This is a genomic window from Halomonas sp. JS92-SW72 (assembly GCF_003547075.1).
GTDB classification, from domain to species: Bacteria; Pseudomonadota; Gammaproteobacteria; order Pseudomonadales; family Halomonadaceae; genus Halomonas; species Halomonas alkalicola.
This window is the reverse complement of record NZ_CP032147.1, coordinates 785320-899626: the sequence shown is the minus strand read 5'-3', so window position 1 is coordinate 899626 and position 114307 is coordinate 785320. Positions and strand designations below refer to the sequence as shown.

101 protein-coding genes and 1 tRNA gene (2 of these 102 running past the window's edge) are annotated in these 114307 nt (G+C 68.0%); 33 read left to right on the top strand and 69 right to left on the bottom strand.

The genetic code is table 11. The features are described 5' to 3' along the window. Positions 1–361, top strand: the final stretch of a protein-coding gene (locus D1793_RS04225; RefSeq protein WP_119021032.1) for a nucleoside hydrolase. Its footprint begins 584 nt before the window's first position; 361 of the gene's 945 nt are visible here — the last part of the coding sequence; the start codon falls outside the window, past its left edge; its stop codon occupies positions 359–361. A 56-nt stretch (positions 362–417) separates the two neighbouring features. Here the strand turns inward: D1793_RS04225 and D1793_RS04220 are convergent, their stop codons facing one another. Next, a complete protein-coding gene (locus D1793_RS04220; protein ID WP_119023565.1) occupies positions 418–690 on the bottom strand; it encodes an acylphosphatase in 273 nt (90 codons plus the stop codon). A gap of 218 nt (positions 691–908) precedes the next feature. Here D1793_RS04220 and D1793_RS04215 point away from each other — a divergent pair, with 218 nt between their 5' ends. Next, positions 909–1970, top strand: a complete 1062-nt coding sequence (locus D1793_RS04215) for a Glu/Leu/Phe/Val dehydrogenase dimerization domain-containing protein (protein ID WP_240407768.1) — start codon at positions 909–911, stop codon at positions 1968–1970. A 95-nt stretch (positions 1971–2065) separates the two neighbouring features. Here the strand turns inward: D1793_RS04215 and D1793_RS04210 are convergent, their stop codons facing one another. Then, complete coding sequence (locus D1793_RS04210; RefSeq protein WP_119021030.1) at positions 2066–3001, bottom strand: YihY/virulence factor BrkB family protein; 936 nt, start codon at positions 2999–3001, stop codon at positions 2066–2068. Positions 3002–3135: 134 nt separating this feature from the next. Between D1793_RS04210 and D1793_RS04205 the strand changes: the two genes are divergently transcribed. Continuing rightward, complete coding sequence (locus D1793_RS04205) at positions 3136–4230, top strand: bifunctional nicotinamide-nucleotide adenylyltransferase/Nudix hydroxylase (protein ID WP_119021029.1); 1095 nt, start codon at positions 3136–3138, stop codon at positions 4228–4230. Positions 4231–4233: 3 nt separating this feature from the next. Here the strand turns inward: D1793_RS04205 and D1793_RS04200 are convergent, their stop codons facing one another. The 7 genes from D1793_RS04200 to D1793_RS04170 all read right to left on the bottom strand — a co-directional run bounded on the left by D1793_RS04200 (position 4234) and on the right by D1793_RS04170 (position 12088). Then, positions 4234–5151 carry a LysR substrate-binding domain-containing protein gene (locus D1793_RS04200; protein WP_119021028.1) on the bottom strand — a complete coding sequence of 306 codons (918 nt, stop codon included), beginning with the start codon at positions 5149–5151 and terminating at the stop codon, positions 4234–4236. 64 nt (positions 5152–5215) lie between these two features. After that, positions 5216–6631 carry a cardiolipin synthase gene (gene cls, locus D1793_RS04195; RefSeq protein ID WP_119021027.1) on the bottom strand — a complete coding sequence of 472 codons (1416 nt, stop codon included), beginning with the start codon at positions 6629–6631 and terminating at the stop codon, positions 5216–5218. A 92-nt stretch (positions 6632–6723) separates the two neighbouring features. Next, the gene (locus D1793_RS04190; RefSeq protein WP_119021026.1) at positions 6724–8229 is read right to left on the bottom strand and encodes a fumarate hydratase; all 1506 of its coding nucleotides are present in this window, start codon (positions 8227–8229) and stop codon (positions 6724–6726) included. Between the two features lie 173 nt (positions 8230–8402). Beyond that, positions 8403–9227, bottom strand: a complete 825-nt coding sequence (gene nei / locus D1793_RS04185; RefSeq protein ID WP_119021025.1) for an endonuclease VIII — start codon at positions 9225–9227, stop codon at positions 8403–8405. A 182-nt stretch (positions 9228–9409) separates the two neighbouring features. Continuing rightward, on the bottom strand, positions 9410–11431 hold the full coding sequence (gene uvrB, locus D1793_RS04180; RefSeq protein ID WP_119021024.1) for an excinuclease ABC subunit UvrB: 2022 nt from the start codon (positions 11429–11431) through the stop codon (positions 9410–9412). A 28-nt stretch (positions 11432–11459) separates the two neighbouring features. Further along, complete coding sequence (locus tag D1793_RS04175) at positions 11460–11876, bottom strand: OsmC family protein (protein WP_119021023.1); 417 nt, start codon at positions 11874–11876, stop codon at positions 11460–11462. A gap of 14 nt (positions 11877–11890) precedes the next feature. Beyond that, a complete protein-coding gene (locus D1793_RS04170) occupies positions 11891–12088 on the bottom strand; it encodes a hypothetical protein (RefSeq protein ID WP_110068667.1) in 198 nt (65 codons plus the stop codon). A gap of 170 nt (positions 12089–12258) precedes the next feature. Here D1793_RS04170 and D1793_RS04165 point away from each other — a divergent pair, with 170 nt between their 5' ends. Further along, the gene (locus tag D1793_RS04165) at positions 12259–13296 is read left to right on the top strand and encodes a folate-binding protein YgfZ (RefSeq protein ID WP_119021022.1); all 1038 of its coding nucleotides are present in this window, start codon (positions 12259–12261) and stop codon (positions 13294–13296) included. Here the strand turns inward: D1793_RS04165 and D1793_RS04160 are convergent, their stop codons facing one another. Together D1793_RS04160 and D1793_RS04155 are read right to left on the bottom strand one after the other, a co-directional pair. Further along, a complete protein-coding gene (locus D1793_RS04160; RefSeq protein WP_119021021.1) occupies positions 13297–14055 on the bottom strand; it encodes a TatD family hydrolase in 759 nt (252 codons plus the stop codon). A gap of 9 nt (positions 14056–14064) precedes the next feature. Further along, positions 14065–15654, bottom strand: coding sequence for a peptide chain release factor 3 (locus tag D1793_RS04155; protein ID WP_119021020.1), 1590 nt, complete (start codon positions 15652–15654; stop codon positions 14065–14067). 145 nt (positions 15655–15799) lie between these two features. Here D1793_RS04155 and D1793_RS04150 point away from each other — a divergent pair, with 145 nt between their 5' ends. Continuing rightward, on the top strand, positions 15800–17074 hold the full coding sequence (locus D1793_RS04150; RefSeq protein WP_119021019.1) for an ATP-binding protein: 1275 nt from the start codon (positions 15800–15802) through the stop codon (positions 17072–17074). Positions 17075–17101: 27 nt separating this feature from the next. Next, entirely contained in the window at positions 17102–17647 is a 546-nt protein-coding gene (locus D1793_RS04145) for a response regulator transcription factor (protein WP_119021018.1), read from the top strand. 107 nt (positions 17648–17754) lie between these two features. Here D1793_RS04145 and D1793_RS04140 read toward each other — a convergent pair whose 3' ends face one another. Continuing rightward, entirely contained in the window at positions 17755–18528 is a 774-nt protein-coding gene (locus D1793_RS04140) for a 3-hydroxybutyrate dehydrogenase (protein WP_119021017.1), read from the bottom strand. An 83-nt stretch (positions 18529–18611) separates the two neighbouring features. Beyond that, positions 18612–19058 (bottom strand): [NiFe]-hydrogenase assembly chaperone HybE, encoded by a 447-nt coding sequence (hybE, locus tag D1793_RS04135; RefSeq protein ID WP_119021016.1) that lies wholly within the window; start codon positions 19056–19058, stop codon positions 18612–18614. Between the two features lie 104 nt (positions 19059–19162). Between hybE and D1793_RS04130 the strand changes: the two genes are divergently transcribed. From D1793_RS04130 to D1793_RS04120, 3 genes are all read left to right on the top strand, one after another. Next, positions 19163–19984, top strand: coding sequence for an inositol monophosphatase family protein (locus tag D1793_RS04130; protein ID WP_119021015.1), 822 nt, complete (start codon positions 19163–19165; stop codon positions 19982–19984). A 118-nt stretch (positions 19985–20102) separates the two neighbouring features. Next, entirely contained in the window at positions 20103–20378 is a 276-nt protein-coding gene (locus D1793_RS04125; protein ID WP_119021014.1) for a GrxA family glutaredoxin, read from the top strand. Between the two features lie 123 nt (positions 20379–20501). Beyond that, positions 20502–21269 carry a DUF1338 domain-containing protein gene (locus tag D1793_RS04120; RefSeq protein WP_119021013.1) on the top strand — a complete coding sequence of 256 codons (768 nt, stop codon included), beginning with the start codon at positions 20502–20504 and terminating at the stop codon, positions 21267–21269. A gap of 80 nt (positions 21270–21349) precedes the next feature. Here D1793_RS04120 and D1793_RS04115 read toward each other — a convergent pair whose 3' ends face one another. Next, positions 21350–22009 carry a CoA transferase subunit B gene (locus tag D1793_RS04115; protein ID WP_110068656.1) on the bottom strand — a complete coding sequence of 220 codons (660 nt, stop codon included), beginning with the start codon at positions 22007–22009 and terminating at the stop codon, positions 21350–21352. An 88-nt stretch (positions 22010–22097) separates the two neighbouring features. After that, positions 22098–22799 carry a CoA transferase subunit A gene (locus tag D1793_RS04110; protein WP_119021012.1) on the bottom strand — a complete coding sequence of 234 codons (702 nt, stop codon included), beginning with the start codon at positions 22797–22799 and terminating at the stop codon, positions 22098–22100. A gap of 206 nt (positions 22800–23005) precedes the next feature. Here D1793_RS04110 and D1793_RS04105 point away from each other — a divergent pair, with 206 nt between their 5' ends. From D1793_RS04105 to D1793_RS04045, 13 genes are all read left to right on the top strand, one after another. Beyond that, a complete protein-coding gene (locus D1793_RS04105) occupies positions 23006–23902 on the top strand; it encodes a LysR family transcriptional regulator (RefSeq protein WP_119021011.1) in 897 nt (298 codons plus the stop codon). 75 nt (positions 23903–23977) lie between these two features. After that, entirely contained in the window at positions 23978–24844 is an 867-nt protein-coding gene (locus tag D1793_RS04100) for an acyltransferase (protein WP_119021010.1), read from the top strand. Then, on the top strand, positions 24796–25731 hold the full coding sequence (locus D1793_RS04095; protein ID WP_119021009.1) for a LysM peptidoglycan-binding domain-containing protein: 936 nt from the start codon (positions 24796–24798) through the stop codon (positions 25729–25731). The genes D1793_RS04100 and D1793_RS04095 overlap by 49 nt, the downstream gene beginning before the upstream one ends. 108 nt (positions 25732–25839) lie before the next feature. Then, entirely contained in the window at positions 25840–26997 is a 1158-nt protein-coding gene (locus D1793_RS04090; protein WP_119021008.1) for a glycosyltransferase family 1 protein, read from the top strand. Then, positions 26969–27511 carry a phosphatase PAP2 family protein gene (locus tag D1793_RS04085; protein ID WP_119021007.1) on the top strand — a complete coding sequence of 181 codons (543 nt, stop codon included), beginning with the start codon at positions 26969–26971 and terminating at the stop codon, positions 27509–27511. The genes D1793_RS04090 and D1793_RS04085 overlap by 29 nt, the downstream gene beginning before the upstream one ends. A 38-nt stretch (positions 27512–27549) precedes the next feature. Continuing rightward, entirely contained in the window at positions 27550–28173 is a 624-nt protein-coding gene (locus D1793_RS04080; protein WP_119021006.1) for an alpha-ketoglutarate-dependent dioxygenase AlkB, read from the top strand. A 284-nt stretch (positions 28174–28457) separates the two neighbouring features. Further along, a complete protein-coding gene (locus D1793_RS04075; RefSeq protein ID WP_119021005.1) occupies positions 28458–30473 on the top strand; it encodes a capsular polysaccharide biosynthesis protein in 2016 nt (671 codons plus the stop codon). 1 nt (position 30474) lies between these two features. After that, on the top strand, positions 30475–31785 hold the full coding sequence (locus tag D1793_RS04070) for a capsular biosynthesis protein (protein WP_119021004.1): 1311 nt from the start codon (positions 30475–30477) through the stop codon (positions 31783–31785). Further along, positions 31761–32534: an SDR family NAD(P)-dependent oxidoreductase gene (locus tag D1793_RS04065; RefSeq protein ID WP_119021003.1), complete on the top strand. Its 774-nt coding sequence runs from the start codon at positions 31761–31763 to the stop codon at positions 32532–32534. The genes D1793_RS04070 and D1793_RS04065 overlap by 25 nt, the downstream gene beginning before the upstream one ends. Continuing rightward, complete coding sequence (locus tag D1793_RS04060; protein WP_119021002.1) at positions 32531–34144, top strand: LTA synthase family protein; 1614 nt, start codon at positions 32531–32533, stop codon at positions 34142–34144. The genes D1793_RS04065 and D1793_RS04060 overlap by 4 nt, the downstream gene beginning before the upstream one ends. Then, on the top strand, positions 34137–41642 hold the full coding sequence (locus D1793_RS04055; RefSeq protein ID WP_119021001.1) for a type I polyketide synthase: 7506 nt from the start codon (positions 34137–34139) through the stop codon (positions 41640–41642). The genes D1793_RS04060 and D1793_RS04055 overlap by 8 nt, the downstream gene beginning before the upstream one ends. Next, a complete protein-coding gene (locus tag D1793_RS04050) occupies positions 41639–42964 on the top strand; it encodes an aminotransferase class I/II-fold pyridoxal phosphate-dependent enzyme (protein WP_119021000.1) in 1326 nt (441 codons plus the stop codon). Before D1793_RS04055 ends, D1793_RS04050 begins: the two co-directional genes overlap by 4 nt. A 4-nt stretch (positions 42965–42968) precedes the next feature. After that, positions 42969–44471, top strand: a complete 1503-nt coding sequence (locus D1793_RS04045) for an autotransporter outer membrane beta-barrel domain-containing protein (RefSeq protein ID WP_119020999.1) — start codon at positions 42969–42971, stop codon at positions 44469–44471. Here the strand turns inward: D1793_RS04045 and D1793_RS04040 are convergent. From D1793_RS04040 to D1793_RS03910, 28 genes are all read right to left on the bottom strand, one after another. Next, entirely contained in the window at positions 44468–45529 is a 1062-nt protein-coding gene (locus D1793_RS04040; protein WP_119020998.1) for a glycosyltransferase, read from the bottom strand. The two genes, D1793_RS04045 and D1793_RS04040, sit on opposite strands and share 4 nt — an antisense overlap. 31 nt (positions 45530–45560) lie before the next feature. After that, positions 45561–47792, bottom strand: a complete 2232-nt coding sequence (locus D1793_RS04035; RefSeq protein WP_162899906.1) for a glycosyltransferase family 2 protein — start codon at positions 47790–47792, stop codon at positions 45561–45563. Between the two features lie 32 nt (positions 47793–47824). Further along, on the bottom strand, positions 47825–49288 hold the full coding sequence (locus tag D1793_RS04030) for a glycosyltransferase family 4 protein (protein ID WP_119020996.1): 1464 nt from the start codon (positions 49286–49288) through the stop codon (positions 47825–47827). Next, a complete protein-coding gene (locus D1793_RS04025; protein ID WP_162899905.1) occupies positions 49281–51302 on the bottom strand; it encodes a glycosyltransferase family A protein in 2022 nt (673 codons plus the stop codon). The genes D1793_RS04030 and D1793_RS04025 overlap by 8 nt, the downstream gene beginning before the upstream one ends. Next, the gene (locus D1793_RS04020) at positions 51299–52333 is read right to left on the bottom strand and encodes a hypothetical protein (protein WP_162899904.1); all 1035 of its coding nucleotides are present in this window, start codon (positions 52331–52333) and stop codon (positions 51299–51301) included. Before D1793_RS04020 ends, D1793_RS04025 begins: the two co-directional genes overlap by 4 nt. 57 nt (positions 52334–52390) lie before the next feature. After that, entirely contained in the window at positions 52391–53338 is a 948-nt protein-coding gene (locus D1793_RS04015) for an ATP-grasp fold amidoligase family protein (protein ID WP_119020993.1), read from the bottom strand. 7 nt (positions 53339–53345) lie between these two features. After that, positions 53346–53483, bottom strand: coding sequence for a hypothetical protein (locus D1793_RS19360; protein WP_162899903.1), 138 nt, complete (start codon positions 53481–53483; stop codon positions 53346–53348). Positions 53484–53488: 5 nt separating this feature from the next. Beyond that, positions 53489–54505 (bottom strand): hypothetical protein, encoded by a 1017-nt coding sequence (locus D1793_RS04010; protein ID WP_162899902.1) that lies wholly within the window; start codon positions 54503–54505, stop codon positions 53489–53491. Between the two features lie 30 nt (positions 54506–54535). Beyond that, positions 54536–55486 (bottom strand): hypothetical protein, encoded by a 951-nt coding sequence (locus tag D1793_RS04005; RefSeq protein ID WP_119020991.1) that lies wholly within the window; start codon positions 55484–55486, stop codon positions 54536–54538. A 16-nt stretch (positions 55487–55502) separates the two neighbouring features. After that, positions 55503–57206 carry an acylphosphatase gene (locus D1793_RS04000; protein WP_119020990.1) on the bottom strand — a complete coding sequence of 568 codons (1704 nt, stop codon included), beginning with the start codon at positions 57204–57206 and terminating at the stop codon, positions 55503–55505. 92 nt (positions 57207–57298) lie between these two features. Next, positions 57299–60634 carry a CapA family protein gene (locus D1793_RS03995; protein ID WP_119020989.1) on the bottom strand — a complete coding sequence of 1112 codons (3336 nt, stop codon included), beginning with the start codon at positions 60632–60634 and terminating at the stop codon, positions 57299–57301. Between the two features lie 17 nt (positions 60635–60651). Beyond that, positions 60652–61833, bottom strand: a complete 1182-nt coding sequence (locus D1793_RS03990; protein WP_119020988.1) for a hypothetical protein — start codon at positions 61831–61833, stop codon at positions 60652–60654. Between the two features lie 12 nt (positions 61834–61845). Then, positions 61846–63780, bottom strand: coding sequence for an acylphosphatase (locus tag D1793_RS03985; protein WP_119020987.1), 1935 nt, complete (start codon positions 63778–63780; stop codon positions 61846–61848). 49 nt (positions 63781–63829) lie between these two features. Further along, complete coding sequence (locus D1793_RS03980; protein ID WP_119020986.1) at positions 63830–65218, bottom strand: mandelate racemase/muconate lactonizing enzyme family protein; 1389 nt, start codon at positions 65216–65218, stop codon at positions 63830–63832. Between the two features lie 54 nt (positions 65219–65272). Beyond that, positions 65273–66370 (bottom strand): sugar-transfer associated ATP-grasp domain-containing protein, encoded by a 1098-nt coding sequence (locus tag D1793_RS03975; protein ID WP_162899901.1) that lies wholly within the window; start codon positions 66368–66370, stop codon positions 65273–65275. Between the two features lie 137 nt (positions 66371–66507). Beyond that, positions 66508–67650, bottom strand: a complete 1143-nt coding sequence (locus D1793_RS03970; protein WP_119020984.1) for a hypothetical protein — start codon at positions 67648–67650, stop codon at positions 66508–66510. A 38-nt stretch (positions 67651–67688) separates the two neighbouring features. After that, the gene (locus tag D1793_RS03965; RefSeq protein ID WP_119020983.1) at positions 67689–68762 is read right to left on the bottom strand and encodes a sugar-transfer associated ATP-grasp domain-containing protein; all 1074 of its coding nucleotides are present in this window, start codon (positions 68760–68762) and stop codon (positions 67689–67691) included. 2 nt (positions 68763–68764) lie between these two features. Further along, positions 68765–69322 (bottom strand): dTDP-4-dehydrorhamnose 3,5-epimerase, encoded by a 558-nt coding sequence (rfbC, locus tag D1793_RS03960; protein ID WP_119020982.1) that lies wholly within the window; start codon positions 69320–69322, stop codon positions 68765–68767. Positions 69323–69400: 78 nt separating this feature from the next. After that, positions 69401–70279 carry a glucose-1-phosphate thymidylyltransferase RfbA gene (rfbA, locus tag D1793_RS03955; RefSeq protein ID WP_119020981.1) on the bottom strand — a complete coding sequence of 293 codons (879 nt, stop codon included), beginning with the start codon at positions 70277–70279 and terminating at the stop codon, positions 69401–69403. Further along, the gene (gene rfbD / locus D1793_RS03950; RefSeq protein ID WP_119020980.1) at positions 70276–71190 is read right to left on the bottom strand and encodes a dTDP-4-dehydrorhamnose reductase; all 915 of its coding nucleotides are present in this window, start codon (positions 71188–71190) and stop codon (positions 70276–70278) included. Before rfbD ends, rfbA begins: the two co-directional genes overlap by 4 nt. Before the next feature lie 31 nt (positions 71191–71221). Then, a complete protein-coding gene (rfbB, locus tag D1793_RS03945) occupies positions 71222–72298 on the bottom strand; it encodes a dTDP-glucose 4,6-dehydratase (protein ID WP_119020979.1) in 1077 nt (358 codons plus the stop codon). A gap of 3 nt (positions 72299–72301) precedes the next feature. Continuing rightward, positions 72302–73384 carry a chain-length determining protein gene (locus D1793_RS03940; protein ID WP_119020978.1) on the bottom strand — a complete coding sequence of 361 codons (1083 nt, stop codon included), beginning with the start codon at positions 73382–73384 and terminating at the stop codon, positions 72302–72304. A 21-nt stretch (positions 73385–73405) separates the two neighbouring features. Further along, on the bottom strand, positions 73406–74287 hold the full coding sequence (locus D1793_RS03935; RefSeq protein WP_119020977.1) for an ABC transporter ATP-binding protein: 882 nt from the start codon (positions 74285–74287) through the stop codon (positions 73406–73408). Between the two features lie 4 nt (positions 74288–74291). Beyond that, complete coding sequence (locus D1793_RS03930; RefSeq protein WP_119020976.1) at positions 74292–75098, bottom strand: ABC transporter permease; 807 nt, start codon at positions 75096–75098, stop codon at positions 74292–74294. A gap of 27 nt (positions 75099–75125) precedes the next feature. Continuing rightward, a complete protein-coding gene (locus tag D1793_RS03925; protein ID WP_119020975.1) occupies positions 75126–76832 on the bottom strand; it encodes a polysaccharide biosynthesis/export family protein in 1707 nt (568 codons plus the stop codon). After that, entirely contained in the window at positions 76832–77116 is a 285-nt protein-coding gene (locus D1793_RS03920; RefSeq protein WP_240407766.1) for a DVU3141 family protein, read from the bottom strand. Before D1793_RS03920 ends, D1793_RS03925 begins: the two co-directional genes overlap by 1 nt. 781 nt (positions 77117–77897) lie before the next feature. After that, positions 77898–79010: a glycine cleavage system aminomethyltransferase GcvT gene (gene gcvT, locus D1793_RS03915; protein WP_119023564.1), complete on the bottom strand. Its 1113-nt coding sequence runs from the start codon at positions 79008–79010 to the stop codon at positions 77898–77900. A 77-nt stretch (positions 79011–79087) separates the two neighbouring features. Continuing rightward, positions 79088–80491 (bottom strand): sodium:alanine symporter family protein, encoded by a 1404-nt coding sequence (locus D1793_RS03910; RefSeq protein ID WP_119020973.1) that lies wholly within the window; start codon positions 80489–80491, stop codon positions 79088–79090. Between the two features lie 497 nt (positions 80492–80988). Here D1793_RS03910 and gcvH point away from each other — a divergent pair, with 497 nt between their 5' ends. The 4 genes from gcvH (at position 80989) to D1793_RS03890 (ending at position 86187) form a co-directional block, all read left to right on the top strand. After that, on the top strand, positions 80989–81381 hold the full coding sequence (gene gcvH / locus D1793_RS03905; RefSeq protein WP_110068646.1) for a glycine cleavage system protein GcvH: 393 nt from the start codon (positions 80989–80991) through the stop codon (positions 81379–81381). Positions 81382–81485: 104 nt separating this feature from the next. After that, positions 81486–84380, top strand: a complete 2895-nt coding sequence (gene gcvP / locus D1793_RS03900; protein ID WP_119020972.1) for an aminomethyl-transferring glycine dehydrogenase — start codon at positions 81486–81488, stop codon at positions 84378–84380. 200 nt (positions 84381–84580) lie between these two features. Next, positions 84581–85798 (top strand): sulfite oxidase, encoded by a 1218-nt coding sequence (locus D1793_RS03895; protein ID WP_119020971.1) that lies wholly within the window; start codon positions 84581–84583, stop codon positions 85796–85798. Between the two features lie 65 nt (positions 85799–85863). Continuing rightward, positions 85864–86187, top strand: coding sequence for a cytochrome c (locus D1793_RS03890; RefSeq protein ID WP_119020970.1), 324 nt, complete (start codon positions 85864–85866; stop codon positions 86185–86187). Positions 86188–86219: 32 nt separating this feature from the next. On the opposite strand, the gene D1793_RS03885 is transcribed toward D1793_RS03890, so the two are convergent. Continuing rightward, positions 86220–87134, bottom strand: coding sequence for a LysR family transcriptional regulator (locus tag D1793_RS03885; protein WP_119020969.1), 915 nt, complete (start codon positions 87132–87134; stop codon positions 86220–86222). Between the two features lie 98 nt (positions 87135–87232). On the opposite strand from D1793_RS03885, the gene ppnN reads away from it, so the two are divergent. Further along, complete coding sequence (gene ppnN, locus D1793_RS03880) at positions 87233–88594, top strand: nucleotide 5'-monophosphate nucleosidase PpnN (RefSeq protein WP_119020968.1); 1362 nt, start codon at positions 87233–87235, stop codon at positions 88592–88594. A 111-nt stretch (positions 88595–88705) separates the two neighbouring features. On the opposite strand, the gene D1793_RS03875 is transcribed toward ppnN, so the two are convergent. Then, positions 88706–89071 carry a hypothetical protein gene (locus D1793_RS03875; protein WP_119020967.1) on the bottom strand — a complete coding sequence of 122 codons (366 nt, stop codon included), beginning with the start codon at positions 89069–89071 and terminating at the stop codon, positions 88706–88708. Position 89072: 1 nt separating this feature from the next. Continuing rightward, the gene (locus D1793_RS03870) at positions 89073–89537 is read right to left on the bottom strand and encodes a flavodoxin domain-containing protein (RefSeq protein WP_119020966.1); all 465 of its coding nucleotides are present in this window, start codon (positions 89535–89537) and stop codon (positions 89073–89075) included. 153 nt (positions 89538–89690) lie between these two features. Here D1793_RS03870 and D1793_RS03865 point away from each other — a divergent pair, with 153 nt between their 5' ends. Then, positions 89691–89900 (top strand): DUF2788 domain-containing protein, encoded by a 210-nt coding sequence (locus D1793_RS03865; RefSeq protein WP_119020965.1) that lies wholly within the window; start codon positions 89691–89693, stop codon positions 89898–89900. 57 nt (positions 89901–89957) lie between these two features. Here the strand turns inward: D1793_RS03865 and ihfA are convergent, their stop codons facing one another. The 10 genes from ihfA to cysQ form a co-directional block, all read right to left on the bottom strand. Then, positions 89958–90257: an integration host factor subunit alpha gene (gene ihfA / locus D1793_RS03860; protein ID WP_110068640.1), complete on the bottom strand. Its 300-nt coding sequence runs from the start codon at positions 90255–90257 to the stop codon at positions 89958–89960. 88 nt (positions 90258–90345) lie between these two features. After that, positions 90346–92727 (bottom strand): phenylalanine--tRNA ligase subunit beta, encoded by a 2382-nt coding sequence (gene pheT / locus D1793_RS03855; RefSeq protein ID WP_119020964.1) that lies wholly within the window; start codon positions 92725–92727, stop codon positions 90346–90348. A 33-nt stretch (positions 92728–92760) separates the two neighbouring features. Beyond that, positions 92761–93780 carry a phenylalanine--tRNA ligase subunit alpha gene (gene pheS, locus D1793_RS03850; RefSeq protein ID WP_119020963.1) on the bottom strand — a complete coding sequence of 340 codons (1020 nt, stop codon included), beginning with the start codon at positions 93778–93780 and terminating at the stop codon, positions 92761–92763. Between the two features lie 119 nt (positions 93781–93899). Then, entirely contained in the window at positions 93900–94253 is a 354-nt protein-coding gene (gene rplT / locus D1793_RS03845; RefSeq protein WP_013332273.1) for a 50S ribosomal protein L20, read from the bottom strand. 35 nt (positions 94254–94288) lie between these two features. Further along, positions 94289–94483: a 50S ribosomal protein L35 gene (rpmI, locus tag D1793_RS03840; protein ID WP_089725334.1), complete on the bottom strand. Its 195-nt coding sequence runs from the start codon at positions 94481–94483 to the stop codon at positions 94289–94291. Positions 94484–94590: 107 nt separating this feature from the next. After that, entirely contained in the window at positions 94591–95133 is a 543-nt protein-coding gene (gene infC / locus D1793_RS03835; RefSeq protein ID WP_258306193.1) for a translation initiation factor IF-3, read from the bottom strand. 33 nt (positions 95134–95166) lie between these two features. Next, positions 95167–97065, bottom strand: coding sequence for a threonine--tRNA ligase (gene thrS / locus D1793_RS03830; RefSeq protein ID WP_119020962.1), 1899 nt, complete (start codon positions 97063–97065; stop codon positions 95167–95169). A gap of 199 nt (positions 97066–97264) precedes the next feature. Continuing rightward, positions 97265–97927, bottom strand: coding sequence for an OmpA family protein (locus D1793_RS20010; protein ID WP_119020961.1), 663 nt, complete (start codon positions 97925–97927; stop codon positions 97265–97267). Between the two features lie 266 nt (positions 97928–98193). Continuing rightward, a complete protein-coding gene (locus tag D1793_RS03820) occupies positions 98194–98661 on the bottom strand; it encodes a DUF2489 domain-containing protein (RefSeq protein WP_119020960.1) in 468 nt (155 codons plus the stop codon). A gap of 43 nt (positions 98662–98704) precedes the next feature. After that, positions 98705–99535, bottom strand: a complete 831-nt coding sequence (gene cysQ, locus D1793_RS03815) for a 3'(2'),5'-bisphosphate nucleotidase CysQ (protein ID WP_119020959.1) — start codon at positions 99533–99535, stop codon at positions 98705–98707. A 213-nt stretch (positions 99536–99748) separates the two neighbouring features. Between cysQ and D1793_RS03810 the strand changes: the two genes are divergently transcribed. Continuing rightward, positions 99749–101209: a DASS family sodium-coupled anion symporter gene (locus D1793_RS03810; RefSeq protein ID WP_162899900.1), complete on the top strand. Its 1461-nt coding sequence runs from the start codon at positions 99749–99751 to the stop codon at positions 101207–101209. Positions 101210–101273: 64 nt separating this feature from the next. Here D1793_RS03810 and cyoE read toward each other — a convergent pair whose 3' ends face one another. From cyoE to D1793_RS03790, 4 genes are read right to left on the bottom strand one after another with little or no spacing between them, the layout of a single operon-like run. Beyond that, positions 101274–102212: a heme o synthase gene (gene cyoE, locus D1793_RS03805; protein ID WP_119020957.1), complete on the bottom strand. Its 939-nt coding sequence runs from the start codon at positions 102210–102212 to the stop codon at positions 101274–101276. Then, positions 102205–103269: a COX15/CtaA family protein gene (locus D1793_RS03800; protein ID WP_119020956.1), complete on the bottom strand. Its 1065-nt coding sequence runs from the start codon at positions 103267–103269 to the stop codon at positions 102205–102207. The genes cyoE and D1793_RS03800 overlap by 8 nt, the downstream gene beginning before the upstream one ends. A gap of 20 nt (positions 103270–103289) precedes the next feature. Continuing rightward, entirely contained in the window at positions 103290–103838 is a 549-nt protein-coding gene (locus tag D1793_RS03795) for a hypothetical protein (protein WP_119020955.1), read from the bottom strand. Continuing rightward, positions 103838–104578 (bottom strand): SURF1 family protein, encoded by a 741-nt coding sequence (locus tag D1793_RS03790; protein ID WP_240407765.1) that lies wholly within the window; start codon positions 104576–104578, stop codon positions 103838–103840. The genes D1793_RS03795 and D1793_RS03790 overlap by 1 nt, the downstream gene beginning before the upstream one ends. Positions 104579–104588: 10 nt before the next feature. Between D1793_RS03790 and D1793_RS03785 the strand changes: the two genes are divergently transcribed. Further along, complete coding sequence (locus D1793_RS03785) at positions 104589–104783, top strand: DUF2909 family protein (RefSeq protein WP_119020953.1); 195 nt, start codon at positions 104589–104591, stop codon at positions 104781–104783. Positions 104784–104823: 40 nt separating this feature from the next. On the opposite strand, the gene D1793_RS03780 is transcribed toward D1793_RS03785, so the two are convergent. The 5 genes from D1793_RS03780 to D1793_RS03760 form a co-directional block, all read right to left on the bottom strand. Then, positions 104824–105681 (bottom strand): cytochrome c oxidase subunit 3, encoded by an 858-nt coding sequence (locus D1793_RS03780; RefSeq protein ID WP_119020952.1) that lies wholly within the window; start codon positions 105679–105681, stop codon positions 104824–104826. Continuing rightward, positions 105678–106277 carry a cytochrome c oxidase assembly protein gene (locus D1793_RS03775; protein WP_119020951.1) on the bottom strand — a complete coding sequence of 200 codons (600 nt, stop codon included), beginning with the start codon at positions 106275–106277 and terminating at the stop codon, positions 105678–105680. Before D1793_RS03775 ends, D1793_RS03780 begins: the two co-directional genes overlap by 4 nt. 32 nt (positions 106278–106309) lie before the next feature. Continuing rightward, positions 106310–107944 carry a cytochrome c oxidase subunit I gene (ctaD, locus tag D1793_RS03770; protein ID WP_119020950.1) on the bottom strand — a complete coding sequence of 545 codons (1635 nt, stop codon included), beginning with the start codon at positions 107942–107944 and terminating at the stop codon, positions 106310–106312. A 33-nt stretch (positions 107945–107977) separates the two neighbouring features. Further along, on the bottom strand, positions 107978–109099 hold the full coding sequence (gene coxB, locus D1793_RS03765; protein ID WP_119020949.1) for a cytochrome c oxidase subunit II: 1122 nt from the start codon (positions 109097–109099) through the stop codon (positions 107978–107980). A 134-nt stretch (positions 109100–109233) separates the two neighbouring features. Then, the gene (locus D1793_RS03760; RefSeq protein ID WP_119020948.1) at positions 109234–109407 is read right to left on the bottom strand and encodes a DUF2970 domain-containing protein; all 174 of its coding nucleotides are present in this window, start codon (positions 109405–109407) and stop codon (positions 109234–109236) included. A 161-nt stretch (positions 109408–109568) separates the two neighbouring features. Between D1793_RS03760 and D1793_RS03755 the strand changes: the two genes are divergently transcribed. Then, positions 109569–109922 carry a hypothetical protein gene (locus tag D1793_RS03755; RefSeq protein WP_119020947.1) on the top strand — a complete coding sequence of 118 codons (354 nt, stop codon included), beginning with the start codon at positions 109569–109571 and terminating at the stop codon, positions 109920–109922. Positions 109923–110016: 94 nt separating this feature from the next. On the opposite strand, the gene D1793_RS03750 is transcribed toward D1793_RS03755, so the two are convergent. The 3 genes from D1793_RS03750 to D1793_RS03740 form a co-directional block, all read right to left on the bottom strand. Continuing rightward, a complete protein-coding gene (locus D1793_RS03750) occupies positions 110017–110751 on the bottom strand; it encodes an LrgB family protein (RefSeq protein WP_119020946.1) in 735 nt (244 codons plus the stop codon). Further along, positions 110748–111104 (bottom strand): CidA/LrgA family protein, encoded by a 357-nt coding sequence (locus tag D1793_RS03745; protein WP_119020945.1) that lies wholly within the window; start codon positions 111102–111104, stop codon positions 110748–110750. Before D1793_RS03745 ends, D1793_RS03750 begins: the two co-directional genes overlap by 4 nt. A gap of 79 nt (positions 111105–111183) precedes the next feature. Then, positions 111184–112812 (bottom strand): BCCT family transporter, encoded by a 1629-nt coding sequence (locus D1793_RS03740; RefSeq protein WP_119020944.1) that lies wholly within the window; start codon positions 112810–112812, stop codon positions 111184–111186. 210 nt (positions 112813–113022) lie between these two features. On the opposite strand from D1793_RS03740, the gene D1793_RS03735 reads away from it, so the two are divergent. Both D1793_RS03735 and D1793_RS03730 read left to right on the top strand, forming a co-directional pair. Further along, positions 113023–113099: transfer RNA gene (locus tag D1793_RS03735), tRNA-Pro, on the top strand. A gap of 52 nt (positions 113100–113151) precedes the next feature. Further along, on the top strand, positions 113152–113856 hold the full coding sequence (locus tag D1793_RS03730) for a L,D-transpeptidase (RefSeq protein WP_119020943.1): 705 nt from the start codon (positions 113152–113154) through the stop codon (positions 113854–113856). Positions 113857–113866: 10 nt separating this feature from the next. On the opposite strand, the gene D1793_RS03725 is transcribed toward D1793_RS03730, so the two are convergent. After that, a protein-coding gene (locus tag D1793_RS03725; protein ID WP_119020942.1) for a hypothetical protein crosses the window boundary here: on the bottom strand, positions 113867–114307 show its 3' portion. 24 nt of this gene lie beyond the right edge of the window; the window shows 441 of its 465 coding nt (coding positions 25–465); its start codon lies beyond the right edge, outside the window; the stop codon is at positions 113867–113869.

The following is a 114307-nucleotide window of genomic DNA, read 5'->3' as shown; positions in this document are numbered from 1 at the left end:
CCGCTGCGTGCTGACGGCAGAGCACATGGCGCGCATCGAGGCCGGCCAGGGCGAGCTTGGCCGCGTGCTGGCCGGCAGCTACGCCTTCTACCGCGACTTCTACCGGACCTTCCTGGGCATCGACGGCTGCTGCCCCCACGACAGCTGCGCCCTCGCCTGGCTGCTCAGGCCAGAGCTCTTCAGCACGGCACGCGGCCACATCACCGTGGTCACCGACGGTGATGCTGAGGGCCAGACGCTCTTCGCCCCCGAGGGGCGGGCCTTCATCGACTCACGCTGGTCGCGAACGCCCGCGGTGGACGCCTGCCTGGGGGTCGACGGCGAAGCGGTGAGCGACTGGATCGCCGACGTTCTCGCCTGATGCCGCCGGCGGGGTGGCCCAAGCCAGCCCCCCTCGCCTCTGCCCACGTCACGCCCCTAGCTGGTACGGAAGTCATCCGGGACGTGGGCCTCGATCACCTCGAGCTCGACGTGGGTCACCCGAGCCTTCTCCGGCCCCCGCCAGAGCCACTCGCTGACCGCCTTCACGGCATCCGGGCCGCCGCACAGCAGCACCTCCACCCGTCCGTCGGGCAGGTTCCTGGCGTGGCCGGTGACACCGTGCTGCAGGGCCTGCTCCTGAGTCGCCCGGCGATACCAGACCCCCTGCACCTTGCCCGTCACCAGGGCCTTGACGCAGCACATCTCCATGCCCACCTCCATCATCGCAGTGTCCGGAACGGCCCGCTGCCGCTCCGCTGGGTATGCCCTCGTTTCTACCAGCCCCGACGCGATCAAGGCCAGCCCGGCATGCGACTTCCCGCCAATGCCGCCATGCTCTAACCTTGACCATAGCCCTGTCACCCGGCCACAAGCCCGATTGACAGGTCACCGCCCTACCCGGGCAAGCCAGTACAACGACAATCCTCATGAGGGAGAGCCACGCCATGCCGGTCTTCGAGCACCCGGAATTCGACCACCATCAGCAGATCGTCTTCGGCAGCGATGCCGGAAGCGGACTGCGCGCCATCGTCGCCATCCACGACACCACCCGCGGCCCCGCCCTCGGCGGCCTGCGTATCTACCCCTACGCCAGCGAGGCAGAGGCTCTCACCGACGTGCTGCGCCTCTCGCGGGGCATGAGCTACAAGTCGGCCATGGCGGACCTGCCCCTGGGCGGCGGCAAGGCGGTGATCATCGCCGACCCGCGCACCGCGAAGACCCCAGAGCTGCTGCGCGCCATGGGGCGTCTGGTGGACTCCCTGGGGGGCGCCTACATCACCGCCGAGGACTCCGGCTCCAGTGAGGCGGACATGCAGATCATCGCCGAGCAGACCCGTCACGTGGGCGGGCTGCGCCGAGCCAGCGGGGAATCCGGCGACCCCTCGCCCTTCACCGCCTGGGGCGTCTTCTGTGCGCTGAAGAGTGCGGTGCGCCACGCCCTCGGGCGCGGCGATCTCGAAGGGCTCAGGGTGGCGATCCAGGGCGTCGGCCATGTCGGCGCCCACCTGGCCCGCCACCTCGCGGATGCCGGTGCCCGCCTGGTGCTTACCGACATCGACCGCGAGGCCCTTGCCCACCTGGCCGAGGAGCTCGGTGCCGAGACGACGGCGCCGGAGGCGATCTTCGACGCCGAGGTGGACCTCTTCGCCCCCTGCGCCCTGGGCGCCGTGCTGGATGCCGAGGTGGTGGAGCGCCTCAGGGCGAGGGTGGTGTGCGGTGCGGCCAACAACCAGCTGGCCACCCCGGCCATGGCCGAGCGGCTGATGGGGCGCGGGATTCTCTATACGCCGGACTATGTGGCCAACGCCGGCGGGGTGATCGAGATCGCCTGGCAGCGCCGCGAGGACTATCGGCGCGAGGCGGTGATGGCGCATATCGAGGGGATCGGCGCGACCCTGGACGAGCTGTTCGCCCGGGCGGCCAGCGAGGGCCGCAGTCCCGCGACCATCGCCGACACCATGGCTCGGGAGCGCTTCGGCCGCGGCTGAGCCGGGCGAGGCCCCGCGTGCGGTGGCGGCCGGGCACCCCATACCGCGCGAGGCCGGCATGTTGCCGGCCTCGTCGCCTTGGGGCCTGGGCTCCGCTAGCTGTCCATCAGCTCGCGCCTGACCACCACGGCGGTATTGCGCGGCACCAGCGGCTGCCCCCGCTCGGCCAGGTGGCAGCGGGTGAAGGCGGCGCCGAACAGCAGGATCAGCGAACTGTAGTAGACCCACAGCAGGATCATCACCACCGAGCCCGCGGCCCCGTAGGTGGAGGCGGTGGCGGTGTGGGAGAGGTAGACGGCGATGGCCGAGCGCCCCACAGCAAAGAGCAGCGCGGTGACCACCGCGCCCACCACCACGTCCTGCCACCGCAGCACCACGTCGGGCAGCACCTTGAAGATGGTGGCGAAGAGCACTGCGATCACCGCCAGGGAGACGAGGAACTCGACCCCCGTGGTCAGGAAGCCCACGAAGGGCACCAGCTCGTCGGCGGCCTGCAGCATGGCCCGCACCATGACGCCGAAGATCAGCGAGACCAGCAGGATGAAGCCGATGGAGAGCACCACGGTCAGCGACAGCAGGCGGTTCTTGATGAAGATCAGGGCGCTGTTGGCGCTGGGCCGTGCGGTGACCCCCCAGATGGTGTTGAGCGAGAACTGCATCTGGGCAAACACCGTGGTGGCCCCCACCAGCAGGGCGCCGACGCCCAGCAGGGTGGGCAGCAGGCCCGACTCCTCGATGCGCGAGCTCGCCACGGCCTGTTCGATGGCGGCGGCGGCATCATGACCCATGGTGTCCTGCAACTGGGCGACGATCTGGCCCTGGGCGGCATCCTCGCCCAGCACCAGGCCGATCACGGTGACGGCGATGATCACCGTGGGGGCCAGGGAGAAGAGCGTGTAGAAGGCCAGCGACCCGGCGTAGCTGAAGGCGTTGCGCTCCAGCCAGAGGCGAATCGCCCCCTGGGTCACGTTCCACCAGAACAGCAGCCTGGCCCGGAGGGCGGCCGGCGTCAGTCGGTTGAGCTCGATCATGGTATTCCCCGCATCCCTGTGTGCCTTTCAGCATACGCGAATGAAACCGAGCCTGCTGCCGCGGGGCGCATTGCACCCGCCTGCGGCGCTGACCATAATGAGCGGCGCCTTCTTACCGCCCGCCAGGAATGCCCATGACCGACTGCCCGGACACCGACCGCGACGCCTACGACTTCGACTGCCTGGTGTTCATCGGTCGCTTCCAGCCGCCCCACCTGGGGCACCTGGCGGTGATCCACGAGGCGCTCAAGCGCGCTCGCCAGGTGATCGTGCTGGTGGGCTCCTCCTGGCAGGCGCGCTCGCTGCGCAATCCCTGGCGCTTCGACGAGCGCCGGGCCATGCTGCGCAGCGCCTTCGACGACGAGGAGAACCGCCGGCTCGCCGTGGTGCCGCTGCTCGACGCCCTCTACAACAACGATGTCTGGGTGCGCGACGTGCAGCGCAAGGTGCGCGATATCGCCAGCCCCCAGGGAGCGCGGCTGCCGCGCATCGGCCTGATCGGCGCCAGTCGCGGCCAGTCCAGCTACTACCTCTCGCTGTTTCCCCAGTGGGAGTCGGTCAGCGTGCCGCTGGTGGAGGGCATCTCGGCCAGCCAGATCCGCGAGCGGCTGTTCCGCTCCCCCTCCTCCGCCGACGACTACCTGAGCACCGGGGCCGCCCACGACCTGCCACCCGGGGTGGTGGCCGCCGTCCGCGACTTCTGCGCCGGCGACCACTACCGCCAGCTCAGCGAGGAGCAGCGCCTGCTGGACCAGTACCGCAGCGCCTGGGCCCAGGCGCCCTATCCGCCCATCTTCGTGACGGTGAACGCGGTGGTGGTGCAGTCGGGGCATGTGCTGCTGGTCCGCCGCACGGCAGCGCCGGGCAAGGGGCTGCTGGCGCTGCCCGGCGGCTTCATCAACTCCCATGAACGGCTGCTGGATGCCTGCCTCCGGGAGTTGCGCGAGCGGATTCGCCTCAAGGTGCCGGAACCGGTGCTCAAGGGCTCGCTGCGCGGCCAGCGGCTCTTCGACGAGCCCCATCGCAGCTGGCGGGGCCGCACCCTGGCGGAGGCTTTCTACTTCGCGCTGACCCCCGACCAGCAGCTGCCACGCCTCAAGCCGGTCAAGGGCGGCGACCACGCCCGCTGGGTGGCACTGGCGGACCTCGATCCCGAGGCCCTCTTCGAGGACCACTTCTTCATCATCCAGGACTTCCTGGGGCTGCCCGCCGACTTCGGGGGGGGCTAGGGCTCAGGCCTGGAGGAAGTCGCGGGGCAGCTTCTGCATCTGCCGCCACAGCCGCTCCACGCCGGGCTTGTGGACCAGCGAACAGCGATAGAGGCGGATCTCCAGGGGCACGTCCCACTCCTCGCCCCCGGCGCGCACCAGGCGTCCGCTCTTGAGCTCATCGCGGATGCAGAAATCGGGGATCCAGGCCATGCCGATGCCCTGCAGCACCATGCCCTTGAGCCCCTCTGCCATGGCGGTCTCGTAGACGGTGCGCAGGCGCAGACGCAGGGCGTCATTCTTGAGCAGCATACGCACGCTGCTACCCAGGAAGGCGCCCTGGGTATAGGCGAGATAGGGAATCGACTCGCTGCCCTCCAGCGGAAAGCGCGGCTTGCCCTCCTCGTCCGGCAGGCTCACCGGCAGCATCTTCACCTGGCCGATGGAGAAGGAGGGAAACACCTCCGAGTCGAGCTGCATGCTGGCGTAGGGGTCATAGTAGGCCAGCATCAGGTCGCACTTGCCCTCCCTCAGCACGTGGATCGCCTCCCCCACATTCATGGCCACCAGCCGGGTCGGCAGCTCGCCGACCCCCTGCTGAAGGCGGGAGATCCAGGGGGGAAAGAAGCTCAGCGCCAGGGAGTGGGCGGCGACGATATCCAGCGCCTCGTTGGCGATGGAGAGCCCACGCAGGTGGCCCAGGCTCTCGTTGAGCTGCTCCACCAGGTTGCGGGCGGTCACCAGGAACAGCTGCCCCTCGGGGGTGAGGTCCACGGGGGTGGTGGAGCGGTCCACCAGGGTGGCGCCCACCGCCTGCTCCAGGGCGCGAATGCGGCGGCTGAAGGCGGGCTGGGTGACGTGGCGCTGCCTCGCCGAGGCGGAAAAGCTGCGGGTATTGGCCAGAGCGACGAAGTCTTCCAGCCACTTGGTCTCGAGGTTCACCGTGACTCCCGGTCCGCGGATGGCAGGGTGGCCGACACAGCGGCCATCGTGAAACGATAATGTATCACTGGATGGGGGACAGCAGATAGGCGGCCCGTGAGACCAGCTTGCGCCACAGTGGCCGCGAGGTGATCTCCTCCAGGTCGATGCGCCGGCAATCTGCGAAGTCCTTTTCCAGCATCAGGCGCACCTTGGCAGCGAAGAGGCGATCCGGCAGGAAGGCGGTGATCTCGAAATTGAGCCGGAAGGAGCGGTTGTCGAGATTCACGGTGCCGATGCTGGCCGCCGAATCATCGATCAGCATCACCTTCTGGTGCAGGAAGCCGGGCTGGTAGCGATAGACCTTCACGCCGGCCCTGAGCATGTCGGGTAGGAAGGAGAAGGCCGAGAGAAACACCAGCAGGTGGTCGGGTCGCTCCGGGATCATGATGCGCACGTCGACGCCACGCATCGCGGCCAGGCGCAGCGCGTCCTGGACGCCCTGGTCGGGCACGAAGTAGGGGCTGGTCACCCAGAAGCGCTCCCGTGCGCTGTGGATGGCATGCTGCACCAGCAGCCCGGCGGTATCCAGGCGGTCCGCCGGCCCCGAGGGGACGATGACCACCTGATGGCACTCCTCGCAGGTGACCCGGGGGGTCCAGGAGAGCGTGATGACCTCGCCGGTGGCCCAGTGCCAGTCCTCCCAGAAGGCCTCCTGCAGGCCCAACGCACTCGGCCCGGTCAGCTTGAGGTGGGTGTCGCGCCAGGGGCCATGGCGCCCCTGCCCCAGATACTCCACGCCGACGTTGAAACCGCCAACCCAGCCCTCGTGGCCGTCCACCACCAGCACCTTGCGATGGTTACGGAAGTTGAGCTGGAAGCGATGGCGGAAGCCCCGCGACGAGCGGAAGGCGCTCACCTCCACCCCGCAGCTGGCGAGATCTCGCAGATAGCCCTCGTTGAGCTTGTGGCTGCCCACCTCGTCGTAGAGGAAGTAGACCCGCACCCCGCGCTCGGCCACGCGCTGCAGGCGATGCTTGAGCTCGATGCCCAGGGCGTCGTTGCGCACGATGAAGAACTGGATCAACACGTAGTCCCTGGCCCGCTCGATGCCGTCGAAGAGGCTGTCGAAGGTGGCCTCCCCGTCGACCAGCAGCTCGGCGCGGTTGCCGCTGGTCAGAGGCATCATCGCCAGCTTCTCCACGGCGCGCACATCGGGGTCCCGGGCATCGGCCACGAAGGGTTCGAGCTGCTCGCGGTAGCGGGAGAGCACGCGGCGCAACACGGTGTCGCGTTCGCCGCGAGCGGAGACATAGCCGTAGAAGCGCGGCCGGCCGAAGATCCAGTAGGCGGGAACCGCCACATAGGGCAGCGTGATGAGGGAGAGGATCCAGGCGATGGCGCCCTGGGAGGTGCGACTCGACAGCAGGGCCAGCAGCGCGGAGACGACCCCCAGCACGTGGAAAAGGAAGATGGCCAGGCCGAACAGCCAGGAGGTCATGATCTCTCCCTGAAAAAACAGTGTTCTACAGCATACCCAAACGGCAGCGGCCCCGCCAGATGGCGGGGCCGCTCGGTTGCCCTGGGCAGGAATCAGGCGCGCTCGGCAATGATCTCCTTCCACTTGGCCGGACCGGTCTGGTGCACCGAGGTGCCTTGGCTGTCCACGGCCACGGTCACCGGCATGTCCTCCACCTCGAACTCGTAGATGGCCTCCATGCCGAGGTCCTCGAAGCCCACCACGCGGGACTTCTTGATCGCTTGGGCCACCAGGTAGGCGGAGCCGCCCACGGCCATCAGGTAGACCGCCTTGTTGTCGCGGATCGCCTCGATGGCGGCCGGGCCGCGCTCGGCCTTGCCTACCATGCCCAGCAGGCCGGTCTCTTCCAGCATGGTACGGGTGAACTTGTCCATGCGGGTGGCGGTGGTGGGACCGGCCGGACCCACGACCTCGTCACCCACAGGATCCACCGGGCCGACGTAGTAGATGAAGCGTCCCTTCAGGTCCACCGGCAGCGGCTCGCCCTTGGCGATCATGTCCACCATGCGCTTGTGGGCGGCGTCGCGGCCGGTCAGCAGCTTGCCGTTGAGCAGCAAGGTGTCGCCGGGCTGCCAGGTCAGCACCTCCTCCGGCGTGACGCTGTCGAGGTTGACGCGCTTGACGTTGTCCCCCGCCTCGCGGGTGATTTCCGGCCAGTCCTCGAGCTTCGGCGCCGGCAGCGCGGCCGGGCCGGAGCCGTCCAGGGTGAAGTGGGCGTGGCGAGTGGCAGCGCAGTTGGGGATGATCGCCACCGGCTTGTTGGCCGCGTGGGTCGGGTAGTCCTTGACCTTGATGTCGAGTACCGTGGTCAAGCCGCCCAGGCCCTGGGCGCCGATGCCGCTCCGGTTGACCCTGTCGAAGAGCTCGAGGCGCAGTTCCTCGGCGCGATTGGAGGGCCCGCGGGCCTGCAGCTCCTGGATATCGATGGGATCCAGCAGCGCTTCCTTGGCGATCTCCATGGCCTTCTCGGCGGTGCCGCCGATGCCGATGCCCAGCATGCCGGGCGGGCACCAGCCGGCGCCCATCTTGGGCAGCTGCTCCATCACCCAGTCGACCACGCTGTCTGAGGGGTTGAGCATGGCGAACTTGGACTTGGCCTCGCTGCCGCCGCCCTTGGCCGCCACGTAGACCTCCACGGTGTCACCGGGCACGATCTTGTGGTGGATGATCGCCGGGGTGTTGTCGCCGGTATTCTTGCGGGCGCCGTCCGGGTCGGCCAGCACCGAGGCGCGCAGCACGTTGTCGGGCAGCGCGTAGGCGCGGCGAACGCCCTCGTTGACCATGTCGTCCAGGCTCATCTCGGCGTCCCAGCGCACGTTCATGCCCACGTGCAGGAAGACGGTCACGATGCCGGTGTCCTGGCAGATCGGACGGTGCCCCATGGCACACATGCGCGAGTTGATCAGGATCTGGGCGATGGCGTCCTTGGCGGCAGGGTTCTCCTCGCGCTCGTAGGCCTGGGCCATGGCGTCGATGAAGTCCTTGGGATGGTAGTAGGAGATGTACTGCAGCGCATCGGCGACGCTCTGGATCAGATCGTCCTGGCGGATCACGGTCATGAGCAAGGGGCTCCTTGGCGTTGTCGGCATGCCCGCTCGTCACCGGCGGCGCGGCCGGCGTGGCGGGCTCGAACGGCCGGCATTATACCCTACCGCGTCGGCTGTCGACATTGCGGCCACCAAAGGTAGCAGATGCTTCTTTTCCAATAAAGATAACGGTATATATCTGAGGCTCAAGGAAGTGCCTGGCAGCGCGGACAGGCATAGAGCCTGCGCGAGGCCACCGTCGCCCTCTCGATGGCCGTGCCGCAGCGGTGGCAGGCCAGCCCCTCGCGCTCGAAGACGGCAAAGCGCCAGCGCCGACGGGACGTCCCACCCCGACGCTCGGCCGCCGCCCAGTCAGGACGGTTGGTCACCCCCGCCTGGTCGTAGGCCTGCCGGGTGACCTCGAGAATCGTACGCGACAGCCGCTCGAGCGCCGCCTCGTCCAGGTCCATGGGCCGCGTTCTGTGGTGGAGGCCAGCGAAGAAGAGGATCTCGGAGCGCAGGTAGTTGCCGATGCCGGCGAACAACGACTGGTCCAGCAGCAGCCCGCCCAGGCGCCGGCGCTGGAAGCGCGGTTCCCGCAGCCGGGTCATCGCCTGCCCTGCCGTGACGCCATGGGTGAGCAGGTCCGGGCCGAGCCGGGCCAGGAAGGGGTGTTCGGCGAGACGCCCCTCCTCCCACAGCGAGACGTCCGAGGCGCTGTAGAGGCTGGCCGCCCTCCCCTCGGCCACCAGCCGCACCCGCAGTGAGCGGCCGGTATCCGGCTCGCGCTCGGCATCGTGGAGCTTCCAGACGCCGTAGAGCTGGTTGTGGGAGTAGAGTACCCGGCCATCGTCGAAACGGGTCAGCAGCGCCTTGCCCCAGCTGTCCACGGCGCTGACCCGCCGCCCCACCAGCGAATCCGCCCGGGGCGCCAGCTCGGGGAAGGCGAACCAGACGTATTCCAGTCGACGGCCAGCGAGCTGGGCATGCACCCGGTCGGCGGCGCGGCGAATCTCGGGCCCTTCAGGCATCCCTTTTCCTTACGAACTAAGCAACGAATCCTACGATCACACCCCCGGGGCTGATCCGCGTACCGGCCTGCGAGGAGGCGCTGTGAACCCATCCCTGGACACTACTTTTGCCATCCATGGCAAAAGACCTCCTCTTCGGCCTGCCCCCGGCGCCCCTCACATTGGCGAAGTCGCGAGGCTGCCTATCCAAGCGCCAGCTGGCGCTCCTTCAGCTGATGCAGCCGGTCGCGCAGCCGCGCCGCCTCCTCGAACTCCAGGTTCTGGGCCGCCTCGAACATGGCGTCCTCCACCCGGGTCAGCTCCTGGGCCAGCTCGGCCGGTGACAGCTCGGCGGGGTCGTAGATCGCCTCACGCTCCGCCACCTTGCGCTCGCCGCGGCGCCCCTTGCCCTTGCGGCCCGGGGCCTGAGCGGCCTCGAGGATATCGGCCACCGAGCGGGTCACGGTGGTCGGGGTGATGCCATGGGCCTCGTTGTGGGCGATCTGCTTGGCGCGGCGGCGCTCGGTCTCCTCCATGGCGCGGCGCATGGAGTCGGTCACCCGGTCGCCGTAGAGGATGGCCTTACCGTGGGCGTTGCGGGCCGCGCGGCCGATGGTCTGGATCAGCGAGCGCTCATTGCGCAGGAAGCCCTCCTTATCGGCATCGAGGATCGCCACCAGCGAGACCTCGGGAATGTCGAGCCCCTCGCGCAGCAGGTTGATCCCCACCAGCACGTCGAACTTGCCCAGGCGCAGGTCGCGGATGATCTCCACCCGCTCCACGGTATCGATGTCAGAGTGCAGGTAGCGCACCCGCACGTCGTGCTCGCCGAGATACTCGGTGAGATCCTCGGCCATGCGCTTGGTCAGCGTCGTCACCAGCACCCGCTCGCCCACCGCGCTGCGCAGGCGGATCTCCGAGAGCAGGTCATCCACCTGGGTGCCGGCCGGGCGCACCTCGAGCTCCGGGTCGAGCAGCCCGGTGGGCCGCACCACCTGCTCCACCACCTGGCCGGCATGCTCGGCCTCATAGGGGCCAGGCGTCGCCGAGACGAAGATCGTCTGGGGGCAGATCGCCTCCCACTCCTCGAACTTCATCGGGCGGTTGTCCAGCGCCGAGGGGAGCCGGAAGCCGTACTCCACCAGGGTCTCCTTGCGCGAGCGGTCGCCCTTGTACATGCCGCCCACCTGGGGAACGCTGACATGGCTCTCGTCGATGAAGAGCAGCGCATCCGCCGGCAGATAGTCGAAGAAGGTGGGCGGCGGTTCGCCCGGGTTACGCCCGGAGAGGTAGCGGGAGTAGTTCTCGATGCCGTTGCAGTAGCCCAGCTCCAGCATCATCTCGATGTCGTAGAGGGTGCGCTGCTCCAGGCGCTGAGCCTCTACCAGCTTGTCATGCTTGCGCAGCCAGTCGAGGCGCTCCTTGAGCTCCGCCTTGATCGCGTCGATGGCGCCGAGGATGGTCTCCCGGGGCGTCACGTAGTGGGACTTGGGGTAGATCGTCATGCGGGGCACCTTGCCCCTGACCTCTCCGGTGAGCGGGTCGAAGAGGCTGATGGTATCGATCTCGTCGTCGAACAGCTCGACGCGTACCGCCTCGTCCTCGGCGTCTGCCGGGAAGATGTCGATGACGTCGCCGCGCACCCGGTAGGTGCCGCGCTTGAAGTCCATGTCGTTGCGGGTGTACTGCAGCTCCGCCAGGCGGCGCAGGAAGGAGCGCTGGTCGATCAGTTCGCCGCGGGTGAAGTGCAACCGCATCTTCAGGTACTGCTCGGGGTCACCCAGCCCGTAGATGGCCGACACCGAGACCACGATCAGCGCATCGCGCCGCTCCAGCAGGGCCTTGGTGGCGGAGAGGCGCATCTGCTCGATGTGGTCGTTGATGGAGGCATCCTTCTCGATGAAGGTGTCCGACGACGGCACATAGGCCTCGGGCTGGTAGTAGTCGTAGTAGGAGACGAAGTACTCGATGGCGTTGTCGGGGAAGAACGCCTTGAACTCGCCGTAGAGCTGCGCCGCCAGGGTCTTGTTCGGCGCCATGACGATGGTCGGGCGCTGAAGGCGCTCGACCACGTTGGCCATGGTGAAGGTCTTGCCCGACCCCGTCACCCCGAGCAGGGTCTGGTGGGCGAGCCCCGCCTCCAGCCCCTTGACCAGGCTGTCGATGGCCGTGGGCTGGTCGCCGGCGGGCTGGAACTTCGAGGCGAGGCGAAAGGGCTTGCTCATGGCGTTTCCGCGTGTGGGGTCCGGAAGGTCAGGCCTCGACGGTGGTCCGCGTGGAAACCTCCACGGTGGAGCTGGTCATCAGGCGATGAATGGGGCACTTGTGGCTGATCTCCTCGAGGCGCAGGCGCTGCTCGGTGTCCTCGATGCCGTGAAAGGTCATCTCCACGTCGAGCCGGTAGGTGCCATGGCGCTCCTCGCTGTCATCGCGATGCACCTTCACGCTCACCCCCTCCAGGGGCCACTTCTTGCGCTTGGCATACATCATCGAGGTGATCGCCTTGCAGGCCCCCAGCGACAGGTCAAAGTAGTCGTGGGGGTCCGGGGCGCTGCCCTCGCCGCCATAGGCCACCGGCACATCGACGAAGAGGTCCTCAAAGCCATCCAGTTCGACTCGCTGGCGGAAGATATGGTTGCGTACGCTTACGACTTCAATGGTCTTCTTCATGGGGAACCTCCTGTTCACTTGACCTGGATGGGGAGCTTGAGGGCCTCGATGGCCTTGATCAGCGCCTCGCGCCGGGCGCGCCCCTCGACCTCGGCACCGTGACGCCCCACTTCGGCACTGTCGACGCCGTCGAGCATCATCAGGGCGGTGGTGATACGGTTGATCTGATCGGCGTTCTCGACGCCCGTGAAGCTCAGCGATTGGTGCGCCATGGGACGGCTCTCCGAGAGGGTGGCAAAAGAGGGGCCGGGCATGCCGCGAGCGCCCAGCGAAAGATTGCGGCGAGTCTAGCATGGCGCCGAGACGACCACAGCGGTTGCAATGTCGCATGGCTACCCGCATAAGAGGAGCCAGCCACCCAGCAGACGACAAGGAGCTCCCCATGCACGACTGGATCACCGCCTGTGGCGGACGGCAGGACGCCGAGGACCGAATCGCCTTCGACACCCCGGCGCCGGCCCGCCAGGCCCTGGATGGCACCGTGGTGACACCGCTGGTGCATCTGGGCGTACTCGACGTGATCGGCCCAGACGCCGAGCGTTTCCTGCAGGGCCAGGCCAGCGCCCAGGTGGGCCTGGCCAACGGCGATTTCGCCCCCCTCACCGTGTTCTGCACCCCCAAGGGGCGCATGCTGGCCAATGCCCAGCTGCTGCGCGTCGCCGAGGGCCACTACCGGCTGCTGATGCAGCGCGGCCTGGTGCAATCCCTGGCGGAGCACCTGGGCAAATTCGCCGCCTTCTACAAGGCCGAGCTCCGGGTGCGCGACGACCTGGCGCTGATTGGCCTGATCGGTCAGGACGCCCCGGCCCTGGCCGAGGTGAGGCTGGATCTGGTGCCGCCCCCGGTATGGCACCAGGCGGGGGATGCCGAGACTCTGCTGCTGACCCACCCTGGCCCGCGCCCGCGCCAGCTGATCTGCCTGGCCACCGGCCAGGCCGAGGCGCTCTGGTCGCGCCTCGCCGAGCAGGCCACTCCGGTGGGCAATGCCATCTGGTGCCTGCACGACATCCAGGCCGGCCTGGCCTGGCTGACGCCCGCCCATCGCGATGCCCTGCTGCCGCAGATGATCAACTGGGAGGCGCTCGGCGGCATCAGCTTCAAGAAGGGCTGCTACACGGGACAGGAGGTGGTGGCCCGGGCCCACTTCCGCGGCCAGGTCAAGCGCCGCCTGGTGCGCGCCCAACTGGAAGGCGGTGAGCTGCCCGCCCTGGCAAGCCCGGTGGAGAGTGCCGATGGCAAGGCGGTGGGCGAGGTGGTGGCCGCCGAACTTGACGCCTATGACCAGGCGGAGATCCTGGCGGTGCTGAGTACCAAGGAGGACCTGGGGCCGCTCCGCGTGGCCGGCCAGGCCGTCAAGCAGCTGAAGCTGCCCTACCCCATCGAACGCCTGGACCCGGAGAGCCTGGCGCTCGCCCACTAGTCACAGCCGGAAGAGCCGCCTGGCGGTGGCGGTGCTGGCCGCCGCCACCGCCTCGAACGATGCCTCGCGCAGCTCGGCCACGACCCGGCACACCTCGGCGACCCGCGCCGGTTCGTTTCGCTCCCCCTGTCGACCGGCCAGCGGCATGTCGGGGCTGTCGGTCTCCAGCACATAGCCATCGTCGGGCAGGCTCGCCACAGCGCGCCTCAAGCGCTTGGCCCGCGCATGGGTGACCGCGCCGCCCAGGCCCACCACGAACCCCAGATCGAGAAACGCCTTTGCCTGCTCCGGCGAGCCAGCGAAGGCATGGATCAGCCCGCCGGCCGGCAGCGCCAGCTCACGCAGCCGCCTGGCGACCCGGTCGTTGGCCCTCACGCAGTGGATCACCACCGGCAGACGACGCGCTTTGGCCATCCTGAGCTGGGCATCGAAGAGCCGCCACTGGGCGTCGAGGGTCTCGGCAAAGCGGGCGTCGACGCCACACTCGCCAATGGCGACAAGGTCGCCATGCACGTCCAGCCCTGCCTCAAGAGCGGCCAGGTCCTCCTCCCGATGTTCCTCCAGGAAATAGGGATGCAGCCCCAGGCAGACGCTGACGTCGGCCCGCGCCCCCAGCGCCAGAACGTCAGGCCAGCGGGCGCGCGTCGTGCCTGGCACCACGAAATGGGCGACGCCCACCGCCCTGGCCCGCTCGAGCACCGCCTCGCGGTCGGCGTCGAAATCGGGGAAATCCAGATGACAGTGGGCGTCGATCAGCATGGCGGGGCGTCAGTGCTCCCGGGTGGGCTGGAAGCGGATCTCCGGCCAGCGCTCCTGGGTCATCTGCAGGTTGACCCGGGTCGGCGCGATATAGGTCAGGTAGCCGCCACCGTCGATGGCCAGGTTGGCGCTCGCCTTGCGCTTGAACTCCTCGAGCTTCTTGGCATCGTCGCTGTAGATCCAGCGCGCAGTGTTGACGTTCACCCCCTCGTAGATCGCCTCCACCTTGTACTCCTCCTTGAGGCGATGGGCGACCACGTCGAACTGCAGGGTTCCTACGGCACCGAGGATCAGGTCGTTGTTGTCCAGCGGCATGAAGACCTGGGTGGCCCCCTCCTCGGAGAGCTGCTGGAGCCCCTTCTGCAGGGCCTTCATCTTGAGCGGGTCCTTCAGGCGCACCCGCTTGAAGAGCTCCGGAGCGAAGTGCGGGATGCCGGTGAAGCGCATCTCCTCGCCCACCGTGAAGGTATCGCCGATCTGGATGGTGCCGTGGTTGTGCAGGCCGATGATGTCGCCGGGCCAGGCCTCCTCCACCTGGGAGCGGTCCGAGGCCATGAAGGTCAGGGCGTCGGCGATCTTGACGTCCTTGCCGATGCGCACGTGGCGCATCTTCATGTTCTTCTCGTACTTGCCCGAGCAGACCCGCAGGAAGGCGATGCGGTCGCGGTGGTTGGGGTCCATGTTGGCCTGGATCTTGAACACGAAGCCGGTGAAGCGCGGGTCGTCGGCCTCCACGGTGCGGGTGTCGGTCTCCCGTGACTGCGGAGGCGGCGCATACTCCACGAAGCCGTCCATCATCTCGCGCACGCCGAAGTTGCCCATGGCGGTCCCGAAGTAGACCGGCGTCAGCTCACCGCGGCGGTAGGCCTCGAGGTCGAAGGCGTGCGACGCCCCGCGCACCAGCTCCACCTCCATGCGCAGCTCCTCCGCCTGGTCCTCGCCGAGCACGGCGTCCACCTCGGGGTTGTCGAGACCCTCGATACGCTTGTCATCGGGGATGCGACTGCCCTGCCCCTGGGTGTAGAGGTGGATCACGTCGTTGTAGAGGTGGTAGACCCCCTTGAAGTGGCGCCCCATGCCGATGGGCCAGGTCATGGGCGCGCACTGGATGTTGAGCACCGTCTCCACCTCGTCCATCACCTCGATGGGGTCGCGGATGTCGCGGTCCATCTTGTTGACGAAGGTGAGGATCGGCGTGGTACGCAGGCGGCACACCTCCATCAGCTTGATGGTGCGGTCCTCGACGCCCTTGGCGCCGTCGATCACCATCAGCGCCGAGTCCACCGCGGTCAGGGTGCGGTAGGTGTCCTCGGAGAAGTCCTCGTGGCCGGGTGTATCAAGCAGGTTGACGATGCGCCCGCCGTAGGGGAACTGCATCACCGAGGTGGTCACCGAGATGCCGCGCTCCTGCTCCATCTTCATCCAGTCGGAGGTGGCATGGCGGTCGGCGCGCTTGCTCTTGACGGAGCCGGCCATCTGGATGGCGTTTCCGAACAGCAGCATCTTCTCGGTGATGGTGGTCTTGCCCGCATCCGGGTGCGAGATGATGGCGAAGGTCCTGCGCAGCCCGACTTCGCGGGCCAGTGTGGCATCTGACATCGATGGGGTTCGTCGTCGAGGCACCGTCGAGCGGTGCGTGAATAGGGGCCGGTTCGGCAGTGGCCGCATTCTACGCCGGTCGGCCTGCGAAATGTAGGGCGGCCCGGCAGCGGGTATGATGGAAAGCCGTCAGCGAGGAGCCGCCATGACCACCACCCAGCCACTGCCTCTCTCCACCCCCAGTCGCAACCTGGTGCGCCTGACCATCGTGCGCGGGATCACCTGGACCGGCTTCCTGGTCGGGGTGATCGTCGGCGTCGAGCTGCTCGGCTTCGAGCTCCGGGTCAAGGCGGTGATCGGGGTGATACTGGCGATGGCGCTGATCAACCTGGCCACCTGGTGGCGCCTGGGCCGTCACCGCGCCGTTACCCACGGCGAGTATCTGACCCACCTGCTGGCCGATGTCGCGGGTCTCACCCTGCTGTTCTACTTCACCGGGGGCTCCAGCAACCCCTTCATCACCTACTACCTGGTGCCGGTGACCATCGCCGCCGCCACCCTGCCCTGGCGTTTCGCCTGGATCATCGCCACCACCGCCCTGCTGGCCTACTCGCTGCTGATGGTGCAGTACCACCCCGTGCCCCAGCTGGCCCACGGCAGCCATGCCGACCACGGCATCAGCCTTCATGTGCTGGGGATGTGGCTCAACTTTGCCCTGTCGGCGGGGCTGGTGACCTTCTTCATCTACAAGATGGCCCATGCGCTGCGCAGCCGGGAGCAGGCGCTGTCGCGCACCCGGGAAGCCGCGCTGCGCAACGAGCAGGTGCTGGCCGTCGCCACCCAGGCAGCGGGCACCGCCCACGAGCTGGGGACCCCGCTCTCCACCATGGCGGTCCTGCTCACGGAGATGCGCGATGAGGCCCGCGACAACCCCGGACTGATCAAGGACATCGAGCTGCTGCGCCAGCAGGTGGACACCTGCAAGTCGCGGCTGCGCCAACTGGTGGAGAACGCCGACCGGCGGCGCATGGGGGAGCCCCAGGTGCGCGACGCCGAGATGTGGCTGGCCGGCGTGGTGCAGCGCTGGCTGGTGCTGCGCCCCGATGTCAGCCACCGCATGGCGGTGGCGGAGCGTAGGGGGCGCCCCTGGATCTCGGTGGACACCACCCTGGAGCAGGCGCTGACCAACCTGCTCGACAACGCGGCCGATGCCAACCCGGACGACATCCTGATCAGCCTCGACTGGAACGCCCAGGAGGTGGTGATCGACATCCGCGACCATGGCCCCGGCGTGGCGCTCGCCATCGCCGACCAGCTGGGCGAGACCTTCATCTCCACCAAGAGCAAGGGGCTGGGGATCGGGCTGTTCCTGACCCACGCCACCATCAACCGTCTTGGCGGCGGCGTGAGCCTGTACAATCATCCCGAAGGAGGCACCCTGACCGAAGTGGTGCTGCCGCGCAGCGAACCGGCCAGCTGAGCCATGACCCGAAGAGACGAGGACGCCATGCAAGAGCCAACCACAGCCGAACGGCTGCTGATCATCGACGATGACGAGATGTTCTGCCACGTGCTGGATCGTGCCATGCGCCGCCGCGGCTTCGAGGTCGTGGTGGCCCACGACGCTGAGCAGGCACTAGCCATGGCGCATCAGCAGCGCCCGGCGCTGGCCACCCTCGACCTGAAGCTCGAGCACGACTCGGGGCTGAAGCTGCTGCCGGAGCTGCTCGAGGTGGTGCCCGAGTGCCGCGTCGTGGTGCTGACCGGCTACTCCAGCATCGCCACCGCCGTCGAGGCGATCAAGCTGGGGGCGGTGAACTATCTCTGCAAGCCGGCGGATGCCGACGAGGTGCTGGCGGCCTTCGGCCGAGAGAGCGGCGACCCGGAGACGGAAGTGGCCGAACAGCCGCCTTCCATCAACCGCCTGGCGTGGGAGCATATCCAGAAGGTGCTGCAGGAGCACGATGGCAACATTTCAGCCACCGCCCGCGCCCTGGGGATGCACCGGCGCACCCTGCAGCGCAAGCTGCAGAAGCGGCCGGTGAGGCGATAACGCGGCAAGCGGCCGGGCGGCCCGGAAGCGATGCCGACCCCCCAGACGCAACCCCCGAGGCCATGGCCTCGGGGGTTGCGCGCAGCTCGGCGCCTGTGGCTGGGCGCTTACTGCGCCGTCCAGCCCAGGTCGATGTTCCAGCTCGAGCCGGTGACCGCACCGGCGACATCCGAGGCCAGGTAGGCAACCAGCTCGGCCACCTCGGCGGGCTCGATCAGGCGCTTCACGGCGGCGTTCTTGAGCATGATCTGCTCGATCACCTGCTGCTCCTCCATACCGTGGAGCTTCGCCTGGTCGGCGATCTGGTTGTCCACCAGCGGGGTCTTCACATAGGCCGGGCAGATGGCGTTGGCGGTGATGCCCTGGGCCCCGCCCTCCAGCGCCGCGGTCTTGGTCAGGCCGATCATGCCGTGCTTGGCGCTGATGTAGGCGGACTTGCCGGGCGAGGCCACCTGGGCATGCACCGAGGCGATGTTGATCACCCTCCCCCAGCCGTTCTCACGCATGGAGGGCCAGACGGCCTGGGTCAGCAGGAAGGGGGCCGTCAGCATCAGGTCGATGATCTGACGCCACTTCTCCTCCGGGAACGCCTCGATGGGAGCGACATGCTGGATCCCGGCATTGTTGACCAGGATGTCCACCCGCCCGAAGCGGCGGATGGCCTCCGCCACCGCCGCCTTGCAGGCCTCGCCATCGGTCAGGTCGGCCTGGAAGAAGACGGCGCCGGCCTGCTCAGCGACCTCGGCACCCGCCGGGTTGAAGTCCACGGCCAGCACCTGGTGGCCCTGCGCGCAGAAGTGGCGCACCACGGCTTCACCGATGCCGCTCGAGGTGCCGGTCACCAGGGCAACGCGGGGAGTAATGGGGGCGGTTCCTGACATCAGCAGCTCCTTGTCTTTTCGTTATCATGCCCAGCGCGCGGGGCTGGAAAAATGAAGCGCCCCCAGCATAAGGCCGCCCGCTCTCAGGCGCTACCATCGCCGGGCGGGCCATCGGTCATCACCCGCTCCATCAGCTGCTGGGCCAGCCGGCTCGCGGCCGGTCGGCTGACCAGGTCGGAGAGATCGTCGAGCAGCACCAGGCGTCGACACCAGGCCGATGCTCCCAGGGCAACGGTCTCCAGCGGGTACTCCCCCGAGGGCAACGCCAGCCAGTGACGGCTGCCCACCTCGGGCATCGCGACGCTGTCGGCCGCGGGCACCATCACCAGCCACAGCGACACCGGGGTGACCAGGGCCCCCACCAGCTGCTCGCCGAGCTCGGGGTCGGTGTGGCGCTGGAAACAGAGGGCATCGGCGGCCAGGCGGGGGTTGAAGGCCGGCGACGCCTTGGCGTCGCGCAGGTGCGCATGGGTCCAGGCCTCGGCCAGCTGGCGCAGGCGGGCATACTGCTCGGCGGTCAGGGCATGCATGGTGGGCTCCTCGGCAAGTGGGCGGCAGTATAGCGTCGCCCTCCCCGCGGTTCAGCCTGGCCTGCTATGCTGGAAGGCCGTTTCCCCACCCCATGGAGCCCGTCATGACCGATGCCGAACGCCTTGCCCTGGCCGTCGAGATCGCCCGGGAGGCCGGCCAGATGATCCGCGAGGCGCGGGAACAGCGGACCTTCGGCCACCGCTACAAGCAGGGGCACGAGCTGGTCACCGATGTGGATATCGCCGTCGACACCCATATCACCGCGCGCCTCGAGGCGAGCTTTCCCGGCGAAGCGCGGCTCAGCGAGGAGCTCGCCCCGGATCGCGAGGTGCTTGGCAGCCCGGCGCCGCTGTGGGTGGTGGACCCCATCGACGGCACCGTCAACTTCGCCCATGGCCTCCACCACGTGGCGGTCTCCATCGCCTGGGCCGTGGCGGGCCGCGTGCGCCTCGGGGTGGTCCACGCACCCTTCCTCGGTGAGACCTTCACGGCACTCGACGGTCAGGGTGCCCGCTGCAACGGGCAGCCCATCCAGGCAAGCCGCACCGGCAGCCTCGAGCGCTGTCTGGTGGGCACCGGCTTCCCCTACCGCCGCGACAGCCGCCCGCCGCTGATGCGCCGCCTGACCGCAGTCCTCGAGCGCTGCCAGGACGTGCGCCGCAACGGCTCCGCCGCGCTGGACCTCTGCGACGTCGCCTGCGGCCGGCTCGATGCCTACTACGAGAGCGTCTCGCCCTGGGACTTCGCCGCGGGCTGGCTGATCGCCCGGGAGGCCGGCGCACGCACCGGGCACCTCTACCCCCGCCCCGAAGGTTTTCCCGAGGATCTCTACGGCGAGAACCTGCTGGTGGCGAGCCCCGGCATCCATCGTGAGCTGGGCGAGCTGCTGCGCCACGCCGACAGCGGCGAGCGCATCCCGCGCTGAAGCACACCGCATCCCCATAGGGCCCGCCAATGGCGCCTCTTGATGTCGACTATTGGCGTACCCGATGCCGATCCGTCACAATCGGCACCATTCGACTACATCCCCACCAGGAGTCTGCATGTTCGTCGTCATCTTCGGCCGCCCCGGCTGCCCCTTCTGCGTTTTCGCCAACGAGCTGGCCACCCGGCTGCAGGGCGCCGGCGCCATCGAGGGCTTCCGCTACGTGGACATCCAGGCGGAGGGCATCACCAAGGCCGATCTGGAGAAGACCATCGGCAAGCCGGTGCATACCGTGCCGCAGATCTTCATCGACGAGACCCCGATCGGCGGCTACACCGAGTTCGAGCAGTATGTGCGCGAGCATCGCCTGCTGGAGGCGGCCCGCAGCGTGTGAGCCAGCACCCTTCCCTGCAGCGCGCCTCCGGCCACCCGAAAGCGTCATCGCGGCGTTGAAAGCCCCCGGGCGGCACCCGCCTATACTTCCCGCCAGCATCAGACGACAAGGGAAGCCAGCGAGATGCAGAGGGAAGAGTTCGTCCAGCAGCTGTGGCTGGACTACGTTCATCAACACCCGGAAGTGGGCGCCCTGCGGCTCTGGCCGATGGACGCCCCCGCGGAATATCTCGCGCTGCTGACGCTCAACCATGGGCCCTGGAGCATGGATGCCCTGATGCCAAGCCTGGCGCATCTGGGCTATCGCCCCAGGCATCGCCACGCCATGGCCGACCGCGGGCTGCTGGTGACCCTGCTCTCCCCGCCGGACGATGGCCCCTGGCTGGTGCTGGCCGAACTGCAGCTGGGTACCCTCTCCCGGGAGCCGCGCCAGCGGCTCGAATCCCTGATGACCCAGGCCCCGGTGGCCGACCAGCGCGGTCAGAACCTGCTGTGCCGCGGCCGCCCCTGGCCGATGCCGGACTGGGACACCTACCAAAGGCTTCGCGAGGCCCACCCCCTGGCCGGCCTGCTGGCCGTCAACGGTCCACGTCTCCACCATGCTGGCTTCGACTGCCAACGGCTGGGGGATTCCCTCGAGTATTTCGACGCGCGGCTCGGGGAGAGCGGCTTCAGCGGCAGCAGCGACCGCCACCACGGCATCTTCCCGGTCTCCGGGCTGCTCGACTACCGCTTCTACCCGGCCTGCTCCCAGCGCCTGCCCTTCGCCGAGGGCGACGAGCACCGCATCGAGAGCGGCGGGCTCGCCCTGGTGCAGAAGTCGGTCAGCGCCAACCAGGAGCGAGCCGTGGAGCTGCTGCTGCCCCATCACACCCGCTGCGAGATCGCCTGAACACCAGCCGTTTCACGGCCCCCAACGACACTGGCCCGGTCGCATCGCGACCGGGCCAGTGAGTCTCACGTGTGACCTTATCAGTCGAAGGTCATCTCCGGCACGTGATCCGGAACGATCAGCTTGCCGGCGGTCTTCTCGACGATCTCCTCCACGGAGACGCCTGGAGCGCGCTCCTTGAGGTGGAAGGCGCCGTCCTTGATCTCCAGATAGGCCAGGTCGGTCAGCACCCGGTTGATGCAGCCCGCGCCGGTCAGCGGCAGGCTGCACTTCTCGAGCAGCTTGGACTCGCCGTGCTTGGAGGCGTGGGTCATGGTGCAGATGATGTTCTCGGCACCGGCCACCAGGTCCATGGCACCGCCCATGCCCTTGATCAGCTTGCCCGGGACCATCCAGGAGGCGATGTTGCCCTCCTGGTCCACCTCGAAGGCGCCAAGCACGGTCAGGTCCACGTGGCCGCCGCGGATCATGGCGAAAGACTCCGCGGAGTCGAAGATCGCCGCGCCAGGGCGGGCGGTGACCGTCTGCTTGCCGGCGTTGATCATGTCCGCATCGACCTCCTCCTCGGTGGGGAAGCGCCCCATGCCGAGCAGGCCGTTCTCGGACTGCAGCATCACATCGATGCCGTCCGGCACGTAGTTGGCCACCAGGGTCGGGATGCCGATGCCCAGGTTGACGTAGAAGCCGTCCTCGAGTTCGCGCGCCACGCGCATTGCCATCTGTTCGCGAGTAAGTGCCATCTTGTTGCCTCGTTGTTCGATGTAACAGCTTCGGGGGAGAAGCTCAGGAAGCGCCGGCCAGGCCGGCGGTCAGCGCATCGCGGCGGCCTCAGGCCTCGCGGACGGTGCGCTTCTCGATGCGCTTCTCGAAGCTGCCCTGGATGATGCGATCGACATAGATGCCCGGGGTGTGAATCTGGTCCGGCTTGAGCTCGCCCGGCTCGACGATCTCCTCCACTTCCACCACGGTGATCTTGCCGCAGGTGGCGGCCAGCGGATTGAAGTTCTGGGCGGTGTCGCGGTAGACCACGTTGCCGTAGCGATCGGCCTTCCAGCCCTTGACGATGGCGAAGTCGGCGTGGAACGCCTCCTCGAGGATATAGTGACGACCGTTGAACTCGCGCACCTCCTTGCCCTCCCCGATCGGGGTGCCGTAGCCGGTGGCGGTGTAGAAGGCGGGGATGCCCGCGCCCCCGGCCCGCATCTTCTCGGCCAGGGTGCCCTGGGGCGTCAGGATCACCTCGATCTCATCGTTGAGCATCTGCTGCTCGAACATCGCGTTCTCGCCCACGTAGGAGGCGTAGATGCGGCTGATCTGCTTGTCCTCCAGCAGGATGCCGAGGCCGAAGCCGTCGACGCCGCAGTTGTTGGAGATCACGGTGAGGTCCTTGACGCCCAGGCGCTTGATCTGGGCGATCAGGTTCTCGGGGATACCGCAGAGACCGAAGCCGCCGGCAACGACGGTCATGCCGCTCTCGATGCCTGCCATCGCCTCTTCGTAGGAGTTAACGCGCTTGTCGAATCCGGCCATAGTGAGTGGCGCCTCGTGTTGTTGTGAATGAGCCTGGCCAGGGGGACGCTGTGGTGTCGGCGCCCTGGAGGCGGCTCGGGAGTGAAAGATAGCGGGTCCTAGGGGACACGATGGCCCCAGTGTTGTACCTGGTGATATATTTGTTAAGTTTGTTTTTCTTATTGATTGATCAATCCGGCTTATAAATTTGACCTTGGTAGCATGCCATGACCGTCAAGCAGCTTCGCGCCTTCCTCGCCGTGGCCCAGTCCCTGAGCTTCACCCAGGCCTGCGAGCGGCTGCATCTCTCCCAGCCGGCGCTGAGCCTGGCCATCAAGGGGCTCGAGGAGAGCCTGGGGGGGCGACTGCTGATCCGCACTACCCGCAGCGTGCGCCTCACCCCGGAAGGTGAGTCCTTCGTGCCGCTGGCCAAGCGGCTGCTGGCGGAGTGGGACAACACCGAGGAGCTGATGCGCCAGCGCTTCACCCTGCAGCTGGGTCGCCTGGCGGTGGCCACCATGCCGTCGTTCGCCAGCAACCTGCTGCCGCCGGCGCTGATGGCCTTCCGCAGTCGCCATCCGCGCATCAACGTCACGGTCCACGACGTGATCAACGAGCAGGTCATCGACATGGTGCGCGACCGCCAGGTGGAACTGGGCATCGCCTTCGAGCCCGAGGCGGTAGGCAGCCTGGCCTTCACCCCGCTGTTCGTCGACCGCTTCGTGGCCGTGGTGCCGCCCCGCTCGCTGCTGGCCCATCACCAGAGGCTCAGCTGGGAGACCCTGCTGACCCACGACTTCATCGCCCTGCAGCGCCCCTCAATGGTCCGCCGGCTACTCGAGCAGCAGCTCGGCGAACGCGGCATCCGCCTGCCGTCCGCCTTCGAGAGCCACCAGCTGGCCACCGTGGGGCGCATGGTGGCCAGCGGCCTGGGCGTCAGCGCGGTACCCTCGCTGTGCGCCCGGCAGATGGAGGAGCTCGGTGCCCGCTGCCTGCCGCTGGACGACCCGGCCATCGAGCACGCCGTCGGCATGCTGACCCACGGCGAGCTCTCCGCCGCCGCGCTCGCGCTTCGCCAGGTGCTGGTGGAGACCCTCGGCCGAGCCGAGCCGGTGGCCGAGTGAGGACGCTGGGCAGCCGGCCGACGATCCTTTAGCATTGCCGCATCCTTGCCCCTCCCACTGCCCACGGAGAGACGCATGCCGACCCTCAAGGGTCTCGTCAGCCTTGTGCTGCTCACCCTCAACACCCTGTTCTGGGGCGTTCCGCTGATCTTGCTCACCCTGCTCAAGCTGGTGACGCCCGGCCGCGCCCTGCGCCGCCGGGTGCTGCAGGGGCTCAACGCCGTGGCCCTCAACTGGATCGGCGTCAACCTGTGGTGGATGCGCCACTGGCTCAAGCCACGCTTCGAGATCGAGGTCCCCGAAGGGCTGCGTCGCGATCAATGGTGGCTGGTGATCTCCAACCACCGCAGCTGGACCGACATCTTCGTGCTGTTCTTCGCCCTGCACCGCCGCATCCCCATGCCGCGCTTCTTCCTGAAGCGCCAGCTGATCTGGATCCCCATCGTGGGGCTGGCCTGGTGGGCCCTGGAGTATCCCTTCATGCGCCGCATGAGCGCCGAGCAGCGGGCCCGCCACCCCCACCTGGCGCGCCGCGACCAGGAGGCCACCGAGCGGATGTGCCACCGCGCCCGAGAGGCGCCCATCGCCATCTTCAACTTCCTCGAGGGCACCCGCTTCACGCCGGCCAAGCGCGAGGCCCAGGGCGCCCCCTTCCGCCATCTGCTGAGCCCCAGGGCCGGCGGCATCGCCCAGGTGATCAACCTGCTCGGCGACCGGCTGAAAGGGATCCTCGACGTGACCCTGAGCTATGACAACCCCGACCCCACCTTCTGGGGCTTCCTGTGCGGGCAGGAGCAGCGCGTGGTACTGAAGGCACGCGTCCTCCCGGTACCAGCCTGGATGCTCGAGGGGGACTATCAGGACGACCCCGACCTCAAGGAGCGCTTCCACTCATGGCTCAACGCCCTGTGGCAGGAAAAGGACGACTCGCTCTCGCGCTGACCCTGGCGGCGCTGCTGATGGCTGGCTGCGCTTCGCGCCCCGATGCCCCCAGCAGCACCCGCACCACCGCCACCGCCGAAAGCGGCGGCTGGGTGGAAGTGCAGCGTGGCGATACCCTGGGTGAGATCGCGCGCCGCGGCCAGGTCCCCCTGGAGCGGCTGCAGCGCTTCAACCCCGACGTGGACCCGCGGCGCCTCGCCGTGGGCCAGCGCCTGCTGATGCCCACCCAGCAGGAGCGTGCCCCCTCCGGCGGCCCCTATCGCTACCAGGTCCGGCCCGGCGATACCTACTCGAGCATCGCGCGCCGCTTCGGCACCCGTGCGTCGCGCATCCAGGCCGCCAACCCCGGGGTCCAGCCCACCGCCCTGAGGGTCGGCCAGCTCATCCAGGTCCCCCTCGCCGGCGGCGCCTCGGCCGGTGCCTCTCGCCCGGCGCAAGCCGGCTCGAGCGGGACGGGGGGCGCCGCCGCCCCGGCGCGAGCCAGCCTCCCCGACCCCGGCAACCTGCCGAGTTCGGCCCGCAACTGGCCCTGGCCCCTGGAGGACTACCGCATCGTGCGTGCCTTCGGTGCCGACAGCCGCGGGACCCTGCAGCCGATGCTGCTGGCCACCGGCCGCGGCGCCCGGGCCCGCGCAGTAGCCGATGGCGAGGTGCGCTTCGCCGACAGCATGCGCCAGCTGGGGCAGGTGGTCATCGTCCACCACGCCGACAACCTGCAGAGCGTCTACGCCCTGTGCGAGACCACCCTGGTCGCCAACGGCGCCCGGGTCAGCCGCGGCGACCCGCTCTGCGAGGTCGGCTACAGCAGCACCAGCGAGCGCCATGACCTGCTGTTCGACCTGCGCCACGGCGGCAAGCCGATCGATCCGCGCCGCGTACTGCGCTGAACCGCGTCATGCAACCGTCACCCCGGCGTCGCCGGGGTGTCATCGCGCAGGCCCATCCTCGACGGGTGACGGGGCCCATGACGGGCCCGCCACGCCGCGGGGATGCACATGCGTATCTGTCTGGTCAGCGAAACCTGGGCGCCGGAGATCAACGGCGTCGCCCATACCCTGGGTCACCTGAGCCGGGAAGCCATCGCACGCGGCCATCGCCTGCAGCTGGTACGCCCGACGCCGGCCATACCTGCGCCACGCAGCGAGGGCATGGAGGCCGAGCTTCGGGTGCGCAGCGTCTCGCTGCCGGGCTACCGGGAGGTCCGCCTGGGGCTGCCCGCCGCCCGCTGCCTCACCCAGTTCTGGCGCAAGCAGCGCCCCGACGTGGTCTACCTCGCCACTCAGGGCCCGCTGGGCTGGTCGGCGCAGGGTGTCGCGCGGCGCCTCGCCATCCCAAGCGTCGCCGGCTGGCACACCAACTTCGACCACTACTGCCATGACTATGGCGTTCCCTGGCTGAGCGGCCCGGTGCGCCGCCGCCTGCGCACCTTCCACAACCGCAGCCAGGCCACCCTGGTGCCGACCCGCAGTCAGGCCGAGGCGCTCACGGCCAATGGCTTCCGGGAGGTGCGGGTCATGGCACGCGGCATCGACGGGGAGCGCTTCTCCCCGGCCCACCGCGACCCCGCCCTGCGCGCCCGCTGGGGGGCCGGCGAACACACCCCGGTCATCCTCCACGTGGGACGCCTGGCCCCGGAGAAGAACCTGGCGCTGCTGCGGGAGAGCTGCGTGGCCATCGGCGAGGCCCGCCCCGATGCGCGCATCGTCATCGTCGGCGACGGCCCGGGACGCAAGGCCCTGGCGGCCTCGCTGCCCCATGCCCACTTCACCGGCTTCATCCCCGCCGACGACCTGGCGCGCCACTATGCCAGCGCCGACCTCTTCCTGTTCCCCTCGCTCTCGGAGACCTGGGGCAACGTGCTGCTCGAGGCGATGGCCAGCGGCCTGGCCACGGTGGCCTTTCGGCATGCCGCCGGCGCCGAGCTGATCGACCACGACCTCAACGGCTTGGCGCCGGCGGTGGATGACGTCGCCGGCTTCCGGGAGGCCGCCGTTACCCTCTGCCAGCAGCCGGCCCGACGGGCCCGCCTGGGGCGAAATGCCCGTGAGCGGGCGCTGGCCTACGCCTGGCCGGCGATCGCCGACGCCTTCCTCGCTGTTCTCGACCACGCCCGGGAGACTCCCCATGGACACTCGCGCCCCCGCCCTGCTTGACCGCCTCGACCTGCTGGAGTGGCGACTCTGCCAGCGCATCGGCCGCCTCAACCTCTATCGCCCCTGGCTTTGGCTGCTCCGCCTGGCCAGCCGTCTCGGGGACTGGCCCGCCTGGGTGGCCCTGGTGCTCGCCCAGCCGCTGCTGCAGGAGAGCGGCGGCTGGCGGCACCTGGTGCAGTACACCCTGACGGCGCTGGTCGCCATCGCCGTCTACCGCCTGGTGAAGACGCGCCTGTGCCGGGAGCGTCCCTTCATCACCTTCGTGGGCAACGTGCGCTCCCATGAGCCGGCCCGGGACCGCTACAGCTTTCCCAGCGGCCACACCATGCATGCGGTGATGTTCCTGGTGCTGACCGCGAACCATCTGCCCTGGCTGGCGCCCTGGCTGGTCCCGCTGGTGCTGCTGATCGCCCTCTCCCGGGTCGGCCTCGGCCTGCACTACCTGAGCGATGTGGTGGCCGGTGCCCTGCTTGGGCTGCTATTCGCCGGCGCGAGCCTGGCCCTGGTCGGCTGACGCTCGTCGCATCCCCGGCGCCGTGGCATCCTAGGGCGATGCCGACCGAGATCCTGCTCCCCGACCCGCCGCTGTGGCTCACGGCGCCCCTGCTGGGGGAGCCCCATGCCTCCCGTCTGCTTCACATCCTCGATGCCGAGCTCACCTGGCAGCGCCCCACCCTGCGCCTCTACGGCCGCGAGCACGTCATTCCCCGCGCCCAGGTGTGGATGGGCGACCCCGAGGCGCACTACCGCTATTCGGGGCAGGACTTTCGCCCCGCCTCCTGGCACCCGGCCGTGACCGAGCTGCGGGATCGGGTGATCGCCGCCCTGGCAGACCACGGCACGCAAGCCGGCTTCAACAGCGTGCTGGTCAATCGCTACGCGGGGGGCGAGGAGCGCATGGGCTGGCACAGCGATGACGAGCCCGAGCTCGGACCCGACCCGCTGATCGCTGCCGTCTCGCTGGGGGCCGAGCGCCCGCTGCGCTTTCGCCTGAAGCCAGGTGCCACCTCTGGCGGAAACGCGGGAGCCGCTGCGCCCTTCAATGCCTGGCTGCCCCACGACAGCCTGCTGGTCATGGGACCCGGCGTGCAGCGTAGCCTGCAGCACGCCCTGCTGCCTCGGCGGATCCCCGGGCTGCGCATCAGCCTGACGTTTCGTTGGGTGCATCCCGGCTGACACGGGCCTCTCGCCTCCGCGATGCCCCTTGCCTGCCCCAACAGAGTTAACGGTATAAAGATAACGAAACCGCGCTTCGTCGGCCGTGTTGCCCGGCAGGGGCCCGACCCTGACGGGGCCCACGGGACCGGGGATAAGAGCCCTGTCGCCATTCGCACACAAGCATAGGTGGACGCTCACACGATGCGAATTGAAGGGTACAGCCGCATGACGTACGTTTCGCAGCCTCAGCACATGAAGACCATGAAGGATCATGGTCGGAGCCGACGCTCAGGGATTTGCCGATGGAAGGATCTATCGCAGGCTATCTGTCACGCGGCATTGGCCGCCTGACCGCACTTACCGCATTCCTGCCGGAGTTCTCTCGGGTTCAGGCACTCGGCCCGGGGCGCACCACGGCGGCGAATGCCGTTCTCGGCTGGGGCAGCAAGCCCACCGCCAGGCGTGCCCAGCGGCTGGCCAGGCGCCACGGCCTCCCCTATGTGGCGCTGGAAGATGGCTTCCTGCGCTCGCTGGGCCTGGGCGCCATGGGCTACCAGCCCCACAGCCTGGTCGTGGACCGCCGGGGGATCTACTACGACGCCTCCCGGGCGTCGGATCTCGAGTGCCTGATCATCGAGGCGGGCTTCAGCGCCGATGAACTCGCGCGGGCGCGCCAGGCCATGGCACGGATCGCCAGGCATCGCCTCTCCAAGTACAACCACGCCCCCGACCGCCCCCTGCCGCCCAGCGACCGCCAGCGGGTCCTGGTGGTCGACCAGACCCTGGGCGACGCCTCGATCCATCACGGGGGGGCCGATGCGACCACCTTCGCCAGCATGCTCCAGGCGGCACTAGACGAGCATCCCGACGCGGAGATCCTGGTCAAGATCCACCCGGATGTGATCGCCGGCAAGAAGCGCGGCCACCTGCTGGCCTATGCCCACCACCCCCGCTGCCGCGTGATCGCCGAAGACGTGAACCCCTGGGCGCTGTTCGATGCCGTCGAGACAGTGCATGTGGTCACCAGCCAGCTCGGCTTCGAGGCCCTGCTGGCCGGCAGGCGCGTGGTCTGCCACGGGCTGCCCTTCTTCGCCGGCTGGGGACTGACCGAGGACCGCCAGGCCTGTCCGCGACGGGGCATGCCGCGCTCGCTGGACCAGCTCTTCGCGGCGGCCTACCTGCGCTACAGCCGCTATGCCAACCCCTATACCGGCGAGGCCAGCACCCTGGAGGCCACCATCGACCTGATCGTCGACCAGCGTCGTCAGCAGGCGCGCCTCGCCGGCGACTGGGTCGCCAGCGATTTCTCGCGCTGGAAGCGCGGCTTCGTCGCTGACTTCCTGGGCCAGGGTTCCCGCTGCCGACACCAGCGGGGCCCCGCCGACCCGGGAAGGACGAGACCCGGCGAGCGCCTGCTGGCCTGGTCGACGGGCGTCGACGACGACCTGCACGCGGCCTGCCAGCGAGAGGGGGTGCCGCTCTGGCGGATGGAGGACGGCTTCATCCGCTCGGTGGGCCTCGGCGTCGACCTGACCCGCCCGCTGTCGCTGGTGCTCGACAGGCATGGCATCTACTACGATCCCGCCCGTCCGAGCGACCTGGAGCGCCTGCTCGAGCAGGAGGAGTTCGATGCCGATCTGCTCAGGCGCGCCGCCGCCCTGCGCCAGCGACTGGTGCGCCAGGGCCTCTCCAAGTACAACCTGACCGGCACCCGGACGCTGCCACCGGCCGACGGGCGGCCTCGCCTGTTGGTCATCGGCCAGGTGGAGACCGACGCCTCGATCGCCCGCGGCGCCGGTGAGGTGCGTACCAATGCGGCGCTGCTGGCCGCCGTTCGCCAGGCCCACCCCGACGCCTGCCTCCTCTACCGACCCCATCCGGACGTGATCACCGGTGCCCGCCAGGGGGAGCTGCCCCCCGAGGCGCGTTCGCTCCATGACCACGAGGTCGCCGATGTCGACATTGCCACCCTGCTGGAGGCGGTCGACGAGGTCCACACCATCAGCTCGTTGACCGGCTTCGAGGCCCTGCTGCGTGGCCGCCTGGTCACCACCTACGGCCTGCCCTTCTATGCCGGCTGGGGCCTGACCCAGGACCACCAGGCCTGCCCGCGGCGCCGGCGCCAGCTGTGCCTGGATGCCCTCGTGGCCGCAACCCTGATCCTCTACCCGGTCTACGTGGACCCCCGCACGCGCCAGCTCTGCAACGCCGAGACCGCCGTGGCGCTGCTGGAGCGGGAGCGCGGCCGGGGCCGTCCGCTCGGCTGGAAGACACGCCTCTACCGGGCCTACCGCAACGCCTTCATCGGGAGACACTGACGTGACCCGGATACGCCGTTCCTTCCTGTTCCTGCAGGGCGTCTGCTCGCCCTTCCACCGACGGCTCGCCGCCAGGCTTGCCGCCGACGGCCATCGCATCGTCAAGGTGCACTACAACGCCGGCGACCGGGCCTACTGGCAGCGCGGCATCGGGCCTGCCTACGACTTCCGCGAGCCGCTCGCGGCCCTGCCCGCCTTCCTGTCCGAGCTCTGGCAGCGTCACGCCATCACCGACCAGGTGCTGTTCGGCGACCAGCGCCCCGTGCACCGCACCGCCCTCGAGGATGCCGCGGCCGCCGGCATCCGCTCCCATGTCTTCGAGGAGGGCTACTTCCGCCCCTTCTGGATCACCCTGGAGCGCGAAGGGGTCAACGGCCACTCGCTGCTGCCCCGCGACCCTCGCTGGTATCGCGACGTCGCCCGGCGCCTGCCGGCGCTGCCGGCCCCGGCGCATTTTCGTTCGCCGTTTCGCGTGCGGGCCACCCACGACGTGCTCTATCACCTGGCCGGGCTCACCAACCCGCTGCGCTACCCTCACTACCGCAACCACGCGCCGGTCACCGCGCCCGTCGAGTATGCCGGCTACCTGAAGCGTTTCACCCAGCTGCGCGCCTGGAAGCCCCGGGATGCGCGCCGTATCCAGGCGCTGGTCGAGGGCCAGCGCCCCTATTTCGTGCTGCCCCTGCAGCTCAACGCCGACGCCCAGATTCGCGACCACTCGCCCTTCGCCGACATGCGGGAGGTGATGGCGCACGTCATGGCCTCCTTCGCCATGCATGCCCCGGGCGACGCCCTGCTCTGCATCAAGAACCACCCCCTGGACACCGGGCTCGACCACAATGCCCGCAGCATCGCCCGTCTGGCGCACCGCTTCGGCCTGGAGGAGCGCATCGTCTACCTCGAGTCGGGCGATCTCAATATGCTGCTCGAGCGCTGTGCCGGCACCGTGACCGTCAACAGCACCGTGGGGATCGTCTCCCTCGAGCATGGCCGTCCGACCTTCGCCCTGAGCGATCCCATCTACCATCTCGACGGCCTCACCTTCCACGGCCGACTGGATGAGTTCTGGCGGGAACCCTCCCCACCCGATGGCGGCCTGTTCGACGCCTTCCGCCGCACCGTGATGCATACCTCCCAGCTCAATGGCGGCTTCTACTGCGGCGCCGGCATCGAGCTCGCGGTGGCCAATGCGGTGCCGGCCCTGACCGCACGACGCTCCCCGCTGGAGCGACTGCTGTCGCTGGCAGCCCCCGTCCAGTGTCGCCGCCAACCGCCGAGGAGGCTCCCATGGCCGGATCGCTTGGCGTCCTGATCACAGGCGCCAGCGGCGCCATCGGCGGTGCCCTGGCCCGGGAGTATGCCGCCCCCGGTACGCATCTGGTGCTGCATGGCCGGCGACGGGAGGCGCTCGAATCCCTGGCCGAGACCTGCCGAGCCAGCGGGGCCCGGGTGGAGCTCAGCGACATCGCGCTGACCGACGATCGCCAGCTCAGTGCCTGGCTGGCCGACCTGGCCGAGCGGGACCTGCCCGATATCGTCTTCGCCAACGCCGGCCAGAACAGCCACGTGGGGGCTGCGGGCGCGCTCGAGCCCTGGGAGGACGTGAGCGAGCTGCTGGCCATCAACCTGCGCGTGCCCATGGCCATGGCCCAGGCCCTGGCGCCGGCCATGGTGCGACGCGGCCGCGGCCAGCTGGTCTTCATCAGCTCACTGGCCGCCTGGCACGGCCTGCCAGTCACGCCCAGCTACAGCGCCAGCAAGGCGGGGCTGAAGGCCTACGGCGAGGGGCTGCGCGGCCACCTGGCGCCGCATGGCGTGGGGGTCAGCGTGGTCATGCCGGGCTACGTGAGCTCCGCCATGTGCGATGCCATGCCGGGCCCCAAGCCCTGGCGCTGGTCCCCCGAGCGCGCCGCCCGTGCCATCCGCCGCGGGGTGACGCGCAACCGCGCCCGCATCGCCTTCCCGTGGCTGCTGAACCACGGCTGCTGGTGGCTCGCCGTGCTGCCCGAGTCGCTCTCCCAGCGGCTGCTACGTTGGCTCGGCTACGGAGAGCGCCCATGAGCGCCGCCCTGTGGCTGCCGCCCCTGGCCGGCCTGGGCGCAAGTGTTGCCCTCGAGGGGCTGCTGCGCCCCCACGTGCGCCCCCCCTGGCGGCGACCGCCCGCGACCCTCTGCTTGCACGGTGGCAGCTGGCTGCTGCTCTTCGCGCTCTGCCTGCTGGCCGTGCAGCGCCCCTGGTTCGCCACCGGGGGACTTCTCGCCCTGCAGCTGGTGGTGGTGCAGTCCAGCAACGTCAAGTCCAGGACGCTGAACGAGCCCTTCATCTGCCAGGACTTCGAGTACTTCGTCGATGCCCTGCGCCACCCGCGGCTCTATGTGCCCTTCTTCGGCATCGGTCTGGCGCTGGCCGCCAGCACCGCCGCTGCCCTGGCCATTGGCGCCTTCCTGTGGTGGGAGCCCTCCCTGGCGAGCCGCCTGGGCGTCGGCCCCTTCCTGGCCGCGACGAGCGCCCTCGGGATGATCGCCCTGCCGCTGCTGTGGCTGGGCCTGCGCCGGCTGCCGGCGCCCGCTCTGGAGCCCCAGGCAGACCTAGCCCGACTGGGGCTCGTCGGCGCCCTGTGGGCCTACGGGCGGCTGGCGCTCCAGCCGCTTTCGAGCACACTCCCGGCCTCACCCTTCGTCCCCCCGCCCAGGCGCCCGATCAGCGGCCGCCTGCCCGACCTGGTGGTGGTGCAGAACGAGTCCTTCTTCGACCCGCGCCCCTGGTGCCCGCTGGTGCGCCCGGACCTGCTGCCCCACTTCGATGTCCTGTGTGCCGAGGCACTCTACCAGGGGCCCCTCGTCGTGCCCGCCTGGGGCGCCAATACCGTGCGCACCGAGAGCGCCTTCCTCACCGGGCTCGATCCGGAACAGCTCGGCATTCATCGCTTCAATCCCTATCGCCAGCTGGCCCGCCGGCCGGTGCCGAGCCTCGTGGCCAACCTGCGTCGGCTCGGCTACCGCACCGTCTGCCTCCACCCCTACCCGGCCACCTTCTACCAGCGCCACCGGGTCATGCCGCGGCTGGGCTTCGAGCAGTTCCTGGATGACGCCGACTTCGCGCCCGGCGATCGCGAGGGACAATACGTCGGCGACCTGGCCGTCGCCGAGCGGGTGGCGCGGCTGCTTCGGGAAGGGCGGGATGAACGCCCACTGTTCCTCTTCGTGATCACCATGGAGAACCATGGACCGCTGCACCTCGAGCGTCCCGTGCCCGAGGACGCCTACGCCCGGCTGACGGCCCAGGCGACGCGCTCGCCGGATCATGACGACCTGGCCATCTACCTGCGCCATCTGGCCAATGCCGACCGCATGATCGCCCGACTGCGCCAGGCCCTCACCGCGCACTCGCGCCCCGGGCTGCTCTGCTGGTACGGCGACCACGTGCCCATCCTGCCCGAGGCCTATGGCCGCCATGGGCCACCCGACGGCCACACCCACTACGCCATCTGGTCCCCCCGGGCCAGCGGTTCGGCAGCGCCGCGCCAGCGGCCGGTGGCGGATCTGGGCCCCCTGCTGCAGGAGACACTGCTCGACATGGCCACGCCCACGGGCCAGGAGCGGCCGGCGCCACGCCGGCCGCGCTCAGGATTCAAGGAAGACCCAGTGAGATCAGGAGCAAGAGATGACTAGACGCGTCGCCATCATCGGGGCCGCCCATCGATTCCCCGGCACCACGCCCGAGACCTTCTGGCAGGACCTGCAGGGCGGCAAGGACATGGTCACCCGCGTCGCCGAGGAGCGCTGGAGCCAGGAGGCCTACCAGCACCCCGATCGACGCCACCCGGGGACCAGCGTCACCTTCGCCGCCGGCAGCCTGGGCGACATCAGCGGCTTCGATGCCGCCTTCTTCGGCATCTCGCCGCGAGAGGCCGCTAACATGGACCCCCAGCAGCGCCTGCTGCTGGAGCTGGCGTGGGAGGCCATGGAGGACGCCGGGGTCCCGCCCTCGCGGCTGCGCGGCAGCCAGTGCGGGGTCTTCGTCGGCATCGCCAGCCTCGACTACTTCTTCCGCATGGCCGACGATCCCGGCGTCATCGATGCCTCCACCGCCACCGGCAACACCTCGAGCATCGCGTCGAACCGGATCTCCTACGTCTTCGATCTGCACGGCCCCAGCATGTCGCTGGATACCGCCTGCTCCTCGTCGCTGGTCGCCTTCCACCAGGCCTGCCAGGCCATCCGCAGCGGCGAGACCGACATGGCGCTGGCCGGCGGCATCAGCCTGCACCTGCACCCCTACGGGTTCCTGATCTTCTCCAAGGCGAACATGCTCTCCGCCACCGGCCGCTGCCAGGTCTTCGACGCGGATGGCGACGGCTACGTGCGCTCCGAGGGGGCCGGCCTCTTTCTGCTCAAGGATCACGAGCAGGCCCTGGCCGACGGCGACCGCATCCTCGCCGTGGTGGCGGGCTCGGCGGTCAACACCGACGGCCACAAGTCGGGCCTCACCGTGCCGAGCCCCACCGCCCAGGCGGCCCTGCTGCACCAGGCCTACCGTCAGGCGGGTATCGCCCCCGACGAGATCGACTACCTGGAGGCCCATGGCACCGGCACGCCGGTGGGGGATCCCATCGAGACCCGGGCCATCGGCGACGCCCTGGCGAGAGGCCGCCGCGCTCCGCTGCCCATCGGCTCGGTGAAGGGCAACCTCGGCCACCTGGAGACCGCCTCCGGCGTGGCCGGGCTCGCCAAGGCGCTCTACAGCCTGCGCCACCGCGAGGTGCCGGCGACCATCGGCATCCGCACCCTCAACCCCAATATCAAGCTCGACGACTGGAACCTGCAGGTGGTCACCGAGCCGCTCCCCCTGAAGCCCGAGGGGCGTCTGGTGATCGGCGTCAACTCCTTCGGCTTCGGCGGCGCCAACGCCCACGTCATCCTCGAGAGCCCGCCGGAGGAGGTGCCGACTCCGGCACCGGCCATCACCGCGCCGCTGCCGCTGCGCCTCACGGCCCGCAGCGCACCTGCCCTCCGGGCCCAGGCTGGCCGCCTGGCGGCCTGGCTTGACCAGAGCGAGGCCTCCCTCTACGACATCGCCTATACCCTCCAGCACCATCGCGACCACCACCGCGAGGGGGCCCTGCTGTTCGCCGGGAGCAAGGCCGAGGCCGCAAGTCTGCTTTCCGCCTTCGCCAACCCCGAGGCCGAGGAGCGCCCGGCCGAGGTCGCCACGGGGCAATACCGGGAGGACGCCCGGGGCCCGGCCTTCGTCTATGCGGGCAACGGCTGCCAGTGGGAGGCCATGGGCGCCGAGCTGCTGGCGAGCTCCCCGACCTTCGCCACCGCCGTGGACGAGGTGGACGCCCTCTTCCGGCGCCTCGGCGACTTCTCGTTGCGCGCCGAGCTCGAGGGTCGCAACGGCACTCTCGACGATGGCGAGAGCCGCCTGGCACGCACCGAGATCGCCCAGCCCGCCCTCTTCGCCCTGCAGGTCGGCCTGACTGCCCTGCTGCGCGAGCACGGCATCGAGCCCCGAGCCGTGGTCGGCCACAGCGTCGGTGAAGTGGCCGCGGCCTGGGCCTCCGGCGCCCTCGCGCTGGCTGACGCCGTGCGGGTCATCCACTACCGCAGCCACTACCAGGGCCTGACCCGGGGCCAGGGAGAGATGAGCGCGGTGGCCATGGGGGCCGAGGAGATCGGCGAGTGGCTCGCCCGCCCCGAGCATGCGGCGGTCTGCCTCGCCGGCATCAACAGCCCCCGCGGGGTCACCCTGGCCGGCCCCGCCGAGGCGCTGGCGCGCCTGGAGCAGGCGCTCGCGGAAGGCGGCACCCTCGCCAAGCGCCTGCCCCTGGACTACGCCTTCCACAGCCCGGCCATGGATCCCATCGAAGCTGGCCTGGTCGAGGCGCTGACCGGCCTCGTGCCGGGCGCCGAGCGGATCCCCTACGTCTCCACCGTGACCGGGTCACCACTGGCCGGCCAGGCGCTTGGCGCCGACTACTGGTGGGACAACATCCGCCAGCCGGTGCGGTTCGAGGCGGCTATCGGCTCGCTGATCGACGAGGGCATCGACACCTTCATCGAGATCGGTGCCCATCCGATCCTGCGTCGCTACCTGAACGAGTCCCTGCGCGACCGGCAGTGCCAGGGCACGGTGATCGCCACCCTGGAGCGCGACGCACCGGCCGCTCGCTGCATGACCCAGGCGGTAGGCCAGGCGCTGCTTAGCGGCATCGAGGTGGATGACCGGCGCTGGTTCCCCGAGGCGGGCGCCCGGGTCGAGCTGCCCCGCTACCCCTGGCAACGCGAGCACTACTGGCTCAAGGGCACCGGCGACGGCATGGGCCTGCTCGAGCGCCACTACGCCCATCCGCTGCTGGGCTACCCGCTGGCCCAGCAGGCCAACACCTGGGAGAGCCACCTCGATACCGGGCGGCTGCCGTGGCTGGCCGACCATGTGGTCGGCGAGGGGGCGGTCTTCCCCGGCGCCGGCTTCGTCGAGGTCGCCCTGGCCGCCGCCCACCAGGCGAACGAGGCTGCGATCGTCGATATCGAGGAGCTGGAAATTCGCGCCCCGCTGCTGCTCGACGGCCCCCACGGCCGGCGCCTGCGGACACGGCTGGCGCCGGAGAGCGGCCGGCTGTCGCTCGACTCCCGCGAGCCTCAGTCGGGCAGCGACTGGCAGCTCAACGCCGTGGCCCGCATCATGACGCAGAGTCGCGGCTTCCTGCTGCGTCGCCCCGCCCCGGCACGCCCGGCGCGGGCCCCCGACGTCACCCTGACACAGCACCTGGACCTCGCGGAGCGGCTAGGCCTGCACTACGGCCCCGCCTTCCAGGCCATCGGCCATGCCTGGGTCGAGGAGCAGAGCGTGATCGGCGAGATCGCGCTGCCGGAGGCGATCACCGAGCATCTCGATGCGCTGCACCTGCATCCCGGCATCCTCGACAGCGCCTTCCAGCTGTTCCTTCCCCTGCTGGCCCACCACCGGGGCGAGGCCGATGACGATGGCCTGGCCTTCGTGCCGGTTCGCGTCGGCCGCCTCCAGTACCTGCCCGAGGGCGGGGTGCCCACCCTCGCCCAGGCCACCCTGCGCCGGCGCTCCCCCCACTCCTTCACGGCCGACTTCGCGCTCTTCGATGCCCGGGGCCAGGCGGTGGCGGTGCTCAGCGAGGCCCGCTTCAAGGCGGTACGCCTCAAGCGCCAGCACCACCAGCGCCTTGCCTACCTGGACGTGGCGCTCACCCCGGCACCGCGGCAGCCGATTCCCCTCGACCCGGCGCCACTGCAGGCCGCCCTGCCGGCGCTGCTCGACGAGCTCGCCCGGGCCACCGGCGGGCGCTTCGCCGACGAGGTCGACCCGCTGCTCGACAGCCTGGCCGAGGCGTTCGCCGCCGAGGCGCTGCAGGGCCTCGCCGGCGGCCCCCGATTGAGCCATGCCCGCTACCGCGATCTGACCCGGCAACGCTTCGCGATCCAGCCGCTGCTCGACCAGCTGCTGCGGCTGCTCGAGGGAGCCGGACGCCTCAGCCGCGACGAGCAGGGCTGGACCCTGGCCGCCGAGGACGAGCCGGTGGCGGCCACGACGATCTGGCAGCTGCTGCTGCGCGACTATCCCGACTACTTCGCCCCCGTCCAGCGCCTGGGCCGCTTCGGCCTGCACCTGCCGGCGCTGCTGGCGGGCGCCGAGGACGCCGAGTCCCTGGCCCTCGACCCCGACGGCCTGGCGCCGCTGTCCCGCCAGCTGCTGGGCGAAGAGGGCTGGCAGGCCCTCGCCGGCGGGCTGCGCCGCGCCCTGGCGCCGCTGCTGGCCAACCTGCCGGCGGGCCAGCGCCTGCGGCTGCTGGAGGCAGGCACGGCAGCCCCGGCCGTCGGCGAACGGCTCTGCGACCTGTTCGACCCCGACCGCTGCGACTACCGCATCCTGGCCGTGGATGAGGCCTCCTGGCAGCAGGCCGAGCAGCTCCAAGAGCGCTACCCGCTGATCGACATCGAACGGCTCGACGCCCCGGCCGAGGGGGGCGCACCGGCCCAGCTCGCCCTGATCACCCTCGAGCCCAGCCATCGCCAGCGCAGCCGCCGCCTGCTCGAGGCGCTTCCCGGGCGTCTCGCCCCGGGCGCCCCGCTGCTGGTGCTGGGCCTGCACCCCAGCGCCTGGCTCGATACCCTGCTGGCCACCCCGGGCCTGGAGGATGACGGGGCGCCCCTGCGGGCCACCGAGCCGGAGGAGGTCATCGCCACGCTCGCCGCCCTGGGCGCCACCGACCTGCAGACGCTGCCCCTGGGCGGGGCGGGACGCGGTGCCTACCTGATCCACGCCCGGATGCCGATGGCCGAGGCGGCGCCGGCGGTGCCGGCGGTGCCGGCGGTGCCGGCCTGCGCCAGGCGCTATCGACTGGTCGCCGACGCCGCCGGCCGCGGTATCGCCGAGCCTCTCGCCGCCGCCCTGCGGGCCCGTGGCCACGATGTCGCCGTGGTGGAGACGCCGTCGCTGCCAGCGGAAGTTCAAGAAGAGCGCCAGGGTGAGGCGCTGCCCACCACCCTGGTCGACCTGCGCCAGTCGGGGGAGCGCTGCGCCCAGGCCGCCCGCTGGCCCCACGAGCTGCAAGCCTTCGGCGAGCCGGCCGAGCTGTGGCTGGTGACCCGCGGAGTGGCTGCCATGTGGGGCCAGGGCGAGGCCAGCGAGCCACCGGCCGACGTCGCCCTGTGGGGCTTCGGGCGCTCGCTGGCCAACGAGTCCGCCCACCTGCGCCTGCTCGACCTGCCCGCCGATGGAAGGACGCCGGGCCCGGATCTCCTGGAGGCCCTGGTCATCGAGCTGACCGCCCCGGATGCCGAGAGCGAGATCGTCCTCGACGCCCAGGGCCGACGCTACGCGACCCGGCTGCGCCCCCTGCCGGCCCCCGGCACCGATCGCGTCACAGAGGCGGCGCCGCGCCGCGCCATGACCCTGGGCTTCCCGCTCCCCGGCCAGCTGCGCCACCTCGCCTGGCAACCCCGACCGCTCCCCGAGCCCGGCACCGGCGAGGTGGAGGTCGCGGTCAGGGCCACCGGGCTCAACTTCCGCGACGTGATGTATACCCTGGGCCTGCTCTCCGACGAGGCGATTGAGAACGGCTTCGCCGGCCCCACCCTCGGGCTCGAGTTCTCGGGCACCGTGGTGGCGCTGGGCCCCGGGGTCGAGGACCTGGCCGTGGGCGACGCCGTGGTGGGCTTCGGCCCGGCCAGCTTCAGCGACCGCGTCATCGCCGGGCGTAACGCCCTGGCCCCGATTCCCGAGGGGCTTGGATTCGCCGCGGCGGCCACCATCCCGACCACCTTTTTCACCGTCTACTATGCGCTGAAGCACCTGGCGCGCCTTGCCCCGGGCGAGTCGGTACTGATCCACGGCGCCGCCGGCGGGGTCGGCATCGCGGCCATCCAGGTGGCCCAGTGGCTGGGGGCGGAGATTCACGCCACCGCGGGCTCCGACGAGAAACGCGACTTCCTGCGCCTGATGGGCGTGACGCACCTCTACGACTCCCGCGCCCTCACCTTCGGCGAGGAGATCCTCGAGGCGACCGACGGTCGCGGCGTCGACGTGGTGCTCAACTCGCTGGCCGGCGAGGCGATCAACCAGAACCTGCGGGCGCTGCGCCCCTTCGGCCGCTTCCTCGAGCTCGGCAAGCGCGACTTCTACGAGAACACCCATATCGGCCTGCGGCCCTTCCGCAACAACCTTAGCTACTTCGGCATCGATTCCGACCAGCTGATGAAGGAGCAGCCCGAACTCACCGGCACCCTGTTCGCGGAGATGATGGCGCTGTTCCAGGACGGCACCCTGAGCCCGCTCCCCTACACCGCCTTCAGCGCACGGCAGGTGGTGGCGGCCTTCCGCTACATGCAGCAGGCCCGGCAGATCGGCAAGGTGGTGGTGACCCGGGAGCCCGCGATCACCGCGTCCACCGATGCGCTGCCGGACGCGCCGCTGGCCGACGCCGAGCTGACCCTGCCGGCCGAGGCCAGCTATCTGGTCACCGGGGGACTTGGCGGCTTCGGCCTGAAGAGCGCCCGGTGGCTGGCCCGCCGTGGCGCCCGCCACCTGATCCTGGTGGGGCGCAGCGGCGCCGCCTCCGAAGAGGCCCAGGCCGGGGTGGCCGCCCTGCGCGACCAGGGCGTGCAGGTCACCGCTGCCGCCTGCGACATCACCGACCGGGCGGCGCTGGCGCGGCTGCTCGACGCCTGCCGCGAGACGCATCCGCCCCTGCGCGGCGTGATCCATGCCGCCACCGTCATCGACGACGGCCTGGTGCGCAACCTGGACGCCGAGCGCATCCGGGCCGTGCTGGCCCCCAAGATCGACGGCGCCCGCCATCTGGATGCGCTGACCCGCGATGCCGAGCTGGACTTCTTCGTCCTCTACTCCTCGGCCACCACCCTGTTCGGCAACCCCGGCCAGGCCAGCTACGTGGCCGCCAACCACTGGCTCGAGGCCCTGGCCGCCAGCCGGCGCGCCCGGGGCCTGCCGGCCAGCTGCCTGCGCTGGGGCGCCATCGACGACGTCGGCTTCCTGGCCCGTAACACCCGCACTCGCGATGCCCTGCAGGAACGCCTCGGCGGCGATGCCCTGCACTCCGACGAGGCCCTGGCGGTGCTGGAGCGGCTGCTGGTCCATCACGGCGACCGCCTGGGCGGTCCGAGCCTCGGGGTGCTGGAGCTTGCATGGCATGCCCTGGCTCGCTTCCTGCCCACCGCCGACGCTCCGCGCTTCGGCGAGATCGCCCGCGCCGCCGACGACGGCGACCGCCGCTCGGAAGGCAACGAGGACCTCGCGGCCCTGTTCGCCGAGCTGCCTCCCGAGGAGCTCCAGGGGGCGGTGACCGATCTGCTGCGCGCGGAGCTGGCTGCCATCCTGCTGATCGACGAGGAGAAGATCGATGTACACCGATCGGTGTACGAGATGGGCTTCGACTCCCTGATGGGGGTCGAGCTGATGACCGCCATCGAGGCTCGCCTGGGGGTCCAGGTGCCGGTGATGGTGCTCAGCGAGGCTTCGACCCTGGAGAAGCTCGCCGGCGTGCTGATCCAGCGCCTCCAGCAGCAGGAACCGGGCGACGACGAGGGCGAGATCACCGCCTCGCTGGCCTCGCGCCACGGGGTCGAAGCCTCGGTGGCAGTGGCAGCACCCGCTGAGGAGGCCCACTCATGAGCGCCTCCCGGGAGGACCTCAAGCAGCGGCTGCTGGCCCAGGCCCGGCGGCGGCCGCGCCCGGCGGCCGCCCCGTCGGTGGGTGACGCGAAGCCGCCGGAGGAGCACGGCGCGGTGTCGGAGCACCTGACGCGCTTCGACGCCCACCCCGCCTACCAGCAGATCGCCCTGATACGCGAAGGGGCCCGCAGGCTCGGCCTGTCGGACCCCTTCTTCAAGGTGCATGAGGGCATCGCCGGCGCCACCTCGCGGATCGACGGCCGCGACTGCCTCAACTTCGCCAGCTACAACTATCTGGGGCTCTCCGGGGATCCCCGGATCAACCAGGCGGCCTGCGACGCCGTGGCGCGCCACGGCACCTCGGTCTCCGCCAGTCGCATGGTGGCCGGTGAGCGGCCCATCCACCGCGAGCTGGAGCAGGCCATCGCCGAGGCCTACCAGGCGGAGGATGCCGTGGCCTTCGTCAGCGGCCATGCCACCAATGTCTCCACCCTGGGCCACCTGATGGGCCCCAGGGACCTGATCCTCCACGACGAGTACATCCACAACAGTGCCCTGGTGGGCGCCCAGCTCTCCGGGGCCCGGCGCATCGCCTTCCCCCACAACGACCCCGACGCCCTGGAGGCGCTGCTGGCGCGTCATCGCCACCAGTTCGAGCGCACCCTGATCGTCATCGAGGGGCTCTACAGCATGGACGGCGACGTCCCTGCACTGCCCCGCTTCATCGAGATCAAGCGCCGCCACCGGGCCTGGCTGATGGTGGACGAGGCCCACTCCTTCGGCGTGCTCGGCCAGCATGGCCTGGGCCTGCGCGAGCACTTCGGGGTGGCCAGCGAGGCGGTGGATATCTGGATGGGGACCCTGAGCAAGAGCCTCGCCGGCTGCGGCGGCTACATCGCCGGCAGCCGGGCGCTGGTGGAGATGCTGCGCTACCTGGCCCCTGGCTTTCTCTACAGCGTCGGCCTGCCCGCCCAGGTGGCGGCCCCGGCCCTGGCGGCCCTTCGCCTGATGCGCCAGGAGCCCGAGCGGGTCGCGCGACTGCACGAGATCTCGCGCTACTTCCTCGAGCGCGCCCGCGCGCTCGACCTGGACACCGGCCACAGCATCGGCGCGGCGGTGGTGCCCGTCATCGTCGGCAGCTCGCCGCTAGCGGCCCGTCTCTCCCACGCCCTGTATGACCAGGGCATCAACGTGCAGCCGATCCTCCATCCGGCGGTGCCGGAGCAGAGCGCCCGGCTGCGCTTCTTCCTCTGTTGCGACCACACCCCCCAGCAGGTCGACACCACCCTCGACGCGCTGGTCACTGCCCTGAAGGAGGCCTGAGGCCATGAAGACCAAGACCCCGCTCGCCGCCACCATCGCGCTTACCGGCGCCCTCACCCAGGGCGCCGTTGCCGCCGAGGAGCTCAGCCTGCCGACGCTGATCACCCTGAGCCAGGGCATCGTGGCGTTCGACCTCGCCCCCGAGGGGGACGAATCCCCCCTGGAGGCCACCCGCGGCAGCATCATGCTGCTGGACGGCTCCACCCTGGCGATCCGCTCCCCCGACGGCAGCACGCCGCTGGCCGAGTTGCTCGACGACCGCCAGGCGACCCTGCTGTTCGAGGAGGCCCCCGGCACGCTCAGCGCCAGCAGCGGCGATCTGGCTGGCCTGGCCCTGATGCCGCCCGGCGATGCCGCCCCGCCCCCCTTCACGATCTCCACTCTGGTCGAGTCGCGTCCGCTGACCCTGGGCCAGGTCGCCTCGACGGAGGGCATCGCGACGCCCGACAGCGTCACCCTGACGTTCAACGACGAGCCCTTCACCCTGCGTCTGCCCGAAGGGAGCACGCTGGCCGACTTCTCGGGCACCACGCCGATCACCCTGGTGGACGCCGACGGCCGGGTGCTGCTCGACGAACGCTCCCTGGCCAGCCTCTCCGGCAGCGAGGCCAACGCCTTCGCCGCCCGGCTGGGCCTCCTCGACGTCGACATGGCCCTGCGGGCCGCCCAGAAGCAGGCCATGGCGCAGAGCGTCGGCGTCATCGGCCAGCAGATCGACACCGCCATGCACCCCCACCGGGAGGATCACTTCGGGCGCCAGGAGGGCCTCTACGCCTGGGTCGCCTCCGAATACCGTGACATGCAGGGCCGCACCGGCAACGGCGATTATGAGGGCGAGGGCTCCCTGGCCCTGTTCGGCGTGGAGACAAGGCGCGACAACCTGCTTGCCGGCGTCTCCCTGGGCTATGGCCAGGTCAGCCTCGACAGCCGCAGCGGGCGGATGACCACCGACCTCGGCGGGACCCTCATCGCCCCCTACGGGGCGCTCTCCCTGGCCGATGGCCGCCTGGTGCTCGACGCCATCCTGCTCTACCAGTCGCTGGATGGCACCAACCAGGCCAGCTACCGTCCAGAGGACCTGGCGCTCGACGGCCACCGCTGGGGTGGCCGCGCCTCGGGGACCTACTACCTGCCGGCGTTCGGCAGCGCCCTGGTGGGGCTCACCGCCGGCGGGCTCTACCTGGAGGATGACCTCGAGGGACACTACCTGGGGACCACCAGCGACTACGGCATCGAGCTCGGCGAGCTCTTCGCCGGCGCCACCTTGAGCGTGCCCTTTGCCACCGGGCGCTTGCAGGCCAGCCTGATCCACCATCACGACGTCACCACCGACTTCGATCGCACCGCCGAGGTGCTGGACGCCGCCGACGGCCGCACCGAGCTGGCCCTCGGCGTCTCCCACGAGCTGGCCAACGGCCTGGACGTCACCCTGCAGGGCCGCACCGTTATCGGGAGCAGCGACACGGAGTTTCATGCGCTGCAGGCCAGCATGGCCTATCGCTTCTAGGAACCCGCGGGGGCGCCGCCATCGCGGTCGCGCCAGAAGGCCACGACGTGGCGGATGTCCCCGACCCGCCGGGCGGTGTCGGCCGCCGCCCGGGCCATCCGGGCGGCCTGCACGGGATGGTCGAGCAGCCAGGTCAGGCAGCGGCACCACGCCTCCGGCGTGTCATCGGCCAGCAGGCCGTTGACGCCATCCTCGACGATCTCGGTATAGGGGGGGCGTCGCGAGTAGATGCCCACCCCGCCCATGGCGGCGATGTCCAGGAACTTGATGAAGGACTTGCCGCGGTTGAAGGGGGTGTCCAGCAGCGGTGCCAGGCCGATATGCATCCGGCGCTGGCGCTGGTAGTCGCGAAAGCGCGGCCAGGGCAGCGGCGAGGGGGTATCGCAGCGCCACAGGCGGCTGAGCTCATCCGGTACATGGGCGCCCAGCATCACCTCGAAGGCGACGTCCGTCCGCGCCTCGTGCAGCCGCACCAGGGCCGGTGCGATATGGCGCAGGTCGGCCAGGTGGGCCCGGGTCCCATGGAAGCCCACCCACCAGGGCGACTCGATCGTCGGGGGGATGTCGAAGTGCGCCAGGAGCGGCAGGGGCGCCAGCAGCGGCGGCGTGAGCAGCGCCACGCGCGGGTGCCGATCGGCCAGCTGATTGGCCAGCCCCCGGCTCGCCGCCACCACCTCGTCGGCCAGCGCCAGCAGGCGGGGCTGCTGGCGGGCGAGCCTGGCCATGCGCGCCCGATAGGCCGCCGGCAGGCTCCTGTCCGCGGCCGCGGCCGAGAGGTCATCGTCGATCAGGTAGTGGACGCTGGCCAGCGCCCCACGATGGCGCTCGAGCCAGCGCAGCCAGTCGGGGGCGAGCCCCCGGCACAGCACCACCCGGGCCCCCGCAAGGTGGCGCCGCGCCCTAGGGCCGACCCGCCACAGCGCCAGGCGCCGCCGGCGGGCCAGCTGCCGTTCGATGACGGCCCCCTCGGCCCGCAGCGTCGGCGCCGCCGACGCCAGGAAGTAGATCTCCTCGGTGGGCAGGGCCCCATCGCTCAGCACACGCCAGGGGGGGCGCATGGCGGGTACAGCCGATGAGACGCACGCGGGTTCAGCGCAGTGAGAAGTCTTCATGGATCAGGGTCAGGTTGGGGTTGTAGGCGGGGTCCTGGTCCAGCAGCCGGCCCCAGGTCTGGCGCATGTAGTCGGCCTCGCGCAGCGCCCGGGCGCGCTTCTTCGGGGTATCGTCCGCCCCGCGGGAGACCGACTCGTGGTGATAGAGCTCGGCATGGGGGGTCCAGAGGTTGCGGTAGCCCGCCTCGCGCACCTTCAGGCAGAGGTCCACGTCGTTGTAGGCCACCGCCAGATCGGACTCGTTGAGCCCGCCCACCGACTCGAAGACCTCCCTGCGCAGCAGCAGGCAGGCGGCGGTCACCGCCGAGAGGTTCTGCACCCGCTTCAGGCGCCCGTCGTAGCCGGGCTCGTGGCCCTGGAAGAAGCGATGGCCGTGGCCGGCCACCCCCCCGACCCCCAGGATCACGCCGGCATGCTGCAGGCGCCCGTCGGGATAGTAGAGCTTGGCGCCCACGCAGCCGATCTCGGGCCGACAGGCCTGGCTCACCAGCTCCCCGAGCCAGTGCCCGTCGAGGGGCTCCACGTCGTTGTTGATCAGGCCGATCAGCTCGCCCCGGGCATGGGCCGCGCCGAAGTTGTTGATGGCCGAGTAGTTGAAGGCGTGGTCCCAGCGCAGCACCCTCACCCGCGGGTCGTGTCGCGCCACCGCCTCCATGTAGGCCAGGGCCTCGGGACAGCGGCTCTGGTTGTCGAGGATGAGCAGCTCGAAGTGGCGGTAGTCGGTGCGCTCGAGGATGGCATCGACGCAAGGGCGCAGTATCTCCACCCCGTCGCGGGTCGGCACCAGCAGGCTCACCAGGGGGGCGGGCTCGGGCAGCGGCCAGCGGACCCGCACCCCGTCGGGCAGCAGGCCCGGGCTCACCTCGGCGGCCAGCCCCCGCGCCTCGAGGTGGCGGTGCACCAGCCGCCGCCAGTGCGCGGCGGGCACCGCGGGCGCCTCGGCGGCATGGTAGAGGATGCTTTGGACATGCACGCAGCGGTTCGCGGCTCGTTCGCCGTGATGGGCCAGCAGCGCCAGGGCCCGCTCCTGCACCCAGGCCTCCGGGGCCGGCGCGGCGGCTGGCACGCGCTCCTGGTCCAGCGATGCCCAGCGATCGCCGCGCAGGAAGGCCGCCCGCCCCAGGTAGGCGTGGGAGAGCAGCAGATCGGGGTTCCAGTCCGGCTTGAAGCGCGGCGCCTGGCGCCGCCCCCGGGCATCGAGGCGGTCCTCGTCGCCGTAGACCAGCTCGGCTTCGGGGTTCGCCTGAAGCGCCCGGGCCAGGGCAGTGAGCGCCCGCTCGGCCAGGCGATCCCCCGGCGCCATGACCAGCACCCACTCCTCTGGCCGAGGCGCCACCGAGGCGGCCACCTGCACGTCCGGGCGAGCGCAAAACCCATCGGCCAGCCCCAGTGGCAGTGTCGCCTCGCCTTCGCCCAGCAGCACCGCGCGCCAGCGTGCCCCCACCTGGCCCTCCAGGCTCGCCAGGGTCGTGCGCAGGGCCGAGGGGGAGGTGGTCGGGCCGACCGGCACCACCACCAGCAGCGGGGGTGCTGCGGGGTCGCCCCGCCCTGCCCGCTCAGGGGCATCGGGCGTCCGCTCCCGTGTGGCGATCCAGTGGGCGTAGTTGCGCCGGGAGCAGAGGCTGACGAAGGTGCTCTCGTACTCGCGCAGCACCAGCGTCCGCCAGCGCTCTCCCCGGCGGCGCGCCGTCTGGCGCAGGCGGCGCATCACCTGCCGCGGGGCCTGGTCCCGATAGGCCGAATGGGCATTGATCAGCCGCCTGACGAGCCGGTCCCGGGCGAAAGGCGGGGTCACCCACACCAGCCGCAGGTGGCGCAGTCGAAAATGCCCCTGCGCGTTCATCGGCGTGAAGCGAATACGCCTGACCCCGAAGGGCAGGTAGACGAGCCGTTTGGTGACCTTGCCCACCCGCAGCGGCATGTCGACGCGCACGCAGCGCTCGCCGGCCTCGAAGAGGAAGCGCGAGGCCACCGTGGTGACCGAACGCTCGGCGGCCAGCTCGATCATGTACCAGCCCGGCAGCGGCACGCCGCGGGTCGTATGGCACTCGGCCGACGCGTCCTGGAGCTCCCAGGCGTCGTCGCCCTGCGGCGAGTGGATCCCGCGGCCCGGCAGCAGCGGCAGCCGCAGGTCGATGCCCAGGGAGAGCGTGATGGCGGGCCCGTCTCGCCCCGCGCGCCCGGGGGCACCCGGGGCGCGCGTGTCCATCACGGCCTCTGCCGGTCTGCTGTCTGCAGGGTTCATGTCGCGATTCGCCTCGCTTGCAGGTTAGGAAAACATCTCGCCAGGGCCCCGGCGAGGGCCTCGAGGAAGGCGCCCTGCCCGTAGTGCACCAGCGCCCGCTCGCGCCCGGCGGCGCCCATCTCGGTCACTCGCTCGGGATTGCCGGCCAGCTCGGCGATACGGGCCGCGGCGGCCTCGGGGTCACCGACGGGCACCAGCCATCCAGTGCGCCCCTCGGCGACCAGCTCCGGCAGCGCGCCCCAGGCGTAGGCCACCACCGGTCGCCCTGCCGCCATCGCCTCGAGCACGGTGCGCCCGAAGGATTCCTGGAAGCGCGACAGGTTCACCACCACATCCAGCTCGGCCAGCGCCTCACCGGGCTCCGCCACGTAGCCGCAGTGGACCAGGGTGGCCGCCGCCCCGTCCCGCGCCCGTTGCGCCAGCAGGGCCTCGAGCGCCGGAGTCGACTCGCCATACAGACGGCACTCGGCCGGGATGCCCCGGGCGGCCAGGGCATCGGCCATGGCCGCGACGTCGGCGAGCCCCTTCTTGGCTACCAGGCTGCCCAGCAGGCCGATCCTCAGGGGGCGCCCAGGGCGGGGGCGTGGCAGCGCCAGGGGCGTCAGGGACTCCATGTCCAGGGTATTGGGCACCACCGCAACGGCGGTGCCCCGTCCCGCGAAGGCCCCGGCCGTGCAGCGGGAGTTGGCCACGATCAGGTCGGCGTTGCGCAGCGTCCGCGCTACCACCGCCTCCGGCTCGGCCCCTAGGGCATGACACAGGGCCGGATCCTCGGCAGGCAGCTCGCGAACATGGGTGATCACCGGCACCCCCAGGGCACGGGCGGCCAGCGCGGGGGCCTCCAGAGTCAGGGTATTGAGGTAGAGTCCCTCGGCCCGGCACGCCACCAGCAGGCGACGGAAGGCCTCGACGCTGGCCGCGCAGTCGGGCCGCTCGGCATGCCACCAGGCGTAGGGGAGCACCTTGACGGCGCGGCAGTGGGCGAGCAGCGCGTCGAGGTAGCCCGGGTGGCGGGCATTGGGCACGGCCACCACCACCTCGGCGCCCAGTGCCGTCAGCCCGCGGACCACGTCCAGCAGGCTGCGCTCGGCCCCGTAGAGGCGCGGGCCCAGGCTGTGGGCGCAGACCACCAGGCGCGGGCGCCCGCGAGGAGCGCGGCCGGTGACCCGGGGCAGCGGTGCATGACCGCGCAGGCGGCCCCAGGCCCAGTAGCGCAGCAGCGCCTGAGCATCGGACCAACGCCCGTGACCATGACGCCAGCCGTAGCCGCTGAGGCTGAGGCGTGGCGAGGGCTCGCGCCCCTCCGCCAGGCCATGCTGGAGAAAATGGCGCAGGGGGGGCATGCCCGACTCGGCGACGTCCGGGTGGCGGGCCAGGTACCAGTCGCCCTCCAGCAGCCGGCGCGCCGCCAGCCACAGCCCGGGATAGCGCCAGCCATGGCGACGCCACCCCTCACGCATGATCCTCCTCCGTGACCGGCGCCCTGCCACCGCGGGCCAGGTAGCCGGCCAGGGGCGTCGCGAGCCCCTCCGGCAGGGGGCGCTGGTCCAGCCAGCATGGCGCCCGGGTGAGTTCGAACCGCGGCACGCTGTCCGGCCAGGCCCCCGGCTCCTCCAGGCGGTGCACCAGCAGCTGACCCACCGACAGGGAGAGTCCCCCATGGGCCAGGCCAAGCGCCTCCTCGTGGCAGAGCTCCCAGACCTCGTCGGCGACCCGCCGCGAGGCGAAGTCATCGGGCCGTGACCAGGGGCAGAGCACCACGGAGCGACCGGCCTGCCGGTGATGCAGCACGCACTCGAACACGCGCTGAAGCTCGGCATTGCGCGCCGACAGGTCGGCCAGCACGGCGATATCGAAGGCGGCAGTGGACGCGTGCAGGTTACCCAGCGGCGCCGGAAACGGACGGCGCGGATGCTCGGCATCGAGCACTGGCACCACCTGGCGCCCATGCCACCAGCGAGCGGCCTGGTGGTAAAGATGGCGCAGGCCATGGTTCACCGTGCGCACGTGGGTGGCAGGGCGCTGGGTCAGGGCGTCGGGCTGGACCAGCGAGAAGGCCAGCGGCACATCGGGGCAGACCCTCAGCAGCGCCGACTCGCCGTAGTGGTGCCTCAGCCGATGGATGAACTCGTTGTCGGCAGCCACGCGAACCGGATCCCAGAGACCCAGTGCCTCCAGCACCTCGCGGGGGACCATCAGCGACGAGGGATTCTCCTCCATCCAGTCACCGCACAGGTGCCAGGGGCCGACGATACGCAGCTCGGGGTCGGTGCGCACCCAGCTGGTGAGCGCCCCCCGGGCCTCGGGCCGATTCAGCAGGGCGACGACCTGCTGTTCGATCTTCTGGGGATGCGACCAGTCATCGCTGTCATGCACCGTCACGTAGCGCCCCCGGGCGGCGCGCATGCCGGTATTGCGCGCGGCATAGGCCCCCTGGTTGGCGGCGTGGCGCAGCAGCCTGAGGCGTGGCTCGCCCTCGGCCCGGCGGGCCACCAGGTCCGCCGTGCCATCGCGACTGCCGTCATCGACCACGATGATCTCCAGATGGGGCCAGCTCTGTGCCAGCAGGCCATCCAGGGCCAGCTCCAGGGTCGCCTCGGCCTCGAAGGCGGGCACCACCACCGAGACCAGGGGCATCTCTCGGCGTGGCCGCGCGGTCACTCGCCGCGTTGCCAGCCCGGAGAACGTCAGCGGGGCCTCCGTGCGCTGGCGCAGCGGGGCCAGCCGGTGGCGCTCATAGAGGCGATTGAGCGGTGCCAGACGCTGTTCGCCGGGTCGGCCGACCCGGCTCGCCTCCACCAAGGCGTGGCTCAGGGCATCCTCCCCGAACCTTGTGGCGTTCAGCTCGTCGGCAAGGGCATCCTCCTGTCCGAGCCGCAGGTGGCACTTCACCCGGGCCTGGGCCACCCAGGGGGCGAAGGGCGAGGCCGCCAGGTCAGCCTCATGGGCGAGCTGGGCCAGCGCCTGGCCATAGCGGCCCTGCCCATAGTGCCAGGCCGCCAGGTACCAGCGTGCCGCCCCATCCCCCTCCCGCGCCAGGGCCTCGAGGCACGGCAAGGCACGCCCGGCGTGGCCATGCCAGAGCTGCTGGTGATACCAGAGGGCGGTGCCACGCAGAAAGGGAAGATCGCTCAGCACCGCGCCGGGGGCAGGACGGCGCCCCTCGTGGACCCCGTGGCGCAGGAAATGCACCAGCGGATTGATCCCGGTCTCGCGAACGTCGGCATGGCGCTGCAGGTACCAGCGTGGCGCGAAGCGTGGGTCCGGGGCATGCCCCTGTCGCCAGCCATGGCGCAGGAAGTGCAGCGCCGGGCGCCACACCAGTGGTCGCCGCCAGCGGGGCAGCTGCGCTCGATAGTAGCCGGGCTGGAACATGCCATGCCGGCGGATAAGCGCCAGCTCGCGACGCTCGACGGGGGTGGCCCAGGGCGTCCGCAGACGAAGATGCCACCCTCGGCGGCTTGACCGTCTCATCGGGCCTGCCGCCCGTGGCACCAGGCCTGGCGGGCCGCCATCATGGCGCGGGTGTGCTGCCAGATGGCGCGGGCCACGTTGCGGGACTTGCCCACGGCGGGAAAGTGATGGCCGCCGATACCGGGGTTGGTATTGATCTCCAGCACGCAGACCGCCCGGGCCGGATCGCCCACCGCCGGATCGACCATGATGTCCACGCCCGCCAGTTCCAGCCCCGGAATGGCCGCCACCGCTGCCACCGTCACCGCCTTGACGGCCGCGGGCAGCTCGTCGGTGACATCCAGCGTCTCCCCGCCCGCCGAGAAGTTGGCCTCGTGGCGCAGGTAGACCTTCTGGCCTGCCGGCAGCACGCTCTCGACGCTGAGCCGCTGACGCTCGAGGTTGGTCCGCACATGCTTGCGCACCTTGATCAGGCGCGTGGCGAGGTGGGGGTTGCGGGCGCGCAGGGCGTTCTTGGCCTCGATCAGCTCGGCAATGGTCGAGCGCCCATCGCCGACCACATGGGCCGCGTCCTTGCCCAGCGCCCCCACCACCTCACCGCCGACCACCAGCACGCGATACTCGGCCCCGGCCATCTGGCGCTCGACCAGCACGCCGCCTCCCGCCCGGTTGGCCCGCCGATAGGCGCGCTTGAGCTCACCCGGCGTCTGGACCCCCACCGAGATACCGTAGCCCTTGGTACCCGTCCGGGGCTTGACCACCAGCGGCGTCTCGAGGCGCTGCTGCCACGCCTTGACCTGGGCCAGGCTCCTGGCCACCCCGCCCGGGGCGACCTGAACCCCCGCACGCTCCAGTAGCGTGCGGGTCAGGTCCTTGCGGCCGGCGAAGGTTGCGGCCACCGTGGTGTCTAGCGAACGGCTGTCGTGGAAGAGGATGTCGAGATCATCCACCCGGGCCACGAACATGTAGCGTGACAGCCACTCCACCCTGGCCCCGTCGCGCTCGGCCTCGCCGGCGATCAGCAGGGGACCCAGCGCCCGGGTCTGCATGGCCTCGAAGAGGCTCGCCCGGGACATCGGCACCTTGTTCATCAGGGTCTCTCTCACATTCATCCATAACGTCATTGGCCACGTACCTGCGGCAAGGGATTAATGATGTTGCGCCACCTCGAACATGGCGCCCAGATAGCGATCGGCCTGCTCGCCGAAGGCGTGGTAGGTGCCCGGCTCCGGGGTCAGCTCGCCAAGCACGAGCCCCTGGCGCGCCTCGTAGAGATCGATGCGACAGAAGGGCGCCGGCAGGGCCGCCGAGACGCGCTCGGCCAGGGCCAGCATAGCCACGGGGTCGTGCGGGGGCAGCAGAGTGGGCTCCAGGGCGTCGTCATACTTGCCCGTCACGACCGGCTGCCAGTCACGGTCATACCAGCGGTAACGGGTCCCCTCTACGCCCCTGGCCACCTGGAGGATCAGTCCCACCCGACCGCGGAAGGCATAGAACTTGAAGTCATCCACCGGACGCAGCAGACCCGAAGGCGGCAGCAGCAGCTCCTCGAGCTGCCAGTGGTTGGGAAACTGGTGTTCACGCATGTCGCGATAGAGGGCGTCCAGGATCTGGACCAGGGTCAGTTCGCGGCGCTGCTGCAGGCAGGTGAAGCGCAGCTCGCCCTCGCGACGCAGCGACATCACCCCGCGGGAGCTGTGGGCCTGGGTGGGCTTGATCACGCAGGCCTCGATGCCCTCGAGGGCCTCGCGCAGGTGTTGCAGGGCGAAGTCATCGCGCAGGATGCGGGCCGTGGCCACCCCAAGGGCCTGCATGCGTTCCGACACCCAGCCACGGTCGTTGGCCAGGCGATTGAACGGGCTAACCCCGGGCAGGGATGCCTCGCGCTGGTAGCGGCGTACCAGCGCATCCATGCCGGCACGGAAGGAGGGCGGCTGGGGCGCCGTCCCCTTTCGCGCCGGGTGTGCCGCCGCCATCCAGGCGAGGCGCGCCGGCTCGGCAAGAAAGCCGGTGAAGCTCGGGAATGAGACCAGGGCCTCGGGGACCTCCCCGGCAGGCGAGGCGGCGGTGGTCAGGGAGGAGATCAGGGCTTTCATGCCGCCATCACCGCCCCAGGCTCATCAGCGAGAGCAGCGCCACCACCACGACCAGCAGGGCGATCACCAGCGGCATGGGCAGCTTGCGAATGAGGGGCCTCAAAAGCTGCCGAAAGAGCACCCTGAGCAGTCGATCCATTGACATGGGACTCACCTTGAACAGAAGTGGGGATCGGGGAAGAGCTCGCGCAGGGCGGCACCGGCGATGTCCCTCTCCTCGCCTTCCCAGGGGAAGTGGTGCAGCGAGATCATGGGCGATCCGTTGACCTCGAGCACCGCCCAGTTGGTGTCATCGGGAGGCCGCCGGATGTCCTCGATGAAGACATCGAAGCCGACCATGACGATGTCCGAGAAGGCGCGTGCCGCCCCCTCCAGGGCCTTCAGGTAGCCGGGATGGATCGCCTCGGTCATGTCGACACTCTCTCCGCCGAGTGAGACATTGGTGCTGTCGCGAAGGGTAATCCGGACGTCCTTGTCGACAATGGAGGCCAGCGAAAGCCCCTGGCGTCCCAGCACCGCCGTGACCACCGGGTCCACCACGATCGGCGGGCAGGCACGTCGCCTGGAACGAATGGCATTCTTGGCCGCGATCAGCTCATGGATCGTCGAGGCCCCGTCGCCGGTCACGTTGGCCGGTACACGATTGGCCACCCCCAGCAGCTGGCCGTTGACCGCGGTGATCCGGTACTCCTGGGCGGCGAAGAAGGTCTCGACCACGACCCCCTGGCGGTCGTCCGAAAGCCGCGAAAGATAGCGGGCGACCCCCTCGGCATCATGGAGCTTCTCGACCCCCCTCCCCTTGCTGCCGTCATCGGGCTTCAGGATCACGGGAAAACCGAGCCGGCGCGCATAGCGGACGGCCGCAGACGCCTGCGAAGGCAGGAAGCGCTTGCCGGTGATGGTGTTGCAGCCATGTCGCTCGAGGAAGCGGCGGGTCCTCGACTTGCTCTTCGCGATGCGCAGCTTGCGGCGACTGCTCAGGCTGCAGCCGCCCCGGCCGAAGTAGACCCGCGTCGTCGCATCGGACACGAGCAGCGGCTTGCCCTTGAACCGCCGGGAGCGCCCGTAGCGCAGGCCCGCCGCCCTGGCCGCCCTGGCGATGGCATACATGCTGGCGTTGCGGGGCATCCAGCCCCACTCGATCCTTTCCCTCTCATCACGCGTCACGACGGGCTCCTTGTGTCGGGGTGTCATCGCCTAGAAAAGCATCTCCATGATTTCCTTGCCGATATTCTTCGGCTGCCCTTCCCAGGGAAAGATATGCATGCGCACCGCGGGGCGTCGATTGACCTCGCAGATGAACCAGTTGCTGTCGCTGGCCGGCTCATGCATCTCCCTGATGAAGACATCGAAGCCGGCGATGAAGGTATCCGGCAGCCTGGCGAACACCGCCTCCATGGCCTCGATATAGGAGGGATGGATGATTTCCATGACCTCGACACTGTCACCACCGGTGGAGATGTTGGAGGTGGAGCGAAGCGAGACGGTGCGCCCCTTGTCCGGCACCGAGTCCATGGAGAGGCCCTGCTTGTCGAGCACCCGTGTCACCTCGTCATCGAGCTTGATGCGGGGATAGCGCCGCGTCTTCTTGAGCCGATTCTTCGCCCTCACCAGCGAGGCCACCGAGCTTGTGCCATCGCCGACGACATTGGCCGGTACCCTCCGGGTGACCGCCAGCACCCTGCCACCCGCGCAGTAGAAGCGGTACTCGGTCGCGAATTCGCACTGTTTCTCGACAAAGGCCGTGCCATAGCGCTCGGCGACCCGATCGAAATAGGTCAGAAAGGCATCCTCGCCCTCGACGTTGACGTAGACACTCCTGCCCTTGTTCTCGTCATCCGGCTTGATGACCACCGGCCAGCCGAGGGACTCGGCATACTCGAGGGCCCGGCCTCGCTCCTCGGCGTTGAAGAGATACCCCTCCAGCACGTTGGCCCCCAGGGTCTTGAGAAGCAGCTTGGAGGCCCCCTTCTTGTTGAACACCTTGGTCAGTGGTGACTGCTTGCCGATCAGGCTGTTGCTGACCTTCACCTGGCTCTTGCCGTCACTGATGATCAGCGACTTCCTGGACCTGGTGACCGAGAGCCCCTTGTCGATCGCCGCCTGCTCGAAGTGCCTGCTGCTGATATTGGTCGTGATAGGTTCCATTCTCACACCCCTGTCTTCATGAGAGCTTCAGGGTCGACCTGACGCGAAAGCCCGCTCGAGGTCTCAGTCGACTCTCCTTGACCCGCACCCGGTCGACCCAGGACCTGGCAGGGCCTTCGCGACACTCCTCGATCAGCTCCGCGACCTGGCTGGCGTTCCCGTGCAGGAGCGCCTCCACGGTTCCGTCCGAGCGATTCCGCACCCAGCCATCCGCTGCCTTCTTGAGCGCCCTAGACTGCAGCCACTTCCGGTAACCGACCCCCTGAACCTTCCCTGCGATGATCAGGCGGGAAGAGACGGGCTCCGTCGCCTCCTCTTCCAGGTGATGGACCACGCAGACCTTGGCATCGATGGGCGCATTGAACTCGCGCTCCTCGATCACCTCGATCTCCTTGAGCTTGTCGACGAGCTCCTCCCTGAAGCTGGCCGCGTTGCTCTCTTCGGCCAGCAGCCGGATATGGAAGCGTCCCGACGCGAAGGAGTGCACCTCGCCGAAACAGCCCGTCTGCTTCATGAGCTTTTCGCAGTGACGGGTGACGTAGGCGACAGGGAGCGGCGAGGCGAGCGTCAGCCGCTTCTTCAGCATGCCCTTGCGCAGGACGGGAAGTGACACGCCGGAGAGCCCGCCTGTCCCCAGGCCCTGCTTGACGTAAGAGAAGTCGAAGAAGACATCCCCGGCGATCTTCGAGGTTCGTTCCGGGAAGTAGCTCTCGACGATGGCCTCGGCCACTCGGTTGCCCTGTCCGCTGCCCTGCATGGGGAAGGAGTGCGAACCGATATGGGCCTGGGAGTTGAGTTCGATGACATAGTTGTGCTCCTTGCCATCCTGCTCCACGTTGATGATATCGACGCCGGCATTGGGAATGCCCAGGGCGCAGGCAGCCGCGACCGCCGCGGCCTTGGACTGGTCGGAGACAAGTTGCGTCGCATCGATGCTGTCACCTCCCCGGGAGAGGTTGGCGGCCGACGAGAGGTAGACCTTCTCGCCCCGGGCGGGAACGGTGGTGAGGTCCTGGCCCTGCAACGCCAGGAAGGAGAGCGTGGCCCGGTCGAGCTTGATCCTGCGACTCGACAGGTGCGGGTTCCTGGCCCTGACCCGGTTCTTGCTGGCCACCAGGGCCTCCAGGGTGCTCTCGCCGTCGCCGACCACGTTGGCCGCCTCCCGGCCCGTAACGGCCACCACCTCGCCCCGCGCGACATAGTAGCGATACTCGACGCCCCGGACGTGCTCCTCGAGCACCACCCGCCGGCTCTCGATCGTCTGCAGGGCCTCCACCAGCTGCGCCTGGCAGGTGATGCCGGTGGTCACCCCCTTGCCGAGGCTCCCCGACACCGGCTTCACGACCACCTCACGACAGCCGAAGCGCGCGAAGAGGTCGGGCTCCTGCCTGGCCTGTTCCGTCTCGAGCATGATGCCGCGGGGCGTACCCACTCCCGCCCGGGTCAGCAGCTCCTTGGTCTTCCACTTGCTGATGCTGTTGCGGTGCGCCTCACTGGTCGTCAGGCTGCCTCGCGTCCTCAGGAAGAAATGGACCGCCTTGTCATCGGAGAGGCTGAAGATGGTGCCTCTCGCATCCGCGGCGGTGGTGACCTGGCTCGTGAGCTGGGGATCATTGTAGAAGGTGACCCTGAGTCCCCGCTGAAAGCCCGCCAGGGCGATCAGGTAGGCACACAGGGAGACGCCCCGCGCCTCGAAGGCTTTTGATGTGAAATAGTTCATAGGACACCTGAAGGGCGATGACCGGCACCCCCTGTCCCGAGACAGGGGGAGTCCATCATCGCCGCCATGGGCTTCAACACGACCCGGTCATGTCAGCTGGCGCCAAACTTCCTGGCGACGCTTTCGGCAATAGTACGGGCCACGTTTCGGGGCTCACCGTAGGTGGGGTACAGATGCCCACCGATGCCGGGGCGGGTGTTGGCCTCGACGATGATGTAGCTGCCCGCCTCCGCCGGCGCCGCATGATCCCTGGCCAGGATATCGATACCGACGATGTCCAGGCCCGGAATGGCAAGCGCCACCTCCTCGGCAACCCGGCGCATGCTGGGGTGGACCTCATCGGTGATATCCACGGAGTTGGCCCCCGTGGAAAGGTTGGCCTTGGTATCGATGGTCACGGTTTCCCCGGGCGCGAGGACCGAGGAGAGCTCGTGGCCACGCTGCTTGAGGCCGGCCAGGCGGCTGGCATCCACCTTCAGGGGCCGCTTGATGAGATTCGGGTTCTTCTGCCTGGCCGCGTTCTCCTGCTCGATCAGCTCGGCGATGGTGCTCTTGCCATCCCCCTCTACCCGGGGAGGGATGCGCATGCTGACAGCGACGCATTGACCGTCGACCACCAGGTAGCGCGCCTCCTGGCCGCCGGAGAAATACTCCTCGACCAGGACCTGCTTGCGGGTCGCCTTGACCGCCGATTTCCAGGCCTCATCGAACTCGTCGAGGCCGATATCGACCGCCACACCCTTCCCCTTGTTGCCATCAACGGGCTTGATTACCGCACGGCCCAGGGACTGGACAAGCTTCCTGGCGCCCTTCCTGTCACCAATGTCGAAGGCCTCCCCGCGGGCCACCTGGATGCCGGCCTGGTCGAGGAAGGCTCTTGCCCGGGCCTTGTCCTTCAGGATGCGATAGGCCACCAGGGAGGTGAAGCTGGTCTCTGTCTCCAGGAAGCTGCATACCTTCCCGCCCCGGCTGGCCTCGAGGATGCCGGCCGTTCTTCTGGTGGAGAACCCCAGCGATTCGAGCTCCCGCTCGAGGTGGAGATAGGTCGAGAACGGCCGATCACTGGCGTAGGTATTCTTCTCCAGGCGGGCGTAATCCCGGTCGAGGCTCGTCGGCTCCACGGGCGGGGCGACCGGCTCGACCCTGAAGTTGCTGGCCTTGTTGTCGGTCATGATCCTCGTCACGTCGATCTCCCCATTGGTCGTCTCGCCGTCGAGCATCAGCCTGGGCACCAGGCCATAGGGATCGGCGCCCCTGGAGCGATACCTGCCGGGCGAGTTGAAGACGAAGTTGCCGATCGAATAGAGGATCTCGCCACCCTGGTAAGCTTCCACCCTGTCGGCCTTGTGCGAGCCATGTGCGATGACATGGTCGGCACCGGCAGCGATGATGGCCCGGCACCACTCCTGATGCTTCTCTCCCGTATCCTGATAGTCGATGCCCTGCCAGTGGGGACAGACGACCACCACGCTTTGCGGATCGATGGCCTTGATCTTCTCGATCTCTCTCGACATCGCCTTCAGGTTGGTGCTGGCAATGCCCGGCTTATCCTTCCTGGCAAAGAATCCATACTCGGTGTAGCGTCGGCTGGAACGCATGCCATTGAAGACATAGACGTTCCTGATCCCGCTCGGGGTCCTGGCCGCAATGTGATAGGGCTTCCTGGCTTCCTCGAGATTCCTGCCGGCGCCAATCACGGCGATGCCATGCTCCTGAATCAGCTGGATCATGGCCAGCAGCTTGTCGGGCCCGAAGTCCATGGTATGGTTGTTCGCGAGGGTCACGGCCGTTACCCCCAGCTCCTTGAGTACCCGAAGCGTGACGTCCGGGTCATCGCACCCCGGATATTCCTTGCCGGCGATCGGCTGGCCCGGCTCATGGCTGAGCACCGTCTCCAGGTTGACGATGATCTCATCGCTGCCTTCGAGAACCGGCCTTACCCCTGAGAAAAACGACATCGGGTCCTTCTGCAGTCGCGCGTATGCCTCGGCATACTTGCTTTTCGACTTGTCGAGATAGTAGTAGCCCAGGCTGGTGTCACCGCAGAAGGTGATCGTGAATGGTTTATCCATCAACTCTCCTTGGTTTTCCCTTGACCATGAAACGCTTTCCTTGTCATCCATCGCGACAGGCTGGCGCTCGAAGAACACCAGCGACTTGCCTTCCCGGTTATAGTCATAGAGCGCCCTTGCCAGGCCATGCAGCCCCTGCTCCCCTGCCCCGGGGGTGACACTCCCGGTTTCCTTTTCCAGCCAGCGCTGGTAGTAGGTGTCGAAACCGACGGGGTGGTCGGGAGCGAGTGGGGTCTCAATCATGCGGCAGGAGGGCATCTGCAGTTCCCGCCTGGGACTGGTGAGCGACAGGGCATAGTCGACGATGGGCGTGATGACATCCTTCGGTTTTCCATAGCTCGGGTAGCAGTGCCCCGACAGCCCCGGCGCAATATTGGCTTCTAGCACCACGTAGCCTGAGGCGACGGGTGGCTTGGCAAAATCACGTGAAATGATATCCACTCCAAGCACCGGAACAGTCCTGGCGACCCGTGCGACCTTTTCGGCGATCCGAAGGTAGTCCGGATGGACCAGGTCGCTGATCTCCAGGGTGTCGGCGCCGGTACTGGCACCCGCCTTGTAGTCGATCAGCACATGTCGTCCGGGCTCGGGAATATCGTACAGGGCGTAGCCCTGCTCCCTGATCAGCTCGATACGATACTGGTCGAGCTTGATCTGCCGGATGGTCTGCCCTGGGCTCATGCGCTTCTCGGCATTCTTCTCCTCGATCAGCGCCTCGATCGTCTGCCGGCCATCGGCCACCACGATCGGTGGGATTCTCCGGCACACGCTGATGCACTTCCCACCGACCACGAGAAAGCGCGCCTCGACGCCTTCGGAAAACTGCTCTTCGATCAGGATGTCGCCATCGTCTCGATTCTCGGCGAGCGCGAGATCCCAGGCGTAGTCGAACTGGGCCTCACTGCGCACGCCAACCGTGACGCCCTTGCCCTTGTGGCCGCAGGCGGGCTTGATGACATGGGCCGAGGTGCCTGCCGCGACATGGCGGCGCCCCTGCTCCTTGTCATGGACTGAGAGGGTAATGCCTGCGGGAACGCTGATATTCTCCTGCCGCAGCGCTTCCTTGAAGCGCTGCTTGTCGCCCAGCAGGGCAAGCTCCTCTTGCCCACTTCCTCTCAGGTGAGAGAACTTGAAGGTCAACCTGGGTTTCAGGCCCAGCACATCGATCCTGGACTTCCTGTCCCAGACGACGAAGTACCCGCGGCGCTGAAACTCTTCCGCGATCATGAAGGAATTGAGGTTCTTGATCCTCTCGCCCTGAATCCTGAGATGAACGGGATTCGTGAACTTGTTCAGTCCGCCATCCAAGAAGTCACTTATCTGGTCGTAATCAAAGATTTCCTTGAGTGCTGCCATCCTGGCATCCTCGGTGCTTATCTCACTATCGTGACGTCCACGCTGGTGGGCACTTCCTCTATGCCCAGCCCATTGGCGTAGACCCAGGTCAGGGCGCTGCCGGCCCAGGCGGGACCGGCCGCCTGGAAGCGCACCCGGCCGGTCACCTCGTCCAGCTCCTCCAGGATGAGCTCGAGGCCCAGAGCCTGCGTGGTACGAACCAGCTCCTTTTCCAACCGCGGCCCATGGCTGATGCCGGCAAGGACCGCCGAGAACTGCATTGGTGCCTCCAGGGGGCGGTCAGACGCCCCTCCGGCGACCCGCTCCAGCAGCCGCTGACTCTCTACCGGGTGATCGTGATAGAGCTTGTAGCACTTGAGGTGCTCGGAGAGCGCGATCACGGCATGGTTGCCCTCCTGCGCCTCCCGAGTGGCGTCATCGACGATCAGGTCGATGCGCAGGTAGGCCATGCCCTGCATCACAGCGGCGACCTTCTCGCCGAGGGCCCGGTAGCTCGCGTGCAGCGCGCCAACGGTCTGCCAGGCCCTGTGCTCGGGACGCTTGTGGAAGGCGGCAGCCACCTGGCCATCGGCCATGATCAGTCGCAACTGCTCGCCTTCCAGCTGCTTTTCCACCATGTAGCGGACGCTCAGCGGCAGGTAGCGGCGCCCATGCTCATCCACATGGTCTTCGGAGAGGCGCGTCATCGCATAGGGAGACGCCGCGAGGTCACTGGCCTTGTTCTTCTTCAGTTCCCGTGAATGGCTGAAGAGGAAGTCCAGTTCGGCCTCGCGCTTGATCTCCTTGACGTACTCCTCGTAGAGGGTATTGCGAATGACCGGCTTGAGGACCACCGGGTAGCCGATTTTCCGGGCAAAGCGCAGGTGATCGCGCTGGGACCGGCCCGAGAAGGACGCCGCCTTGACCACCTTGATGCCATGGCGTTCGAGGCGCGCACGCCAGGCCCGAATGTCCTGACAGAAGTTCACCGCAGGCAGAAGGTTGCGGCCACTCACGCCGCACACGAAACCGTCGGGCGCCCCCGCTTCGGTCGAGTCGGCATGCTCGGTCGAGTCGGCATAGTAGTAGGCCAGCTGACGCGGCAGCAGCAGGGTCCGGGCACTGGCCGGCAGGCGCTGGGCATGAATCAAAAGCCCTTCCCTGGCGATGCTGGGCAGGCTGTTCAGCACGGCGCTGAAGCTATCGATTCTGACATCCATGGGGAGCTCGCTCTATTTCAGGAGGGAGAAACCATCGTGCGGCGGCTCCTCCACATGCATGACGCGCACCGAGGTCGGTAGCGCCTCCGAGGGGCCACGAACGCAGGCCGTCGTCAGCGACGAGATGGCGACCAGGGAGCCCTGCAACACCGCCTCGACCGTGCGACGATCGCGATTCTTCACATAGCCGCTGATGCCTCCCTTCTGGGCGTGGCGCGCCAGCCACTTCCTGAACCCCACCCCGGTGACCTTGCCGCGCACCCTCACCTTCACGCAGATCCGCTGCTCATCCAGGGGCGCCAACGGCATGTCATGGTTCAGCAGGATCTCCTCGATGGCCTGTCGCGGGACGTTGACCGCATCACCGAACATCGGGTAGCAGGCCGTGCCGATGGCCGCATGGGCGTTCAGCTCGCAGATACCGATGTCGGTCTCCCCAACCGGCTTGCGATGGTCCTCGATCAGGAAATCGATACCGCAGTAGTCCAGGCCCGGCACGGCCTTCACCGCATCCTCGGCCAGCTTGATGATGCTGGGATGCATCTCATGGTGCACGTTAACGCTGTCACCGCCCTGAGAGAGGTTGCAGGAGCCGGAGAGGGTCACGCGCTCGCCGAGGGGCGGGATGGAGTGCAGGGTGTAGCCACGCTTGTCGAGCTGATACTGGGTCGACTCCGTGTAGACGATGGGGCGTGACTTGAGGTGGGGAATGTTCTGGCGGTAGCGGTTCTTGATCAGGATCAGCTCGGCCACCGTATGCTTGCCATCCCCGGTCACGGAGGCAGGCGCACGCAAGGTGGCGGCGCGCACCTTGCCACCGATCACCATGATGCGGTAGTCCTCGCCGAAGATATGCTTCTCGACGATGAAATCGTCATGTCCCAGCTTGCTGGTTTCCAGCACGTGGAAGGCGCTGCGCAGCTCCTCATCGTTGAGGATGTTCGGGACCACCCCGATGCCTCGCACCCCGGTGGCGGGCTTCACCACGACCGGGTAGCCGATCAGGTTGGCGTAGCGGGTCGCATTGTCGTAATCCCCGGGGGGGAACATGCGTCCACGCGGGACCGGAAAGCCCAGCGGGGCCAGGAACTCGCGGGTCGCTTCCTTGTGGGTGCACAGGGCAATGGCATCCACCGAGACCAGCGGCGAGCGGCTGAGCTTAAAGTAGAAGCGCTGCCCCTGCTTGTCTGCCGTGAACACGCCCTTGCCGGTGCGCAGCACATTGAAGCCCTGGCGGAGGCACTCGCGCTCCATCAGGTGGCTCTTGGCGTCCATGGTGCCCAGGGGCAACATCAAGGGTGTATCGTCGAAGGCGTTGGGCTGCAGCGGTGGCGACGGTGGCTGCAGAACACCCTTCAGCGTCGGCTGATAGGTGTAGGTCGGCGGCTCGCCCTCGGGCAGATAGAGCACCCGCTCGGCGCGGCGGAACAGCGCTTCCACCAGCGCCTCCGATGACGCAGCGTTCGCCTCGGACGGTGCGGGGTCGGCGACACCGGTCTCGAGCCGCAGGGCAAGGTCGGCGAACAGCCGCTTGAGCGCCTGGTGGATGCTGCTCACCGCGCGCTGGACCCTCGACCACTGGCGCAGCTCGAGCAGCTTGGCATCATCGATCAGCCCCGCGGTGGGCTCCACCCAACCCTTCAGCTGACGGCCCAGCTCTCCCTTGAGCAGGGCCTCCCTGTCGAAGCGGCTGCCCATCAACCGCGTCGCCACGGTCTCGAGGTACTCCCAGTAGCGGCTCGTCATGGGCTTCTCTGGTCGAGCGCCCATCAAGCCTTCCACGGCACGGGTGACCTCCTGGTCAGCGACTCCGAGGGTCACCTTCAGGTAGTAGTTCACTTCTCGCGCGGCCGATTTCGCATCGGCCGCGTCCGTCAGGCGATCGCCATGGGGCTTCGAGTACGCCACCAGCTCGATACGCTTGACGCTACAATTCTGTTGCGGCATGTGGCACCACCATCAAGGAGCCGGGCAGCCAGTGCGCCCGGCACGTTTCTCAGTTGGCGCCGACAAGCGCCTTGGCCAGCTTCTCGTCGCTATAGAGGTAGCGCTTGCTCTGTTCGGCTTCACGCGAGAGGAAGCGATCATCGAAGGCACTGCGCAGCAGCGCCTTGCGCGCCTCGCGGTCGGCGATCCGCCCCTCGGGGCCATAGGCGCGGTGGAACACCATCCGGCGCTTCAGCGCAGAGCGGCACACGTTGGTCGCCCAGCCGGCGCCTTCGGGCGCCACCAGCTGGAAGCCCCGACGCTGGGGACGCGGGTGTACCAGACGCACCTTCTGCTCCTTCTGGAAGGTGGCGGGGAAGTAGCGGCAGCTCGCCAGGCTGCCGGCCAGCGCCAGCATGGCCAGGGTGTTGAAGTTGGAGGTGCTCGGCATGTTGCCCAGGTAGATCCCCCCGCAAAAGCCCAGCTTGCTGGCCTCACGCTCGGCTTCGATCACCTCGTGGAAGCCTCCGGCCTTCTGCGGCGTGACCTTGAGATCGACGTGGGGCATGTAGGAGGCCAGGGTACGAATCGACTCCACCCCCCAGATGGGCTTGGCCAGCATGATGCGGATCCGCTTCCCTTCGGCATAGGCGAAGGCCTCGCGGTAGAAGGCGTCCGAGATCTCGGCGAAGGGGTCTTCGACGACGACCTCGACGCCAAGCTTCTCGACCAGGCCCGTCAGGGCGATCTCGTCACAGAAGCGCTTCCACTCGTCCAGCGACCAGCGCTGGCCCGCATTGAGGATGATCCCCTGGAGCGAGTGCTGCTTCTCACTCAGGGCGAACAGCAGGGAGTTCACCAGGGCAGAGGCCTTGTCGGCCTCGATGCGACGACCGCGGCGCAGCCACCCCTCCACGACCTTCCCGGCCGAGATCTCGGCGATCAGCTTGTCGGTATTCTTGAGGCGATCATTGAACACGTTGCGTACGACCCCGCCTTCCTGGCCGCCGCTCACTCGGCTGACCACCGACGTCCCCTGCTGCTTGGCAAGGATATCCAGCAGGGCACACTCGGCGGCGAAGCAGACCGACGGGCTGGGACGCTGCTGGGAAATGCTCTGGTCGGTATAGCCGAAGATCTCGCTGACGACCTGCTGCACGACATCATGTACCTGGCGGGTGGGGGCCTGCTCGTCAGACGGGACCGGCAGCGTTTTGCCGACCAGGCCGCGCCCCAGCTTCTTCGCATAGCGTGTCGCCCTGGCCAGGGTTTCCGCACTGGTGGCCGACGGACGTGCCTCTCCCAGCCCGACGAACTCCTTGTCGTCCACCACGGCCGTTACCTTGAAAAAGATCGAGTACTTCTCGGACTCCCTTCCGCTGAGCCTGTCGCCCTGTTCCCTTTCCGACTTGGTCACGGGCTTGTTCTTCAGCGCAAAGACATCGACTTGCTTGATCATATTCAGGACCTCCTTGTTTAAACAGCCATTAACCTGCAAGCATCCCCTCCTGCATCACCCTGCTTCCCGTACTACCTTGTTGTTATAGGCGCCAACCAGCCCTTCTCTTCTATAAAAATCGACCAGCTCCCTGCATGCCAGAAGCGGCCTGTTCATCTGGAAGAGGCGAACCTGGCTGTAGCTGTTTCCTTCCAGAAACACGACACCTTTCTCATCGAGAATGAGATCGAAGCCACAGTACTTCACATAGGGAAGCTGATCGAAGACACGACATACGGCGCGCCTGATATCGTGCCAGTTCGGGATCCGCTTTCCCTGTATCGATTCACCCGTATCAGGGTGCGTCGACCAGCCACACCCTGAGTGTTTTCCTTCGGCTGCCACGGCATGTCCGAGCTCACCGCTTTCTAGATCGATCTCGGCACTCAATCCACCCATGGAGAAGTTATCGATGGGATAGGACTCGCTCGTTCCGATCCGCTGCACCGCGCGCATCACCCTGGCCCTGCCTGTCGATGGGCATCTGACGACCAGTACTCTAAGGGTGTTGACCGTCAAGGGAAACAGTGTTTGAGTAAAGTCACCTTGCTGTATGTAATCGTTGAGAATGAAGGGCACCTCCTGGGCGGCGAGCACCTCGGTAAGCTCGTGCAACTTGACGACAATTCTCGAGTTGTTGTTATCGTTTGTCTCGATCACCGCATGGTGGCGATCGGTGCGAATGAAGTAGACACTCCCTCCCCCGCCACCGCCCAGAGGCTTTGCCACCATCATGCGTCCGCCGTCGCTGCCATCGAGGATGCGGGACCACGCCGAGTCGTAGGGAATGGCTCTGCCATTGCGGAAGGTGGCAATGACCCCTGGCACCCGGCAGTGCCGCCCGAACACCTGGGTAAACAGCACCTTGTCGTTGAAGACGATGCTGTAGGAGCCATTCACCAGCCTCGTCAACCAGCGCTGCACGTCGCTGAGGTAGAGGTCGATGTTTCCGGGATGCAGCCCATAGAGACGGACCTTCTCGGGCAGAAATCCTCGCTCGTAGAGGAACCTGGCCTGACTCTCGGTGAGTCGCTCTAGGTCGGGGTCAGCATGAAAATCCAGCGTGAAGCGCTTGTGCAGAGCCAACGCCTGCGGCCCCGAAAGGGTCGCCATGAAATGTCGGTGATGATCCCTGGGAAGGCCCGATGACTGAGTCGCCATGGCCCTGCTGCGAGACCTGCCCGGCAGCAATGTCGAGCGTCTGAGTAGTGCGGGCGTAGCGGTCGATACCTGCATCATGTGAATGCCCTCTAGATGCCAAACTCGCGGATGAACTCGACGGCCGCCTCTGACTGCATCAGGGGGCCATGTACCTGAAAGGGAACGACACTGGGCTCACTGTGGAGCCTGATCAGTCGAGGCCCGCCGCCGCCGAGTGCGATATCGAGCTGCGCGAAGGTGAAGAGGGGCCTCTGGCTGATCACCGCCAGGATCTCTCTCTCCACGACTCGCCAGCTGGCCTGGAAGCGCGCCCGTTCCCATGGCCTGGGAAGCCGTGGGCCACTCAACAGGGAGTGGGTCCGGTAGCGCACCACGCTCTTGACGCGACCACTGTTGAGCGAGAGCCGATAGCTCTTGGCCGAGTGCCGGCCCAGCGGGCACTCGGTGCGCTCCACCACGGCGGCCAGCGGAATCAGGGCGGCACTGGCGGGGTCGAGCATCATCAGCACCTTGAGCCGCGGCCCGCTCACGACGGGCTCATCCGGTGATCGCATGGGCAGCCGTCCGGCAAACAGCTGGTGCTGCAGGCACGGCGTCTCTAGCAGCTGGCGTGCCCTGCCATTGGCGAGAGGAAGCAGGCGAGCCTGCAGGTCGCTGAGGTAGGCGTCCGCCTGCTCATTGGGTAGCCCGTAGAGCGCCTTCCTGTCGGGCAGGAAGCCCCGGTTGTGGAGGTATTCGGCGTCCTCCTGGCTCAGCCCGCGGGCCCCTTCCAGGAATTCGCGGCTGAAGGCCCGCCAGTTCTCCACCCCTTCGGCCTTGTCGAGCCGCTTCACACGCCCCTCGTGACTAAGGTCTGCACTGCGCCGGGTGGCATAGATGACACGACCGTGGCGCCCACCCTGCAGGTAGGGCAGGCTGTCACGGATGCCCGCCAGGTGCGGGGTCGGGCGTCGTTCCTCGTGACGACCGTGACGCAGGTAGTGGATCAGCGGGTTGATCCTTGCCCCGCGAACGTCCTCGTACGCCTCGAGATACCAGGCGGTATGGAAGCCGGGCCCGGGACTCAGCCCCTGCCGCGCCCCGTGGCGCATGAAGTGCCCTAGCGGGTCGCGCCGGGCAAGGGGGTCCTGGCGCAGCTCGGGATGGTGCCCCAGGTACCACTCGGGGTTGAAGAAACCGCTGCGCAGGATCTCCTCACGCAGCAGCGTCTGGCGATGGCCCAGTCGGCTCAACAGCGTCCGCTTGGCGGTCGCGAGTAGCGGCTTTGGCATCAGGCACCCAATCGGCTGATATGGCTGGCAATGAAGGGGTCGCCCAGCAGGGGACGGTGGAGCTGGTGCGCGGCCAGATGGCCATCCGAGGCAGCCAGGAAGCTTGGGCCTTCATCGGTGAGCACGAAGGAGAGGTGGCAGGCCCGAAGGTAGGAGGACTCATCGAAGAAGGTCATCAGCATCTCGCGGATCCCCGACCAATCGGGCAGCGATTCGCCCACGATCTGGCTGCCCGCCTGCGGGTGCCTGACGAAGGACGCCAGTACGGACGACGACGTCCCCTCCAGCCCCTTGCAGGCGGTGATCCGGCCGCTCACGGGGTCGACGGACGCGCTCAGGGCTCCCTCCTCGACGCGCAGCGCCTCACCGCCATCCTCGCGCCGGCGCCCGATCAGCAGGCTGGCGGCCACCAGCTGAGGACGCCACTCATGGGGCTCGCGGACCAGCAGCACGTTGAGCAGATTGAGATGCCCTGGCGCCAGCCCTTCGGCAAAGCCACCCTGGTCCACCTGTTCGGTCAGCACATAGGCCCCACCATGGCGGCGGGCCCGGTCCTGCACCCGCGCCACCAGCTCGTCGCTGCGGCCTTCCCCCAGGGAACCATGGAAATGGCCGCCCTCGACCACGATCCGCTGGAAGAATGCCCCCCAGCCAGGCTGCAGAGGATGGAGGACCAGAGCGCCCGAGGCCTGCCCTTCCTCCAGCCAGGCGGGCGGAGCCATCCACTGCACCTCCTCGGCGTTGACCACGGCGTAGATCTGCGGGGTCCGGCAGTAGTTGTCCAGTACATGGGAGCAGAGCACCCGGTCGGCCATGACGGCCTGGTAGCGGGCATTGGCCGCCTGGAGCCGCATGGCCTGGAAGTCGCTCAGGTAGCCGTCGACGCGATTCTCCTCCATGGCGTAGAGGGCCCAGCGACTGCGCAGGAATCCCGCCTGGAACAGGCGCTGCTGCAGCTCATCGGAGAGGCCATAGCTGGGCTCTTCCCAGTAGGCGAGGGAAAAGGCCTTCCAGGCCTGAAGGGCATCGCCGTCCTGCATCTCCCGGATGTCCTGCTGATACTGGCTGAACATGCTCAGAGCCCCTCGCTGGCGAGGAAGCCGGGGGCAGTGCGATCCTTGGCCGACAGGTGAGGTCCGGGGCCATCGCTCCACGCCTCACGGGGCCAGTCGATGGCCAGCTGCGGGTCGTCCCAGCGAATGGCACGCTCATGCTCGGGGGCATAGTAGTCGGTGGTCTTGTAGAGCACCTCGGCTCCGTCGCTCAGCACCAGGAAGCCATGGGCGAAGCCCTCCGGGATCCACAGCTGGCGGTGGTTGTCACCGCTCAGGCGAGCACTTACCCAGCGGCCGTAAGTGGGTGAGCGGCGTCGGACGTCCACGGCCACATCGAGGATCTCGCCGGCCACGACCCGTACCAGCTTGCCCTGGGGCTGCTTCACCTGATAGTGAAGCCCGCGCAGCACGCCGCGGGCCGAGCGCGAGTGGTTATCCTGGACGAAGGTGGGGGCAAGGCCGGTCGCGGCGGCAAAGTCACGCTGGTTGAAGCTTTCCATGAAGTATCCGCGCTCGTCGCCGTGCATCCTGGGAGTGAGCATCAGCACGTCGGGGATCGCGAGGGGAATCACGTCCATAGCAGGTAACATCCGTGTCGGGTTGGGATCCTGCCTGCCCGAGGCAGGCGCCTTGGCTGATTCGGCGGTTGCCGGCGGTCAGGCCGCCGAGGCCGCCAGCTGCAGCAGGTACTGACCGTAGCCGGTCTTGGCGAGTGCCTCGCCCCGAGCGAGCAGGCAGTCGGCGCCGATCCAGCCATTGCGCCAGGCGATCTCCTCCAGGCAGGCGATCTTGAGCCCCTGGCGGTGCTCAATGGTCTGCACGTACTGGGCGGCTTCCAGCAGGCTGTCGTGGGTGCCGGTGTCCAGCCAGGCGAAGCCACGCCCCAGGCACTCCACGTGCAGGTCACCCCGCGCCAGGTAGGCGTTGTTGATGCAGGTGATCTCCAGCTCGCCGCGCGCCGAGGGCCTGACGCCCCTGGCGATCTCCACGACATCGTTGTCGTAGAAGTAGAGCCCGGTGACGGCAAAGTTCGAGCGGGGTCGAGCCGGCTTCTCGGCGATGGAGATGGCCCTGCCTCGGGCATCGAACTCCACCACCCCGAACCGCTCGGGATCCTTGACGTAGTAGCCGAAGACGGTGGCGCCCTGCTCCCGCCTGCCGGCCTGCTGCAGCTGGCCGGTGAAGTGCTGGCCATGGAAGATGTTGTCGCCCAGCACCAGGCTCACCGGGCTGTCGCCGATGAACCGCTCGCCGATCAGGAAGGCCTGGGCCAGGCCGTCGGGCGAGGGCTGCTCGGCGTACTGAAGCGAGAGACCGAACTGCTCGCCATCGCCCAGCAGGCGCCGGAAGACCGGCAGGTCGGCCGGCGTCGAGATGATCAGGATCTCGCGGATACCGGCCAGCATCAGCACCGAGAGTGGGTAGTAGATCATCGGCTTGTCGTAGATCGGCAGCAGCTGCTTGGAGACCCCGTGGGTCAGGGGGTAGAGCCGGCTGCCGGCCCCGCCGGCCAGGACGATGCCCTTGCGCGTCATACCGCCTGCTCCGCGCCGTCTCTCAGCAGCTTCGCGCCGGGGCCCGCCAGGTACTCGCCCAGGGTGAATCCCAGCTGCGCCTCCCAGTGTGGCATTGGCACGCCCAGAGCGGTCTCGATCCGGTCAAGGCAGAGCCGCGAGTTGAGGGGACGAGGAGCCGGAGCGGGATAGTTGGCGGTCACCACCGGGATGACGGCCTCCGGCGCCGGGAGACCGGTCACGCCCTGGGCGCGGGCCAGCCGGAAGATGGCCTGGGCAAAGCCGTGCCAACTGGTCTCGCCGCGCGGAGCGAGGTGATAGACACCGCCTTCCAGGCGCTGGACCAGCGCCTGGGCCGTGATCCTGGCGATCAGGCGTGCCGGCGTGGGGGCGCCGATCTGGTCGATGACCACCTCGAGCCTGTCGCGCTCCCGACCGAGCGCGAGCATGGTCTTCATGAAGTTGTGGCCGTAGGCGCCGTAGACCCAGCTGGTGCGGAAGATCAGGTGCTCACAGCCGCTCTGCACGATGGCCTCGTCCCCGTCCCACTTACTCTGGCCATAGACATTGCATGGGGCAGGGGTTGCCTCCTCGCACCACGGCAGCTCCCCCTCTCCGGAATAGACGTAGTCGCTGGAGTAGTGGACCAGCGCTATGCCCTGCTGCCTGGCATGCCGGGCCAGCTGGGCGGGCAGCGCCGCATTCAGGTAGGCGGCGAGCTCGGGCTCCTGCTGCGCCCGATCCACCGCAGTGTAGGCCGCGGCATTGACGATCAGGTCGGGACGGTGCTGATCCAGCCAGTCGTCCACGACCCGGGCGTCGAGGAGATCGAGGGTGTGGCGGGTCGGGGCCAGCACCCTGCCGAGCAGGCTGAGCTGACGCTGCAGTTCGAAGCCGACCTGCCCCGTACTGCCGGTAATCAGAATCTTCATGGATGCCATCCTTGTCATCATGGTGAAAGGTTCAGCCGACCGCGCGGGCCAGGCCGAGTCGCTCGCCCCGGTAGCCCCCCTCCCGCATACCGCGCCACCACGCCTCGTTGGCCAGGTACCAGTCGACCGTGCTGCGCAGGCCGCTCTCGAAGGTCTCTCGGGGCACCCAGCCCAGTTCGCGAGTGATCTTGCCGGCATCGATGGCGTAGCGCCGGTCGTGGCCCGGCCGGTCGTCGACGAAGGTGATCAGGTCGCGGCAGGAGCGCGCCGAGGGGATTCGCGCCTGCAGCAGGTCGCAGAGGGTCTCGACGACCTCGAGGTTGCTCCTCTCGCTGCAGCCGCCGATGTGGTAGGTCTCGCCGACCCTGCCCTCGAGGGCGACGCGAATCAGGGCTCGCGCGTGATCCTCGACGTGGAGCCAGTCGCGGACCTGCTGGCCATCGCCATAGAGGGGCAGCGGCCTGCCTTCCCGGGCGTTGAGCAGCATCAGCGGGATCAGCTTCTCGGGGAACTGATAGGGGCCGTAGTTGTTGGAGCAGTGGGTGATCAGGGTCGGCAGCCCGTAGGTCCGCCCCCAGGCCCGCACCAGGTGGTCGGCGCTGGCCTTGCTGGCGGCATAGGGGGAGCTCGGCGCATAGGCGCTGGACTCGTGGAAGAGGCCTTCGGGACCTTCCAGGTCGCCATACACCTCATCGGTGGAGACCTGATGGAAGCGGAACGCCGCCGCCTTGCCGGGCTTGTGCTCCTGCAGGCCCTTCCAGTAGCCGCGCACCGCCTCCAGCAGCACCGAGGTGCCGACCACGTTGGTGTGGATGAACGCGGCCGGGCCATCGATGGAACGGTCGACATGGCTCTCGGCGGCCAGGTGCATCACCACGTCGGGGCGGTGGTCGGCCAGCACGCGCTGCATGGCCGGCATGTCGCCGATATCCGCCCGCACGAAGCGATGCCGAGGGCTGGTCGACACCGCCTCCAGGGAGGCCAGGTTGCCGGCATAGGTGAGCTTGTCGACGGTCACCACCCGGTGCGGGGTCGCCGCGATCAGTTCGCGGACCACCGCCGAGCCGATGAAGCCGGCACCGCCTGTTACCAGAAAGGTCTTGGCCATGGCTCAGTCCCGATGATCCCGCACGATCAACACGATCATGTTGAGGATGAAGGTCACGAAGAGGGCGAGAATGCCGAACACGGTGGCGTTGTAGAGCCGACGGGGCTCGATGGCATACTCTGGGAAGACGGGGCTCTGCAGGACCGAGACCTGCTTGAGGGTCCGCGCCGCCTCGATCCGGGTGTTCTCGAGGGCCGAGAGCGCGCTGGTGTAGGTCTCCTGGGCGAACTGAGCGCGCAGTTCCAGCGTCTGGTAGTCGGAGGAGACCCGGTTGAGGGAGTCTCCGGTGGCCTGGGCCAGGCGGTCGCGCTCCAGGTCGATCTGCTCGCGCAGGGCACGGATCTCGCTCTCGACCCTGACCACCTCCGCGGACTGGGCGCTCTGGAAGCTGCCCAGGGCGCTGCGCCGTGCCTGCAGCCGGGCCAGCTCCCCCTCCAGCGTGCCCACCACCTGGTTGAGGCTCTCCACGGTGTGGGTGGGCGACACCAGGCCATGCTCGTTCTGGTAGTCGAGGAGATCCTTGCGCGCGGCCTCCAGCCCCTCGCTGAGGCGTCCCAGCTGGCGATCCAGGAAGCGTACCTGCTCCTCCGCCAGGCGCTGGCCCATCTCGTTCATGTGCTGCTCCCCCGCCTCGAGCAGCAGCGAGGCCAGCTTGTGGGCGAACTCCGGCGTGTAGGCCTGCACCTCGATCTTGAGCACCTGGGCGTACTCGTCCATATCGATCTTCACCCGGCGCTGGTAGTAGCGATGCAGGTCCTCGATGGGGGCATCGCGGTCGCGCAGGCGAGAGAAGAGGTCACCGTGGCCTGCGTAGTGTTCGCGCAGGTCCAGCTCCTCCTGGACCCGGCGCAGCATGTCCACCGACAGCAGGTGCTCACGCAGCAGCAGCAGGTCGCTCGAGCCACCGCCGCCGCCCATGATCGAGGCGAAGGAGACATCCGGCGAGGCGATCTGGGGGCTCTCCAGCACCACCACCGTGCGCGACACATAGCGATCGGTGGCCCACAGCGCCCAGTAGGCACTCACTACCACGATGGCCAGCAGGCAGAGCCCCCAGTAGGGGTTACGTCCAAGAAAAGCTTTCATTTTTCGAGCCTTGTCAACGTATCAGTCGTCGTCATCGGTAGGTTCCCGAAGGGCCGCCAGCTCCGCCTTGCGTTGTCGGAGCCGCTGGCGCTGCTGCTTTGTCTCGGCCATCAGCGCCTCGAGGCGGGCCGGATCGGCCCCTTCCGCCTTGGCCTCGGCATGGGCCGCCTTGGCCGCCCGCAGGTCCATGCGCGCCTGCCAGGCCGCCTTCCTGGCCGCCCGCAGGGGCGCCGTATCCGGCATGCCGCTGGCCTCGTGATAGGCCGCGATCGCGTCCTCGATATCATCGAACCACTGGGCCCTGCCCTCGTGCAGGAAGATGCCCGCCTGGCACATCTCGCGCAGGATCGCCTCGCCATGGGAGACCATGATCAGGCTGGCCTGCCCTACCCGCTCGCGGAAGGCCTGCCGGGCCTTGGCCTTGAAGGCCCGATCCCCCACCGAGGTGGCCTCGTCGGAGAGGTAGACATCGAAGTCGAAGGCCAGCGACAGGCCGAAGGCCAGGCGGGAGCGCATCCCCGACGAGTAGGTCTTCACCGGGCGATCGAAGGCCGGGCCGATCTCGGCGAATGCCTCGACGAACTCGATGACCTCGCGGATGCTCCTGCCACCGCCGCCGTGCACCCGGGCCACGAACTGGACGTTCTGGCGGCCGGTCATGGAGCCCTGGAAGCCGCCGGTCAGCCCGATGGGCCAGGAGACCCGGCAGCGCCGCACCACCTCGCCCCGCTCCGGCGTGTCCATGCCGCCGATCAGGCGCAGCAGGGTCGACTTGCCCGCCCCGTTGGGGCCCACCAGGCCGACGCTCACGCCCATGGGAATCGTCAGGTTGATGTCCTTGAGCACCCAGTCGTTGTGCAGGTGATTGTGGTAGCGCTTGTAGAGTCCCTTGAGTTCGATCACGCCATCACCTTGCCTTGAGCTTCTCGTCGAAGCGCAGATGCAGCACCAGCCCCAGGGCCATCAGCGACAGGGCGAACAGCCAGACGTAGAGCAGGCTGATGCCCTGCACGGCCTTGTAGTGCTCGAAGAACCCCAGGCGCAGGTACTCGAGCCCATGGGCGATCGGGTTGTAGAGCATCAGCTCCTGGATATGGTGGGGCTTCATCCCGATGGGGATGATCACCCCGGACAACAGCATCAGCGGCAGCGACAGCATTCGCACCACGCGCCCGATCTCGGGCACCAGCGCCGCCGCCGCCGAGACGGTCAGGCCCACGCCGGCTCCCAGGGCCCACAGCGTCAGCCAGGCCCACATCGCGAACATCGGCAGGTCAGCGTAGAGGTCCAGCCCGAGCATCAGGCCGCCGACGATGAAGATCAGGAACACGAAGGTGCGCAGCAGGCCCTCAAGGGCGATCCGCACCAGCACGGGGTCAATGGGCAGCACCTGGCGATAGGCGAACAGGCCCTGGTTGGCCTCCACCGCCCCCACCGGGCGGGTCATGCCCTCCCGGAACAGGAAGAACCCCATCAGGCCGACGATCAGCCAGGGAATGAAGTCGGCACCGATCACGAAACGGTCGCCGCGGATCATGCTGCGCACCGCGATGAAGATCCCCACGAAGGCGATCGGCTCGAAGATCATCCAGAACCAGCTGAAGCGGTCGGCCATGGTGCGTGACACCATTTCCCGCATGAACATGGCGAACCAGACGCTGCGGGTGACCCGCCAGGGAGAGCGGGCACCGCGGTTGGAGTCGATTTCAGGCATGGCAATCGCTACCCGTCTTGGGTCGGGCTAGATATCCAGCACGACCTTGGTGGCCACGGCGATCTGGAAGAGGATCTGGGTGAGCGTCGAGGCGAGCTGCAGGTTGTTGCTCGGCACCTTGGGCATCACCAGGATCTCGTCTCCAGGCTTCAGGGTAGCGTTGCGGGCATTGACCACTGCGCCACTCTGGCGGGCGATCAGGATATGGCCCGAATCAGCACGCTGGGTGAAGCCACCTGCCGCCTCGATGTAGTCGCGCACGCTCATGCCCGGGCTGTAGACCGCTGCCTGGGGCACCACGATCTCGCCGCTGACCAGGATGGAGTCGCTGATCTCGGGAATGGTAATGACATCGCCATCCTGGAGACGAATGTCGCTGATGCGATCATCCTGGGCGACCACCAACCGACCGGAGGGCTCGACCTCGCGGGCACGCTCGACGAAGTCCTTGATGAGCTCGGCCTCCTGCACGCGTGTGCGGGCCTCCTCGTCGGTACGGGTGGGGGCGCCAAGGTAGGTGGTCTCCAGGCGACGCAGGCTCTCCTCGAGGGACTGTCGCTGCTGTTCGGCCACGCTCTCGCGGCGCAGGGAGATCCCGTAGGAGGCCGTCATCTCGCCGGGCACGGCAATGGCGTCGAGCAGCTCACCGAGGCGCGCATCCCGCGGCAGGGCATAGCGCGAGGGGCCGTAGTGGCTGCCCTCGAGCTGGACCACGATTGTCTCGGCCCGTTGATCGGCGCTGAAGGTCACCTCGTCACCGCTGTAGACGCTCTGGTCACGAAAGTCGGTAACGGAGAAGTAGCGCGAGAAGGGTCCGTCGTCCCGGGAGCCGCGCACCAGCACATGGGAGACGCCGGCCTTGAGACGCGCCAGGTTGGCCACCTCGCTCCCGGTGAGACGGTCACCGGTCAGTTCGTAGCGGTACTCGCGATGCACATCGCCCACCACGGCGATGGAGGGGCCCCGCTCCGCGACCACGATGGTGTCGCCATCCTGGAACTGGGGGCGGGCGATCTCGCCATCGAGCAGGAAGTCGTAGAGGTCGACCTGGGCCACGATGCGGTTGTCGCGCATCACGCGGATATTGCGGAAGCTGCCCAGCGCGTTGTCGATACCGCCGGCCTGGTCGAGGAAATAGAGCAGCGGGTCGTCCGGCGTGCCGGCGTAGCGGCCGGGGTTCTCCACGTAGCCGGTCACGAAGACGCCCACCGGCTGCACCCCCTGCAGGTTGGTGTAGACCTCGACGTTGTCGGGGTAGACGCCGCGGATCGCCTGGCGAACGCTGGCATCGAGCTCGCCGCTGTTCTGCCCCTGCACCGGCAGCGGCCCGATGCTGGGAATGAAGATATTGCCCTGGGCATCCACGGTGAGCACCCGATCGATCTCCACGGCGCCCCAGGCGCGCAGGGTCACCCGGTCACCCGGCTTGATGCGGTAGCCTGGGTTGAGGCCCTCGGCGGTGGCGCCGCGAAAGCCCCCTTCGAAGAGGTTGGCGCCGAAGGGGGGAAGGCTGTCGGCGGCCTCGACGCGTCGCTCCTGGGGCACGGGGCCATGGGTGCCGCTGCGCCAGTCGGCTCGCGGGGTGTCGTCCACCTCCTCGCTCAGCGGAGTGGCACGCTGCTGCTCGGGCAGGATGCCGGTGGGCGGGTTGACCGTCTGGGCTTGGAGGGGCGACGCCAGCAGGGCAACGAGCAGGCCGGCCACCAGGGGGAAGGAACGTTTGATCATCAACATCAGCGAGCACTCCCTGTACTCAATACGTCCGTCACCAGGCGCTGGGCCTCCCATCCTCCCGGCGTTTCACAGGCCACCGCCTGGCGGACATCGCTATCGGCCGACAGCAGGGTCAAGCGCCGGCACACCCGGCCACTGGCGGCGTCGTAGGGCGCCTCGGCCGTCACCTCCACACCGCGGCCCCAAGGGCTCTCCGGCAGGGTGGTCACTGCACCGGCAGGCGACTGGGCAAGGAAACCGGCGAGGTCCTGATCCAGGGCCTGGCCCTGGCCTCCCTGAACCACGCCGCCGGGCTGTGCCCCGGAAAAGCCTCCGTGAGAGGCACAGCCTCCCAGCAGCGAGGCGATCGCCAGGACGACGACGCCTCTGTGTATCGTCCGCGTGAGCAGAAACTGGACAATCCTTGACATCTGGAATCCCTGAGTTGGTGACGGCACCCGCCCTCTGGAATCGGCAGGTACCTTGAAAAAAGACAGGGGAACAAGCGGCGGTTGAGTGCGCTTCCAGACACGCTACCGCCCGGGGATTTACGGGCGTATTCCCTTGCCCTGACCAGACAACATCCTGTCGTCCACAGGGCCTGACTCGACACCTTCAGGCCCAAAGTTGCAGGCCATTCTATGAAAGGTGCACCCCTGCCTCTATTACTTGTCATGGCAATTTCCATTTCCCTAAGTCGGCCAGTCTCTCTCCGACCACACCCTCTGTCGGCAAAATGCTACATACCCTGGAACGGGGACAAAAACGTCACAAAACAACCACATGTCTGTCGCCAACCGGGGACATCAAGTTACCGATTACCCCGGCAATCACGACGGAATATCAACACTGTGAACGGTTAGTTACTCGCTTCCACCGCCACGAAGGCATCGAAATAACGGCAAGGGCGAGGAGGAATTTCCGGAAGGAAGCCAGGCACAATGATGCCGAGAATGAGCGGCGAATCCGCCTCAGGGACACAACGACAACGGCCAGCTCCATGGAGCTGGCCGTTGTCGACAGGTGGAGCCTGAGCGGGAGGATCTCACTGCTGAACAGGTGGTTCAAGCTAACGGTATAAAGGCATCAGCCGCGGTAGTAGCCCGGCGCCACGAAGGGCATCCTGCTGACCGTCATCGGCAGGCGCTTGCCACGCACATCGGCGAACACCTGCATCCCGATCTCAGCATGGGACAGCGCCACGTAGCCCATGGCGACCGGCCGCCCCACCGACGGACCGAAGCCGCCGGAGGTGACGATCCCGATGCGCCCCCCTTCTGCATCGAATAGCTCGACGCCCTCACGCACCGGGGCACGCCCCTCCCCCAGCAGCCCGACCCGCTTGCGCTGATGATCCTTCGCCGCGACCTGGTGGAGGATCACATCCGCCCCGGGAAAGCCACCGGCACGCTCCCCGCCTCGGCGCCGCGGCTGGCCGATGGCCCACACCAGCCCCGCCTCCACCGGCGTGGTCTCGGTGTCGATATCGTGGCCATAGAGGCAGAGCCCCGCCTCCAGTCGCAGGGAGTCCCGAGCGCCCAGGCCGATCGCCTCCACCTCGGGCTCGGCCAGCAGGCGCCGCGCCAGTGCCTCGCTCTGATCGGCCGCCACCGAGATCTCGAAGCCATCCTCGCCGGTGTAGCCGCTGCGGCTGATCCATACGGAGAAGCCATCGATCTCGAAGCGGCCGTGCTGCATGAAGACCATCTCGCAGGCCGCCGGGCAGAGGCGCGCCATGACCTCGGCGGCCTTGGGCCCCTGCAGGGCCAGCAGGCCGCGGTCGAGGACCTCGAGCTCATGCCCAGCGGAGAGCCCGCGGCGCAGGTGAGCGATGTCCTGCTCCTTGCAGGCGGCATTGACCACGAGGTAGAGATGGTCCCCGGCATTGACCACCATCAGGTCGTCGAGGATGCCGCCCGCCTCGCTGGTGAACAGCGCATAGCGCTGCCAGCCCGGCTCGAGGCCGACGATATCCGCCGGCACCAGGGTCTCCAGCGCCTCGGCCGGAGACGGTCCCCGCAGCAGCAGCTGCCCCATGTGGGAGACATCGAAGAGGCCGCAGGCGCTGCGGGTGTGCTCGTGCTCCTTCTTGACACCGAGCGGGTACTGAACCGGCATCTCGTAGCCGGCGAAGGGCACCAGCTTCGCGCCCAGCTCCCGATGCAGCCCATGCAGCGGGGTGTGCTTGAGTTCGCTCATCATCTCTCCCTCGTCTTCGAGTCTCGCAAACAAGAACGGGAGGTGCCATGGCACCTCCCGTCGTCATCGGGCCGGCCTCAGCCCTTGTCGTGGTCGAGCTCTTCGCCCGGCAGGATCTCCTTGCCGTCGAAGTAGTCCCGGGTCAGTTTGAACACCACCGGCGACAGCAGCGCCAGGGCGATCAGGTTGGGAATCGCCATCATGGCGTTGAAGGTGTCGGCCATCAGCCAGATGAAGCCCAGGTTGGCCATGGCCCCCAGCGGGATCGCCAGCACGAACAGCACCCGATAGAGCATGATCGAGCGGGTACCGAACAGGAACTGGAAGCACTTCTCGCCGTAGAAGGACCAACCGAGGATGGTGGTGAAGGCGAAGACCGCCAGCGCCACCGACACGATCTGGTTGCCGAAGCCCGGCAGGGCCGCGTCGAACGAGAGCGCGGTCAGCGAGGCGCCGGCCTCCCCCTCGATCCACACCGTGGAGGTCAGGATCACCAGGGCGGTGATGGTGCAGATGATGATGGTATCGATGAAGGTGCCGAGCATGGCGATCATGCCCTGGCGCACCGGGTTCTTGGTCCTGGCGGCAGCGTGGGCGATGGGCGCACTGCCCAGGCCCGCCTCGTTGGAGAAGATGCCGCGGGCCACACCGAAGCGAATGGCCGCCATCACCGCCGCCCCGGCGAAGCCGCCGGCCGCCGCGATCGGGTTGAAAGCGTAGTAGAAGATCAGCCGGAAGGCCTCGCCGATCTGGCCGGCGTTGACGATCAGCACCAGGATACCGGCGATCACATAGAGGATGCCCATGATCGGCACCAGCTTGCCGGCTACCTTGGCGATCCGCTTGATGCCACCCAGGATCACCGCGCCGGCCAGCACCATGATCACCACGCCGGTGAGCCCATGGGGGATGCCGAAGGTGGAATCCAGGGCGTCGGCCACCGAGTTGGACTGCACGGTATTGCCGATGCCGAAGGCCGCCACGGCCCCGAAGAAGGCGAAGGCACCGCCCAGCCACAGCCACTTCTTGCCCAGGCCGTTCTTGATGTAGAACATCGGACCACCGATGTGGTAGCCGGTGCTGTCGGTCTCGCGGTAGCGCACCGCCAGCACCGCCTCGGCGAACTTGGTGGCCATGCCCACCAGCGCCGTGATCCACATCCAGAACACCGCACCGGGGCCGCCCAGGGCGATGGCGGTCGCCACGCCGGCGATGTTGCCGGTGCCGATGGTGGCGGAAAGCGCCGTCATCAGGGCGTTGAAGGGCGAAATCTCGCCGTCATCGTCCTTTTTCTTTTCGCCGGGCACCGGCTTGGCATCCCGCCCCTGCCACATCAGCTTGAAGCCCATGCCGAGCTTGCGTAGCGGCATCAGCTTGAGGCCGATCTGGAGGTAGAGGCCCACCCCCAGCAGCAGGATGAGCATCAGCGGCCCCCACACCACGCCGTTGATGGCCCCAAAGATACTGTTCAAGGTTTCCACGTGAATCTCCCTTTGCGATTGTTGTTTTGATTCGCCGACCACGCCCCGCAATGCCAGGCGATCATCCCGCCGTGGCGTTGGCCATGCGCAGGATCGACGAAACGAACCGCGCTAACATAGCGGATCTTGCCGCCTCTTCACCAGCCTGACGAATGACTCAACTTCAACTCTTGCCCCATTCGGTGAAAACATGTTTCCGATGAGAAACACGAACAGGGCCCGCGAAGCCATGCCTCTACCCGCAGGATAGTCAGTCTCGCCGGCATCGTCGCCCCGCGCCGCCTGCCTGGCGCCGAGCCTTGACCCCAGGCGGCGTTGACCACCAATGACGAGGCCAAATCTCCCCGTGACGGGGCCTGCGGCTGGACGAATGGCCACCGCCGGGCCACCCTTGGAGGCGGGAGTACGCCCCGGATACGCCGCGGGGGCTCGCCAAACGCCGTCGATGGCGTTAGCATTTGCACATCCAGAAAACCTTTTTCGTATAGGAAATTCTCATGAGCTCAATTCCTGCCAACCTCCGCTACGCCGACAGCCACGAATGGGTGCTGGACAACGGTGACGGCACCGTGACCATCGGCATCAGCGACCACGCCCAGCAGGCGCTCGGCGACGTGGTGTTCGTGGAGCTGCCCGAGGTCGGTCGCACCCTCGCCGTGAAGGAGGAGTTCGGGGTGATCGAGTCGGTCAAGGCCGCCTCCGACCTCTACGCCCCGGTGGCCGGCGAGGTGATCGCCGTCAACGAGGCCCTCGAGGACGCCCCCGAGACCGTCAACGAGGCCCCCTACGCGGACGGCTGGATCATGAAGGTTCGCCTGGACGACAGCGCCCAGCTCGACGACCTGCTGGATGCCGACGGCTACGCCGCCGTCGCCCAGTCCGACGATTGAGGCCGCCGCGACTCTCCCTGCTGCCCCGGCCGCCCTGGCCGGGGCCTTGATTTCAACGCCCGCGTCGTCCCCTCGACGCCCCTGATCCACGCTACGGTGCCCCCATGCCGATCGACACTCGCCGCCTGGCCGACCTGGCCGCCCACGATGACTTCCTGCAACGCCACAACGGTCCCCGCGAGGCGGACGTGACGGCCATGCTGGCCACCCTCGGGGTGGAGAGCCTTTCGGCGCTGATCGAGCGCACCGTGCCGGCGGATATCCGCCTGGGCCGCGAGCTCGAGCTGGACCCGCCGCGCAGCGAGGCCGAGGCGCTGGACTACCTCAAGCGCCTGGCGCGTCAGAACCGGGTGTTCAAGAGCTATATCGGCCAGGGCTACCACGGCACCCACCTGCCGCCGGTGATCCAGCGCAACGTGCTGGAGAACCCCGGCTGGTACACTGCCTACACCCCCTATCAGCCGGAGATCTCCCAGGGCCGCCTGGAGGGACTGCTCAATTTCCAACAGATGGTGATGGACCTGACCGGCATGGAGCTGGCCAATGCCTCGCTGCTGGACGAGGCCACCGCCGCCGCCGAGGCCATGGCGCTGTGCCACCGCGCCAACAAGAAGGCCAAGAGCGAGGTCTTCTTCGTCGCCGATGACGTGCTGCCCCAGACCCTGGACGTGGTGCGCACCCGGGCCGCCTACTTCGGCTTCGAACTGGTGGTGGCTCCGGTCGAGCAGCTGGCCGAGGCGGAGGCCTTCGGGGCTCTGCTGCAGTACCCCGGCGAGAGCGGCCGGGTCCATGACCTGGCGCCGCTGCTCAGTGCTGCCGCCGAGCGCGGCATCATGACCTGTGTGGCCGCCGACATCATGAGCCTGGTGCTGCTCAAGGAGCCGGGGGCGCTTGGCGCCGATATCGTCATCGGCACGACCCAGCGCTTCGGCGTACCGATGGGCTTCGGCGGCCCCCACGCGGCCTTCTTCGCCACCACCGACAAGCTCAAGCGCTCGATCCCGGGACGCATCATCGGCGTCTCCCAGGACAGCCGCGGCGGCCAGGCGCTGCGTATGGCGATGCAGACCCGCGAGCAGCACATCCGTCGCGAGAAGGCCACTTCCAACATCTGTACCGCCCAGGCGCTGCTGGCCAACATCGCCGGCTTCTATGCGGTCTACCACGGTGCCGAGGGGCTGCGCACCATCGCCTCCCGCATCCATCGCCTGACCACCCTGCTGGCCATGGGCCTCCGCGAGAAGGGCATTCAGCTTGCCCACGACAGCTGGTTCGACACCCTGCGCCTGACCGGCGTGGATGCCGGCAAGCTGCACGGCCGCGCCCTGACCCGCGAGATCAACCTGCGCTACTTCGACAATGGCGACGTGGGCGTGAGCCTCGACGAGACCACCACCGCCCACGACCTGGACGTGCTGTTTGACGTGCTGGTGGGCGAGGAACACGGTCTCTCCGTAGCCGCCCTGGATGAGCGTGCCGTGGCCGAGGGCGCCAGCGGGATTCCGGCGGCGTCACGGCGCGAGAGCGACTTCCTGACCCACCCGACCTTCAAGCGCTACCGCAGCGAGACCGAGATGCTGCGCTACCTAAAGCGCCTGGAGAACAAGGACCTGTCGCTGGCCCACGCGATGATCCCGCTCGGCTCCTGCACCATGAAGCTCAACGCCACCAGCGAGATGATCCCGATCACCTGGCCGGAGTTCGCCAACGTGCACCCCTTCGTGCCCCGCGACCAGGTGGCCGGCTACCAGCAGATGATCGACGAGCTGGCCGCCTTCCTGGTGGAGGTGACCGGCTACGACCACATCTCCATGCAGCCCAACTCCGGCGCCCAGGGCGAGTACGCCGGTCTGGTGGCGATCCGCCGCTACCAGGCCGCCATCGGCGAGGGCCACCGTGATGTCTGCCTGATCCCCAGCTCCGCCCACGGCACCAACCCCGCCTCGGCGGCCATGGTCGGCCTCAAGGTGGTGGTGGTGGAGTGCGACGCCCTCGGCAACATCGACGTCGAAGACCTGCGCGACAAGGCCGAGCAGCACAGCGAGGCGCTCTCCTCGATCATGATCACCTACCCCTCCACCCACGGGGTCTTCGAGGCCAACGTGCGCGAGGTGTGCGCGATCGTGCACGCACACGGCGGCCAGGTCTACGTGGACGGCGCCAACATGAACGCCCAGGTGGGCCTGACCCGTCCCGGCGACTTCGGCGGCGACGTCAGCCACCTCAACCTGCACAAGACCTTCTGCATCCCCCACGGCGGCGGCGGCCCGGGCATGGGTCCGATCGGCGTCAAGGCGCACCTCGCCCCCTACGTCTCGAACCACGTGGTCACTCCCATCCCCGGCGTCAACGCCGACTGCGGCGCGGTCTCGGCGGCGGCCTTCGGTTCGGCGTCGATCCTGCCGATCTCCTGGGCCTACATCAAGATGATGGGCGCTCGCGGCCTGCGCGAGGCCACCGAGCTCGCCATCCTCAACGCCAACTACATCGCCGCCCGCCTCGGCGAGCACTACCCGGTGCTCTATCGCGGCGAGAACGGCAGCGTGGCCCACGAGTGCATCATCGACATCCGCCCGCTCAAGGCGGCCTCCGGGATCAGCGAGGAGGACATCGCCAAGCGCCTGATGGACTACGGCTTCCATGCCCCGACCATGTCCTTCCCGGTACCCGGCACGCTGATGATCGAGCCCACCGAGTCGGAATCCCGCTACGAGATCGACCGCTTCTGCGACGCCATGATCGCGATCCGCGAGGAGATCACGCGGGTCGAGGCCGGCGAGTGGCCGGCGGACGACAACCCGCTGGTCAACGCCCCGCACACCCAGGCCGACCTGATGGACGCCGAGTGGGCGCACCCCTACTCCCGCGAGCTGGCCGCCTTCCCCACCGCCGCGGTCAAGGCCTCCAAGTACTGGCCGGCGGTGAACCGAGTCGACAACGTCTTCGGCGACCGCCAACTGGTCTGCTCCTGCCCCAGCATCGACGAGTATCGCGACTGATCCGCGAAACAGAGGGGGTGAGACGCCAAACGGCGCTTCGCCCCCTCCTGAATGACCCAGCGGCCCCGCCATTCGGCGGGGCCGCTGTCGTTGGTGCCGATTTGACCGAATCAAGAATAGGAACTTATATGATTATGATGAAGTTGAGCTGTCCCACTCGACTTCGACTCTCCATACGATAACAACCAGAGGAGATCGGCATGCCTGCGTCCCCCATGCCCCCCGAACCACCCCAGACCCTCGACAACCCTGCCCGCCGCACCCTGCTCAAGGGCGGCGTGGGTGCCGTGGCCGCCCTGGGCCTTATGCCGCTGATCCCGGTGGCCCGCGCCAGCCTCGACACGCTGCCCGACTACGTGGCCTGGAAACGCCAGCAGGACCTGATCCTCCACGGCCGCGAGACCATCGAGACCCAGCGCGGCGCCATCCGCAGCGGCGTGGTCACCCCCAGCCGCACCCTCTTCGTGCGCAACAACTTGCCGGCACCGGACCCCAGCATCAACGACGACCCGGATGCCTGGGAGGTCGCCATCGAAGGCGTCAACAACCCACGCAACCTCACGGTCGCTGAGCTCAAGCGCATGAACGTCACCTCGGTGGCCTCGGTGCTGCAATGCTCCGGCAATGGGCGCGCCTTCTTCCCCCACGGCGCCAGTGGCACCCAGTGGACGGTGGGCGCCGCCGGCTGCGTGGTATGGACCGGCGTGCCCCTCAAGCATGTGATCGATGAGCTGGGCGGCCCGGCCGACGGCGTCCGCTTCCTCACCGGCACCGGGGGCGAGGAGATTCCCGAGGGGCTGGATCCCAAGGACATCATGGTGGAGCGCTCTGTCCCGCTGGAGGCCATGGAGACGGCCCTGCTCGCCTGGGAGATGAACGACGAGCCCCTGGACCTCGCCCATGGCGGACCGCTGCGCCTGGTGATTCCCGGCTACTACGGGGTCAACAACGTCAAATACGTCAAGCGGGTTGCCCTGACCGAAGAGGAGACCGAGGCGCGGATCCAGACCAGCGGCTACCGCATCCGCGAGGTCGGCGTCGGCGGCTCCCCGGACCAGCCCTCCATGTGGGAGATGAACGTCAAGTCCTGGGTGACCCTGCCGCTGGAGAGCGCCCACGAAGGGCGCAACCTGATCTACGGCGTCGCCTTCGGCGGCACCCGGAACGTCGACAGGGTCGAGGTCTCCCTGGATGGGGGGGAGAGCTGGCAGGACGCCGAGCTGATCGGACCGGACCTGGGACCCTATGCCTGGCGCCCCTTCGTGCTCGCCACCGAGCTATCGCCCGGCGACTACCGCATCGTCTCCCGCGCCACCGACGAGGACGGCAACAGTCAGCCCCGCGAGCGTTATGAGAACGAGCGCGGCTACCTGCACAACGGCTGGGAGGACCACGGTGTCACCGTGACGGTGGCCTGATCGCACCCCGGAGAGCGGCCGCCGACGGCCGCTCTCCGGCCCTCCCCGCAAGAAGAGGACTCCCGATGGCAAGACCCCGGATCTCCGCGCTGGCGGCCGTCATCCTGCTGGCCGCACTGCCTGTCGCTGCCGATGAGACCCTGACCCTCGGCAAGCAGGTGTTCACCGAAACCGCGACCCCCTCCTGCACCATCTGCCACACCCTCCAGGATGCCGGCTCCTCGGGAGCCATTGGGCCCAACCTGGATGAGCTGAAGCCCAGCGCTGAAGCTATTCGCGCCGCCGTTGCTCGCGGTGTCGGCGTGATGCCGGCCTATGAAGAGGCGCTCTCCAGCGAGCAGATCGACGCCGTGGCGCGCTACGTCTCCTACGCACACGGCGGAGAGTGACCCAAGCGGCAGCGCCCGCCCGGGCGCTGCCGTCACAGGGGGGCCGGGAGCTCGCCGAAGCCGGAGAGCGCCTGGCGACGCTGCTCCCGGAAATCCTCGAGCAGGCGCACGTAGCGGCGCGGCATCTCGCTGCCGGCGCGGGTAACCAGATGCAGGGTCTCGTGGACCGCCACCGGCAGGTCCAGCTCCTTGACCTGGCGCTGCCAGGGCGAAGTCTCCAGCACCAGCCGCGAGACCACGGTAAAGCCGAGCCCCCGGGCCACCGCATCCAGCACCATGCCCACCTCGTTGGTGAAGCCCTGGCGCCGGAAGTGGCTCATGGAGCGAAACTCTCGAGGGAAGTTACTGCGCAGCAGCGCACTGGCGTGGTTGAGGCCATCGGAGTAGTTGATGAAGCCGATGCCCATCAGCTCGGCGAGCCCGCTGCCGGCGAAATCCGCCGGCACCACCAGGCACAGGGGTTCGCGGTGCCAGGGCTCCACCTTCAGGTCGGGCTGGCGCAAGGTGTCGGTGACGATGCCCAGGTCGTAGCGGCCGGCCAGCACGTCCTGGACGATCTCGTGGTTGAAGGCAAAGCTGTAGCTGACCGATAGGCCGGGATGCATCTGCTGCTGCCCGAGCAGGAAGGGGTAGAGCATCAGCCCAACGCTCCCCGGTGAGGCCAGGCGGCACTCCCCCGAGAAGAGGGAGTCGACATCGAGGGAGTGGCGAAACTGCTCATGGTCGGCAAACAGCTTCAGCGCATAATCATAGGCCCGCCGCCCCGCCTCGGTCAGGGTGAAGCGCCGGCCGTGGCGCTCCAGCAGCGGCTTCTCCAGGTACTGCTCGAGCTTGCGCACGTGCTGGCTGACCCCAGGCTGGGTCATCTCCAGACGGCGGGCCGTCTGGGTGAAGCTGCCGGTCTCGACCAGGGTGATGAAGGTGCGAAAGTAGAGCGCGTTGAACATGGCGGGCCAGATGAGAGATGGACGGCCCATTGTAGCACCGGGCGTCGGCGTGCCGTGATAGCATCGGCACAGACGACACCCGCGACAAGGACGCCTCTATGCCCGACACCATCTCCAGCATCATCTCCCCGGAAGGCAGTCTCGAGATCCTCTCACAGCACGAGGTGAGTCGCCTTCACGACACCTCCAAGGCCGGCCTGCACGACATCCTGCGCCGCTGCTCCCTGGCGGTGCTCAACTGCGGCTCGCCCATCGACGACAGCGTCGCCCTGATGGAGGCCTACCAGGACTTCGATATCGAGGTGATCCCGCAGGATCGCGGCATCCGCCTCAAGCTCACCAACGCCCCGGCCGAGGCCTTCGTGGATGGCAAGATGATCCGCGGCATTCGGGAGCACCTCTCCTCGGTGCTGCGCGACATCGTCTACGTCTACAACGAGATCCAGGGCCACCAGCGCTTCGACCTGAGCACCGGCGAGGGCACCACCAACGCCGTGTTCCATATCCTGCGCAAGGCCGGCACCCTCAAGCCCGGCCGCGATCCCAGCCTGGTGGTCTGCTGGGGCGGCCACTCCATCTCCCGCGAGGAGTACGAGTACAGCAAGGACGTCGGCTACCACCTGGGCCTGCGCGAGATGGACATCTGCACCGGCTGCGGCCCGGGCGCCATGAAGGGTCCCATGAAGGGTGCCAACGTGGCCCATGCCAAGCAGCGCCGTCGCGAAGGCCGCTACCTGGGGGTCTCGGAGCCCGGTATCATCGCCGCCGAGGCACCCAACCCCATCGTCAACGAACTGGTGGTGATGCCCGACATCGAGAAACGCCTGGAGGCCTTCGTGCGCCTGGGCCACGGTATCATCGTCTTCCCGGGTGGGGTGGGCACCGCCGAGGAGATTCTCTACCTGCTCGGCATCCTGCTCCATCCGGACAATGCCGACATGGAGCTGCCGGTGATCTTCAGCGGGCCGGCCAACAGCGCCGAGTACTTCGCGCGCATCGACGAGTTCCTGGTCTACACCCTGGGGGAAGCGGTGCGTCAGCGCTATCGCATCATCATCGACGACCCCACCGAGGTGGCCCGCGCCATGCGCAAGGGTATCGATGCGGTGGCCGAGTACCGCCGGGCGCGCCAGGATGCCTTCTACTACAACTGGCGCCTGACCATCGACCGCCCCTTCCAGGAGCCCTTCGAGCCCACCCACGAGGCCATGGCCGGGCTGGCCCTGCACCGCAACCAGCCGGTGCATGAGCTGGCCGCCAACCTGCGCCGCGCCTTCTCGGGGATCGTCGCCGGCAACGTCAAGGAACAGGGCATCCGCGCCATTCAGGCTCACGGCCCCTTCCGCCTACACGCCGAGGAGGAGCTTATGGCGCGCCTCGACCGGCTCCTCAGCTCCTTCGTCGCTCAGGGCCGCATGAAGCTCTCCGGCGACTACGAGCCCTGCTACACCCTGGGGTGAGCAGCACGCTGCAGGACATCAAGGTTCACTAACGCAAGGAGCAAGCCCAGGGGGTTCCTGAAGCTTGCTCCATGTGGCATGTGGCTTTTTGGCTTCTGACGTGCGGCAGGCCTAGCGAGGCGCCTTGATCCACAGCCCGAGGGCGTGCAGCAGCAGCCCCAGAGTGGCGCCGTGGGCAATCAGCAGCTCCCAGCCGATGAAGTCGGTGAACAGGGCATGGTAGAGCCCCATACCCACCAGGCCTGCCACCATGCACACTCCCAGCCGCCCCATCAGGGGCGGCAGGCGCCGGCGTGCCTCGGCCTCGAGCATCCGCCAGTGGGTCACCGCCACGCCGGCCACCACCAGCAAGGCGATCAGGATCAGGTTGAAGCGGTTGTCGTGGCCGCCCACCAGGTAGCGGGGAATGGTCGACAGCATCAGCAGCGTAAGGCCCAGCATCAGGCTGAGCCGCTCGGGGGTCGGCTGGGTGCCCATCTCAGGCCACCTTGAGCGCTTGGGACTCGATCCACTCCTCGGCCCAGGGCAAGGCAGCGTCATCGGCCATGAAGGTCTCCATGGCATCGACCTCAAGCCGCTCGCCGAGACGCTTGGCGCCCTGCCCCTGCAGCAGCTCGTCGAGCTGGCGCCCGGCACCGCAGAAGGTGTCGCCATAGGAGCTGTCGCCCAGAGCGATCAGCCCGTAGCGCAGCGAGGAGAGACCGGGGCTCTGTTCGGCAATGGCCCGGGCGAAGGGCACGAAGTTGCCCGGGTAGTCGCCGCTGCCGGTGGTGGAGACGCAGAAAAGCGCCAGGTCGGTATCCGACCCGGTGAGGTCCTCGAGGACGGGATTCTCGAGGATGGCCACCTCGAAGCCGGCCTCCTCGAACAGCGGCTTGACCTGCTCGGCGACGTCCAGGGCGCCGCCATACATGGTACCGACGAAGATCTTGAGCATGGGCATGTCTTGGATTTACCTGAGAATTCCACTCGGATATTAACACGACTCATTGACGCGGCCCATCCCCCGGCGAGGCGTTTCGCCGCACCCCGGGCCCTGCGCCGAGCGGGATGACCCAGTATAATGCTGGGTCTTTCACCCCTGCACGGAGGCGACATGCAGCAGACCTTCGAAACTTGGATCACCCCGATCATGATCGGTGGCCTGATCCTGTTCATGGGCTTCATCATCTGGGACCTGGCAAAGAAGTCCAACGCCGGACGCTTCGGCACCCTCATGCTCTTCGTCGTGCTGGGTGCTGGCATCCTGGGCTATGTGCTCAAGGTGGTGATCACCTGGGCGCTGGAGAACGGCGGCGGCGTATAAGGAAAGCAGAACGCCACCCCGAAGGGTGGCGTTCAACGCAGGGCGGCACGGCAAGAATCAGGCGTCGCCGCGGTAGCCCTCCACCTGGCTCTTGAGCTTCTGGCCGGGGCGAAAAGTCACCACGCGCCGGGCGGAGATCGGGATCTCCTCACCTGTCTTGGGGTTGCGGCCCGGCCGTTCGCGCTTGTCACGCAGGTCGAAGTTACCGAAACCGGACAGCTTGACCTGTTCATTCTCGCGCAGGCAGGCCCGGATCTCCTCGAAGAAGGCTTCCACCATGGACTTGGCCTCGCGCTTGGAGAGGCCCAGCTCGGCATGCAGATGCTCGGCCAGCTCGGCCTTGGTCAGTGCACCCATTTTCACTCCCTCGTATGGGGTCCGCCTTACGGCCGGTACCGACTCCCCGCTCCGCCTCGCCGGCTCCTTCACCGCGCCTCCGCAACGCTTAACCGCGAAGCTCCGCGCCCAGGTGCTGACGTGACTCAGTGACGATGGCATCGACCAACTGATTGATTTCCTCGTCATTCAGCGTGCGCGAAGGATGCTGCCAGGTCAAGCCCAGCGCCACGCTCTTGCGCCCTTCCGCGACCCCCTTGCCCCGATAGACGTCGAACAGGCGACTCTCGGTGAGCCATTCGTCGGCCTGGCCATGGATGGTATCGAGCAGCGCCTGGACGGGCAGATCCTCGTCCACCAGGAAGGCCAGGTCACGGCGCACTTCCGGGAACCGTGACAGCGGCGTGAAGGCCGGCACCCGGCCATGGGTCAGGGCATCGAGGCGCACCTCGAACAGCACGGCGTCCACCTTCAGCCCCAGCTGGGCACGCACCGCGGGGTGCAGGGTGCCGATCCAGCCGGCCTCCTCGCCACGGTGGAGAATCCGGGCACACTGGCCCGGATGCAGGGCCGAATGCGTCGCAGGCTCGAAGCGCCAGGCCTCGGGCTCGCCGCCCATGGCCAGCAGGCTCTCCAGGTCGCCCTTGAGGTCGAAGAAATCGACACTCTCGCGGCCGGCGGCCCAGCCCTCGGGATCCCGGGAGCCACACACCAGCGCGCCCAACATCGGCAGCTGCTGCAGGTCGTCGAGCTCACCGCGGAAGATCAGGCCGGTCTCGAACAAGCGCACCCGGGTCTGCTGGCGATTGAGGTTGTGCTGAAGCGCACGCACCAGGCCCGGGAAGAGGCTCGCCCGCATCACCGACAGGTCGGCCGAGATGGGGTTGGCCAGCACCGGCGAGACGGCCTCGGGCAGCAGCGCCTTCTGCAGCTCAGGGGCGACGAAGCTGTAGGTCACTGCCTCCTGGTAGCCGCGGGCCACCATCTGGCGACGCAGGCGGGCGAGCGGCGTGCGCGCCTCGTGGTCGGGACGCAGTGCCAGGCGTGCCGCCGGGCGGCGCACCGGCAGGCGGTTGTAGCCGTGGATGCGGGCCACCTCCTCGATCAGGTCCTCCTCGATGGCGATATCGAAGCGCCAGCTCGGCGCCACGGCGCTCCAGCCGAGCTCATCGGCCTGCACCGCCATCCCAAGACGCTCCAGGATCTCGGTGACTTCATCGGCGGGCAGCGCCTTGCTCAGCGCCTGCTCGAGCCGCGCGGCGCGCAGGCGCACTTGGCGCTCGCCGGGCAGGTGCTCACCGCTTGCCACCTCCACCAGCGGCCCCGGCTCGCCGCCGGTGATCTCGAGCAGCAGCGCCGTGGCGCGTTCGGCGGCCTCGCGGGCCAGGAGCGGGTCCACCCCGCGCTCGAAGCGGTGGGAGGCATCGGTATGCAGGCCGTAGTTGCGCGCCTGGCCGGCCACCGCCAGGGGTGCGAAGAAGGCCGACTCCAGGAAGATGTCGCGGGTCTCGGTATTCACGCCGGAGTGCTCGCCGCCCATGACGCCGGCGATGGCCAGGGGGCCACGCTCGTCGGCGATCACCAGAGTGGTATCGGTCAGGGTGACCTCCTGGCCATCGAGCAGCACCAGGCGCTCGCCCTCCCGGGCCAGACGCACGATCACGGCACCGTGAAGGTTGGCACGATCGAAGGCGTGCAGGGGCTGGCCGAGCTCCAGCATCACGTAGTTGGTGACATCCACCACCGGATCGATGGAGCGGATGCCGCTGCGACGCAGCCGCTCCACCATCCACAGCGGCGTCTCAGCGGTCACGTCGACCCCCTTGATCAGCCGGCCGATATAGCGCGGGCAGTGCTCGCGGTCCTCGACGCGCACCGCGACGGTCTCGTCATGGGTCGCGGCGACCGGCGCGATGGCGGGCCCAGCCACCGGCAGGCGATTGAGCACCCCCACCTCGCGCGCCATGCCTTTGACGCTCAGGCAGTCGCCGCGATTGGGGGTCAGGTCCACCTCGATGGTGTGGTCATCCAGGCCCAGCCAGGCGCGGAAGTCCTCGCCCACCGGGGCACTCGCCGGCAGCTCCAGAATGCCTGGGGAGGTCTCCTCTTCCAGGCCGAGCTCGGAGGCGGAGCAGATCATGCCGCGGGACTCCTGGCCGCGCAGCTTGGCTTTCTTGATCTTGAAGTCGCCGGGCAGCACGGCGCCGACCCGAGCGAAGGGCACCCGCTGCCCCACCGCCACGTTGGGCGCCCCACACACCACCTGGACCGGCTCGCCGGTGCCATCGTCGACCCGGCAGACGCTCAGCTTGTCGGCATCGGGGTGCTGGATCTTCTCCAGGACCTCGGCCACCACCACGCCCTCGAAGATCGCCGCGACGGACTCCACCGCGTCCACCTCGAGCCCGGCCATGGTGATCTGGTCGGCCAGGGCCTGGGTCGCAAGCTGCGGCGACACCCATTCGCGCAGCCACTGTTCGGAAAATTTCATGACAAATCCTGTGTTCTGCTGGTGCGAGGGAGGTCAGGCAAACTGGCGCAGGAAGCGCAGGTCGTTGTCGAAGAACATACGCAGGTCGTTCACGCCGTAGCGCAGCATGGCCAGGCGCTCGGCCCCCATGCCGAAGGCGAAGCCGGTGTAGCGCTCGGCGTCGATGCCGGAGTGGCGGAACACCTCGGGGTGCACCATGCCGCAGCCCATCACCTCGAGCCAGCCGCTGTGGGAGCAAACCCGGCAGCCGTCACCGGAGCACATCACGCACTGGATATCGACCTCGGCGGAAGGCTCGGTGAAGGGGAAATAGGAGGGACGGAAACGCACCGAGAGGTCGTCACGCTCGAAGAAGGCGTGCAGGAAGTCCTCGATGGTGCCCTTGAGGTCGGCGAAGCTGACATCCTCGTCCACCAACAACCCTTCCACCTGGTGGAACATGGGGGTGTGGGTCAGGTCGGAGTCGCTGCGGTAAACCCGCCCCGGGCAGACGATACGGATCGGCAGCTTGCCCTCCTTCATGGTGCGCACCTGGACCGGCGAGGTATGGGTACGCAGCAGTCGGGTGGCGTCGAAGTAGAAGGTGTCGGCCATGCCCCGCGCCGGATGGTGGGCCGGGATATTGAGCGCCTCGAAGTTGTGGTAGTCATCCTCGATCTCGGGACCCACCGCCACGTCGTAGCCGATGCGAGTGAAGAGCCCCTCGATGCGCTCCAGGGTGCGCGTCACCGGATGCAAACCGCCGCTGGACTGGCCGCGCCCGGGTAGGGTCACGTCGATGCGCTCGGCGGAGAGGCGTGCTTCCAGGGCCGCCTTCTCCAGGGCCGCACGGCGCCCCTCCAGCTCCTCGGCCAGCGCCTGCTTGGCCTGGTTGATGCGTTCACCGGCAGCCGGGCGCTCGGCGCCCGGCAACTGGCCGAGCCCCTTGAGCAGCGCGGTGATCTCGCCCTTCTTGCCGAGGTAGCGCACGCGCAGCTCCTCCAGGGCCGGAATGGTCTCGGCGGCCTGGATCGCCTGGCGGGCCTCGGTGACCAGAGTGGGAAGGTGGTCCATCCGTTGCGCTCCGAATTCGAGTATCAGTCTTCAAGAAAAAGGGGAAGAGCGGCTGCTCTTCCCCCTGAACGTCAGCGTGCGTCCTGCCGCGGCAGGACACACGCGGATGACGCGGTCACTTACTGGGCAGCCTTGGCCTTCTCGACGATGGCAGCGAAAGCTGCCTTCTCGTTCACGGCCAGGTCAGCCAGGACCTTGCGGTCGATCTCGATACCGGCCTTCTTCAGGCCACCAACGAAGCGGCTGTAGGACAGGCCGTGCTGACGGGCGCCGGCGTTGATACGCTGGATCCACAGGGCGCGGAACTGACGCTTGCGCTGGCGGCGGTCGCGATAAGCGTACTGGCCGGCCTTGATGACGGCCTGCTTGGCAACGCGGAACACGCGGCTGCGGGCACCGTAGTAACCCTTGGCCTGCTTGAGAATCTTCTTGTGACGACGACGGGCGACAACGCCACGCTTGACACGAGTCATAGCTTACTCCTGACGAAAAAGGGGTCTACCAAGGGTTACAGGTTAGGCAGCATCCGCTGGATCAGCGCCTTGTCGGCGTCGTGGATCTGCTTCATGCCGCGCAGCTGACGCTTACGCTTGGTGGACTTCTTGGTCAGGATGTGGCTACGGAACGACTGCTTGTGCTTGAAGCCGTTGGCCGTCTTCTTGAAGCGCTTGGCGGCGCCACTGTTGCTCTTGATCTTCGGCATGGAAGAACACTCCATTACGAGGTTTTTTTCAGAAAACCCGGGGCCGACGGTGGGCTACCCCACCGCCCGTTTGACGGGCCGCCGGATCACTTCTTCTCTACTACTGCTTACTGCTTCTTCTTGGGGGCAATGATCATGATCATCTGCCGCCCTTCCATCTTGGGGAAGGACTCCACGGTCCCGATCTCCTCGAGATCGGCGGCGATCCGTTCCATCAGCTTGCGGCCGAGGTCCTGGTGCGCCATTTCACGACCGCGGAAACGCAGCGTGACCTTGCCCTTGTCGCCACCTTCGAGGAAACGGATCAGGTTCTTCAGCTTGACCTGATAGTCGCCCTCGTCGGTACCAGGCCGGAACTTGACTTCCTTGACCTGAATCTGCTTCGTCTTCTTCTTCTGAGCGGACTTCTGCTTCTTCTGCTCGAAGACGAACTTGCCGTAGTCCATGATCTTGCAGACGATCGGATCGGCATTGGATATCTGTACGAGGTCGAGTCCCGAGGCTTCGGCGCGCTCCAGAGCTTCGCTGGTGGGCACGACGCCCAGCTGCTCGCCGTCGGCATCGATCAGGCGAACCTGATCCTCGGTAATACGCTCGTTCATCGGGGGGCGCTTATCCTGGACGCGCCCTCTTGGGTTGCTTCGCTTGATCGCTCAGTCTCCTTAAGACGATTGACGATGTCGTCAGCCGAGTTCGGCGTTCAGACGCTCGATGAGGTCATCGACCCGCATGGTGCCTAGATCCTCGCCGGTGCGTGTACGCACGGCCACCGAGTCGGCCTCGACTTCCTTATCCCCCACCACAAGGAGATAGGGAACTTTCTGCAACGTATGCTCGCGGATTTTAAAGCCGATCTTCTCGTTCCTCAAGTCCGCCTTGACGCGCAGGCCGATTTTCTGCAAACGCTTCTCGAGATCCAGCACGTAATCGCGCTGGGCATCGGTGATATTGAGGATCACCGCCTGCTGCGGCGCCAGCCACAGCGGCATGGCCCCAGCGTAGTGCTCGATGAGGATACCCAGGAAGCGCTCGAAGGAGCCCAGGATCGCACGGTGCAGCATCACCGGGGTCTTGCGGGCGCCGTCCTCATCGACGAACTGGGCGCCGAGGCGACCCGGAAGGTTGAAATCAAGCTGCAGGGTGCCGCACTGCCAGACCCGATTGAGGCAGTCACGCAGGGAGAACTCGATCTTGGGACCGTAGAAGGCACCCTCGCCCGGCTGCAACTCCCACTGAAGCCCGGTGGCGTTGAGCGCCGCCTCGAGGCCCGCCTCGGCACGGTCCCACATCTCAGGCTCACCAAGGAAGTCCTCGGGACGCGTGGAGAGCTTGAGCTCCACGTCGTCGAAGCCCAGCTCCTTGTAGACCTTCAGGGTCAGGGCGATGAAGTCCTCAGCCTCGGCCTGGATCTGCTTCTCGGTGCAGAAGATGTGAGCGTCGTCCTGGGTGAAGGCGCGCACCCGCATCAGACCGTGCAGCGAACCGGAGGGCTCATTGCGGTGGCAGCTGCCGAATTCGGCCAGGCGCAGCGGCAGGTCCCGGTAGCTCTTCAGGCCCTGGTTGAACACCTGCACGTGGCAGGGGCAGTTCATCGGCTTCACCGCGTAGTCGCGCTTCTCGGACTCTGTGGTGAACATCAGCTCGCTGTAGTGCCCCCAGTGGCCGGACTTCTTCCACAGCGAGAGATCCACCACCTGGGGCGTCTTGATCTCCTGGTAGCCATTCTCGATCTGCACCCGGCGCATGTACTGCTCCAGCGCCTGGTACATGGTCCAACCGTTGGGATGCCAGAACACCATGCCCGGGGCCTCCTCCTGGAGGTGGAAGAGGTCCATCTTCCGGGCCAGCTTGCGATGGTCGCGCTTCTCGGCCTCCTCGAGGCGCTTGAGGTAGGCCTTGAGCTGCTTCTTGTCGGGCCATGCGGTGCCGTAGATCCGGGTCAGCATCGGCTTAGTGGCATCGCCGCGCCAGTAGGCACCGGCCAGCTTGGTGAGCTTGAAGGCCTGCAAGTGCCGGGTGTTGGGCACATGGGGCCCCCGACACATGTCGGTGTACTCTTCATGGTGATAGAGGCGGATGGTCTCGCCTTCCGGGATCTCGCGGACGATCTCCTGCTTGTAGGGCTCGTCGCGGTGCAGGAAGGTGAGCATGGCCTTGTCACGATCGACGTATTCGCGGACCACGTCGTAGTCCTTGTCGATCAGCTGCTTCATGCGCTTCTCGATCGCCTCGAGGTCCTCGGGGGTCGCCGGGCGGCCGAAGTCGATATCGTAGTAGAAGCCGTCGTCGATCACCGGACCGATCGCCATCTTCGCCTCAGGGAAGAGCTGCTTGACGGCATGGCCGATCAGGTGGGCGCAGGAGTGGCGGATCACCTCCAGCCCCTCGGCATCGCGAGCGGTGAGGATAGCCACCTCGGCGTCGCGCTCGATCAGGTCGGCGGCATCCACCGGCACACCGTCGATCTTGCCGGCCACGCAGGCCTTGGCAAGCCCGGGGCCGATCGCCTCGGCCAGCTGCATCACGGTGATCGGGGTATCGAAGGTTCTCTGACTGCCGTCGGGCAGGGTAACGATGGGCATGAAGGGGGTCCTTGTGCGCAGTGGTGGCCCATACGAGAGACCACGTGTCGCGGTAAACAGGGATGGAAAAGCGGCGACTACCTTACCAGAGTCGGTCACCGGGGCGCCACCGGCCGCGACCGCCAGGCGCAACGCAGCAGGGGCGCCCGAAGGCGCCCCTGCCGGTCGGGCGATGACTCGCCCGGTTCACGACGGTCGATTACTGACGATCGATCTCGACGCGACGGTTCAGGGCACGGCCCTCGTCGGTGTCGTTGCTCGCGACCGGACGCTCCAGACCGTAGCCCACGGCGATCATGCGGTCACCGGCGATGCCCTGGCTTTCCAGGTAGGTGCGCACGGAGTTGGCACGACGCTCGGAGAGGCCCTGGTTGTACTGGGCGGAGCCGACGGAGTCGGTGTGACCCTCGATGCGGATGCGCACATCAGTGTGCTCGCGCAGACGACGGGCGACCTCGTCCAGGGTCGTCTCGGCAGCGGGGGTCAGCGCATCGGAATCGAACGCGAAGTTGACCTCGCTGGAGAGGGTCACCGGCTCGAAGTCCGGCACGGGCTCGGGCTCAGGCTCGGGCTCAGGCATCGGCTCGGGCTCGGCCACCGGAGCCGGGGTGCGGTCGGCACACAGCAGAGCGCCGATGGCGGCACCGGCAACGGCACCGGTGGCGGCACCTTCTTCTTCATCGGAGCTGCCGCTGGTGGCGTAGCCGATGCTGCCGCCGATCAGACTGCCGGCGATGCCGCAGGTCACCGGCTGCTGGTACCAGGGACGATCGGATGAGGGGGTGGTGTTGGGGGTGGCACAGCCGGCAAGGCCAACCACCAGAGCGGAACCGAGCAGCAAGCCAGTCGTGGATTTCTTCATGTGAAACTCCTTCTCTTTTTCTTTCTTGGTTCCAGGTCAGGCAACAGGTTCACCGCCTTCCCAGATGATCCCGACGATTGGGCGCCGCGGAGTCGGCTCCGCCGCGACCGGACCTCACCTGCCCTGATCGCATCACGATCCGGGTAGGCTCGGCACGGGCCAAGCTTGCAGCAGCTCGCCCCATCTTTCAATCGCCTTCTTATGAACTTAGCAGATTGTTACAATATACTCACAGTGTTCGAAAACAGGCGAGAGGCATTCAGGCGTCAGTGCAGGCTGCCCGGCCAGTTGCGCCGGAACTCCAGCACCGCATCGGCCGCAGCGAGCACCGCCTCGCTCAGCTCCTCCTCCACGGTCAGCCGCTCGCGATCCTCCTTGAAGCGCTCCTTGGGCGTCAGCGCCTTGCGCGCCGCGTGAGTGTGCAGGTGGCGAGTACGCTCATGGACCTCGCCGAAGGGGCGAAAGGCCTCGCGCTCCAGCAGCCGCGGATCCAGGATCTCCAGCAGCACCTTGCAGCGCCAGGCCCCCTCGGTGACATCCACCTGCTCCTGGAGCAGGGCCGAGGCCACGAGTTCGAGGTTCTCCAGGCAGTTGTCTCGGGCGCGGCGCTCCTCCTCCTCACGGAAGGCCTGCCGGCGGCGAACCTCCTGGCGAAGCGTATAGGCGTAGGCGGCCAGGCCGGCGATGATCGCCAGGCCGAGGCCGGCGAGGACAAGCGCAGTGGTTGTCGACATCAGGGCTCTCGAGGTTGTGGGTCGTATCGGGGCTGGCCCCATTCTACCGGTGCCGCCCGCTCTCCCCAACCGCCTGGCGCCCCAGGACCACCAGGCGCTCCCGCCAGGCAGGCGTCGCACAGGCGATGAAGTGGCCATTGACCAGGCTCTCCCCCTGCTGGCAGCGCAGTGACGCCAGACTGTCCGCCGAGAGGACCACGCCACCAGCGGCCTCCAGCACCGCCTGGCCAGCGGCGGTGTCCCACTCGCAGGTGGGCGAGAAGCGCGGGTAGAGGTCGGCATGCCCCTCGGCGATGCGACAGAACTTCACCGAGCTGCCGCAGCGCTCCAACTGGGCGCCGGGGATCGCCGCGATCCATGCCCGGGTGACGGGGTCGAGGTGCGCCCGACTGGCCAGCACCCTTGGCGGCCAGCGGGGCGCCACCTGGATCGCCCGGCGTGCCTCGGCCTGCCAGCGCCAGGCCCCCTGGCCGACGATGCCGGCCCAGCTGGCGCCCGAGGCCGGTGCATGCACCACCCCCATCACCGGCCGCCCCGCCTCGACCAATGCCACATTGACGGTGAAGTCATCGAAGCCGTCGACAAACTCGCGCGTGCCGTCCAGCGGGTCGATCAGCCAGAAACGCTGCCACTCCCGGCGCGCCTCCCAGGGCACCTCGCGCCCCTCCTCGGAGAGGATCGGCAGCGTCGAGCCGGCCGCCAGGCCCGCCACCAGGATCTCATGGGCGGCCAGGTCCGCGGCCGTCACCGGCGAGGCGTCCTCCTTGGCGTCGACCCGGAAGCCCGCCTCGCGTACCGCCAGGATGGCGCGCCCCGCCTCCTCGCAGAGGCGCACCAGGGTCTCGAGGTCCGGCTGGGTATTGCTTGGCTCCATGACAAGGCTCCTGGAGGTCCGGGGTGTCGGGTGGGGACGGCGGGAACAGGGTTGCCCCTGGCCTGACCCGAGTCAAGGTTGCCGGCATCCGCCGACCGCGGGCGCGGCACCTTAGACCAAAGGCGAATAAGACTATCCTGACGCACGACTACAACTTAAGTAGAATGCCGCGCTCTCACGCACCCCGGTGCCAATCCGCTGATGGAGACACGCATGCCGTCGAGTCCCGATGTTCCCGAGAAGACACAGGGCCCTTCCGGTCCCGGCCGCTTCGGCCTGTGGCTGGGCCCCGCCCTGCTGCTCGCCACCCTGATCCTGCCACCACCCGCCGGCATGAGCGAGGCCGCCTGGGCCTGCGTGGGGCTGGCGCTGCTGATGGCCACCTGGTGGTCCACCGAGGCCGTCCCCATCCCGGTCACCTCGCTGCTGCCCATGCTGCTGGTGCCTGCCCTGGGCCTCGGTACCCTGGGCGAGGCCACCGGCAGCTACGCCAACCCGATCATCTACCTCTTCCTGGGCGGCTTCCTGCTCGGCATCTCGATGCAGCGCTGGAACCTCCATCGTCGCCTGGCGCTGCATGTGCTCAAGCTGGTGGGCCACCAGCCCCGTCGCCAGATCGCCGGCTTCATGATCGCCACCGGCTTCCTGAGCATGTGGGTCTCCAATACCGCCACCGCCATCATGATGCTGCCGATCGGCATGTCGGTAATCAGCCTGCTCGGTGACAACAGCGACCCCGACGAGGTCAAGCGCTACGCCACCGCTCTGCTGCTGGCCATCGCCTACTCCGCCAGCATTGGCGGCGTGGCAACCCTGATCGGCACCCCGCCCAACGCCCTACTGGCCGGCTACCTGGCGGAGGATCGCGGCATCGATATCGGCTTCGCCCAGTGGATGATCATCGGCCTGCCCATCAGCATCACCATGATGGGCGCGGCCTGGTGGTGGCTGACCCGCGGTGGCTTCCGCCTCGAGGCCGGCGAGGACAGCGCCGGGGTGGTCGGCCAGGAACTTGCCAAGCTCGGCCCCATGAGCGCCGCCGAGCGGCGTGTGGCGATCATCTTCTCGCTGGCGGCGCTGGCCTGGGTGGTGCGCCCCCTGCTCAATGACCTGGGCCTGTCGTGGCTCTCTGACACCAGCATCGCCATCGCCGCCGGCGTGGTGCTGTTCCTGGTGCCCAGCGGTCGCGGCGACGGCGAGCGGCTGATGGTCTGGGAGGAGGCCCAGAAGCTGCCCTGGGGGATCCTGCTGCTGTTCGGCGGTGGCCTGGCACTGGCGGGCACCATCACCCGCACCGGGCTCGCCGAGTGGATCGCCGGCCAGCTGGCCATCTTCGGCACCTTCCCGCTGCTGGCGATGATCGCCGTGGTGGTGCTGGTGATCATCTTCCTCACCGAGGTGACCTCCAACACCGCCACCGCCGCGGCCTTCCTGCCGCTGCTGGGCGCCCTGGCCCTATCGTTGGACATCTCCCCGCTGCTGGTCACGGTGCCCGCCGCCATCGCCGCCAGCTGTGCCTTCATGATGCCGGTGGCCACGCCGCCGAATGCCATCGTGTTCGCCACCGGCCACATGAAGATCCAGTCGATGATCCGCGCCGGCTTCGCGCTCAACCTGATCAGCACCGTGCTGGTCACCCTGATGGCCTACTTCCTGCTGATCACCCTCTGGTAGGAACGCCCTCCCCCGACACGACGACGCCCGGCCTTGGCCGGGCGTCGTCGTCAGTGCCACCGACTCATCCCCACAGGGACCAGGCCATGGCGTAATGGTCCAGCAGCAGCACGCCGAAGACACCGAGGATATAGCGGATCGAGAACCAGAAGGCGGCTAGGGGGGCCCTGGGGTCCTGGCCTCGCCACACCTTCCAGTTCCAGTACATGAAGCGCGCATTGAGCGCCGCCATGCCCACCAGGTAGACGACCCCGCTCATGCCGATGGCGAAGGGCATCAGGGTCACCGCCACGGTGAGCCAGCCATACAGCCACACCTGCAGCCGGGTGAAGGCCTCGCCATGGGTCACCGGGAGCATCGGTACCCCGGCCCGGGCGTACTCCTCGCGCTTGTGCAGGGCCAGCGCCCAGAAATGGGGCGGCGTCCAGGCGAAGATGATCAGCACCAGCAGCAGCGGCTCGGGACCGACCTGCCCGGTCACCGCCGTCCACCCCAGCAGCGGGGGCGCCGCTCCGGCCACCCCGCCGATCACGATGTTCTGTGGCGTGGCGTGCTTGAGGAAGGCGGTATAGACCAGCGCATAGCCGATCAGCGACCCCAGGGTCAGCCAGGCGGTGAGCGCATTGACCTGCCAGGCCAGCAGGCCGATGCCGGCCACCGAAAGCAACGTGGCCCAGGCCAGCGCGACCGCGCTGGGCATGCGCCGAGCGGCCAGCGGGCGGCGCGAGGTGCGCAGCATCATGGCATCCAGGCGCCGGTCGACCACGTGGTTGAAGGCCGCGGCTCCCCCGGCGGCAAGCCCAATGCCGGCCAGCCCGAAGACCACCACGGCCAGCGACGGCAGCACCGGGCGCGCCAGCGCCATGCCCACCAGGGCACACACCAGCATCACCACCACCACCCGCGGCTTGCACAGGGTCAGCAGGTCTCGCCAGCCCCAGCGGGCCGACTCCAGCGGCACGGACGCTGCCGTGCGAACTTGCGTCATCATGGCCTCAGACATGGACCCACTCCTTCTTGGTCGATTGTTGTAATGCCGACACTCCTTCGGCTTCGCGCCAGGCCCACACCGCCATGGCCATGGCAATCACCAGCGCCACCGCCCCGGCGGTGTGCAGCAGCGCCAGCCACAGCGGCAGCCAGAGCAACACATTGGCGATGCCAAGCCCGAGCTGCACCACATAGAGGCCCGCCAGGGCCCCCAGCCAGGGCCTCAGCCGCGCCTCATGCCAGTGGCGCATGGCCAGCAGCAGCAGCGCCAGCCCCAGCACCAGGGCCCCCAGCCGATGCCCCACCTGGATGGCGGTGCGCGCATCGGCGTGCAGCTGGCCATGCAGGTAGTTGGGCCCCACGCTCTGGGTCAGATGAAAGCCCTCGCTCCAGTCCATGGCCGGCCACCACTGGCCATTGCAGGTCGGAAAGCCCTGGCAGGCGATGCCCGCATAGTTACTGGAGACCCATCCCCCCAGGGCGATCTGCGCCACCAGCAGCAGCATGGCGAGCCCCCAGAGCGGCGTCAGCGGGCGGCGCGGCGGGGCGACACCGCCCGGCGTCAGTCGGCCGCCGGCGAAGCGACGCAGCCGCAGGTGCAGCCACAGGAACAGCAGCATCACCGACAGCCCGCCGAGCAGGTGGAGGGTGACCACCTGGGGCCACAGCTTGAGGGTCACGGTGAAGGCCCCGAAGGCCCCCTGCACCAGGATCACCGCCAGCAGCGCGAGGCTCACCCCCCAGGGGTAGTCGGGCCGACGACGCAGCGGCGCGCCCAGCACCACCAGGGCGATCACCAGCAGCCCCAGCGCCGAGGCCACGTAGCGATGCACCATCTCGACCCAGGCCTGGAAGGTCTCGAGCGGCGCCTCGGGGGTATGGGCCATGGCCCGGGTCTCATCCGGCACCACCAACCGCCCGTAGCAGCCGGGCCAGTCCGGGCAGCCCAGGCCGGCATCCACCAGCCGCGTGAACACCCCCACCAGGATCACCGCCACGGTGAAGACCACCCCCACCAGGCTGAGGGCCATGAGCCGCCGCAGGCGGCGCCGAGATGCCTCATTGGTCATTGTCGTCATCCCTGTGCCTCCTAGCGTCCCGCCAGCCTGGGTTCATCCCGACGCAGCACTTCGGGGTTCATGCGCAGCAGGCGATTCACATCGTCGAGCACGTCCCTGGGCGACACCTCGGGGCCATAGGCGAGCACCGGGACGCCTCGAGGGTCCAGCACCCAGAGGTGGTCGGGGGCATGCCATGCCGGGCGCTCGGTCCAGTGCGCCACCGCCTCGCCGGGCAGCGCACTGGCCTCACCGCCGACCCGCAGCCGGCTGACCCGCGGCGCCTCGCGCCCCAGGGCCCGGTGCAGGCGCCACCACTGGTCGGCCAGCGCCGCACACTGGTCGCCACAGTCGAAGGCCAGCACCCAGTCACCGCCAAGCCCGGCGGCTTGCTCCCCCTGCAGGGGCCAGGCCGCCAGTGCCGGGAGATCCGGCGCCAGATCACCGTGGGCGGTACGCTGCTCGGGAATGCCGACCCGCCATGTCACCATGGCCCAGGCCACCAGCAACGGCAGCGCAAAGAGCGACAGCAGCGCCAGCACCTTGAGGCGGGACGCATGGGCTCGGGAGGTCTGACTCATCACAAGCTCTCCTGCTTGTTGTCTGTACGACAGGGATCTTCATTGGCCGCCCGGCGGTCACGTCCCAGGCGGCGCCCACCGATCACCATCACCACTAGGGCGGCCAGCGCCAGCCCCCACCACTGCACCGCGTAGCCCAGGTGACGACTGGGCGGCATCACGCTGGGCGTCCACCAGGGTTCGAGCCGCCCCGGGCCCTGCTCGAGGTGCAGCCAGCCGTCATGGGCAAAGGGCAGCTCCCAGGCATCGAGCTGAATGCGCTGCAGGCGCTGCCCCTCGCGGTTGGGGCCGAACAGCGGCGCACCCTCGCCCGCCACCTGCCAGCGCCCCTCCAGGGTCACCGGGCCTTGCGGCGTCTCCACCTCCGGAGTCTCGCGGCCGGCACCGCTGGCCAGGAAGCCCCGCTGCACCAGCCACAGGCGGCCGTCGGCGGTGCGCAGCGGGGTCAGCGGCGCCACGCCGTGACGCCCATTGAGCACCCGGTTGTCGAGGAACAGCGTCTGTTCGGCGAGGTACTCACCGCTAAGGGTCAGGTGGCTGCCGTCCGGCGGCCGCTGGTGCGGTGCCTCCAAGTGCGGCGCCGCCGCAAGGGCCGTCAGGTAGTCACGCTTCTCGCCCGCCCGCTCCCACTGCCAAAGCCCGAGTCCCAGACCGAGCAGCACCAGCGGCGCCCACAGCAGCCACCACAGGCGTTGCCGCCATGGCCCGCGACGGGCATGCTGAGAGGAAGAATCGTTCAAGGAGTGTTCCATGCTACTCAAGGTCCTGATCGCGCTGGTATTCCTGGCCATGCTGGCGAGCCTTGCCGCCGGTGCGGGCTTCCTGCTCCGCGACGAGGCCGCCTCGCGCCGGCTGCTGGTGTCACTCAAACTCCGCGTCGCCCTGGCCGCCACCCTGCTGGGCCTGCTCGTTTACGGCTTCTACGCCGGCGGTCTCGCCGGCTGAACTCGGCCCGGAATGCTGGCGGACCCGGCCAGCCCCAGGCTCAGAAGACATAGACGAACAGGAACAGGCCGATCCACACCACGTCCACGAAGTGCCAGTACCAGCAGGCCGCCTCGAAGCCGAAGTGGTTGTCGCTCGAGAAGTGGCCGCGCAGTACGCGCACCAGCATCACCGCCAGGATGGTGGCGCCGATGATCACGTGGGCTCCGTGGAAACCGGTGAGCAGGAAGAAGGTTGCCCCGTAGATGCCCGCCTCCAGGGTGATGCCGTAGTGGACATAGGCCTCGTAGTACTCGATGCCCTGGATGGTGATGAAGCTGATGGCCAGCAGCAGGGTGGCGAACAGCCAGTTGCGGGTGGTATCGCGATGCCCCTCCTTGAGCCCCTCGTGGGCCACCGTCAGGGTGATGCTCGACGCCACCAGGATCAGGGTGTTGACCAGCGGCAGCTGCCAGGGGCTGAAGGTGTCGCGGGGTCCGGCCACGTCACCGGGCGGCTCGAGCAACGGCCAGCTGGCGGTGAACTCCGGCCAGAGCAGCGCGGCCACCCCCTTGGCCCCCTCGCCGTCGAGCCATGGCAGGGCAAAGGTACGGATATAGAAGAGCGCCCCGAAGAAGGCCGCGAAGAACATCACCTCGGAGAAGATGAACCAGCCCATGCCCTGGCGGAAGGAGCGGTCCATCTGGGCGTCGTAGAGCCCCTGCCGGGACTCCTTCACCACGTCGCGAAACCACAGCCCCATCACTGCCAGCACGGCGATCAGCCCCACCGTCATGATCAGGGTACCGCGGTCGTACACCAGCACCATGCCGGTGCCGATCATCGTCAGGCCCAAGGCCAGTGAGCCGAGGATCGGCCACTTGCTGGTTGCCGGAACGTAGTAGCTACCACCGCTCATGCCTCATCTCCTTTGCCGGTAGTCGCCCGGGCCTGAAGCGGCGCCTCGTCGCGGGTGACCGGATACAGGGTGTAGACCAGGGTTACCGTATTGACCTCGGGCGGCAGGTCGCGGGCCAGCTGGAACACTAGCGGCAGTTCCAGGCGCTCGCCCGCTTCCAGGTGCTGCTCCTCGAAACAGAAGCAGCTCACCTTGCGCAGGTGGCGCGTGGCGTTCGAGGGCGAGACGCTGGGCACCGCCCGCCCCCAGGTTCCCTCGCCGCTGGCATTGTGAAAGGCGAAGCCCACCTCGGTGGTCTGCCCCGGGTGGACGCGTATCTGGCGGGTCTCCACCTCGAGGTTCCAGGGCAGCCCCGACCCGTTGCGGGTGATGAACTGCACGGTGACGTAGCGCGAATCATCCACCCCCTCGTGCACGATGGCCTGGGCGGTGGTATCCACCTTGCCGTTGATGCCGGTAACGCGGCAGAAGACGTCATAGAGTGGCACCAGGGCGAAGGCAAAGGCGAACATGCCCACCAGGGTGGCCACCGAGCGCACCACCGTGCGGCGCACACCAGGGTTGGGGCGGGGGGAGTGGCGTTGGGGCTCTGTCATGGGTCACCTCCTTGGGCGCGGGCCAGGCTCGCTCAGTGCTCATGGCGCTGGAAGGTCGGCGGCGTCTCGAAGGTGTGCAGCGGGGCCGGGCTCGGCACGCTCCACTCGAGATCCTCGGCACCCTCCCAGGCCTTGGCCGGCGCCTTCTCGCCGCCGCGCACGCAGAGGATCACCACCGCCACGAAGAGCAGCTGCGAGACACCGAACATGAAGGCGCCCAGGCTCGACACCAGGTTGAAGTCGGCGAACTGCAGGGCATAGTCGGGAATGCGCCGCGGCATGCCGGCGAGCCCCGAGAAGTGCATGGGGAAGAAGGTCAGGTTGACGCCGATCACCGAGAGCCAGAAGTGCCACTGGGCCAGCTTCACGTTGGGGTAGTGGCCAGTCCACTTGGGCAGCCAGTAGTAGACCCCCGCCATGATGGCAAAGACCGCCCCGGGCACCAGCACGTAGTGGAAGTGGGCCACCACGAAGTAGGTGTCGTGGTACTGGAAGTCCGCGGGAGCGATGGCCAGCATCAGACCCGAGAAGCCGCCGATGGTGAAGAGCACCACGAAGGCCAGGGCGAACAGCATCGGCGGTTCGAAGGTGATGGAGCCGCGGAACAGGGTGGTGATCCAGTTGAACACCTTCACCCCGGTGGGTACCGCGATGATCATGGTGGTGTACATGAAGAACAGCTCGGCGGCCAGCGGCAGCCCCACCACGAACATGTGATGCGCCCACACCATGAAGGAGAGGATGGCGATGGCCGCGGTGGCGTAGACCATGGAGGCGTAGCCGAACAGCCGCTTGCGGGCGAAGGTCGGGATGATCGCCGAGACGATGCCGAAGGCCGGCAGGATCATGATGTAAACCTCGGGATGCCCGAAGAACCAGAAGAGGTGCTGGAACAGCACCGGGTCGCCGCCGCCGGCGGCATTGAAGAAGTGGGTGCCGAAGTTGATGTCCATCAGCATCATGGTGATCACCCCGGCCAGTACCGGCATCACCGCGATCAACAGGAAGGCGGTGATCAGCCAGGTCCAGACGAACAGCGGCATGTCCATCAGCCGCATGCCCGGTGCGCGCATGTTGATGATGGTGGCGATGATGTTGATGGCGCCGAGGATCGAGCTGATACCGGCGATGTGCAGCGAAAGGATGAAGAAGGTGGTGGACGGCGGCGCATAGGTGGTCGAGAGCGGCGCATAGAAGGTCCAGCCGAAGTTGGGCCCGCCCCCCGGCATCAGCAGGGTGGAGAGCAACAGAAGGAAGGCCACCGGCAGCAGCCAGAAGCTGAAGTTGTTGAGCCGCGGCAGGGCCATGTCCGGCGCACCGATCTGCAGCGGGATCATCCAATTGGCCAGCCCCGTGAAGGCCGGCATGACCGCCGCGAAGACCATGATCAGGCCGTGCATGGTGGTCATCTGGTTAAAGAATTCCGGATTGACCAGCTGCAGGCCCGGCTGGAAGAGCTCGGCCCTCACCACCAGGGCGAAAATCCCGCCGATGAAGAACATGATCAGCGAGAAGATCAGGTAGAGGCTGCCGATCTCCTTGTGGTTGGTGGTCAGCAGCCAGCGCAGGATGCCACGCGGTGGCGCAGGATGGGCGGATGCCTGGCCGCCGGCGGTGGCCGAGGTGCTCTGCTCGACGGGGTGATGCGGAGGCAGCTTGGGCGCCATCGTGAATCTCCCTGATCTGTCATTGTGCTGTTGTTATTGGTTCGCCAGCTTCTCGACCACGTCAGCCGGCTGGACGGCGTCACCGGTGTCGTTGCCCCAGGCGTTACGCGTCCAGGTGGTCACGGCGGCAATCTCGACCGGGTTCAAGGTGCTGCGGAAGGCCGGCATCGCCGTACCGGAGACGCCGTTGACGATGGTGTCCAGGTGCCAGGCGAGATCGTCGAGCAACCGCTGGTTGCCGGCGAGCGCCGGGAAGGCCGGCGCCGCCCCCTGCCCTTCGGGCTGGTGACAGGAGGCACAGATGCTGGCGTAGACCGCCTCGCCGCGCTCCATCAGCTCCTCCAGTTCCCACTCGCGGTCGACGCCCATCGCCTCCTGCTCCGCTTCCTCGCGACGCTCGGCGAGCCAGCTATCGAACTCCTCCTCTTCCATGGCGTGTACCACGATCGGCATGAAGCCGTGGTCCATGCCGCAGAGCTCGGCGCACTGGCCACGATAGATGCCGGGCTCGTTGATGCGCACCCAGTTCTCGTTGACGAAGCCGGGAATGGTGTCCTGCTTGACGGCGAAGTCCGGCACCCACCAGGAGTGGATGACGTCGTCGGAGGTCATCAGGAAGCGCACCTTGCGGTTGATGGGCAGCACCAGGGGATTGTCCACCTCGAGCAGGTAGTGCTCCCCACGCGGCTCATCCCCTCGGATCTGGGCGCGAGGGGTACTCATGCTGGAGTTGAAGGCGACATCCTCGCCCAGGTACTCGTAGCGCCAGCGCCACTGCTGGCCGATGATCATCACATCGAGTTCGGCATCAGAGGCGTCGTACATCTTCTTGAGGGTCGCGGTGGCCGGCACCGCCATGCCCACCAGGATCAGCAGGGGAACGGCGGTCCACAGCACCTCCACGGTGGTGTTCTCGTGGAAGTTGGCCGCCTTGGCGCCGCGGGAGCGACGGAACTTGAACAGGGAGTAGAACATCACCCCGAACACGATCACGCCGATGATCACGCAGATCCAGAAGATGGTCATGTGCAGGGAGTGGATCTCGCGACTGAGGTCGGTGACCCCCACCGGCATGTTCCAACCGCTGGCGACTGCCGCGGGGACGAACGCAAGCCCCGTCAGACAGCCCGCCATCCACACGAACAACGTGCGCATCGGCGCCTCCTCGTTATTGTTGTCTTAGCGGTTAACGCAACATTAGCTGTGTCTGCGATGCAGTATAGAAGACCCTGCTGTGACAACTCGCCGCAGTCGCCGGGCGTACCAACGCCGGATTCAACGGGGGCCCCTCAGCGCGCGACCACGACTGCCACCGCCGCCACCCCCACCACGAACAGCAGCCCCATCACCACGCCCACCACGATGAAGGCCAGCGGCCTGCCCTGCTCGAAGTCCTCGCGGCGACGCTGCTCCTTCTGCACGCCGAGGAATGCCGCCAGTACCGACTTGATCACGCGCCACATCGCCAGCTCCTTGTCTGTTTGCCGGGTGGCAGGGGGCGGTATGACAGGCATCAAGAAAGGCTCACTCCTGCGTCACACCGCCGACCACCTCTCCTATACTCTAGATGCTTTCTCCCCATACCCCGCAGCGCGCCCCAAGGGGGCCCGTTCAGGAGGCGATCATGAAGACCAACCCCTTCGGCATGGACCTCGGCATGATGAATGCCAATCCCATGCTGGCCTGGTGGCAGCAGCAGTGGATGAAGGGCGTCAACCCCATGGCGCGCATGCAGGCGGCCTGGATAGAGAGCCTGGCCGAGGCCATGGAGTTCGAAGCGCAATTTCTCAAGGCGGTTGCCGAGAGCGGCCAGCAGATGACCGAGTGCCTGAACAATGAGGAGCCCAGGACGCCCCAAGACGTTCATGCCTGCTATCAGAAACTCGTGCAGCAGGTGACCGACGCCCAGCAGAAGCGCATGGAGCATGCCGCCCGGCTGAGCCATGACTTCCGCAAGCGGCTCTGGGAAGAGATCTGACGGGCCAGCGCCCGCTCCTCACGCACACCCATCACGTGAAGCGGCGCCACCGGCGCCGCTTCGTGTTTCCGCTTTCCTGCCCGCCGCTCGGGACCTATCCCCCCAGGCCGAACAGCCGAGTCAGCAGCGGCAGCAGGAAGGCGGTGAGCAGGCCGGTGAGCCCCATGGCCAGCCCCGAAAAGGCCCCCGCCACCGCGCCAATGCGGGCGAAGGCCTGCGCGGTGCCGAAGCCATGGGCGGCGAGACCCAGGGCAAAGCCCTGCACGGCCGGATCCTTCACCCCCAGCAGCCGGAACACCCAGGGCGAGAGCGCACAGCCGATGGAGCCGGTCAGCAGCACCAGCCCTGCGGCCAGCGACGGGATACCGCCGATCTGCTCGGCGATGCCCATGGCGATGGGCGAGGTCACCGAACGCGGCGCCAGCGACAGCACGGTCTCCGGCCGCGCGCCCAGCGCCATCGCCAGCCCCAGGGTAGAGGCGACCGCAGCGATGATCCCGGTCATGCAGGCCACCAGCAACGGACCCAGCAGCCGGCGCACCCGCTCGCGATGGTCATAGAGGGGAATCGCCAGGGCCACGGTGGCCGGCCCCAGCAGGAAGTGGATGAACTGGGCGCCCTCGAAGTAGGTGGCGTAGTCCATGTCCACCAGCAGCAGCAGGCCGATCAGCATGGCGATGGAGAGGGTCACCGGATGCAGCAGCGGCGTGCCGCCCAGGGCCCTGTTGAGACGAACCGCCAGAACGAACACCAGCAGGGTCGCCAGCAGCGAGAGCAGCGGACTGCCGGAGAGGTAGACCCACAGCTGGTCGAGGTCGGCGACATTCATGAGCGATTCCCCCGCCGCCGGTTCATCCGATCCAGCAGCCAGGCCGTCACCCCCAGCGTCACCGCCGTGGAGAGCACCAGGGTGATCAGGATCGGCCACAGGTCCTGGCCGATCAGCCGGAAGTGGACCATTAGCCCCACCCCCGCCGGCACGAAGAGCAGCGTCAGGTAGCGCAGCAGTCCCTCCCCGGTCAGGCGCAGGCTATCCGGCACCTTGCCGCGCACCATCAGCCCCGCCAGCAGGATCACCATGCCGAACACCGGTCCCGGCACCGGCAGCATCAGGCCGCGAGCCAGCAGTTCCCCGAGGAACTGGCAGACCAGCAGCACGCTCATCCCGATAATCAATGGCATCGCGCCCCTCCTCCTCTCCCAGAGGGTAGCCTCTGCCGCCCCCGATCGCTCTCGCCCCCTGCACCACCCTTGAGGGTGTTCAGTGCGGCTTGTGGGCCTCGTCATCGGAGACCGGCACCGGCTGGACACCGGCATCGTCCAGGTCGGCCCAGGGCTCGCGGGGCGCCTCGGCCCGCTCGCCGGTGCGCGCCGCATAACGCTCGCGGTGCAGCGCCTTGAGCAGCCCGGCGATCATCAGCATGATCACCACCGAGAAGGGCAGCGCGGCCATGATCACCGCCGCCTGGAGCGTCTCCAGCCCGCCGGCCAGCAGCAGCACCGCGGTCAGCAGGCCGAGCACCGCCCCCCACAGGATGCGGTGGAAGGTCGGCGGCTCCGGGTCGCCCCCGGAGAGGATGGTGTTGATCACTAGGGTGCCCGCGTTGGCGGAGGTGATCAGGTAGGTGGCGATCAGCACCACCAGCGCCAGGGAGACGACCTGCCCCGCCATCCCGAGCCCCATCGCCTCGATGGTGGCAAACAGCGCCGTGGCCACGTCCCGATCCACCGCCGCGATGATGCCGCCGGCACCGAACAGCTCATGGTAGAGGGCGGTGCCGCCGAACAGCCCGATCCACACCACGGTGATCACGGTGGGCACCAGCAAGACCCCCATCACGAACTCGCGGAAGGTACGACCGCGGGAGACCCGGGCGATGAACATCCCCACGAAGGGCGACCAGGCCAGCCACCACCCCCAGAAGAACACCGTCCACTCCGCCTGCCAGCCGTCATCCCGGGTGGCGTTGGTGTGGAAGGTCATGCCCATCAGGTTCTGGATGTAGTCGCCGGCGGACTCGATGGTGATGGCGATCAGGTACTGGGTCGGCCCGAACAGCAGCAGGAACACCACCACCGCGATGCTCAGCCAGAAGTTCGCCTCCGAGAGCAGGCGCACCCCCCGCTTGACCCCGGAGACCACCGAGAAGGTGGCCACCGACATGATCACCGCCGTCACGGCCAGCTGGAGCCACACCGAACTCTCCAGGCCGAACAGCGCCCCCAGGCCCGCGTTCATCTGCTGCACGCCCAGCCCCAGGGTGGTGGCGATGCCGAAGACGGTGCCGAACACCGCTAGCACGTCCACCGCATCGCCCAGCCCCCCTTCCACTCGCTTTCCGAACAGGGGCTGGAGGCAGGAGCGGATCGTCAACGGCAGGTTCCAGCGATAGCTGAAGTAGGCCAGCACCAGGGCCACGAAGGAGAAGATCGCCCAGCCGTTGAGGCCCCAGTGAAAATAGGTCAGCCGCATGGCCACCCGGGCGGCATCCGGGGTCATTCCCTCGGCGATGAAGGGATTCTCCTGGAACTGCAGGATCGGCTGAGCCACCGCCCAGAACAGGATGCCCACCCCGGTGCCCGCGGCAAACAGCATCGACACCCAGGAGAAGAAGGTGAACTCCGGCTGCTCGAAGTCGCCGCCCAGACGCACGTTCTTGTAGCGCCCGGCGCCCAGCCACACCATGAACAGCAGCAGAAAGGCCACCAGCAGCACGTAGTACCACTCCAGGAAGGGATCCAGCTGCCCGCGCGCGGCGGCCAGCCCCACCGCCAGGCGCTCGGTGAAGAAGGCGCCGTAGACCAGTGCCACCGCCACCACCAGGATCGTGACCAGGGTGACGCGTGGATTCATTCCCTTCAGCAGCCCGCGCTGCGCCTGTCCGTACATGTCCACTCCGAGCCGATTGCATGGTGTGGGCGAGCCGCGCCGCCCTTTCGCCTCCCCATGATAGAGGATCCCCTGGCCCCACCCCAGCGGCCCCACGCCAAGCGATTGAAAAGAAAGTGCAAAAGGGGCTTTCCATTTGCCTGCGAACGCGCTAGTATACGCCTCGTTCTCGGGGGACAGGCCAGACGGCCAGGACGCCGAAAACAGAGTCGGAGCGTGGCGCAGCTTGGTAGCGCGTTGCAATGGGGTTGCAAAGGTCGCAGGTTCGAATCCTGTCGCTCCGACCACTTAACATCGAGAAAACGCCGCTCAGGGTCACACCGAAGCGGCGTTTTTTGTATGTCCACCACTCGTCCTCATCACACCGTGCTGCCGCCCATGCTCATCCGCCCGCTCAAGCTCCTTGCCCTCTCCCCGCTGGCCTTGCTGGTTGTCGCCGGCCCTGCCGGCGCCTCGCTGATCGACACGACGGAGCCGCCGTCGAGCGTCGTGGCAAGCTCGCCGGGTCAACACTTCCTGGATGACGTCGATACCGGGATCAGCCTGCTGCCCATCGAGGATGGGCGGGTATGGCTACATATCAGCGTGAAGGATCGCACCCTCTCCGTGGTGCGCGGCCGGCACGTGATCCATGAGATCCCCCATTTCGCCATCGGCATCAATGGCGCCGTCAACCTGCGCACCCGCGGCAGTGCCATGACCCCGAAGGGGGAGTTCCGGGTCGAGCGGATCAACCCCAACAGCCAGTACGCCACCTTCATCGGCATCAACTACCCGAACCCGAGGGTGGCCGACCAGGCCCTGTCGGAGGGGCTGATCACCGAGGAGGAGGCCGAGCGGATTCGCCGCCACTACCAGCAGCACCGCCTCTCCTACCCCAACACCACCTTGGGGGGCCATATCGGCATCCATGGCCTCGGCAACCGCGACCCCTTCCTGAACCAGCGGGTCGACTGGACCGAAGGCTGCCTGGCCGTCGAGAACGACCAGGTGCGTCTCCTCCACTCGCTGGTGGAGATCGATACGCCGGTGCTGATCCAGTAAGCCTGAGCGATCAGCCTGCCGCGGCCTGGGTGGCCGCGTGCAGGCGCCCGGCACTCTCCTCGAGCTCCTGAACGATGCGCTCCATCACGGCGATCCTCGCGTCCAGGTAGTCCTGGGCCTCGTCGTCGGTGGCGTGGCGGCTATCCAGCACCGCCTGGCTGCCGGCACTCTTCAGGGCCAGGGCCATGGCACGCAGGGTGTCGGCGGTGCGGTGGGCCTGGGCGGCGTTCTCCAGCTCGGCATCGGCACCGTGGCGGAAGAAGATCGGCACCACGCTGTCATCGGCATCGAAGGTGATCGCATCGCGCAGGGCCAATTCCGCCGAGGCGTAGGCGCTGGCGCCGCTGCCATAGCCGGCGCTGTCACGTACCACATGGCCGGCATGATCGAGGATACGCCACTCATAGGGCTCGTCACCGTACACCTCGATGCAGCCGGCTTCATAAGGGCG

Excerpts from the sequence above, each read along its gene's own strand:
- D1793_RS04220 (WP_119023565.1), bottom strand. The coding sequence starts at position 690 with ATGGAGATGTGCTGCGTCAAGGCCCTGGTGACGGGCAAGGTGCAGGGG.
- D1793_RS04215 (WP_240407768.1), top strand. The coding sequence starts at position 909 with ATGAGGGAGAGCCACGCCATGCCGGTCTTCGAGCACCCGGAATTCGAC.
- D1793_RS04210 (WP_119021030.1), bottom strand. The coding sequence starts at position 3,001 with ATGATCGAGCTCAACCGACTGACGCCGGCCGCCCTCCGGGCCAGGCTG.
- D1793_RS04205 (WP_119021029.1), top strand. The coding sequence starts at position 3,136 with ATGACCGACTGCCCGGACACCGACCGCGACGCCTACGACTTCGACTGC.
- cls (WP_119021027.1), bottom strand. The coding sequence starts at position 6,631 with ATGACCTCCTGGCTGTTCGGCCTGGCCATCTTCCTTTTCCACGTGCTG.
- D1793_RS04190 (WP_119021026.1), bottom strand. The coding sequence starts at position 8,229 with ATGACCGTGATCCGCCAGGACGATCTGATCCAGAGCGTCGCCGATGCG.
- nei (WP_119021025.1), bottom strand. The coding sequence starts at position 9,227 with ATGCCTGAAGGGCCCGAGATTCGCCGCGCCGCCGACCGGGTGCATGCC.
- uvrB (WP_119021024.1), bottom strand. The coding sequence starts at position 11,431 with ATGAGCAAGCCCTTTCGCCTCGCCTCGAAGTTCCAGCCCGCCGGCGAC.
- D1793_RS04175 (WP_119021023.1), bottom strand. The coding sequence starts at position 11,876 with ATGAAGAAGACCATTGAAGTCGTAAGCGTACGCAACCATATCTTCCGC.
- D1793_RS04170 (WP_110068667.1), bottom strand. The coding sequence starts at position 12,088 with ATGGCGCACCAATCGCTGAGCTTCACGGGCGTCGAGAACGCCGATCAG.
- D1793_RS04165 (WP_119021022.1), top strand. The coding sequence starts at position 12,259 with ATGCACGACTGGATCACCGCCTGTGGCGGACGGCAGGACGCCGAGGAC.
- D1793_RS04160 (WP_119021021.1), bottom strand. The coding sequence starts at position 14,055 with ATGCTGATCGACGCCCACTGTCATCTGGATTTCCCCGATTTCGACGCC.
- D1793_RS04155 (WP_119021020.1), bottom strand. The coding sequence starts at position 15,654 with ATGTCAGATGCCACACTGGCCCGCGAAGTCGGGCTGCGCAGGACCTTC.
- D1793_RS04150 (WP_119021019.1), top strand. The coding sequence starts at position 15,800 with ATGACCACCACCCAGCCACTGCCTCTCTCCACCCCCAGTCGCAACCTG.
- D1793_RS04145 (WP_119021018.1), top strand. The coding sequence starts at position 17,102 with ATGCAAGAGCCAACCACAGCCGAACGGCTGCTGATCATCGACGATGAC.
- D1793_RS04140 (WP_119021017.1), bottom strand. The coding sequence starts at position 18,528 with ATGTCAGGAACCGCCCCCATTACTCCCCGCGTTGCCCTGGTGACCGGC.
- hybE (WP_119021016.1), bottom strand. The coding sequence starts at position 19,058 with ATGCATGCCCTGACCGCCGAGCAGTATGCCCGCCTGCGCCAGCTGGCC.
- D1793_RS04130 (WP_119021015.1), top strand. The coding sequence starts at position 19,163 with ATGACCGATGCCGAACGCCTTGCCCTGGCCGTCGAGATCGCCCGGGAG.
- D1793_RS04125 (WP_119021014.1), top strand. The coding sequence starts at position 20,103 with ATGTTCGTCGTCATCTTCGGCCGCCCCGGCTGCCCCTTCTGCGTTTTC.
- D1793_RS04120 (WP_119021013.1), top strand. The coding sequence starts at position 20,502 with ATGCAGAGGGAAGAGTTCGTCCAGCAGCTGTGGCTGGACTACGTTCAT.
- D1793_RS04115 (WP_110068656.1), bottom strand. The coding sequence starts at position 22,009 with ATGGCACTTACTCGCGAACAGATGGCAATGCGCGTGGCGCGCGAACTC.
- D1793_RS04110 (WP_119021012.1), bottom strand. The coding sequence starts at position 22,799 with ATGGCCGGATTCGACAAGCGCGTTAACTCCTACGAAGAGGCGATGGCA.
- D1793_RS04105 (WP_119021011.1), top strand. The coding sequence starts at position 23,006 with ATGACCGTCAAGCAGCTTCGCGCCTTCCTCGCCGTGGCCCAGTCCCTG.
- D1793_RS04100 (WP_119021010.1), top strand. The coding sequence starts at position 23,978 with ATGCCGACCCTCAAGGGTCTCGTCAGCCTTGTGCTGCTCACCCTCAAC.
- D1793_RS04095 (WP_119021009.1), top strand. The coding sequence starts at position 24,796 with ATGGCTCAACGCCCTGTGGCAGGAAAAGGACGACTCGCTCTCGCGCTG.
- D1793_RS04090 (WP_119021008.1), top strand. The coding sequence starts at position 25,840 with ATGCGTATCTGTCTGGTCAGCGAAACCTGGGCGCCGGAGATCAACGGC.
- D1793_RS04085 (WP_119021007.1), top strand. The coding sequence starts at position 26,969 with ATGGACACTCGCGCCCCCGCCCTGCTTGACCGCCTCGACCTGCTGGAG.
- D1793_RS04080 (WP_119021006.1), top strand. The coding sequence starts at position 27,550 with ATGCCGACCGAGATCCTGCTCCCCGACCCGCCGCTGTGGCTCACGGCG.
- D1793_RS04075 (WP_119021005.1), top strand. The coding sequence starts at position 28,458 with ATGGAAGGATCTATCGCAGGCTATCTGTCACGCGGCATTGGCCGCCTG.
- D1793_RS04065 (WP_119021003.1), top strand. The coding sequence starts at position 31,761 with ATGGCCGGATCGCTTGGCGTCCTGATCACAGGCGCCAGCGGCGCCATC.
- D1793_RS04060 (WP_119021002.1), top strand. The coding sequence starts at position 32,531 with ATGAGCGCCGCCCTGTGGCTGCCGCCCCTGGCCGGCCTGGGCGCAAGT.
- D1793_RS04055 (WP_119021001.1), top strand. The coding sequence starts at position 34,137 with ATGACTAGACGCGTCGCCATCATCGGGGCCGCCCATCGATTCCCCGGC.
- D1793_RS04050 (WP_119021000.1), top strand. The coding sequence starts at position 41,639 with ATGAGCGCCTCCCGGGAGGACCTCAAGCAGCGGCTGCTGGCCCAGGCC.
- D1793_RS04045 (WP_119020999.1), top strand. The coding sequence starts at position 42,969 with ATGAAGACCAAGACCCCGCTCGCCGCCACCATCGCGCTTACCGGCGCC.
- D1793_RS04040 (WP_119020998.1), bottom strand. The coding sequence starts at position 45,529 with ATGCGCCCCCCCTGGCGTGTGCTGAGCGATGGGGCCCTGCCCACCGAG.
- D1793_RS04035 (WP_162899906.1), bottom strand. The coding sequence starts at position 47,792 with ATGGACACGCGCGCCCCGGGTGCCCCCGGGCGCGCGGGGCGAGACGGG.
- D1793_RS04030 (WP_119020996.1), bottom strand. The coding sequence starts at position 49,288 with ATGCGTGAGGGGTGGCGTCGCCATGGCTGGCGCTATCCCGGGCTGTGG.
- D1793_RS04025 (WP_162899905.1), bottom strand. The coding sequence starts at position 51,302 with ATGAGACGGTCAAGCCGCCGAGGGTGGCATCTTCGTCTGCGGACGCCC.
- D1793_RS04020 (WP_162899904.1), bottom strand. The coding sequence starts at position 52,333 with ATGAACAAGGTGCCGATGTCCCGGGCGAGCCTCTTCGAGGCCATGCAG.
- D1793_RS04015 (WP_119020993.1), bottom strand. The coding sequence starts at position 53,338 with ATGAAAGCCCTGATCTCCTCCCTGACCACCGCCGCCTCGCCTGCCGGG.
- D1793_RS19360 (WP_162899903.1), bottom strand. The coding sequence starts at position 53,483 with ATGTCAATGGATCGACTGCTCAGGGTGCTCTTTCGGCAGCTTTTGAGG.
- D1793_RS04005 (WP_119020991.1), bottom strand. The coding sequence starts at position 55,486 with ATGGAACCTATCACGACCAATATCAGCAGCAGGCACTTCGAGCAGGCG.
- D1793_RS04000 (WP_119020990.1), bottom strand. The coding sequence starts at position 57,206 with ATGAACTATTTCACATCAAAAGCCTTCGAGGCGCGGGGCGTCTCCCTG.
- D1793_RS03995 (WP_119020989.1), bottom strand. The coding sequence starts at position 60,634 with ATGGCAGCACTCAAGGAAATCTTTGATTACGACCAGATAAGTGACTTC.
- D1793_RS03990 (WP_119020988.1), bottom strand. The coding sequence starts at position 61,833 with ATGGATGTCAGAATCGATAGCTTCAGCGCCGTGCTGAACAGCCTGCCC.
- D1793_RS03985 (WP_119020987.1), bottom strand. The coding sequence starts at position 63,780 with ATGCCGCAACAGAATTGTAGCGTCAAGCGTATCGAGCTGGTGGCGTAC.
- D1793_RS03980 (WP_119020986.1), bottom strand. The coding sequence starts at position 65,218 with ATGATCAAGCAAGTCGATGTCTTTGCGCTGAAGAACAAGCCCGTGACC.
- D1793_RS03975 (WP_162899901.1), bottom strand. The coding sequence starts at position 66,370 with ATGGCGACCCTTTCGGGGCCGCAGGCGTTGGCTCTGCACAAGCGCTTC.
- D1793_RS03965 (WP_119020983.1), bottom strand. The coding sequence starts at position 68,762 with ATGTTCAGCCAGTATCAGCAGGACATCCGGGAGATGCAGGACGGCGAT.
- rfbC (WP_119020982.1), bottom strand. The coding sequence starts at position 69,322 with ATGGACGTGATTCCCCTCGCGATCCCCGACGTGCTGATGCTCACTCCC.
- rfbA (WP_119020981.1), bottom strand. The coding sequence starts at position 70,279 with ATGACGCGCAAGGGCATCGTCCTGGCCGGCGGGGCCGGCAGCCGGCTC.
- rfbD (WP_119020980.1), bottom strand. The coding sequence starts at position 71,190 with ATGAAGATTCTGATTACCGGCAGTACGGGGCAGGTCGGCTTCGAACTG.
- rfbB (WP_119020979.1), bottom strand. The coding sequence starts at position 72,298 with ATGGCCAAGACCTTTCTGGTAACAGGCGGTGCCGGCTTCATCGGCTCG.
- D1793_RS03940 (WP_119020978.1), bottom strand. The coding sequence starts at position 73,384 with ATGAAAGCTTTTCTTGGACGTAACCCCTACTGGGGGCTCTGCCTGCTG.
- D1793_RS03930 (WP_119020976.1), bottom strand. The coding sequence starts at position 75,098 with ATGCCTGAAATCGACTCCAACCGCGGTGCCCGCTCTCCCTGGCGGGTC.
- D1793_RS03925 (WP_119020975.1), bottom strand. The coding sequence starts at position 76,832 with ATGTTGATGATCAAACGTTCCTTCCCCCTGGTGGCCGGCCTGCTCGTT.
- gcvT (WP_119023564.1), bottom strand. The coding sequence starts at position 79,010 with ATGAGCGAACTCAAGCACACCCCGCTGCATGGGCTGCATCGGGAGCTG.
- gcvH (WP_110068646.1), top strand. The coding sequence starts at position 80,989 with ATGAGCTCAATTCCTGCCAACCTCCGCTACGCCGACAGCCACGAATGG.
- gcvP (WP_119020972.1), top strand. The coding sequence starts at position 81,486 with ATGCCGATCGACACTCGCCGCCTGGCCGACCTGGCCGCCCACGATGAC.
- D1793_RS03895 (WP_119020971.1), top strand. The coding sequence starts at position 84,581 with ATGCCTGCGTCCCCCATGCCCCCCGAACCACCCCAGACCCTCGACAAC.
- D1793_RS03890 (WP_119020970.1), top strand. The coding sequence starts at position 85,864 with ATGGCAAGACCCCGGATCTCCGCGCTGGCGGCCGTCATCCTGCTGGCC.
- D1793_RS03885 (WP_119020969.1), bottom strand. The coding sequence starts at position 87,134 with ATGTTCAACGCGCTCTACTTTCGCACCTTCATCACCCTGGTCGAGACC.
- ppnN (WP_119020968.1), top strand. The coding sequence starts at position 87,233 with ATGCCCGACACCATCTCCAGCATCATCTCCCCGGAAGGCAGTCTCGAG.
- D1793_RS03875 (WP_119020967.1), bottom strand. The coding sequence starts at position 89,071 with ATGGGCACCCAGCCGACCCCCGAGCGGCTCAGCCTGATGCTGGGCCTT.
- D1793_RS03870 (WP_119020966.1), bottom strand. The coding sequence starts at position 89,537 with ATGCCCATGCTCAAGATCTTCGTCGGTACCATGTATGGCGGCGCCCTG.
- D1793_RS03865 (WP_119020965.1), top strand. The coding sequence starts at position 89,691 with ATGCAGCAGACCTTCGAAACTTGGATCACCCCGATCATGATCGGTGGC.
- ihfA (WP_110068640.1), bottom strand. The coding sequence starts at position 90,257 with ATGGGTGCACTGACCAAGGCCGAGCTGGCCGAGCATCTGCATGCCGAG.
- pheT (WP_119020964.1), bottom strand. The coding sequence starts at position 92,727 with ATGAAATTTTCCGAACAGTGGCTGCGCGAATGGGTGTCGCCGCAGCTT.
- pheS (WP_119020963.1), bottom strand. The coding sequence starts at position 93,780 with ATGGACCACCTTCCCACTCTGGTCACCGAGGCCCGCCAGGCGATCCAG.
- rplT (WP_013332273.1), bottom strand. The coding sequence starts at position 94,253 with ATGACTCGTGTCAAGCGTGGCGTTGTCGCCCGTCGTCGTCACAAGAAG.
- rpmI (WP_089725334.1), bottom strand. The coding sequence starts at position 94,483 with ATGCCGAAGATCAAGAGCAACAGTGGCGCCGCCAAGCGCTTCAAGAAG.
- thrS (WP_119020962.1), bottom strand. The coding sequence starts at position 97,065 with ATGCCCATCGTTACCCTGCCCGACGGCAGTCAGAGAACCTTCGATACC.
- D1793_RS20010 (WP_119020961.1), bottom strand. The coding sequence starts at position 97,927 with ATGAAGAAATCCACGACTGGCTTGCTGCTCGGTTCCGCTCTGGTGGTT.
- D1793_RS03820 (WP_119020960.1), bottom strand. The coding sequence starts at position 98,661 with ATGTCGACAACCACTGCGCTTGTCCTCGCCGGCCTCGGCCTGGCGATC.
- cysQ (WP_119020959.1), bottom strand. The coding sequence starts at position 99,535 with ATGGAGCCAAGCAATACCCAGCCGGACCTCGAGACCCTGGTGCGCCTC.
- D1793_RS03810 (WP_162899900.1), top strand. The coding sequence starts at position 99,749 with ATGCCGTCGAGTCCCGATGTTCCCGAGAAGACACAGGGCCCTTCCGGT.
- cyoE (WP_119020957.1), bottom strand. The coding sequence starts at position 102,212 with ATGTCTGAGGCCATGATGACGCAAGTTCGCACGGCAGCGTCCGTGCCG.
- D1793_RS03800 (WP_119020956.1), bottom strand. The coding sequence starts at position 103,269 with ATGACCAATGAGGCATCTCGGCGCCGCCTGCGGCGGCTCATGGCCCTC.
- D1793_RS03795 (WP_119020955.1), bottom strand. The coding sequence starts at position 103,838 with ATGAGTCAGACCTCCCGAGCCCATGCGTCCCGCCTCAAGGTGCTGGCG.
- D1793_RS03785 (WP_119020953.1), top strand. The coding sequence starts at position 104,589 with ATGCTACTCAAGGTCCTGATCGCGCTGGTATTCCTGGCCATGCTGGCG.
- D1793_RS03780 (WP_119020952.1), bottom strand. The coding sequence starts at position 105,681 with ATGAGCGGTGGTAGCTACTACGTTCCGGCAACCAGCAAGTGGCCGATC.
- D1793_RS03775 (WP_119020951.1), bottom strand. The coding sequence starts at position 106,277 with ATGACAGAGCCCCAACGCCACTCCCCCCGCCCCAACCCTGGTGTGCGC.
- ctaD (WP_119020950.1), bottom strand. The coding sequence starts at position 107,944 with ATGGCGCCCAAGCTGCCTCCGCATCACCCCGTCGAGCAGAGCACCTCG.
- coxB (WP_119020949.1), bottom strand. The coding sequence starts at position 109,099 with ATGCGCACGTTGTTCGTGTGGATGGCGGGCTGTCTGACGGGGCTTGCG.
- D1793_RS03760 (WP_119020948.1), bottom strand. The coding sequence starts at position 109,407 with ATGTGGCGCGTGATCAAGTCGGTACTGGCGGCATTCCTCGGCGTGCAG.
- D1793_RS03755 (WP_119020947.1), top strand. The coding sequence starts at position 109,569 with ATGAAGACCAACCCCTTCGGCATGGACCTCGGCATGATGAATGCCAAT.
- D1793_RS03750 (WP_119020946.1), bottom strand. The coding sequence starts at position 110,751 with ATGAATGTCGCCGACCTCGACCAGCTGTGGGTCTACCTCTCCGGCAGT.
- D1793_RS03745 (WP_119020945.1), bottom strand. The coding sequence starts at position 111,104 with ATGCCATTGATTATCGGGATGAGCGTGCTGCTGGTCTGCCAGTTCCTC.
- D1793_RS03740 (WP_119020944.1), bottom strand. The coding sequence starts at position 112,812 with ATGTACGGACAGGCGCAGCGCGGGCTGCTGAAGGGAATGAATCCACGC.
- D1793_RS03730 (WP_119020943.1), top strand. The coding sequence starts at position 113,152 with ATGTCCACCACTCGTCCTCATCACACCGTGCTGCCGCCCATGCTCATC.